Source organism: Rhodococcus globerulus NBRC 14531, from assembly GCF_001894805.1.
Taxonomy (GTDB): domain Bacteria; phylum Actinomycetota; class Actinomycetes; order Mycobacteriales; family Mycobacteriaceae; genus Rhodococcus_F; species Rhodococcus_F globerula.
The window spans coordinates 513,084-626,671 of the sequence record NZ_BCWX01000004.1; the positions used below are offsets into that span (position 1 = coordinate 513,084).

Here is a 113,588-nt window from a genome sequence, read left to right on the forward strand (position 1 = left end):
CACCTCCTACGGCGGCGGCGAGAAGAGCACCTTCGACGATCCGACTTTGCTCGATATTGCTGCGCAGCATGGTAAGTCGGCAGCCCAGGTGATGCTGCGGTGGCATCTGCAGCAAGGTCGCTCCGCTATCCCGAAGTCGACAAAGCCAACCCGCATCGCCGAGAACTTCGACGTCTTCGACTTCGACCTCACCAGCGACCAGCTTGCTGCGATCGATGCCCTCGACACCGGCGTACGCGGTGGACCCGATCCCGACAGCATCACACTCGAGAACTACGGCCGGGAGATCCCCGAGGCCTGATCTGGCGCTAGCCTAGTGGCGTGTGCCGATTCAGGCACCTACGCGGTCTGCTGCCTTGTTGTGACCTTCTTGACGAGCACAATGAGCGCAGCAGTACATCGTGTCTTCCGCTTCGATTCCATGTCCGAGAATGCGGCATCCACAGTGCGCGCACTGTGGTGCCATTGCCTGGGTGGCGCATTCGAAGCTGTCGAAGGTGGCAGTGCGTTCGCCACGCGTGACTGTAAACGTCTTGTCGTACTCGTTACCGCACGTTTCGCAGGTAGCCATGAGCGTCTCCCTCGTCAGAAGCCGTCGGTGCTCTCGACGGCATGTCTGATCGTGGTACCCAGACTTGGTCAGACGTATCCTCTATGGAAGCTTCACCCCCAGTAACACTGGGACCAAATCGCTTTCACACCAACGGTCGAGGAACCGAGCGATTTCGACCCACTGTCCGCGCGGTGAGAACTCCGAGAACGCATTCGATCCGGTCGGTCGATTTCGTCGGCGAACTCGAGCCCACACGGTTCGCCGGAAGGAGATCGGGTACCTCCTGAAAATGACGACACGACCATCCCGGCATCCGCCTCCCCCCGTCTCCACCCACGACAGGTCCAGCATGGACGATCTGTTGCAGACTATGACCCGAGCGGTGAACACACTGGCAAGAGCTGAAATTCGATTTGCTGTTGCGGGCGGTTGTGCCGTGTATGCACGCGGCGGACCACCATCGGGGCACGATGTCGATATCTTCCTGCGCAAGCAGGACGTGACTCCGGCATTGCACGCACTACGGGAGACCGGAATGAAACCGGTTAACCCGCCCGAAGATTGGCTGGCAAAGGTGTACGACAGCGACGTACTCGTCGACCTTATTTTCTCTGCCTCAGGGCGCGACATCACCGACGAGTTCCTGGACCGGGCAACGTCTATGCGGGTCGGTTCCGCTGTCGCACCCGTCGTCGGCGCGACGGACTTGATGATCGACAAACTGAACGTCCTCGATGCTCATCGTTGCGACTTCGTTCCCATGCTCCAGATCGCGCGCGATTTACGAGAGCAAGTCGACTGGCCGGAAGTTGTCGACCAGACACGAGCCTCGCCGTATGCGCGGGCCTTTCTTGGGCTCCTCGACGATCTCGAGATTGCTGCGACAAAATAGGCAAGCGAATGGAGGCAGGGAGGATGAAGGCAGAAGAGCAACTTCCGCAATACCTGGTGGCACACATCAGACGAGCTTTCGCCGAAGATCCACGAACATCGGAACTCGGTGTGCGGGTGACGATTCGAGGATCGAAGATCTACCTCAGCGGTGAAGTGAACAGTCTCGCCCGAAAGCGGGAACTAGAATCGGTAGTCACGGAGTTGGCCCCCGACATTACCGTCTGCAACGACATCCATGTCGTGAGTTCCGCTGAACCACAATCTGATTACGAGGACTTACAGTGATCCGGGTCGCCGCGGTCGGCGATGTGCATCTCGGCGCAGATTCACACGGCGAGTTGCGGCCTGCACTCGACATGGTATCCACCCACGCGGACGTCTTGTTGCTGGCCGGCGATCTCACCCGACATGGAGGCCGGGATGAGGCGAAGGTTGTTGCCGACGAGTTCGCAGACCTGGGAATCCCGGTAATCGCAGTGCTCGGAAATCACGACTACCACAGCAATGCCGTCTCAGACGTTACGGATACGCTTACTGCGCAAGGGATTTCTGTTCTGGAAGGCGAATCTGTCACCATCGACATTGCCGGACAAACATTGGGGATTGCAGGCACCAAAGGATTTGGTGGTGGATTCGCAGGTAAATGCGCCAGCGTGTTCGGAGAACCACAAATGAAGGAGTTCGCCGGCCATACCGTCGACGTCGCCGAACGCTTCCGATCAGCGGTGTCTTCGCTCCAGGCAGATATACGCGTCGCACTACTGCACTACTCGCCGATCAGCGACACCCTGCACGGTGAACCGCCCGAGATCTACCCCTTCCTCGGGTCGTATCTCCTCGGCGAACCTATCGACGAGTTTCAACTCGATCTGGCACTCCACGGGCACGCTCACGCCGGAACCGAGCGTGGCACAACCCCTGGCGGGGTGAGGGTGCGCAATGTTGCACAACCAGTTATCCGAGCAGCCTATGCCGTATACGGTCTCGGGCCGGCGGACTCCTGACCTCGGACTGAGGGGAGTCAGGTCATCCCGGGCAGGCGGGGGTGACCATGTCGTAGATCCGTTCTGCTTGATCCTGAGTGGGTTCATTGCCGTTGTGTGCAGCGAGCGTTCGGATTTCATCCGTGACCTGCTGCTCGTCCACTCCGTTCCCAATGTCGTCGCAGGACTGGAGAACGATGAGCTCGATGCTGCTGTCGTCGCGATCTTGCGTCAGTTCCGAGTAGCCGGCTCGAAAGGCGACAACAAACGACGCAAGTTTTGCTTGATCGATCATTCCCAGATCAGTCGGTGACGCCGTCGGCTTACTCTCATCTGTTCTCTGCGCCGGCGATCTGGCGGTTTGCTGCGTAGCGTAATCATTACCGTCACTGGTGGATTGGTCGGTATCGTCACTACCGCACGCGACGGCAGAGACAACAGCGCCGACGATCGCGACGGATGCAATGGTCTTGTTCATGTCTTCTTCTCCTCGATTCGCGATTCGTGATCGCCTGGTCAACGAGTGCGGTCGTGTGACGATTCGGTGATCGGCAATGACGTGACTACCGCCTTGTCCACGTGCACCTTCGGAGACAACACTTGGAGCGGAAGATCATTCTGTGGATCGGGGACGGCGGAGAGATGCTGAAGGATGACGCCTTCGCGTAGGGCCCACGGACTCACATCGATCGAATCGACGTCTAGGGCGTACAACGTTTCGTCAGCCACGATAGCGCCTGCAAGAATCTGGTGAGCGCGCGATCGCGCCACACCCTGCAGTTTGGCGCGACGATCGGTCGTCATTGTCGCCATCCGTGCGACCAAACCGTGAAGATCCTTGCGCGACAATGTTCGTCGCACAAACGGTCCTTTTCGCTGCGGCGGCGCTCCGGCCAGTCGCGCCAATTGCTTGAAGGTCTTCGACGTACCGACAACCCGCTGCGGTTTCCCTTCCCACAGAAGACGATCCGCTGTCTCACGCAGGGAGGAACGTACGTACCGACGCAGTTCTTTGACTTGCTTACTCGGCGGCGGATCCGTGTCGAAGAAGGTGCGAGTCAGCCGTCCGGCGCCGAGCGGGAGCGAGACCGCCAACTCCGGAGCGGCATCGCGCCCCAGCGTGATCTCCATTGTCGTGCCACCGATATCGATATCGAGCAATCTGCCGGCGCACCAGCCATACCAGCGGTGCACGGCAAAATACGTCAAACGTGCTTCCTGCAGGCCGGTAAGAAATTGTGGACGTAATCCACACTCCGCGGCCACACGATCCAGAACTTCCTCCCGGTTCGCCGCATCGCGGATCGCAGCGGTGACAAAGAGATAGATCTGATCAACCTCGTAATGCCGCGCAGCCTCCAGTGACTGCGTCACCGCGTCGCACACCCGCTCTATTCCGTTGCCGTCCAGACACTGGCTGGCATCGATCGACTCAGCCAAACCTGTTGCGGCTTTCAGTGCGTGCAGCGGTAGTGGCGGCGCCCCTGCAGTAGCTTCCACGATCTGAAGCTGCGCCGAATTCGAACCGACATCGAGAACACCGAGCCGCATGCGTTAGCGAGTACCCCGAACACGAGAGCCAAACATCCGAGCCCGTTTCGCGTCAGCAATCCAGGCGGTGGCGCCTGGTCCACTCCACGATGGCGGAGGCAATCGCGTCGGGCCGATCCTCGGGTGCGAGGTGGCCGGCGGGTCCACATTCCACGACGTCGAGGTGGGCAATATTCGATCTGCTCCACTCGATCTCGTCGCGGCCGACCATGAGTAGTTCGGACGGGCCGTTGAACGTCATCAGGAGTTTCGGTACATCGCTACTTCCCGCGAGCCACTTTCCGTACGACGCCACCCGCGTGTGTACGTCCGCCGGGGTGCCTTCGATGGGGAATGCCCGCGGCCAGGCAAGCAGTGGCCGGCGACTCTCGGATGTGGGGTACGGAGCACGATACGAAGCCGCATCGCCGTCCGAGAGTCCGCTGAGCACGGTCTTGTCGAGGGCAACCTCGAGAAAGAAGTTCTGTTCGAGCACCTTCGCCTCACCTGTTCCGGGAGTGCGCAATGCCTCGACCCGCGCCCTGGCGTCACCCGGAAAATGTTCGGCCCACGTCATCGGACGGAGGATCGCCTCGAGGAAGGCGACCCCTCGGACGCGATCGGGATGCCGCGCAGCCCAGTCGAATGCCAGTGCCCCGCCCCAGTCGTGTCCGACGAGCACAACATCGTCGAGTTCCAAGGCGTCGAACCAGGCGTCGAGGTAGCGGGCGGTGTCTACGAAGCCATAGTCGATCGCGGGTTTACCGGACTCTCCCATCCCGATGAGGTCGGGGGCGAGAGCGCGGCCGAGGGCACTAACCGACGGCAGAATATTCCGCCACAGGTACGACGACGTGGGATTACCGTGCAGCAGCACGAACGGCGGACCGTCACCCGATTCCCGATGAGCCATTTTCGAGTCGAGCACAGGCGTGATGGGCATGACGTCTCCTCAAAATAGTTTCCATGTACTCTATTTTCAAATAGTAGCCATGTACTCTATTTTCATGCAAGACCGCGAATCATGGACAACCGGAGCACTCGTCTGGCACCTGAGCCTGCGCTGGCGCGCGGGAGTCGACCGTGCGCTCGCCCATCTCGGCCTCACGCACGCTCAATACTCGGTACTCGCACCCCTTCACAGCCTTGTCCGTGCGGGCGAAAGACCGAGCCAACGCGAACTCGCCGAACAGACTGGACTGCAACCGATTTACATCTCCAAACTGGTACGCGCGCTGGAGCGCAGCGGCTTCGTCTCGAGCGAACGCGATACCCGCGATGCGCGCGCTGTTCGTCTCGATCTCACCAAAGAGGGTCACCGAACTGCCTTGCAAGCCAAAGAGATCGTTCGCCAGCTGGACCACGAGAACACACATGCTCTCGGAGGTGAGGGCGGCCGCGAAATCGCAGAACTCCATCGAGCCCTCGTCGCACTACTGGACGCGACCGATGCAGCTGACGAATAGGCCGTTCATCGATCATCGTGCGAAGTTCGAAGTTGGCTCCACCGAAGAGCAAAAACGGACATACTAAACTTCATGAACATTCGATCTGCAGTTCTCTACGCCGCAATCGGCAAGGCCAGCGGGTTTCGCAGCGCAGTCGGGATCACCACGTTCCTGTTGCTCAGGTTCCGGGGCACACGCTACGAACGACTGTCGATCGGTGGATCCGTCGTTGCAATCGGTGGCGAGTTCGTCATGGACAAACTCCCGACGACACCATCTCGGCTCGCGCCTCCGTCCTTGACCGCACGAGCTGCAGCCGGGGGCGCCGCCGCCTACGCGATTGCTCGGGCCCAGAGTGAACCCGTCGCCCCTGCCATCGCAATCGGCGCCGCCTCGGCGGTGGCAGGCTCGTATGCAGGCCACGCGTACCGGGGGTGGGCATCGAAGCGAGTTCCGGCACTGGGAGCAGCCCTCGTCGAGGATGCAGTCGCCCTCGGAATGGGAGCGGCTGTGCTGGGCCAAGTAGCCGAGTAGCGCTCCCCGTTTTGCCAGACATTGAACGAGGAGACTGCTTCGATGTCTCGAGCGTGGGTCACCACTTCACGCCCAACGGACAGCGGCAGCATCAGTTCTTCGGAGACCCCGCCGACGACACGGGCGCAATCACCCATTCAAAATCGTTGTAGGTCTTCATCTTCGACATCTAACCCCCTTCCTGGGATTGGGGTGGACATGATTGTTCAGTCGAATCCGCTGTCTCTGTCTACGACAAACACTTTCCTAAGCGGCAGCCTGCTGCGCCAGTGGGCGGGCAGCAGATCGTAGTGATCGAGAATCCATTCCACGATCTCGCTGCGGCCGATCAACCGCAGGTCGCCACGAGTCCGATCCAGTGCCTGCGCGTCGGCGCTGTACGAACCCAGAGACACGAACAAACCCACCTCCCCTGCGGACAAGGTGCCGATGAGTTGCTGCACTTCGGGACGACCCATGGTTCTATCGGTGTGCTTGCACTGCACCTTGATCAGAGGAGGCTCCAGCCCCAAGGGGTCACGGTGCGCGACAATATCGATTCCCCCGTCTCGTGAATACGGGAGAACACGAGTGCGGTAACCCATCGCCGTCAGCAGATCAGCGACAAAATGCTCGAAACCGCGGTGGCTGACGTCGATTTTCAACATGTTGATGATGAAGTCAGCAGTCGACTCCATAAGCCGTGATGGATTCGGTTCTTCGGTTGCGCTGTCGACGGCAACATCCATATCGTCAGCATTCGCCTCTGCTTCGGCGACCGCAGTAACTGCCTCCGCGCTGCCGGTCTCGAGATATGTCCGAAATTCTGCATCGTGTCGCCTAACCCGAAATAGCGTTACTGCCGAGCCGATCTCGTACAGCGCCGACGTAGTGAACTCCGACCGTGGAATCCCGATACGCTGCCATCGCACAGGCCGACGGTGGCGGTGCGTCGGCGCATCGACAGCAAAGTAGTAGTCACCATCAATGACGCCGATATTGATCGTCGAATCGTCCTTGTGGGGCGCTATGACGATGTCGCCGACTTCCATGTCGAAAGCGAATCGCACCAGTACCCCGGCCTGCACTGGATACGACCCAGCTTTCCCTGCTGGGTATTGCTCCGAAAGCAGAGTCTTGATGGTGCCACGATCGTCGCCGATCTGCCTCAGATTCCCGACCCTGTCCCAACCGATACTGATAAATTTCCCGGCAATCAGATCAACGCTGGGCTCGTCGTTGTGGATCCCCCACATTGCACTCATGACGGACACGGTATCGGTTGCAAACTGACAGGAATAGGCTGGCTATGACTACACACGCATCAATGTTTCTTCAACGTCTCCTTCGTTCCGAGGTTAATGTCGGTGCATTCATCGGATATTTGGTGGAGCGCGACGCGACACCATTACAGAATGCGCTCGGACTCGATGAAAACGTCGTCAGTGCCCGAGTAGAAGTTCCTCACGGGAAAGGCCGCATGGATGTAGTGCTGTACGGCGCCGCAAGTCCTATCGCGATTCTCGAATTGAAGGTTTCGGCAACTGAGCACGGCGATCAGCTCGACAGATACGCGGAATTCGCACAGACACACAATGCCCGTAAGTTTCTGGTGGACTTGGAGACCGACGGTTCAACAGTGCCGCAAGGGTGGACCCGCATCGGACTCGCCGACCTGTTCGGTTACTGGTCTTCGTCTACGAACTCAACAGTTCGCGGCCTCGCCGCCGAGGCATCAACTGTCTTCGCGACATGGAAGTCGCAACTGAACGGCCGTTTCGGCCAAATGGATTCAGCGATCGTAACCGTCGCGCTGCGAGCAGTTTCCCAGGAGTTGGCTGCGCGCACCCCGTACGACATGTACACACGTGCAACCTCCGGCGGGCAGCCATCCATCACTGCGTATCTACCGCACCCCTCGGGGGCCGACGACGCATACTTCTGCATCGACATCCGTTGCAAGGACAAGAACAATCCTCACCTCCCGTGGATCGCCCGTCTCGGCGTGCACGTCGACCGTGGCGAAGACCTAGCCGCTGCCAGACGAACCGCTCATCGTCTAGCTATGCCACTGGTGCCAGCCCTGTCCGTCGCGGAAGTCCAGTCGGCATGCGCAAACTCTGGAATAGGCACGTTGGCAACAGTATTGACTTCCGAGAGACCACTGAGGGAGCCCAGATCGCAAAGCACCAGTATCGAAGAATGGTTGGCAGCCGTCGACAGCGCAGGAGACGGCAAAATCTCGGCCCACCCAGTCTTCTTCCACGACTGGGGTCGCCGCCTCGCGGCCCAATACTCACTCGACCTCACTGATGTGACGCGCAACGATCTTGGACAGCTGATCGTGATTCTCATGGATCACCTCACCGAATCCGCATTCAGCGCAACGCCTCTAACTGCGCCGTAGAGCGGGGCATCGCGGCACGATAGACCCTCATAGCTAGACCTTCGGGGTGCGTAGCAGACCCCCGAGGATTACCTTGACCACTTCGTGGGCGAGCCAATCCACAGATTTGTCCTCGGTCGGCGTGTGCCACTCACTCGACGACCAGATGGCATATCGAAGCATGTGATCGACGACGTCGAGATCAACGTCGTCGCGAAAAATACCCTGATCAACGCCGGCTGCAAGAGTGTTCGACCACTCCCTCTCGAATTGGCCGTACAACTCCCCAATGTTGCCTTGCTCGAGAATTGTTGCGTGGATGTAGTCGCCCTCACGACGCCACATGGTCGTTGCGTGCAGGTATTCATGCGAACAGCGCAGAGCAATCTCGGAGAGCGCCTCGATGCGTTTCGTCGGCTCCACGGCAGTGACTGCGTGCACCTTGTCCACCAGGTCCTCGAGATAGAGCCTGATGATCTCTGCGACTATCGCATCCTTGGAAGGGAAGTAATGGTAGAGCGCACCCGAGCGCACTCCCACGGCGTCGCCGATCTCCCGAATCGTGGTAGCGGCTATCCCTTTTATTGCGAATATCTCGCCGGCGCGATCGAGGATTTGCTGTCGTCGCTCCTGCGGTTCCATTTCGTCTGTTCTCCTGATGCTGTTTCGCGTATTCGACTGTCGAATTCGACCGCTCACCGAAACGAGCGAATAACCCCTACAGTATCGACCTGTGTTCGGCGAGTGGTCCGCTACTCGATTCTGGCGCTTACATCCTCGCACTACATCACAGGCCATGCATTGCCCGTGGACGGTGGCCAGGCCCTTGTCCGGTAACTTTTCAGTTCAACGGAATTGGCCTGTCGCCTGACGATCATTCCTTCTACGTTCAAGGAAGAACGATAGGAAGGAAGTGTCATGGCGCCTGTCGACTGCGCATCGTGCGGCCAGCGAGTCCTCGTCGAGAAGTACAGCTCGATCCATACCGGTATCCAATGGCCGGCTGCAGAGAACGTGCGATGCCCTTACCGCGACGTCCAGGTCAACGCCCTGCAACCCGGATCACTCGTGCAATCGTGCAGCGGGCTGAGCGACGCTGTCCAGGCTGCAATTGAGAACGGCAAGCTTCGCGAATCTCCTCGCCCTGAGGGCCTTTCGCACGTATCGAATCATCGCTGAATACACACTGGAGGATTCATGACCGACATCATCGCCGAACCCGAGGTCAGGGTCATCGAGGCAGGCAAGAACCCGACTCGATTTGCGCGAGGCTGGCACTGCCTCGGCCTGGCCGAGACGTTTCGTGACGGAAAGCCGCACCAAATCAAGGCTTTCGGCACCGACTTGGTGGTGTTCGCAGACTCCGAGAACGAGTTGCACATCCTTGACGCATACTGCCGACACATGGGCGGCAACCTCGCGATGGGGCAGATCAAAGGCGACTCCATCGCCTGCCCGTTCCACGATTGGCGGTGGGGCGGGAACGGGCGCTGCACTGGCATTCCTTACGCGCGGCGCGTCCCTCCGCTAGCACGCACACGATCGTGGAATGTACTCGAACGCAACGGAATGCTCTTTACCTGGCATGACCCGGAGGGCAACACGCCGCCGGAGGACGTGACGATTCCGGAGATCGAGGGATGGGGCACCGATCGGTGGAGCGAGTGGTCGTGGCGCACCTTCCACGTGGAGGGCTCGCACTGCCGTGAGATCGTCGACAACGTTGTCGACATGGCTCACTTCTTCTACGTTCATTTCCAGATGCCGGGCTACTTCAAGAATGTGTTCGAAGGCCAGGTCGCTGCACAGCACATGCGCTCGGTAGGCCGGGACGACATCAAAACCGGTGTACAGATGGACCTTCCAGATGCCGAGACCGTGTCGGAAGCTGCCTACTACGGTCCGTCTTTCATGCTCGATACGGTGTGGACGATTTCCGGGGACACCACGGTGGAGGCAAAGGTCATCAACTGCCACTACCCTGTCACCGACAATTCGTTTGTCCTGCAGTACGGCACATGTGTCGAACGCACGCCGGGCAACTCGGACGAGCAGGCCGAAGCCACCGCTCAGATGTTCACCGAGGGTCTCGAGACGCAGTTCCTCCAGGATATCGAGATCTGGAAACACAAGAGCCGCATCGAAAATCCGCTCCTCACCGAAGAGGACGGGCCCGTCTACCAACTTCGCCGCTGGTACCAGCAGTTCTATGTAGACGTCGAGAACGTCACAGACGAAATGACCGCACGCTACGAGTACGAGGTGGACACCACTCGCGCTCTGGAGAACTGGTCCACCGAGGTGCAGGAAAATCTCGCACGCGTCGACGCGGATACGTAAAATTCGCGTGAGCTCACAGTTGCCGCGCCCTGCCCAAGCAGAGCGCGGCAACATCAGTTTCCGGACAGTCGATTTCGGATCGTTGCTACCGCGAGGCGGACAGGGACCGAGACAGCCATCGGATCGAACGTACCGGTAGGGCCGGTTACCGAGATCGCGCCAATCGGACTGCGGCCCTTGATAATAGCGGCACCGACACACGATACTCCGAGCACCGTCTCGTTCCGATCGTGGGCAATTCCGCGGTTACGAATGTCGGCATACTCCCTTCGCAGTCGAACTGGGTCCACTATCGTGTTCGGCGTGGAACGCGGCGGCGTCAGCGCCGCGGTCGGATCAAGCTCTGCCATCAAGGTTTTGCCTATTGCCGTCGACGCCGCGGGAAGGCGCCCGCCGGCGCGGGTGGGCAGCCGAACGGCGAAGGAGCCACCGACTTTGTCGAGATAGAGAACGTCAGCGCCGACGGGGACTGCGAGGTGAACCACGAGACCCGTAGTCGCGTGCAGTTGATAGAGGACGGGCTGCGCCACGCTGTGAAGCCGATCATGATGCAACGCAAGCGAACCGAGTTCGAATATCTTACGACCCAACCGGTACGTGTGACCCTCACGTTGAAGCCATGTCAGACGTACGAGTTGTCCGAGCATGCGGTGGGTCGACGACGCGGGAAGCCCCGTCCGTCTCGACAAGTCCGACAAAGTCAGTCGCTCGTCCTCATCGAAAGCCTCGAGCAATATCGAGGCGCGATCGAGTACCGCTACCGGGGAATTTTCATCACAGGGCATGGGGCATCTCCGTGGGTCGGCAGCGTACGACGGGCACGCTGCATGAATGACCCCTTCGGCTTTAAGGGCCATATGCAGGTTGTTTGATCGCTTGATCAATGTACAATCGGACTATACAGTGCAAGTGACAGGGGTCACCACCTGACGGACACGCCAAATGCCAACGGCAACTGAAGCGACACTCGGGAAACCCCGGAAAGGAAGGCGTCCATGGCCGTTGTCGACATGAACGACAAGAAGTCCTCTGCCCCACCGGCCGGCGGTCGGTCCACCACAGACTTACCGCCGTCGATGGTCGAGCGGATGACACTCATTCTCGATGCCTTCGATGGACGGGCAACCCACCTCAGTCTCGAAGAAACCGCGCGACGCGCCCGGTTGCCGCGATCGACCGTCCACCGCATTCTCGAGCAGCTCGTCAAGCTCGACTGGGTCGCTCACGCGCCGATTGGTTACCGCCTCGGCCGACGCGCACTCGGACTTGACGGCGGCATCGGCGACCACGGCCAGCTGCGTGCAGCCGCAGCACCGCTGCTACACGAACTACACCTGAAAACCGGAATGGTCGTGCATCTGTCAGTTCTCGACGACTGCGAAAATGTCTACCTCGACAAGGTAGGTGGACGCTTCGCTACGACGCTACCGTCGCGCGTCGGCGGTCGCGCCCTTGCACATTCGACGGCAGGCGGCAAAGCGATGTTGGCGTGCATCGCTCCCGAACAGGTGGACACCCTGTTCGGTGTGACGCTCCCGCGCTGCACCGACAGCACCATCGCGGACATCGCAGTTCTGCATCAAGAGCTGAGCCGTATTCGGCAGCGTCGAGGCTTGGCCTTCGAGTGCGGCGAATCAACACCGGGTGTCGCGTGCGTCGCGTCGGCTATTCGCGGGCACGAAGGGCCGATCGGCAGCATCTCGTTGTGCAGCGATACGCAGACCGCTCAGCTCGAGCGGGTAGCGCCATTGGTGCTCGACGCAGCTCGTGAGGTGTCGCGCACCCTGTACCCCGAACTGGTCGCTCCACGTCGTGGCCGCAAGCCTCCACCGGTTCCCACGAGCACTTTCTCCGCAGCAACGATGGATCGCCTCATGGCGTCGTCCGAGCACTGGATCTGAAGCAATCGGATTTGTGCTTGGAAGATTTCACACAGCAGCCAACCGCCTGAGAATCCCAGCCAAAGTCTCGACGCCCGCAGCAGCCTCACTCGTCCGCCGGAACAGTCCGACGGGCTCGGCTGTACCAGGGGCCGACTGCGGCAAGCGCACAAGCGTTCCGTCGTCGAGGTCGGTCTGCGGCACGCGCTCGGGTGTGAACCACACCGAGTCACTGCGGCGGGCGAGAGTACGTGCAACCGATACATCAAGTGTTTCAACACAACCGCTCGGCAAGTTGAGCCCATGCCGGCGCAGAAACACTTCGGTGTGTCGGCGCGGAACCGTCCCTGTTGTCGCCACCACCAATGGAAATTCGAGTACCCGCGGCATCGGCACCGGTTCCACAAACGCCGTCAAAGGATGTTCGGGGCGAACGACAAGTGCCAGCGATTCGGTGTAGAGCAGTTCGAAGTCGATTCCCTGCAAGACATCGGGATCCGTCATTCTGCCCACCACCAAATCAAGGTCGCCCGCGCGAATCCCTTCCAGAAGTGTGTCGTTGACTCCAGTGACAACATGTACCCCCAACTCCGGATACGTTTCGTGCAGCTGTGAAATCGCCTTCGGTAGTAAAACACTCGCGACTGTGGGAAGCGCACCTACGCGGACCGGCACACTGGGTACGCCGGGGGCGACCAACGCCCGTGCCGCCGACGTCATGGCGTCGACGGCCGCAGATGCGTGGCCGAGAAAGTACTCGCCGGCCGGAGTGAGACGGGCACCATGACGGCCCCTCTCCACGAGACGCATCCCGGCTATCTGCTCGAGTTCGTTGAGCGTCTTGGTGACCGCCGGTTGCGTCAGGTGGAGTCGCTGTGCCGCCCGACCGAGATTGCGCTGCTGCGCAACGGCGACAAAGCAGGTCAGGTGCCGAAGCTGAATTCGGCTACTCGCTACGCCGGCCATGCGCCCAGACCACCAAACATTTCCATCAGCAGAGGTTATGAAAAGGGCGAGAAATCGTCAATTTACATGACTGAGTATCGAAAATATGGTGGGCGAACATCCCTTCGACAGGAGACCACCGTGACAATCGGCGAATTTGTTGAGCGCGACGTCAGACTGCACCCTCCCGCACTGACGCCGGGTTACAAGACGAGCATCCTGCGCTCGCCTCGTCAGGCTTTGCTATCTCCCCGCAACACGCTGTCCGAAATCACCGGGCCCGTGTTCAACGGAAAAGACCTGGGGGCGAAAGACAACGACCTGATCCTCAACTTCGCCAAAGCCGGCTTGCCGATCGGCGAAAGGCTGATCGTGCACGGCTATGTACGTGACGAATTCGGAAACCCGGTCTCCGGCGCACTCGTGGAAGTGTGGCAAGCCAACGCGGGCGGACGCTATCGACACAAGAACGACCAGTATCTCGCGCCGATCGATCCGAACTTCGGCGGTTGCGGTCGGATGCTCACCGATCACAACGGCTACTACGTCTTCCGCACTATCAAGCCTGGACCGTACCCGTGGGCCAACAGCGCCAACGCCTGGCGTCCTGCACATATTCATATGTCACTCAGCGCAGACGGTTGGGCGCAGCGGCTGATCACGCAACTCTATTTCGAGGGCGACCCCTTGATCGAGCGCTGCCCGATTGCCGCAACCATTCCGTCAATCGATCAGGTACGCAGCCTCATTGCGCATGAAGATCCGTCAAACGACGTGCCTTTCGACGCTCGAACCTACCGCTTCGATGTCACCCTCCGCGGACGACGAGCCACCTTCTTCGAGAACACGATTCCAGGAGCATCACGATGAACGTCGCCCATCAGTTTGCCGCACAATCTCTTGCGACACGATTTCCCGAAACCCCGTCGCAGACGGGCGGCCCCTACGTACACATCGGACTTGCGCCACAGCAGGCGGGATTCGAGATTTTCGAGAAGAACTTCGACAACAATCTTGTCTCCAATGACACAGTCGGAGAACGGATCACGATCGAGGGCCGTGTCATCGACGGCAGCGGATCCCCAGTCCGCGACGCCTTGCTCGAAATCTGGCAGGCTAACGCGGCCGGCAAGTACTCGCATCACCTCGACCCACAAGACAAAAGTGTCGATCCGAGCTTTGCCGGATGGGGCCGCACCGGCGCAGATTTCGAATCCGGAGTCTTCGAGTTCCAGACGATCAAACCCGGACCGGTCGAGCACAATGGCGACCGTGTCCAAGCCCCACACATCTGCTTCGTCATCTTCGCCAGAGGCATCAACATCGGACTGCATACCCGCCTGTACTTCGACGACGAAACCGAACTCAACGCAGCAGACCCGATCCTCTCGGGGATCGAGCTCCACAACCGCCGAAGCACTCTGATAGCTAAACGACGCAGCGAAGACGGAAAGACCGTCTACACCTTCGACATACGACTACAAGACACCCCGGACGGTGGAGCAGAGACAGTATTCTTCGATATTTGACTAGTACAGTAGGCGCCGGTCCTGATTTCCCCGTGCGGCGGGCGGCAATGCCGATGCGGGCGCTGTGGGCCACTGCTCCGGATCCGGATCAAGCTGTCGAAGCTGTTGCACCTGTTCACGACACCACGGCGAGACGTCGCGACCGCCACCGAGAACAGCGTCCGAAAACTTGTGCCAGTCAACCCATTCCACGCTTTCCACTTCCGTCGGATCGGGAACCGGTTGTGGGCCGTCGTAGATCACCCGAAAGACGGGGCAGATCTCGTTTTCGACGATGCCGGTGTCCATCACTGCGCGGTATCGGAAGAAAGGGAGCGCAAGGCTGACATCATCGACACCTATCCCAAGTTCTTGGTTCAGCCGACGTCGGACGGCTTCTTCGAGCGATTCGCCCGGAGCGGGATGTCCGCAGCAACTGTTGGTCCAGACACCTGGCCACGTTGCCTTGTCCAGTGCACGCCTCGTAATCAGGAGGTTGCCGCTCCGATCGAAGACATACGCCGAGAAAGCAAGGTGCAGTGGCGTTGTAGTGGTGTGGACGCTCGCTTTCGGTTCGATCCCGATGGATCGACCTGCGTCGTCGAGCAACACGACGTATTCCATGTGAAATCCCGTTCTCTTCGTTCGATCAGGGCGCCGGCGTCAGCAGCGTGCGGAGGCTGATCCATCCGGTTTCAGCCAGTCGCGGTGCCGCGATCGACATTCGGCGCCGCTGGGAAACGTGTGCCCGCTTGTGCAGTACGCGGTATCCGCTGTCTTCCACCGCACGCAAGATGTCGCCGTACAGGACAAACGCCGTGCGCATCGCGGGGCGTACCACCGGGTCGAGCATATCGATCCCCGGTTCGGCAGTGCGGTACACCGCACGGGTGTGTGCGATCAGATGCGCGAGAGCGCGCTCGAGTCGGACGTCGCTGCGGCCGGTGACAAGACAGTTTCGCAACAGGCCTTCGTCGACACCGAAAGCATTCAGTTCCTCGGTCGGCAGATAGATCCGATCACGATCGAGATCCTCTCCCATATCCCGGATGAAGTTGGTCAGCTGAAAAGCTTCACCCAGTGCGACCGCTGGTCCGGCGGCACTGTCGCGATCTGTTGCCGTGCCCAGGATCGGAAGCATTTGCAGGCCGATGACAGCGGCGGATCCGTACATGTACTCGGACAGTTCGTCCATCGTTCGATACCGCGAGCGGAACATCTTGGTTCCTGGTATGTCCATTCGCATCGAGTGCAGGAAGGCGTAGTAGTAGTCGTGCGAAATGCTGTATCTCGCAGTGGTATCCACGAGCGCTCTGAGCACCAGGTCGGATCTACTCTCCCCCAGCGGCTGTCCGTCGAGCGCATCTCGGATGCGAGCCTCGAACAGGTCAAGCTTTGCGCTTGCCCTACGATCGGCTTCGGTGGGCGAAGTACCCGTCGAATCGACTGTGACAGAGGAAAGCGCTGGCACATAACCTGATTCGCTGTCGCCGGAATCCACGTCGACGATGTCGTCGACCATCCGCGCAAACCCGTAGAGCGCGTGCACGCCGGCGCGCTTGTCAGCCGGCAGTAACCGGGTCGCGAGGAAGTAAGTTTTGCCATGCTGCTCGTTCAGGTCGCGGCACAGTCGATACGCGTCGTGGAGGCTCGGGTCGATCTTGTCGAGTTCACGCATGACCGACACCGACTTCGACACCGAGAGCAGCCGACGATTGCGCGTTGTTCGATCCTGTTATCCGCTCTGCGGCAAGCCTTCCCGAAACGAGAACCGTCGGCACGCCGACACCCGGAGTGGTCCCTGAACCGGCGAGGACGACGTTGCCGAGACCAGGAACCAGATTCTTGCGGCGAAATGGCCCGGTCTGACGGAATACATGGGCCGACGAGAAGGGACTACCGTCGAGCATTCCTTTGTCCAGCCAAGTTCGTGGGGTGTCTAGGTGGTCGACGGACATCGACGAGGTCAGGTTGCGATATCCGCGTTGTTCCAACACTCCTTGAATTTCACGCATGTACGGAACCCCCAGACGATCCCAATCGAGGGGCGCGCTGGCAAGATTCGGGCAAGGAGCCAAGATCGAGATGGGTTCACTTCTGACGCCGTCACGAACGAGATTCAGCGATGGGTCTGTCACAGCCGGTCGGGTGATCAAGAGAGATGGATCATCCATCAACTGCCCGCGGCCACGACGCGCGGTAATCCGAGCAAAGGTCTCAGACCACTGTTCGCCGAAGTCGATGGTGTGGTGAGACCTTGACGGCCACGACCGCGTCACATCCACCGGAACCGTGCCGTGAAAAACGACGGCTGACGGCGATACGACGGAATATCCGCGTCGCCGACCCGTAGACGGCGCACCTGCCTGGTCGAGCAACCGATCGACTACAGGTAAGTCCGGAGTCAACACGAGGGCATCACACGAATAACTCCGACCATCCGACGTCAAAACCTCTGTGACGCGCTTGTTCTCGATGTTTACCTCGGACACTTCGGCGTCGGTGTGAAGCACTCCCCCGTGTCGTGTGAACGCGTCGGCCATCACCTCCGCAATTTTGGCCATGCCGCCCACCGGAAAGTAGACCCCGAGTGAGGTGTCCATGTGCGCGATGGCGCCGTATACGCCCAACGCCTTGGCGGGGGCCATTCCCGCGTACAGTGCCTGGAAGGTAAAGATTCGTCGCAGCCGTTCGTCTTTCACGAAGGATCCGACCCGCGGCCCGAGTCGACCGAAACCACCCAGCCGAGCCAGAGTGGCGGTGTCGCGCACTGCCGATGGCGTCGACACCAGATCGAGTGGTGAATCGAAATTCGAGTCGATGTACCGACCGAACTCGGTGTCGAAGATCGACGCCAGCCACCGTCGAAGCTTGCGGTATCCGTCGGACTCGCCTGGACCGCATGTCCTTTCGACCTCTGCCGACATCGTAAGCGGATCCGAGTACACGTCGATGGAACTGCCGTCTGCGTAACGCGTGTGATAGCTGGGTGAAAGCTTCGTCAAAGTGAGTGCAGGAGTGACGGAATCAAAAGACTCACCCACTGCGGCCAATGCGTCGGCGATCAAATTCGGCATGGTGAGAACACTGGCACCGTTGTCGATGTCGTACAGGAAACGACCCGCGTCATCGACCACCGGATAGGTACCGACACGCCCACCGATCGCGGCCTCACGCTCGAGGACTGTGACACGCTTGCCCGCCCCGGTGAGGTGGAGCGCAGCGGAGAGGCCGGCGAGGCCGGCACCGACCACAACAACCGAATCGACTTGCCCGCTCACTGATCTCATGATCGATCACCTGTCACAAGCGCTGGGTTCGAGGCCGACATCAGGATTCTCATTTCTTCATCGTGCTAGCGAGGGTGGCCACGTCGGTGGTCGGGGCGTTCAACGGCCGACTCTTCCATGACAGTTCGTTTCGGGCGAAGCGTCGACGCGAATCGAGCACAAGAGTCGCAAAAAGTGCTGCCGAAATGGGGTGGGCGCAGGCCCGCGCCAGATCTGCGAGGTTGGCTCTGCCGGCAGATTCCGACTGCGCAGAGCACAGCCGAGCCGTGACTGCGGCAAGGTAGCCGGCAGTCCCCAAGCGTCGTGTGCTTCCCGTTCCCAGAACAGCGGCAGCGGGCGGAAGGAGATATACGATGCTCACGCCCGCAAGAGCAGCGGCGGTGCCCACTCGTCCACCGAATGAGGACCACAACCACCGGGTGTAGCCCTCCCGAAGTTGAGGCCAGTCGCGATACATCCGACAACTGACAAAACCCGCACCCGAGACCAGAACCGTACGTTTGCCGTGGCTGCGAAGAGCTCTAGCTATGTCCAGATCTTCGGTGGCACTGGAGGCCACCGACTCGTGTCCACCGATTTCACGGTAGGCGCCGGCATCGAACATCAGGAATTGACCACACGCCACCGAAAGTGATTGTCTCAGCGACCTGTTCGCCAAAGGTACCAAGAGGGTCGACATCCACGAAAAGGCCAGCAACGGCTGAACAAGATGCTCAGCAACGCTGCCCGACTTCTGTTCGGGCCACGGGCACACCAATGCTGCATCGCGCTCGCGGAGCGCAGCAACCGACGCCGCGACCGCATCTGGCGTCAGCCTGACGTCGGCATCGACAAAAGCGATAACGTCCGGCTGGTCTTCGAGACCGATATCGGCAAGGGTCCGACACGCTGCGGCCTTTCCCGTCCAACCAGGGCTTGGCGGATCACACGTGGATATAACCGTGATGCGCGGATCGCCGTCGGCGGCGCGGCGGGCGGCAACCAGTGTGCCGTCGCCGGAGCCGTCATCGAGGACTATCACCCGAAGGTCGCCCGCATATTTTTGCGCCCGCAGATCCGCGATGAGCAGGGGCACGGTGGATTCCTCGTCGCGGGCGGGAATGCACACAACGACGCGATCGTGTGGCTTACTGATGTCCGTTCGCCGCAAGCGTGGCATGAACAGCGCATTCCCGATCGACATCACCGCAGACAATCCGGCCAGTGCCGCACCCGCCGCTGTCAGGTGATGCAGGATTCGTGGACTCGCGGCGGTCATGCCGTCACCGAGTTCTCGCGGGGCTTCCAGGTCCACATCCAGGCCAGAGGTATCCCCACAACACCCATCGCACAGAAGCCGTAGATCGCCGAAGACTTCAATTCGTCCCCGTCGAGCAGCGCAGCGTGGGCAAGTGCCGAGCCGAGCCACGTCCACATGAACAACACCACGGGCGCGGCATCCGAAACCCGCGGCCCGTACTTCCTGCGGGTATCGAAGCGCTTTCCGACATACTCGATCACAACTGCCATTATCAGGGCGGTGGCAAACCAGCCCAGATAGTTCGTGAACGGAATCGACGGTATGCCGGGAAGACCCGGATTTCCGGACGTCCACGTCCACTGGCCGTCCGTCACCATCTGGGTGTCCAGATAGAGATCCCACCCGACCATCCCGGCAGCCGTAATCACGATTCGCTGGCGAGACTGCCACTTCGGTGACGCGCGGGTTCGCTCGAGTACATAACCCACAGCGCACCAAATGGGATAGAACCCGGCAGTCCACGCAAGTGGAACCACCGCCGGGACACCCAGAATGTCAGGCCCCAACCGATCAGTGGCGTAGAAGTAACTGCCGAAGGGAAAACCTGTTGCCGTGCCGATCATTTCGGCGACAAGACCCAACCCCGCGGTGGCCGCGAACAGTACCAAGGTCCACGCCGGCCCACGCGCAATCACCGCATGAACAATCGATGCAGCAGCTAATAGGGCGACTACCGCAACAGTGACACCGTCACGTGAGTCCCCGCTCACCAAGGGATAGATGATCTGGGCGATCAATGCGCACGCGACGAGCCCCCATACGAGAGGGATCCATCGACCTGCGCTTCCGGCGAATCCGTTTCCGGTGGAAGTTCGCCTGGCCGTCTCGGCAGCAGGCGAAGGCGTGGGCGCATCCATCACAGTCTTTCGTCGTCGGAAGCGCGCGGTTCCTGCGGTGATTCTTCCGCCATTTCGTGTGGCGACCTGGGCTGACGGCTCGCATCCAGGAACATTTGGAGAAAGCCGACACCCGGATTGCTTGGGCGCGGATTCTCGCCTCCGTGAGTACCAGAAGAAGAAATAGACATGTCGGTCACATTCCTGTGATTGTCGGCCAGAACTTCACGAGAGCTCAACGAACGGACTGTGAGTTGACGGAAAATCGGCTTCTACCAGTGCATGCATGACACTCTGCCCTTCCTGTCAACACCGTCTCGACACAGTTGAGCACGGAGACGGTACACACCGTCTGCGTGGCATTCGTAGCCGTTTCGCACCCGGATGGGAGTTCTCGAGAAAAAGTTTTCGGGCACGCGGGTGACACGCCATCGTCTTGCCGCGAATCACCCGTCGGTTGGTTTCAGCGCAGCGCGTGCTGCGGTGAGAATCTCCTCCGAGACGGTCGATCCCTTGGTGGCTCGCGAGAGGAGAATCGCGCCGACCATGGTGCACAATCGGGCAATGCCATCCTGATCGCCATCGGCGAGTCCTTCGGCAAAAGCACCGACACCCTGGGTGTAAACCCGACGAGCCTCGGCATCTTCGGGTTCGCGCGCCATGTCGACGGCAAGAGCCGCGGCGGGGCATCCGTCAGCGGGGTTATCGCGATGCTCGACGGAGAGATAGGTGTCGATCAGGGACTGCTGAGCAGCAACGCGCTGGTCCCCATGCTGGCCGAATTCGGACTTGTAGGTCTTCGACAGTTCAGCAAATGCATAGGCGGTGGCCTCGTCGATGAGCGCTTCCTTCGAGGCAAACTGCTTGTAGAAGCCACCGTGGGTCAACCCGGCCGCTTTCATCAAGTCGGCGACGCTGAGCTGGGTGCCCTGCTCTCGGAACAGGCGGGCGGCGGTTTTCACGACACGTCGACGGTTCTCTTCCGCTTGCTGTTGCGATACACGGCCCATCAACCACACTCCCGTTTGGATTTCATTTGACATCTATCTTAGCGTGAATTTAGATTGCATTCGTAATCTAAATTTCCGTCAGTACCTCACCCCTGGGAGACATCATGGATCTGAACAATGCAGTTGCCGTCGTCACCGGCGCCAATCGAGGACTCGGACGCCATCTAGCCGCGGGGCTCGTCGAGCGGGGAGCAAAGGTGTACGCAGCCGCCCGAAATCCGGAAACAGTCGATCTGCCCGGCGTCATTCCCTTGCAGCTGGACGTGACCGACGAGGAGTCGATCAAGGCTGCGGCCCGCACCGCGTCGGATGCGACTCTGCTCGTGAACAACGCAGGAATCTCCACCTCCGCGCCGCTGATTAGCGGCAATATCGATGACGTGCGCCGCGAGATAGACGTGAACTTCTACGGCCCGCTCGCCGTGACCCGAGCCTTCGCTCCCGTCATCGAAAGTAACAGCGGGGGAACAGTACTCAACGTACTTTCCGTACTGTCCTGGCTTCACCCCGCCGCGCTCGGATCCTATGCCGCAGCCAAGGCGGCGGCGTGGGCAATGACGGACGCTGCTCGAGAGGAACTGGCACCGCGCGGAATCACCGTCTCGGCACTGCACGTCGCATACATGGACACTGACATGGCGGCGGATGTACCCGCCGAGCAGAAGATCGATCCAGCCGATGTCGCCGCGCAGGCCTTGGACGGTATCGAAAAAGATTTGCTCGAGATCCTCGCAGACGACACCACTCGGTACATCAAGCAAAATCTTGCGATTGCGCCGAATTCAAACTGACCACGACGCGCTATTTTGCAGCAACGGCACTTCCGGCCGCCGTCGCTTCGTCACATGTTCTACCTACGGTTGCGTACTGAATTCTTTGTGGGGCAGGCTTTCTTGTGTACTGATGACGAGCCGAGGTCGGAGAATCATGAGTCACTACAAGAGCAATGTGCGCGACATCGAGTTCAATCTGTTCGAAATACTCGGGATCGGTGAGCTACTGGACGGCGACGCCTACGGCGACCTCGATACCGACACTGTGCGCAACATCCTCACCGAGGTCGCGCGGCTCGCCGAGGGTCCCGTCGCCGCCTCTTTCGCCGACGCGGATCGGCACCCCGTCGAGTTCGACGCACCGAACCACGCCGTCGTGGTCCCGGAACCGCTACGCAAGACCGTCGAGGCTGTGAACGAGGCCGGCTGGTCGCGGCTCGGTCTACCAGAAGGCATTGGTGGTGTACCCGCTCCCGCACCGTTGGTTTGGGCGATCGGCGAGATGTTGGTCGCGGCAAACGGATCGGCGAGCTTTTTCAACATGGGTCCGCTGATGGCGAGCGTGCTCTACGGCGTCGGCACCGACCAGCAAAAGCATTGGGCAAAAGAAGGTTTCGAGCGCGGTTGGGCAGCCACCATGGTACTCACCGAACCCGACGCAGGATCCGACGTGGGTGCAGGCCGTACGAAGGCAATCGCGCAGGACGACGGCACGTGGCACATCGAGGGCGTCAAACGGTTCATCTCCGGCGGCGACGTCGGCGACACTGCCGAAAATCTCTTCCACCTGGTACTCGCCCGTCCCGAGGGAGCCGGCCCCGGAACGAAGGGGCTGAGCCTGTTCTACGTCCCGAAGCTCCACTTCGACTCGGAGACACTCGAACTGGGAGAGCGCAATGGCGTGTACGTCACCGGTGTCGAGCACAAGATGGGCCTCAAGTCGTCCCCGACCTGCGAGCTCACGTTCGGGGCCACCGACATACCCGCCGTCGGCTGGCTCGTCGGCGGCGTACACAACGGCATCGCCCAAATGTTCCAGGTGATCGAGAATGCTCGAATGATGGTGGGCACCAAGGCCGCCGGGACACTGTCTACCGGATATCTCAACGCCCTCGCCTACGCCAAGGAGCGCGTTCAAGGGGCGGACCTCACTGAACTGACAAACAAAACCGCACCTCGCGTGACCATCACCCATCACCCCGACGTGCGACGCAGCCTGGCAATGCAGAAGGCCTACGCCGAGGGGCTCAGAGCGGTTTATCTGTACACCGCGGCGCATCAGAATGCAGATGTTGCCGAATTGGTTTCGGGTGCAGACGCCGAATTGGCGGCGCGGGTCAACGATCTACTGCTACCGATCGTCAAGGGTGTCGGCTCCGAAAAAGCCTACGAACTGCTCACCGAAAGCCTGCAAACCCTGGGCGGCTCCGGGTATCTGCAGGACTACCCGATCGAGCAGTACATCCGCGACGCCAAGATCGACACCCTCTACGAGGGCACCACGGCAATCCAGGCGCAGGACTTCTTCTTTCGTAAGATCGCCCGCGACCGTGGCGTTGCGCTCGCGCATGTGACCGGCGAGATACGAAAGTTCATCGACCGCGACGCCGGAAACGGTCGCCTCAAGGCAGAGCGGGCACTGCTCGAGACTGCGCTGACCGACGTACAAGAGATGGCCGGGACGCTCACTGGCTATCTGATGGCTTCTCAAGACCAGCCGTCCGAGTTGTACAAGATAGGCCTCGGCTCGGTGCGCTTTCTGTACGCGGTAGGTGACCTGCTCATCGGATGGCGCCTGCTGGTGCAGGCCGAAGTTGCGTTGGCAGCCTTGGACCGGGACGCGCCTGCAAAGGACCGGTCGTTCTATCGGGGCAAGGTTGTCATCGCGTCGTACTTCGCGAAGAACATCCTGCCCATCCTGTCCTCGACGAAGGAAATCCTGGGTTCCCTCGACAACGAGATCATGGAACTCGAGGAAGACGCGTTCTGACAACGTGCCACAGTGAAGGCATGTATGTGCCCGACATCGACTACGTGGGGGTCTGGACCTTTCCGATCACGGGGCCGGATGCACCAGACGACGCTCCCGCCAACGTCGTCGAGGCGTGCCAGGCCGTGGGCAGAGATCTGCAATGCCGGTACACCCCCGATACGTACATGGAGAACTGCCAGTGGACGGTCTCGTTGCTCGACGACGGTTACTGCCACCTCGCACTCAAGCCTGGCCCGCGGCCGAAGCACAAGAGTGCGGGAACTAGCCCGCTGAGGGGCCTCGGGTTCGGCGGGCCACACATCGAACAGTCGACGCTCGAGCTGACAGTGCTGATCGCCGGAGAAGTCCAGGATGAGCTGGCCGGCGGATTTGTGCAGTGGCCTATTGAGAAGGACCGATTCTTGATGCCGTCATTACGAGACGGACGCGCGGTATGGGTGGTTCGCAGCACCGATCGCGTTATCGCGGCGATCGGCAAACTTTGCGCGAGGTCGGCTTTGTAGCGTTTCGCCGCCGAGTACGGCGTCGCGGTGATTGGTAGCGGCGCTCTGGTCGACAGGCCCACCCTCACCGAGTGATGGTCACCATCATTTTCGTGTCAACTAGCGCGTCGCGTGCACGTTTTTCGACAGGTCAACGCGACTTGCCTTCGCATGCTCCGACGCCATCTGCATGCCGATCCCGAACTCCACACACACGCGCTGAGCGGAGCCCGGCACTACTCGCACGCAAACTAACGCCTCATCGACGATCGTTGTCAGGCCATCTCGGGCACGTGCAGATGAGCGATCGCCAGCTCGAACTCACCTACCTCGAGAAGCCGCGCACCGGACTCACGGAGTCCCGAAGTTCTGATGGTCTCGGACTCCTCCCTGTTGCCATTCATCGCCGCAGCGCTGTCGAAGGTCACCGACGACACGGCGCGACCGGCGGCAGGATCGACCAGCAAGCTGGCACTGCAGAACCCCTCGAGGTCTTGCATCATGGGCAGGGAGGCCATCTTGTACACGTCGACTGCGCGCTCGAGGTGGCCCGGCTCGACCTCGAGCCATGTGACCCGCACGCAAGCGCCACGGTGTGAGCGGTGGTCACGATGCAGGACGGCAATGTCCCACCGCGCGACGGTAGTGGCGCCATGGAAGACCTCAGCCATGCCGGCGCGGAGCTGCAGGACCGGTCCTTCGCTCGCACGAAGGGAATCCTCGTCCGTCCAGGAGCTGGTGGCGATGCACCGACCGGAGCTGTGGTCGACCAGCAGGGACAGTCCGGCGCAGCCGTCGATGCCGGCGAGCGCGGGCATCACGGTATCGCGCATGTGCTTGATCCCGACGTCGATGAACGACGGCTGCGCATCAATGGTTGTAGAGCGTGCATACACGATCGACACCCTTCTTCTCGGTCGGCGCCTCGACGGCACCGACGGGTCAATCCCCCTCTCTCACACTCCTCCACGGGGCCAAGGCAAAGCAATGATGAAATTCGGACCTGTGGGCGAAAGAATGTACGAGTGCTTTTCTCTTCGCGCCGGTCGGACAGCAATTAGAAGCGGCTCCGCTTCTCCTCGAACAGCTCTACTCGGTTCCTTCGGATGCCCAGTCACACACCGCCCCAACAGCCCCCACCCCCGCGTGCTTCGACTTCGCGCACTTCGGGGCCGGCTCAACGAAGAACCAGATACGCCCGCAATCGGTCACTGTGTACTGGAAACGGGCATAACTGCGGCCTTCTATTCATGCCATACGCGAAATCGGCCTCGAGCTGGCACAGCCGCGCAGATTCGACCGTCGGATCGTGAGGGGTGTCCCAGGCATCGGTGGCCGTCGAAATGAGCGTGCACCGATGCCACCACTTGTGCGACAACGTCGGCGGACACCGACGGATACTTCGCGGACAACCGCGTCACCGCATGAGCGATCAAACGTTCTTCCACTTCGCTCTTCATCTGTAAAAACTGCGCCCTACCTGCCCATTGTTCAACAGAAGAAAAGTCGGCGACTGTCTTCGACACCGTGTATTGGTCATCGAATTCGGCTGCTGGGTACCGAGGAACCAAAGCGATCTCAGATTTCCCCGTCCCAGGCATCGTTGCGATCGTGCGTGGTGGGGGTCGGCATGCCGTGTCCAAGCCCGCGGGCCTTCATTTCTTCGTTCACAAAATAGAACCGTGCTTTTTGGTTCGGGGTGAGGCGATCAAACCTGTTGTACAGGGATTGGTACTCGTCTACCAGATCGTCGCTCGTAATTCGGTAGACCGACAGCGGCACGTCATCATGCATCATTGTCTGTCTCCTCAGTTTCGTCGGCGCTCACGACAAGAGAGATTCGAGGGTCGCACCCGCCGAACTTCAAAATGTGGACTTGCGTTGACTCATGGATCTATTACACGCCTGTCTCCGACGAGGTCAAAGGATGACTGCTGCGTGGCCCAAACCCGGTGCTAGTCGCGACTTTGCAATCGGGCGTACCGTTTTCGGTCCGCTTCGGTCATGCCACCCTGGAGATTGGCACTCATCTCAGCACTCATCTCGACGATAGGGGTCGCGGAGTCCATGGGCGATCATGGCCACCAGGTGCATGTGTCCTCTAATGGCCACTTGAAACTCTTACATACAAGCAAAATGTTCTATATCTTCCGATGTGGTGGTTACCTTCCTGTGGCCGCTGCGCATACCGGTACGGAGCGCTGACGACTGGAAGGGTTTGCTTCTTTATGGATACTCTCAATCGAAAAGCATTATCTCAGAGTCGATCTCGGACCACCGCGGCATTCGGCGCTGCGGTTCTGGCACTAGCCATGACGCTCGGCAATGCCGGCGGTATCGCCGCCGCGGACACTGTCCTCGACACCACCATCCCGGTCGCCGCACAGGCTCGCGGGGTGGCGATCTCCCCCGACGGCAGCCGCGCCTACGTAGCGCACGAAACCTATCCCGGCGCTTTGTTGGTGATCGACACCGCCACCAATGCAGTCATCGGCAACCCCATCGAGGTCGGCTCGCGGTCGGTAGGCATGGCGTTCACCCCCGACGGAACCCGCGCTTACGTCACTCACGACACCATTCCCGGCAACGTATCGGTGATCGACACCGCCACCAATGCAAAGGTCGGCGAAGTCGCTATCCCCACCTATTCCAACGGGGTGGCGTTCACCCCCGACGGAACCCGCGCCTACATAACCGCCGTCGAACCTGCCGGGGTCTGGGTGGTCGATACCGCCACCAGCACTGTCATCGGCGGTCCCATACGTATCGACGGGTGGCCCAGCGGGGTGGCAATCACCCCCGACGGCAGCCGCGCCTACGTCAGTCACGAAACCAATTCAGGCTATATATCGGTGATCGACACCGCCAGCAACACCGTCGTCGAAGAGTTCACAGTCGGCGTGCGGCTTCGCAGCGTGGCAATCACCCCCGACGGCAGCCGCGCCTACGTCACCCACGACACCAGCCCCGGCAAGGTGTCGGTGATCGACCTCGCCACCAAGGCAGTCATCGAAGAGATCCCGGTCGGCGCGTATCTTCGTGGGATTGCGATCACCCCCGACGGCGGGCATGCCTACGTCGTCGACAGCAGCCGGCAATTGGTCTCCGTAATCGCGATCGACAAAGCACCCACCCTCGACGGGACACCTCCCACGGGCGCCGTCAACACGCCATACACCCACACCTTCACCGTGACCGGACAACCCGCCCCCACGGTGACCGTCACCGACGGCACATTGCCCGACGGACTCGAACTCAGCGCGGCCGGCGTCCTGTCCGGAACCCCCACCACGGCAGGATCGTTCACTTTCTCGGTGACCGCGTCCAACGGCTTCGGTACACCGGCCGTCCTCGCCGATGTGACGATCGAGGTCACCCAGACTCCCCCACCTGCGACCGGACTTCTCGGATCACTCGAGAATTTCGGGTCCTGACCTCGGCGTCCTAACCCGTTAGATACCAACGCAATACGAATCGCGGCCGCTCATCCCACTCCGGGATGGGCGGCCATCGACATTCGAAACTCCGGCGGTGAACGACGACAAGCCCTGGCCGGCAGGGTCTCCTACTGCACGGACCCGAGGTATCCGGCGGTTCGGCCTTCACCGACTTGAAGTGCGAGAGTTACGAATTATGCAGGTGGATGGGCGAAGGAATCTTGTTGGAACGGTACGAGTCTCCGCTACGGGTGGGTCGCCACAGTCGCCAGTGTTTCGCGGACAGCCGGAACGGGAGATGGCCTTGTAGGTGACGAGCACCGGACGACAACCGTTCGTCTGCAGGCAGGTTGAGCCACAGAGACAGTGAGGATGCGGCGTTGCCAAGGGTTGCGCGTATGCCCGACTCCCCCAGACGCCGGCCGTATCCGTCGACGGCAAAGCGGCCGAACGCGTCGGGGGTGATGCCGGGGTACGGCGCGCGGGTGTCCGGGTCGATCAGGCGTACGGGCGCGCTGTAGGTCAGTGCCGCCAAAGAACGTCCGTAGGTTGTGACCGCATCTGAACCAACGAGGGCATCGAGCGCTTCGTTGACGGATCCGGCCGCCACGTTCCATTCGGTATGGGTTTGCGCTTTGTGGCGGGGCCCACCGAAGAGCTCGGTAGCGAACGATGACAACTGTGCGGTCGGCTCGGATGGCCCACCCTTGTAGATCTCGAACGTCCACGACGGCAACGACACTGGTTCAGTGCAGGCTTCCAGGAATGTCTGCAGCCGCTGAAATGCATCATTAGGACGCTTGACTCGAAGCGAGTGTGCACCACTGGGCAGCCCGTCGTATGTCACCACCTCGGGCAATGTGATGTCCGGTGTCCGCGCCGTCACAGGTTAGCCAATCGCGAAAGCACTACCCCGGCTGGTTCCTCCGTCGCGTGGCGATAGCCAGTGCCCGCCCACAGGTGCATGCGCTCGGGATCGCTCTGCGCAACAGCGGCTTTGCGCATGGGGTTGGTCAGGTGATGGATGGCCGGATACCCGATGGGCGCCCGTGCGTCGTAGCGATCGATGAACTCGTTCCGAAGTGCCCGGGCGGGACGTCCCGTGAAAGCTCTTGTGACGACGGTCTTCCCGCGCGACGTGTCGGCCAGAGCTGCCTTGTGCGGAGCCGAGGCACCGCTCTCCTCGGTACGCAGCAGCACAGTACCGACTACTGCGGCCTCTGCTCCCGCGCGCAATGCCGCTGCGACGTCCGCTGAGGTCGCCAGTCCACCTGCCGCCAACAACGGAACAGAGGTGCGATGACGGATCTGAGCGATAAGTTCGGCGATCGGTGTTTCCGCCGGAACCTGCAGAGGAGTGAGCGTTCCGGAGTGACCACCGGCAGCCGACGATTGCACGACAAGCAGATCGGCACCGGCGTCGACGGCAAGGAGCGCTTCTGCCGCTGAGGTAACCGTCAATATGACCAGCGAACCGGCAGCGCGCAGCGCCTTGACGACGCCGGGTGCGGGAAAGCCGAAGGTGAAGCTCACTACCGGAACCGGGTTTGCCAGAAGCAGATCGATCTTGTCCGAGAAGTAGTCGTCGTCTTCGACCGGATCACCGTCGGCAAGTGTGACGCCATAGCGATCCGCCTCGACCTGGATCGCCCTGGCATAGGCACGGTAGGCATCGACGTCGACAGGCACCGGGTTGGGCGCAAAGACGTTGACACCGAACGACACTCCCTCGGCGCGCACGGCGTCGATCTGGTCGGACAGAACCTGAGGCGTCTTGTACCCGGCGGCGAGGAAGCCGAGCCCGCCTGCCCGAGAAGCAGCAGCTACGAGCGCCGGTGTGGAAGCACCGCCGGCCATAGGTGCTGCGATGACGGGGATCTCGAGATCGAGATCGGTTGTGAGTGCACTCATTCGAACATCTCCACTCCTACGACGGATAGCGCTCCGACCGTTTTCATCATCTGACATCAAAAACTGCCTCCTCATTCGGGGTTACTTTCCGGGGAGCCGCGTCGACATCATGGGGGAATCGGAACCGCAATGCTGCGGCGGCACAGGCAGCGGCCAGGACGATGGCAGCACCGAGTAGCAGTGCGTCGCGGTACCCGTCTCGCAGCAACGGAGTGACGACGAGTGGACCGAGAATCTGACCGACGCTGTATCCAGCGGTCAGCAACGCCACGGCGCGTGGGAACTGCAGGTGCGCGCCAATGGCCAACACGATCGACCCGATACCGAGGAAGGTCACGCCGAACAGAAAAGCGGAGATCAGCGCGGGGCCGACGCCGCCGATCAGAGCAGGCAGCGCTATGCCGACCGCCTGAATCAACAGGGCAGCGAGTAGGAGGGTCGGCCGCGACCAACGCAGGCTGAGCCAGGCCCACAGGGCACACGAGGGAAATGCGGCCAGACCGACCACTATCCAAGCACCGCTGCCCACCCATTCTGGAGCGGCGAGATCGATTGCGGCAACAAGGAACGTGCCCGCGATGATGTACCCGATGCCTTCCAGGAAATAACTGATGAACAGGGCGGTGAACCAGCGTTGGGGACTGGGAGTTCCCGGCGCGTCCGGTGTGATGATCGGACGCGGTTCCGTTGTCAGCCCCCAGGCTACGGCCGCACACACCACTGCCAGGGCAGCAGATGCCAGCCAGGCAGTGCTCCAGGTGCCGACGAAGCGGACGACGAACACGAGGACCCCGGACAGGGCGATACCCAACCCAACTCCGCCGAATCCCCATCCGGCCAGGAATTGGGACTGCCCCCGAAGGTGCGCGTGCAAAGCGCTGACGGCGATCATGAATACGAGGGCACTGGCAATGCCTGCGACGAGCCGCAGGGCGAACCAGATGGATCCGTCGTGGGTAGTGGGCATGAGCGCCAAAGTCGCGATGAGAACCACCAACGACATACGCATCACCGCTGCCGAGCGCACCACGCCGGGAATGAGGATTCCCGCGAGCGCGCCGATGAGGTACCCGACGTAGTTGGCTGTGGCCAGGGTGGCGCCGAGCGAGGCGGACAGACCGGCCTGCGTGTGCATCAACGGCAGAATCGGTGTGTAGACGAATCGACCGATTCCCATGCTCGCGGCCAGCGCAGCGGCAGCTTGGACAGCGTGCGCTCGCGGGAAGACATCGTTGTGGACTGTGGTCATGGTCTTATCGTGTGCCGCGGCCGCGCCGAACCGCCACGACCGCTTTGCTCCCGACTGATAGTCACAACCTCCCACCGCACGTAACATGAAGGATCGTGGAGCTGCGTCAGCTGAGATACTTCGAGGTCGTCGCCGAAGAACTGCACTTCGGCCGAGCCGCGGCGCGGCTACTGATAGCCGGGCCGTCATTGTCGCAGCAGATCATGGCACTCGAACGCGACCTCGGCGTCAAGCTGTTCGTCCGCGACCGCCGTTCCGTCGCTCTGACGCCGGCCGGCGCGGCGCTGCTCCCCGACGTCCGCGCACTACTCGAGAGAGCCGAGAATCTGCGTCGACGCGCGGAGCGTCTGTCCGGAGCGGAGCCCGTCCGCATCGGCTACGTCAATTGGCTCCCCACGGATCTGAGCGCGCGCACTTCGGGGGTCGCGCAACTGCACGTCGACCCCTGGGTGGTGCCCTCGCACGCGCAGGCCGCGCGGGTGGCGGACGGCAGCCTCGACCTGGCGATCGCCTGGGTGCGGAAAACCGATGTCGCCCAACATGCTCTGAGCGCAAGACTGCTCGGTGCGGATCGGCTGTACGCCGTCTCCGCCGGTGCGGAAACCACACCGGTGCGGGCACGCGACGTGGTCGTACTCATCGACGACGACACCACCTCCTGGTATTCGTGGAACGTCTACGCCGAAGAATTCGCTCGCGATACCGGCGCACAGATCCTGCGCATCAACGACGGTGGTATCACCGGCCCGGCATTCTTCGATCACGTCCGTGCCATCGGCCACCCCGTGGTCAACTCACCCAAGGGCCAGACCGTCACGCTGCCAAGCGATCTCACTGCGCGTCCGATGGTTGCCCCCACGGCAGTCTGGACGTGGTCGCTCCTTTATCGCGAGAACGAAACGCGTCCTGCAGTTCTCGCGGCCGTCGACGCTCTCACCCGGGACGTCGCTGATCTCGGAATCCACGAAGACGGAATATGGCTGCCCATGGACGATCCTTACCGGAGGCATCGATGACACGACGGGCTATTCGCGTTTTCTGGGGACGACGTCCGGAATCGGTGCAAGCCGTGGCCTCCCGGTGGCGTCAGACGTTGGAGCAAGTCGAGTTCCTGTTGCCCGAGTCGGTCGACGGGTCGTGGCAACAGATCCACTCGTCCGGACCTACCACCGCCGTAACCGTCGACCAGTTGGCACAGGTCCTCGAGAACGCGCAGGCCGCCGAAGACTGGTCGGATCGTCTGGGAATCGGATTGAGGCTCGTATCCGGTAGCGGTCCCGATTGGGGACTCGAGTTATCTGGATTAGCCGGTGGCGAACCGGAGATAATTCTTCAGTCGATGGTTCTTGCGGTCAGTACACCGGACACCTCCGAAGTTCCTGAGGCGGAACTACTTCGGATGCTCGCCGCGGTGTGGGAACCGGGCTTCGGCGACGTCACCGACGACAACATCCTCGACGCCCTCGAAGACGAGTCCGACTATCGCGTCGGCGATCCCGTGATCGGCCGAGTCGGCTACCTCTGCGCCGGACGCGCTGAAGCAGTCCCCGACAACCTGAAAGCAGGAGGCGCACTACCGGGTGGTGGCGTGCTGTTACGGATCGGGGCAGCCGGTGAGGTCGACGCAGTCGTCAGAGCATACGAGCGCCTCCGCGGCGCGGGGGCGCTCGATCCTCTTCCGCGTCCACTGGATCGGGCAGTCTTCTGATGCCGTTCGCGGCATCATGGACCCTCGCTTCACACTTCGCGCGTCTACGTGTTCTCGCCGCTCCGCCGCCTGGCAGAAATTGCGCCGTGGGGTCGGTAACCGCTTCCCGTTCGGGTATGGGCCTCGACCACTTCGAAGCCCGCTGTAGCCAGAACCCGGCTGAGTTCGGCCACCGGCCATCGATAGCCAGTCGTCGCCGCGTGATCGAAAGGCTCTACGGCTGCGCCTTCGAAGAAACCAACCAGCAACCCACCACCCGGCCGAATCACACGCGCGAACTCGGCGAGCGGTGCCGCGATATCTTGCGGATTGTGGTGGACGAGTGAGTACCAGGACAGCACTCCCCCCAGAGAATCTGCCTCGGCGTCCAATGCCTCGAAGCCCCCGATATCGAAGGAAAGATCTGGGTACTGCGCGCGGGCTCGTTCAACGAACTGAGGAACCAGATCAATCCCGCTCACAGCCAGTCCGCACTGGGCCAAGAAGTCTGTCCACTGCCCAGGCCCGCACCCAGCGTCGAGCACGGGACCTGTCAGGCTGGCGGCCCAGCTGGTCACCAGGGCCCGATCGGATGGGTGCGTCGACTCCATCGAGCCGAAGAGATCGGTGTACTCCTGGGATCTGGCCGAATACGACTCTCGGACGATTTCGCGTCGGCCGGCGCTCGAGTTCTCCATACCGTCAATGATCGCCGATCCGTGTAGTGGCCCGAAACAGATTTAAGTTTTACGCCGCGAACACTACCTTCGCAGTAATCGTCGAACTTGCAAATCTTCATACGGCCCTTAGGATCACACTTCTAGCGCCTCTACTTACCGTCTCCGTTCGCGCCGCCGCCCCGAGCTTCGATAGCCTCGACAGACTTCTTGAACGACTTACCCAACACTTGAGAGCCGAAGAGCCCGAGTACTGATGCCAGGAGCTTTCCCTTGAGGTTCTTCCCGTCGCGGACCACAACTGCATCTACATCGGTGATACCCGTGGGTTGCTGCGTCAGAGTGTAGGTATGGCCGGACGCGCCACCCCACAAGTTCGAGTCGGTGGTCGTCATCACGACGCGATGCGGGTCAGTCCAGTCGTAGTGCAGTCGTTCCCAGATACCGCCCGAGCCCTCCGTGACATCGGCATCGTGGGGGCCTTCGTGGTGCACTTTGAGGTAGTTGTCTGCGCTGCGGCCGAAGATTTCCTCGCGCCCCGGGCCGAAGTCGGTCAGCCCGGCAAGGACCTGCTCGGGCGTCGCGGTGGTCGTCTGGTGAAGATGGATCGTGGTCATGGCGCCTTCCTTGAACACTGGGATGATCCGCTCCGGTCCAAAAAACCGGGAGGTGACTCATCCAGCACACCATTCTCACGAGCGTTGCGAAAGAGGGAGGTACGGCAACTCGATCGCCGACCTCGCTGGGAGCGTCGCAACGGGTTCACATCTACTCCAAATGCAGTAGTCGAAGTTGATCCATCTGGACGATTCGCGCCTCGGAAAACCGCGGCATCATCGGTACAGCGTGCAGACAACCCCACCCGAGGAGTGCCCCATGACCGCCGAGATACCCGAAGCGCCGATCCCCGACGCACCCAATGCCCGGCGCTACGAAGGCAAAGTCGTCTTCATCACCGGAGCCGCCCGCGGCCAAGGACGCGCCGAAGCAGTCCGCTTCGCCGCTGAAGGCGCAGACATCATCGCCCTCGATATCTGTGCAGACTTACCTACTACCGAATATGCCGGTGCCACACCAGAAGACCTCGCGGAAACAGTGCGGCTGGTCGAACAACACGGCCGGCGCATCGTCACAAGCATTACCGACATCACCGACTTCGATGCCCTCACAGCCGCAGTCGAACACGGAGTCGGCGAACTGGGCAGGCTCGACGTAGTCGTTGCCAACGCAGGCATGACCACCGCATCCCTGTCCTGGGAAATCGATCTAGATCACTGGCACGCCACCATCGACAACAACTTGCACGGCGCCTTCTACACCGCCAAAGCGACGGTACCGATCTTGATCGAACAGGCGACCGGCGGCGCGATCGTCTTCACCAGCTCGGTCGCCGGACTGAAGGGCCTACCGTTTCTTGCGGACTACGCAGCTGCCAAGCACGGGGTGACAGGTCTCGCGAAGACGATGGCGAACGAACTGGCAAAGTATCGAATTCGCGTCAACACCGTCCATCCCCACGGTGTCGCCACAGGTCTCACCGTCCCCGAACTGCATCAAAAGATGGAGACGCGCCAGGACCTCGGATTGCTGTTCATGGGAAGTCTCCCTGACCAGGTGAGCCAGTCCGAAGACATCGCGGCAGCTGTTGCCTGGATCGCATCCAACGAAGCCCGCCACGTCACCGGTATCCAACTGCCCGTGGACCTAGGACGTACCAACCGCTGACACACGGCGGCGGATCGTTGCGAATCCCCAGCACAGACGAGCGACGATGCCACGTTCCGCGACGCCTCCCTCTGGGCGGGGAGGAGAATAGCGACTATGTCCTTGCTCGAATTCGAAAACCTCATCCGGCGCCCATGGTTCCGGCAGGTCGAGGCGCTGGACCGGATAGCTCTGGTGGTCTCGATACTCGCCGTATGCACCGAGGCATTTCGGATGGTGGCCGAATCTGCACCACTCGGTGGGTACGTTGCCATCGCAGTCACTGCACTCGGCGTCGCCATATCGCGGCGCTATACGTGGGCTGGTCTGACTGTTGTACTGGCAGGGTCCGTGATCGATGCAATCTTCTGGGATCCTTTGGTGCCATGGACTGTTGCGGTCTTCACTGTCTTTTCGCTGACTCTGCGTGGGACCTCCGGGCTGGGCACCGGCCTGGCCGCAGGCTTCGTGGCCTACGCAGCTTCCGTGTACGCCGATTCCGCCGGACTTCTCGACTCGGCCGCTGTTGCGGGATTCGCTTCCGCGATAGCAGCAGCCGCCGCAGGAAACGCTCTCCGCAACCGAGAGCGCTACTGGAAGGCACTCGAGGAACGGGCACTGGATGCGATTGCCACGCGTGAGAGTGAAACGAATCGGCGTGTCGCAGAAGAACGTTTGCGGATCGCGCGCGATCTCCACGACATGGTCGGACATGAAGTTGCCGTAGTGAGTATGAATCTTGGTGTGGCGGAGGTGAATCTGCCTCCGGATTCGGAACGATCTCGGCAGGCGCTCGACGCGGCAGGCGCTCGACGCGGCCCGCGTCGGCGTTGCAGCGGTACTCAACGAGACTCAAAGTATTCTGAATATATTGCGCGGTGATTCGAGCCCCATCGAGGATCAGACCCAACCCGTTCCGGGTGTCGATCAGATTTCCGGACTGATCGATTCCTACCGCCGGATCGGGTTGAAGGTCAATGCCGAAATCGACACAGTTGCAGATAAGTTGGATCCAACTGTCGACGCGGCAACCTATCGGATCGTGCAGGAAGCCTTGACCAACGCGCATCGGCACGGAGACAGTGAGGTCGACCTGACGCTCAGATCCGCAGGCGGTTTCATCGTCGTCGAGGTAGCCAATCGACGCGGCAGTATCGGATCGAGAAATCGACCGGGAGAAGGATACGGTTTGGTGGGGATGCGTGAGCGTGCGACATCTGCCGGTGGTGTGCTCGATATCGGAGGCGACGAAACGATGTTCACAGTGAAAGCGACCATACCCACCCAAGGGAGGTCGATCCGGTGATACGGGTAATGATTGTCGACGACCAGGAAATGATTCGCCAAGGGCTGCGTGCCATCCTCGCCGGAAACGACCGTATCGAGGTCGTGACGGATGTCGCCGACGGGTACCAGGCAGTCGAAGTGGCGAGGACCGACCAGATCGACGTCATATTGATGGATATTCGTATGCCGGGGATCGATGGCGTGGAAACGATTCGACGCATCCGCGAGTTCGCACCGGCAGAGACGGTCAAAATTATCGTTCTGACAACCTTCGATCACGATGCGACAGTGCTGACAGCACTGCAAGCCGGCGCCAACGGGTTCCTGAGCAAAGCTGTCAGTCCCACCGAACTGGCCGCGGGTATCGAGGCAGTAGCCAGTGGTGTTGGCGCACTGTCTGGTTCGGCTGCAGCGTCGGTAATCAGCCGAGTCTCCGAACAACCCGTGCGCACCGTGGACGCGGCGCTGGCTGCTCGGTTCTCTGCGCTGACTCCTCGTGAGCGCGAGGTGGTAATCGCCGCAGCTGCAGGCAAGAGCAATACCGAGATTGCGTCCGACATGTTCCTGTCTCCGTTCACCGTGAAGACTCATGCGGGCCGCGCGATGATCAAGGTGGGCGCCCGGGATCGTGCCCAGTTGATTGTATTTGCCTATCAGGCTGGGTTGGTCGCCTGATCGCGTGTTTGGGCTGCCTGCCCCGGCCGGTGTACTTCATTTGCAGTAGTTTTTTCGGTCTCGATGGACGACGACGTTGGGCCGTTTCCCAGGGAAACTGAAACAGTCCTCTTCGCATGAGTTGTTGCGTGCGAACTGTTTTCACTTTCTTGTCAGGAGAATCATGCCCCTCGTACTAGCGTGGATAGGGCGATTCAGCGCCCGCCACCGACTCGTTGTCGTCCTCGCGTGGCTAGTCGCGTTGTTTGCGTTGACTGGAGTGCTGGTCTCGGGTGGGTCCGCGGAGGAGAGCGCGTCGGCATCGATTCCGGACACCCGGGCTTCGCAGGCCATGGAGGTGATGAATCAGAAGTTCCCCTCGACGGGCCAGTCCGACAGAGCGCCGGGCACTGTGCAGTTGGTGATGCAGACAACCGGCGGCGCGAGCGTGACGGATACCGATGTGCGCAATCAGATCGACGGTTTACTCGACTCTGCGTCGACTGTCGCAGATGTCGTCACAGTCAGCGACCCGTTCGACTCGTCGAACCCATTCGTTTCAGCGGACACGACGACCGCCGTCTCGACTGTCATTTTCGCTGCGATGGACGAAGATCAGCAGCATGCCGCATATGACGCTATTTTGGCACTCGCGGACACCGCTCCGAACACCCTGGTGGCAGAGGTCGGTGGGCAACTCTTCGAACCCGCGACCTCGGTAGGCGGCATCGGCGAAATTGCCGGCGTCCTTGTGGCATTCGTCGTTCTGTTTCTCACTTTCGGTTCACTTCTCGCCGCAGGTGCGAACATGCTCGTTGCACTCAGCGGCGTCGCCGTCGGCACCCTCGGGGTCCTGGCCTACGGCACCATCAGCCCGATCGAACCGACCACCATCACCTTGGGCACCATGCTCGGCTTGGCAGTAGGTATCGACTACAGCCTGTTCATCCTCACAAGATTCCGCGCCGAACTACGCGATGGTCACAGCGTCGAGAAGTCCGTCGGCAAGGCAGTCGGCACGGCCGGAACAGCAGTCGTGTTCGCCGGCCTGACCGTCATCATCGCATTGGCCGGTTTGCGCGTGGTCGGGATCAGCTTCATCACCGACATGGGTATGGGCGGAGCGTTCGGAGTTCTTGTCGCAGTATTGATGTCGTTGACCATGTTGCCGGTACTGATGCGCACCCTCGGCCTGCGGGCGCTGCCGCGCAAGGAACGCCACATTGTCGCAGCTGTGCCTGCCGTCGCGTCACATGCTGCTGACGAAAAGCGTAGTAGTAAAACATTTTTCGCAGCATGGGTCGGATTCCTGGTGCGGCGTCCGGTGATCTCGATCGTCGCCGGCATCGGTGTCCTACTGATCGTGGCCATTCCGCTGCTCGGGATGAAAACCGCGCAGAACGTTCCCGGTGGCCTTGATCCTTCGTCTACGCAGCGTCACGCCTACGATCTGATCGTCGAAGAATTCGGCGGCATCCAAAGTCCGCTGATGGTGATCGCCGAAGGCGACAACGCAACGAATACCGCTGCGGTGCAAGAGCAACTCACCAACCTCGACGGTGTACAGAGTGTTGATCCGGGCGTGCTCAGTGAAGACGGAACCGCGGCATTGTTCCGCCTCGTACCGACGGGTGGCCCTATCGACGAGAGCACCGAGAACCTGGTCGACAACATTCGGGACCGGGCAGACATGGCGCCTGGTGTTCACCTCGAAGTGACCGGTGAGACCGCAATCGGCATCGACATGGACGCCGCACTGCACCAAGCGTTGATCAAATACGTCGTGGTGATCGTCCTTCTGTCCTTCGTACTCCTGACCATCATGTTCCGATCCCTACTCGTACCGTTGATCGCCACACTCGGATACTTGCTTTCGGTCGGCGCCGCCTTCGGCGGCAGCGTCGCAGTGTTCCAGTGGGGCTGGTTGGATGCGATCATCCCTGCACCGCAAGGTGATCCGATGCTCAGCGTCCTGCCGATCATCCTCGTGGGGGTGCTGTTCGGGCTGGCCATGGACTACCAGGTGTTCCTGGTCTCCCGCATCCAGGAAATGCACAGCCGCGGGATGTCACCCAAGGACGCGGTGATATCCGGCTTCAAGACATCCGGACCGGTTCTCGTTGCGGCAGCTGCGATCATGGTGTTCGTGTTCGCCGGTTTTGCCACCAGCACCATGGCAGTCGCGGCGTCGATCGCATTCGGGCTTGTCGTCGGAGTCCTCGCGGACGCATTCATCGTGCGTATGATCTTGATGCCCGCGATGCTTGCGCTGCTGGGCAAGAGCGCATGGTGGCTCCCGCGCTGGCTCGACAAGATCATCCCCGACCTCGATATCGAGGGCCGCGCACTCGACGAGCACCCCGACGCGAAGTCCGAAGGAAATTCACAGCCCACAGCTGTGCTGGTTCCGTGACAATTCTTGATTGACACGATGTTTTGTGGGGGCGGCACGTAGCCGCCCCCTGGGAACTCGTTCACTCTCCCCCACTAGGTCGACGGGCGAGAGCCACTGCGCATCCAGGAGGAAGCAATGGAAGGCGATGTCGTGCGAATAACAAACTTACTCAGCGCAATTCAGCAAGTCGAGCTATCGCTGGAGGAACTGAAAGACGCGGCTGATCTCTACGTCGCCGGTCCGACTCCGAGCAGTTCGGTGTTTCTCGAACTGACCCGCGCGCAATTGGTCCTCGTCGCACTGGAATTACCACTTATCGAGTGAATGTCGAGAAGGCGCAGTCTGATCCTGCGCCAATACAACACTTGGCCGATCCCTGACAAGTCCCACCGCCCTTGGGCCACAAGGTCGACCAGACCAACGGACACCTCCGACGGCGTCGTCACCGACAGCAAAGGCAATGCCGGCCGACAGACTCCGCGGGGTCGGCTTTGCGATCAATGCGGCAGGAGAGCGGCCACCTGGCCCCTGATGTCCGCCTCGATCTCATCGACACCACGAGCCATATTGATCGTTGCCGCCATCGCAAGAAACATGATCGCCGAGACGACGTGCGCCAGCGTCGCGGCATCGGCTTCACCGACCCGTCCGCCTCGGCGCAGCACGCCTGCGATGGCTTCCTCGGTCTGGCCGACGATGTTGAGCGCTTCCGCGTGGTGCGGTTCGTCGGGGTTACCGAAGACCATCTCTCGCAGGTAGGTGCGCCCGTTGTCGATCTGGGTGCGGTTGCATCGCACGATCGGTCGGACGATCGCCATCACCGCCTCGAGTACGTCGGGGATGTTTTCGGCATCTGTACGACCCCGCTCGAGTGCGCCGCTGTAGTTCGCGTTCTGCACAAGTAGGAGCAATTCGCCCTTCGTCTTGGCATACAGGAACACCGTCCCTGTCCCGACGTCGGCTTTCTCGGCGATCTGTTGGGTGGTGACCTCGTCGACGCCGTACTCGGCGAAGAGTTCACTGGCAGCGGCTGTGATGCGGTCGAGTTTCTGCTGCTTGTTTCGCTCGCGCCGTCCGGCTGGCTGGGGAACGGATGACATGACGGATATCCTTCGGAATAAATTATGAGTACATTCAGTTCTGAGTAGAGTCACTATTGATGCGGTTCAGGTGTTCATCTCGATCGTCCCACGAGAGTCACATCTGCTTCGCGCCGGTGACCTACGTGACCGGCCGATCAACCTAAGGAACACCCAACTCATGACCTCACCTTCACTCTGGCAGCCGTTCACTCTCGGGCGCGTCGAACTTCCGCACAGACTCGCCTTGGCGCCGATGACCCGCAACCGGGCAAATCCGGACGGCACCCCGGGCCCGCTCGTAGCGACCTACTACGGCCAGCGCGCCTCGCTCGGACTGGTCATCACCGAGGGCACACAGCCCTCCGACGACGGCCAGGGTTACCCGAACACGCCGGGGATTTACACCCCGGCACATATCGAGGGCTGGTCGAATGTCGCTGACGCGGTCCATGCCGAAGGCGGGGCGTTGTTCATCCAGCTGATGCACGTCGGCCGGATGTCGCACCCCGACAACACCACACACCACCGCCAGCCGGTAGCGCCGTCGGCCATCTCTGCCGATCAGGACATGTTCACCGCAACAGGTCCGCAGAAAACTCCGGTGCCGCGAGAGCTGAGTATCTCGGACATCGAGACCACGATCGCCGATTTCCGCCACGCCGCCGCCTCCGCCATCGCGGCCGGCGCCGACGGCGTGGAAATTCACGGCGCTAACGGCTACTTGCTGCACCAATTCCTCTCGCCGAACTCGAACCACCGCGCTGATCAGTACGGCGGATCGGTGGAAAACCGGTCGCGCTTCGTGATCGAGGTCGCCGCCGCGGTGGCCGAGGAGATCGGAGCCGACCGGGTGGGAATCCGACTGTCGCCGTCGATGCCGTTGGGCGGGATCAACGAGGGTGATATCGAAAGCGTTCGAACCCAGTACACGCACCTGGTCGGGGAACTCGCGGCGCTGAACCTTGCCTATCTTCACGTCCACCATGTCGGTGACGACGAATTGCTCCGCTCTTTCCGCGATGTGTGGCCGACTGCGGTACTCGTGGTGCGCTACGGACGCACGCGGGAGCAGATCGCCGACGACATCGACGCCGACCTGGCCGATATCGCGCCACTGGGACAGTTCGCGCTGGCAAACCCCGACGTCGTCGAACGCCTGCGCAACGATGCCCCGCTCAACGATGTGGACCCGACCACGCTCTACGGCGGTGGCGAAACGGGGTACACCGACTACCCGACACTCGCGCGCGTCTGACCACCATCCTCGCAACAGAAAGAGCCTGACATGCCTTCACTCAACGGATCCGTCGTCCTCGTCACCGGAGCGAACGGCGGCATCGGCACTCACTTCGTCCGCGAAGCTCTTGCCCGCGGCGCGTCGAAGGTTTACGCCACCGCGCGCACACCTCGTACATGGGATGACGAGCGGATCGTCCCCCTCACCCTCGACGTCACCGATCCCTCGTCCATCCAGGCCGCCGTCGCCGCCGCACCGGACGTGACCGTTCTGATCAACAACGCCGGCGCCTCGCCGTCCAGCCCAGGCATCCTCACCCACACCGATGAGGAGATCCGCACCAACGTCGAGACCAACTTCCTCGGTCCCCTCTTCCTGGCCCGCGCTTTTGCCCCGGTCCTTGCTGCCAAGGATGAGTCGGTCATCATCGATATCCACTCGCTACTGAGCTGGTACGCCGTCGCCGGCATTTACAGCGCCACCAAGGCAGCTTTGTGGTCGGCGACCAATTCCCTGCGACTCGAACTCGCACCTGCGGGTGTGCACGTCGTCGGGGTACACGTCGGCTACGTCGACACCCCCATGGCTGCGAACTCCACTGATCCCAAGACACAGCCCGCGGATCTTGTGCGCACTGTGTTCGACGCAGTCGAGGCCGGCGAGTACGAAGTCCTTGCCGACGAAGCCTCCGCTCAGGTCAAGTCGGGACTCAGCGCACCCATCGAAGCGCTCTACCCCCAGCTCAAGGCCACCGACGCCTGAACAGCCAGCGGAGGCGTCGCGGAACAGAGATGACCGCGACGCCTCGCTGGCTACCTGTCCCCACAGCAGAAGGATCAACGCCATGAAAGCGTTCGTCGTCACCAAATACAAAGGGCCACTGCAAGAATCCGACGTCCCAGAGCCGGTAGTCGGTCAGCATGACGTACTCGTGCGAGTGGACGCGGCCGGGCTGAACCAACTCGACGAGAAGATTCGTGCCGGCGAATTCAAACAGATACTCCCATATACGCTTCCGTTGATCCTCGGCAACGATCTCGCCGGTGTTGTCATTGAGGTCGGCGCGAAAGTGCGGTCCTTCAAACCCGGCGACGAGGTCTACGCCCGCCCCGACAAGGATCGCATCGGGACGTTCGCGGAGCGCATCGCAGTCGCAGAGGCCGATCTTGCCCTCAAACCGGCATCAATCAGCATCGAGGAAGCAGCTTCATTGCCTCTGGTCGCGTTAACCGCATGGCAGGCGCTGGTCGAGCGCGGCAACGTCCAGCCAGGACAGAAAGTTCTCATCCACGCCGGCGCCGGTGGTGTCGGATCCATCGCAATCCAAGTCGCCAAACATCTCGGCGCAACTGTGGCGACCACAGCAAGCGCCGCCAACGCGGACTTCGTCCGCGGCCTCGGCGCTGACGTCGTCATCGACTATCGCAGTCAGGACTTCGAGCAGGTCTTGCACGACTACGACCTCGTGCTCGAGAGCCTCGGCGGGGAGAACCTCGAAAAGTCGCTGCGCGTGCTGCGTCGCGGCGGCAAGGCGATCGGGATCTCCGGCCCCCCGGACCCGGCTTTCGCCCGCGAGAGCGGCCTCAATCCGCTACTGCGCCTGGCGATCACCGGCCTCAGCTTTGGCGTCCGCCGTCGGGCACGCAAGCTCGGTGTGAGCTACGAGTTTCTCTTCATGCACGCCAGCGGTGACCAACTCCGCCACATCACAGGGCTCGTCGACGACGGCGTGCTCCGCCCTGTCGTCGGACAGGTCTTCCCGTTCCACCAGACCCCGCAGGCGCTCCAGGCACTGAGCAAAGGCGGGATCCGAGGCAAAGCTGTCATCAGCAACACCCGACGCAACGAAACCACAGCCGAAACCGGAACCTCGCGATGAGTACCGACAACGGCCCCGTCATCACGTCCTACGCGAAGGCGCGCACCCGAACCGTCACCGCCGGCGACGTCACCTACGCGTACCGCGAACTCGGACCGAAGGGCGGAATCCCCGTCGTCTTCTTCGTACACCTCGCCGCGAACCTCGACAACTGGGATCCGCGCATCGCTGATGCCATCGCGAAGGACCACCACGTCATCGCCTTCGACAATCGTGGCGTCGGTGCCTCCACCGGGAAAGTTCCCGACAGTATCGAGGCCATGGCCGATGACGCCGTCACCTTCATCAACGCTCTGGGCTTCGAAAAGGTAGACATCTTCTCCTTTTCTCTCGGCGGAATGGTTGCCCAGGAACTTACGATCCAACACCCCGAACTTGTCCGCCGTCTGATCCTCACCGGCACCGGCCCCGCAGGCGGTAAAGACATCGACAAGGTCGCCGGCACAACCTATTACGACCTGATGCGAGCTACTCTGACGCGGTCCGACCCGAAGGAATTCCTGTTCTTCAACCGCAACACCACCGGCAAACGCGCCGCTGCTGCATTCGTCAAACGACTCGAAGAGCGGACCGAAGACCGCGATACATCCGTCTCGGTCAAGGCATTCCGAACCCAACTCAAAGCCATCAAACGATGGGGACGCTCCACACCGGTAGATCTGTCAGCGATCAGCGCGCCCACCTTGATCGCCAACGGGGATCACGACCGCATGGTGCCCTCAATCCTCTCCGAAGACCTGCACCGCCGAATCCCCGGAAGCGAACTGATCATCTACCCCGATTCCGGGCACGGCGGCATATTCCAACACCACGACAAGTTCACCCCCTCCGCCGTCGAGTTCCTCTCACACTGAACGCAGGAACGGCGCCAAGACAGGTACCGGCCCACCACGGGCAGGTCGTCCTGATCTCGTCGGTGCTCGGCGTCCTGGCTCGCCTTGACCAGCGCGGACCCCACCAGCAGAGCTCCACCACAACCACATCACGGAAGAAGATCTCATGACCACCTGGAAAGACGTGCCGACCAGCAGCATCAACGTGGACGGAGTACGTTACGTCTACCGCGAACTCGGAGCCAACTCCGAAGTACCAGTGGTCTTCCTGCACCATTTCGCCGCAGTCCTCGACGACTGGGATCCCCGCGTCATCGACGGCATCGCCGCTCAGCACCGCGTCATCGCCTTCGACAACAGAGGCGTCGGCGGCACCAACTCCAAGGTGCCAGCCGACCTTGAGCAGATGGGCGCCGACGCTATCGCCTTCATCCGGGCGCTCGGCCACGAGAAAGTCGACCTCTTCGGCTTCTCCGTGGGCGGAGCCGTGGCTCAGATGATCGCCCTGCAGGCACCAGACCTCGTACGCCGCATGGTCGTTGCCGGAACGGGACCACGCGGCGGCGGCGGAATCTGGAAGATGCCGTTCATTGTCGGCGGCGCCTACGCCAAGGCGGCGCTGGCCCGCAAGGACGCCCGCCACTTCCTCTTCTTTCCCCGCAACGCTGAGGGCAAGAAAGCCGCAAACGCCTACTTCGACCGCCTCGCCGAACGAACCACCGACCGCGACAAGCCGATCTCGAACCAGGCCCGCATCGCACAGCTCCGAGCCATCACCACCGGCGGACTCCACGCACCGGACGACCTCTCGAAGATCACCGCGCCGGTCTTCGTCGCCAACGGCGACAACGACCTCATGGTCGCCAGCGAGCACTCCGAGGACCTGGCCAGGCGCCTGCCCAACTCCAAAATCACGATCTACCCCAACTCAGGGCACGGCGGCATCTTCCAGTACCACGAGACCTTCGTCCCCGAAGTCCTGAAGTTCCTAGCCGACTGACGAAATCCAACCCTGGGAACAGCTCGCCCCGTCACCGTATGACCGCCACCGACCACCGCACCGAGATAGCCGCTCGATTCCAAATATGGAATCAGGCTACCGAACTGAACGTCGCTGCTTGACCGATCGCTCCGGGTGATTGCCTGCTATTCCCGAAAACTGCTGCATCCCAAACAACTTGACAGCGCCTGTTTGACAGCGCATTTCGCGGGGGTCGGCGTCGGGCAGCCCCGCTGCGATAGAACGTCCAGCTCTGAGGGAAACGGAAGGCGATTGTGTGCGAATGACGAACTTGCTCAGTGTAATTCTTCAAGCCTAGGTGTCGCTGGAGAAGCTGAAAGCAGCTGCTGCTCTCTGGATCGCCAATTTCTCGTACTACCCCACTGAAGCCGAGGGTGAAACGTAGGGTGAAGCGGAGGGTGAAATATTCCAGTCCGGAAACACGCATTTCTTTGTGAAAGGCCATGCAACGACGTTGATTACCTGGTCACGTGTGTGCGAGCGAGCTTGGGTGGCCTCGACTACATGTGCGGCTCTCCAGCCGTGCAATTTCGAGATTCGAAATTCATTGATGAAACTGGCAATTCGTGCATATGCTCGAACAATACGTCGACCCGGCATATCTGATTCAGCTCTCGGGTTCATGACGACGAATGGATCTGAAACTGACTGATTTACGGCGGCGAGGAATTGCCTATTCATAAAAGGACACCATCCATGCGTAGAGCTTCACTAGTCCTCGTTGCATGTGCCGCGCTACTCGCGGCCTGCTCGTCAGCTGCCGATTCCACCGAATCGGCGGCGACATCGACCGTCGATTCCCGAGGTGGCATCCCACCCGGCTACCCGCTTGATGCCGATGTGATGGCGCCACTTGTCATTACGGCACTAGGGCCGGATCCGATTCCGGTTACCGGTACAGACGGCAAAGTTCATGTGGCCTATGAAATTTCGGTACTCAACTTGTCGCCGCGGCCCGCGACCATCACTGAGATCGACACACTGGCCGGTGGGCCGGACGGCGAGGTAGTAGCGAGCCTGACGAAAGACGAGGTGCTGGCCCGTACCTTCCCGTTGGCTAATTTCGAAGCGGCACCAGTTACCGACATCCCCGTCGGTCGCACTGTTGTGTTGGTGCTCGACGGGGTCTACGACACCCGCGCGGAGGTCCCGGCTGAGGTGACCCATCGGCTGGTCACCTCGTATGGCCCCTTCATCACGCAGGATTCCGGCCTCAATGCGAGATATCCGGACACCGTGACTCAGATCGGTGGAGCGGTCAAGACAAGTGCAAGATCGCCAGTGACCATCGGGCCACCCCTCGCCGGTGACGGTTGGGTGGCGGCCAACGGCTGTTGCGTGATCACATCGCACCGTGGAGCGATGATGGCTGTGGGCGGACGGATCAACGGGACCGAACGTTATGCCGTCGACTGGATGCGTATCGATATGAACGACCCGGTTCTCAGTTCCAGCGATGGTGACGGCTCGAAGAATGAGGACTACTTCGCTTACTACGCATCGCTGTTGGCGGTGGCCGACGGCACCGTTGTGTCAGTTGTGTCTGACAAGAAGGACGAGCCGCCGCATCAAGTCAACCAAAGTCTGACGTTCAATCAACTCGGTGGCAACTACGTGATCATCGACATTGGCGGCGGCAATTACGCCTTCTATGCGCACATGATCCCTGGATCGGCGTCGGTGAAGGTCGGAGACAAGGTTTCCCGCGGCCAGGTAATCGGAGACTTGGGCAACTCGGGCAACACCACGGAGGTTCACTTGCACTTCCATGTCTCTCGGGCTCCGGCGCCTTTGTCCAGCGACAACGTGCCCTACGAGATCGACCGCTTCACATTCGTGGGCTCGACGGCCACAGATTCCCTCGTGAAGGGACCGGATGCGGGAGAGCGAACCGATCAGCTCCCGCTCAATTCGGACGTCATCAACTTCCCCAAGTAAGGACGCGGACAATGCGAAGGGCCCCAATAGTTCTCGTTGCATGTGCAGCCCTGCTCGCGGCGTGTTCATCTGTCGGCTCCACCGACTCGACGGCAGCTTCGACACCGACCGTCGATCCTCGCGGCGGGGTTCCGCCGGGGTATCCCCTAGACAACGATGTGGCGACGCCGTTGGTGATCAACACTCTCGGACCGGATCCGATTCCGGTCACCGGCACCGACGGGAAAGTTCATGTGGCCTACGAGATCCAGCTGCTCAACGTCACACCTCGCCCGGTGACGATCACGCAGGTCGAGACCCTCGCCGACGGGCCTGACGGCAAGGTCGTCACCACCGCAGGACAAGCAGAGGTGGCAGCACGGACTCTCCAGTTTCCGCCGGCGTCCGGCGACATAGCCGCGGGTCGCACGGTGGTGCTCCTTCTCGATGACGTCTACGACAGCCGCGACGATGTTCCGGCCGAAGTGACACACCGCATCAGCGCCACGCTCGGCGCGGCGACGCCTGGATCGGAAGCACACGGCGCGTTGTACCCGGACAGCACTACCCAGATCGGCGGGGCGGTGCGGACGAGTGGGGCCTCGCCCGTCGTCATCGGGCCGCCGGTTGCCGGTGATGGTTGGATTGCCGACAACAGCTGTTGCGTAATGAATGCGCACCGAGGTGTAGTGATGGCGTTGGGCGGCAGGATGAACGGCGCCGAGCGCTATGCCATCGACTGGATGCAAACCAATGAGGGCAACGCAATCGCTGTCGGCGACGGAACCCGCAATGAGGACTACTCCGGATACGGCGCCGAACTGTTGGCCGTGGCCGACGGCAAGGTCGTGACCGTGGTGTCGGACATGCCGGATGTTCCGCCCAAGATCCTTCCGGAGGGCGTCGCCGTTGATCAGTTGGCCGGAAACTACGTCATTATCGACATCGGTGACGGGAACTTCGCCTTCTACGCACACATGATCCCGGGTAGCGCGTCGGTAAAGGTCGGTGAGACGGTCACCCGAGGGCAGGTAATCGGCAAACTCGGCAACTCGGGGAACACGACTGCGCCGCACCTCCACTTTCACGTGTCCCGAGCGCCGCTACCCCTGTCGGGTGACAACGTCCCATACGAGATCGACCGGTTCACATTCGTCGGAGCCGTAGGCGTGGAGGCTTCTTCTACCGACGAAGGCATTTTCGTCAATGTCTCGGAGGGTCCCGATGCCGGAGAGCGCGAGAATCAGCTCCCTCTGTATTCCACCATCGTCGACTTTCCGCCCGCTGCCTGATGCTCCGAGTATGCACTGCAACAGACGCTTTCGTGAAGGGGCCGAATGCCGGTGAACGAACCAACCAACTTCCGCTCAACGACGACGTCGTCAACTTCAGGGAGATGCCATGAAACTCGCAGCCACGACACTCGCGATTGCGATGGTGACGCTGACGGCCTGCGCGAGCGGAGAAGCCAGCCAAACCAATTCGACATCAAGGGAATCCGATTCTGCACAAACCTCGCTCGAGTCCGCGGCGCTACCCGTCATCAACGAGCAAATGAAGGAAATGGGGATACCTGGATTGGTTGCCATTGTCGCCAGTCCCGATCGAGGCACCTACAAGATCGCGGCAGGCGTCGCAAATATCGACACGAACGAACCTATGAAGGTGGAGAACCACTTTCGAATCGGGAGTATCAGTAAGACACTGACCGCGACGGTGGTCCTGCAGCTCGCCCAAGAGGGCAAGCTCGGACTCGATGATGCACTGGCACCCTACTTTCCGACGCTTGATACCAACGGTGCCACCATCAGGCAAGCACTCAACATGACGTCGGGCATCCCCACCTATACACCCGACCAATTCTTGAATGATCTTGCGAACAATCCTGCACGAGTGTGGAGTCCGGAGGAACTCCTCGCTACCACGGTCGGTCAACCGGCCGAGTTTGCGCCAGGGGCGGGCTGGGATTATTCGAACACCAACTACGTAATGCTCGGTCTTATTGCCGAACAGCACGGCCGTGCCTCACTTGGCGCCCTCGTGCAGGATCGCATCTTCAGCCCTTTGCAGATGACCGGCTGTTCGATGCCGGCGCAGGAAGATTCGACGCTTTCCGTCCCGTACAGCCGCGGATATCAGTACGGCACCGAGTGGGACAACCCGAGCCCGCCGGCACCGAAACCAGATTTGATCGATGTGACGAACTCCAATCCCTCCTGGGGATTCGGTGCGGGCGAAGCCATTTGCACTGCCGACGATATGGCGATCTGGGGCCGCGCTCTCGTTGCCGGGGATCTCTTGGATCCCGAAATGCAAGAAGAACGACTCGACTTCGTCACCGGCGGAGCGATGCCCTACGGACTGGGCATCGCGAAGCTCAACGGACTCACCGGACACCAGGGCCATATGAGCGGCTACCAAACCCAAACGACGCGTCGGGAATCAGACGGCACGATCATCGTTGTCCTGACAAACATCACGCAGGCACCGGACGGGGAGTTGCCGGCGACAAAGATCTCGGAGCTGATCTCGCGGGCGATTCCGGTGCAGGACAAGTAGTTCCCAGACACCAACAGCTGCCGTCCAGAACGACACAAGGCTGTCCTGGGACCCGTTATCCACGCGCTTGAAAGCCTTGTCGATCGGATTCGCGTAGTACCCCGAAGGCAGTTTCACGACTGGCCAGCCACCCAGTTTGAAAATCAACTCCGCCAGCTCGTCGCTGCCCTCAACTTCGATGGCGATCTCGCCGAGAAAGACGTCGACGTCAGCCACCGAATCCGGTGCGAAGCTCAACGGTCTACCCGTGTTCGTCTGCACGGAGAACGAAGCCGCGTCAGCCAGATCGCTCATGCGCTCGACGATCGGGGGAAAGGGCAGCGCCATCGGTCTTCCCATTTACGGCCCAGTCATGGCACAAGGCTACTGGGGCAATTATGTCGCCAGTCATTACGCGCCGATTGACGCTGGGTACTGTCGACGCTATGACTTCACCGAAAGGCGCATGAGCCGCCACCGCACGCTCGCCGTGCAGATCGAAGGACTCGCCATCGAAGATGGGGAGATACCGCCACCGAAGATCGGCATGGTGCTCGACTTCCCACTTCACTTCACGGAACTCCCGGCCGAGAACATCGACGCAGTAACGATTCGTGCGGTCCTCATAGCCGATGGGCATCCCCCGATCTTCCAGTACACGGAGGAGGATTCACCGCGCCGCTGGGAATGGAGCGGGGTGCTACGCGGTGACGGGTGGGAGGCGTCGTGGCGAGGATTTCACCCGCGCTCCGGCCACGTAGAGCTGACCGGCCGCTTCTACGGAACGCTGAGTCACCAGATCACTTCACGAGTGCGTGGCCGTGTGACGCGGGTCCAGTTGCTCAGCTTGCGATACCGGCGAGAACCCGACAGTCACAGGTGGGCGATCGTGCCAGGACACCGCTCACTGCGCGACGTCACTGAATCGCCCCGGTTCTTCGACAGAGAGGAGTCGATGCGTGACGACGTATACGAGGTGGATCGCGAAAGCGGGGCATGGATCGAACTCGACCTCGACGACGTCCCACCCCACCCCGTTCGGCCGCGTTTCGTTCCGGGTGATGTGAGTGCGGCGGGAGATGTGCTGTGGACGGTCGACAGTGGACTCCCGATCGTGGCCAGTATCGACTCCGAACATGTTGCCACCGAACATGTCCTACCCGGGCCGACCGGAGTCTCCCGGCACGTGTGGGCCACCCCGGGCGGGTGCTGGGTGGCCGGTACAGACGGAACCTATCGATGCACAACAGGATTCGAACCTTGCCGCGTCAGCGACGTCCCGGTACACGCCGGTGCTGTCGTCGGGGAAATCTTCCTGGCTTGCTCACCGGGCGGAGTGTGGTGGTTGCACACACCGGCGGCGGATCCGATTGCAGTGAAGGTTCCGGACGAGTACGTCAACAGTATTGCTGTAGAGGGTGATTCGTTTCTCGTACTACTCGAGGCGAGAGTATCCGATCGAGAATCGAGCAGACGGCTGATGCGGGTTACCACTGCTGGTGACGTCACCACAGGGCCCGTCCTGTCATCGATTCCAGGCCCGCGTCGGCAGCGTCTCTTCCTCGCTGGATCCCCGCTGCGACTGTTCAATCACGGTACGGCGTCGACGATCCTTCCCGACCTGTCACTGGGCGACGAGTACGATCTCGGTTGGGAACCGTTCCACGTCAAGCAGGTTGGCACCTATGTCTGTACGGTGGCTCATCCATCGAGCGACGCCTCTCCGATCGGACAGCGGCCGGGTGACTGTGATCCGACACGACGGTATCGACTGCTAACGCTCCTGGATGCCGCCACCCTCGAACCGGTGAAAAGCGCACCGATCTTCGCAATCCGACCGGCAATCACTGTCGACGCAACGGGCACAGTGTGGATCATCGCCGACGGCTTGCAGTCCCTGCCTGAGCAATCCATGCAGTGGCCGAATCCGCTGGATGTCGCGGCGCTACTCGACTACCCCTAGTGGCAATATTTCCACATCGGTGAAGGTGTCCGATCCGGACCCCAGCCGGCGTGTGTGGGTAATCCTGCACACAAGTCGTTCCCGGATGGCGGGATGTGCCTCCCTGAGAGTGCTTGGGTGCATTCCGGCGCACTGATCTAGCGAACGTTGATCGGATCACGGCTCGCGAAGCCTGGCTGGGCAAGTCTCCACCAGAAGCCATCCGCCCTGCGACAATGACAACCTCACCACGAGCCGAGGAGATTTCCACCGATGACCGCCCGCACCTACACCTCACATGTCATCGTCCGGTGGTCCGACATGGACATCTTCAAACACGTCAACCACGCCCGCATGGTGACGCTCCTCGAGGAAGCCCGCATCGACTCTCTGCTCTCCGCCGGCCCCGAGATCGCGCACCTTTTCGAGACGTCCGTCGTCGCCGGGATCGAGGTCCGGTACCGCACCCCGCTCAAGCACTCCGACAGCCCACTCGCGGTCACCATGTGGATCGAGAAGCTCCGCGCCGTCGATGTCACCCTCCGCTACGAGGTTCGTTCCGCACACGCCGCGCCGGACTCGAAGCCCGCGGTCACCGCCACAACCCAACTCGCGTTCGCCGACCCTGACGCCGGTACGCTGCGTCGCCTGTCCGCGGACGAGCGGGCCGCGCTCTCGGCGTGGACCACCGAAGACTGACCCACGCATCATCGTTGAGCCCGGTTGTGAATCGCACGAGGCACGCCCAGACAATGACTTTCAGCGACATCGACGACGCCACCGCATCGTCGCCGCTCAGGTGATCTCAACAACTTGACGGTGCCGCGTCGATACTTCCGGGCTGACGTAGTGTCTTCGCCCAGAAGTACGGCGGCGCGAGAACTCACTCTAGTAAGTGCTGACGTTCTCGAAGTAGCGGCGGGGAACGTCGAACAACATCGCCGTGATCTGCTCCTCGGTGACGCCTTGCTCACGCACGTACGGGAGGACCTCCTTTTCGATATGCAGGTAGTCGAACCCCGGCATCATGTCCTTGAGCGCAGGGTCCATCCAGTCGAAGAAGCAGTTCGCGTCGTGCGAGAGCACCATCTGCTCGGCGTACCCCCGTCGACACATCTCGACCAGCGTGTCCGCCCGCTCTTCGAAAGAGACATTGACGTTGAGACCGAATCGATCCATTCCTAGTATGAATCCGCTCTCCGCCAGTTCAGTCAAATGATCTAGATCCGTGCTATCGCCACTGTGGCCCAACACAATCCGATCGGGCTTGACGCCTTCCTCGTCACACATCACTCGCTTGACGTCGAGGGCCGTCTTACTCTCCGGATGAGTGTGCACCGTAATCGGGGCGCCGGTCAGGTGGTGCGCCTTCGCCACTGCGCGCATTACCCGTTCCACACCCGGCCTGAGCCCTTCAGCATCGATCGCACACTTGAGCAATGCGGCACGGACTCCGGTGTCGGCAATGCCCACGGTGATGTCCTTGACGAAAAGATCGACCATCGGGTCAGGAACCTCCGCGCCCATCACTGCATTGAGTGCCGGCCCCCGATGTTGGAAGTAGAACGGGACGTCGGTGAAGGTGTAGCAGCCAGTGGCTACCACAATGTTCAACTCGGGTACCTGTTCGGCGATACGCTGGACCCGCGGTATGTAACGGCCCAGTCCCACCACTGTTGGATCTACAATTGTCTGCACACCTTGCGCCGCCAGGGCCCGCAACTTCGCGACCGCGTCCGCGACGCGATCGTCTTCGTCTCCCCATTCCTCTGGAAAGTTCTGTTGCATCTCGGTATTGAGAATGAAGATGTGCTCGTGCATATAGGTTCGTCCGAGCGCGGACGTATCAATCGAACCTCGAACGGTCTCAACCTGTGCCATTTCTGACTCCTCATCGGGGAATTACGCCGCACCTATTCATTTCAAGTGCAGGATTGAATACTTGTGCATGTGTTTGTTTCACCGGAGACAAGGCGAAGGAACGCAAACTTCGTCCAGACCTGGGAGCAAAATGCGGGTTCCGCTGTGCCGGAGTAGTTTTCACATTTTTGTGCTATCGAGACGGCGGATCCAACAGGAAGGGCCTGGCAGCAACGAGTCGGCCACATCCGATCCGTAACTACAACCACCGCGCACACATGGACAGCAGCATCAGTCTCCATGAACTAGTACATAACGAGCCGAAACACCGCCATTCGCACAGACACTGGCGATCCGTCTGCGTCATGATTACGATCCAACGCACACCAGGGTGTTCCAGGTCTCACTCAGTGAGAACATGCCGCTAGGCCAGCCGGTCCGAGCATCAACCAACTGCCTTGAACGCTTTTGCCGGGGGCGCGCCCGAACGCCACCGTCGAGGTTGGTGACCACCAGGTCGCACGACGCCTCAGCCGGCACCCCGCGACGACGGCCGGTCTCAGCACGGCCATCGCACACCCTTAGGCAGTCACTGGATTCGGTTCGGTCTTTCGCCTCGTTCAGGGACAGCTGTCCTGTCGAAAGTTGCTGCGCCCCGCGCGGAATGGGAAACGACCCGCAAGCGGTCGGGTCGTGCGTGGGCAATCGCGTAGTTGAAGACTCGCCCCGACATGTCTCGGATGGTTTGTTCCAACAACAGCAAGGGCGCCCCCTCGGTGGTTCTCAATACCGACGCCAGAGTTTCATCTGAGAGCACCGCACTGACCGTGAAATCGGACCCGCCGATTTTCACTCCCGCACTCGAGAGGTAGGCATACCAGTCGACAACGAAGGGAGTGTCGATCAATCGCTGCGCTTCCGGGAACAACACGTAGTTGGTGGCCGCAGCGTCTACGTCGCCACTGATCGTGCCCGCCGCGTAGTCCACGCGCAAACACGGTGTGCCGGTTTCCACCTCGAGCGCCCTCGATGCAGCAGCGGGCGCTGAGATCACTGTGCTCTCGAAGGATGTCAGAAGCAATCTTCCATTGAAGAGACTGTCGCTCTTCGATTCTGCAGTGTCTTGAATGTCCTCGAGTCGCCTGTGCGCGGTAGGGGCGACGACGTGTGTCCCCACGCCCTGAGTCCGTGCGATCAACCCTTCGTCCCGAAGGAGCGTCAGAACTTCGCGGACGATCCCCCGGCTCACCGAATAGGAACCTACGAGTTCGCGCTCGCCCGGAAGGATGCCGTCAACGAAATCTCCACGCAGCACCGCTGCCCGGAGAAGATCCCTAGTTCGTCGAACCGAATCAGGTCTTGCCTTCATCCAACCTACCTCGCGCTCCAACTCTGACGAGTCTCGACGAAGTTTAGTACAGATTTTCAATTATATTGTTGCCCCGCATATTACGCCGTTAATGTATTTTTCATAACGCTGCGAGCTGGTCTTTTGATTCTCGGTTTCGCCGATACGCCGATACTGTTCGACACAGCGCGCGAGATGTTCATATTCCGCTTCGGAGTTCGCTTGTCGCAATAGGTGTGATCACCTATTGTCGGCGTGAGGCGCTGCAGGAAGTGAACCCATCGGCCGAGAATTTTGACTGCGACACAACGGTTTCCGAGAGATATTCTCTATAGAGTTTTGGCGGGGTTGCCATGGCATGCAATTCATCTTCTTGTATGAACTCTTCTGCGACGGTTTCCCAACCGATGCGCTGAGACGCTCCTCGCCTGTCGACACAACACCCGGGGCGTTGGCCCTCTTCCATCAAAATCAGTATCAATCGAAAGGACAGTGACGATGGTCAACTGGAACGAAGAATGCGACGTGTTGATAGCGGGTTCGGGTGGCGGAGGCCTCACCGGCGCCTATACCGCGGCGAGAGAAGGACTCGAGGTGATCTTGGTCGAGGCCACCGACAAGTTCGGGGGCACCACCGCCTACTCCGGCGGGGGCGGTGTGTGGTTCCCATGCAACCCGGTCCTGCAGCGTGCCGGCACCGACGACACGATCGAAGACGCGCTCGAGTACTACCACGCTGTAGTTGGCGACCGCACCCCGCGCGAATTGCAGGACACGTACGTCCGGGGTGGAGCACCGCTGATCGAATACCTCGAACAGGATGAGAACCTCGAGTTCGAAATGCGGCCGTGGCCTGATTATTTCGGTAAAGCGCCGAAGGCCCGACTCGACGGCCAGCGACACATCGTCCCGACGCCGATTCCGGCAGTAGAGGTGGGGAACCTCCGCGCGTCCATGCGAGGACCTCTCGACACGGAACGTCTTGGGGCTCCGCTACCCGACATGCTGGTCGGGGCCCAGTCGCTCATAGGTCGACTCCTCAAAGCAATTGCGAAGTATCCGAACGCCGACCTGCGGTTGAACACACCACTTGTCGAGCTCGTAGTCGAGGAGGGTGTTGTCGTCGGCGCAATTGTCGATCACCACGGCGAGCGCCGCGCGATCCGGGCCCGCAAAGGCGTGTTGCTCGCGGCCGGCGGCTTCGAGGGCAACGATGAGCTTCGCCTGAAGTACGGTGTGCCCGGCACCGCCCGCGACACCGTGAGCCCCCGGGGCAACCTCGGCGCGGCGCACCAGGCTGGAATGGCAGTCGGTGCCGACATCGACCTGATGAGTGAAGCCTGGTGGGCTCCGGGGATGACTCATCCGGACGGCCGCTCAGTGTTTGCGCTGTGGTTCACCGGCGGCATCTTTGTCAATCAGGACGGTAAGCGGTTCGTCAACGAGTCGTCGGCCTACGACCGCATCGGCCGTGATGTCATCGACCAGATGAAGGATGGCTCGATCACCCTGCCGTACTGGATGATCTACGACAACAAGGAGGGCGAGCGTCCACCGGTTCGGGCAACCAACGTCTCCATGGTCGAGACCGAGAAGTACGAGGCGGCCGGCCTCTGGCACACAGCTGACACCCTCGAGGAACTGGCCGAAAAGATCGGTGTGCCAGGCGATCACCTGGTCGCGACCGTTGCCCGGTTCAATGCGATGGTCGCCAAGGGTGTCGATGAAGACTTCGGCCGCGGCGACGAGGCCTACGACCGTGCGTTCACGAATGGTGAATCACCCTTGGTGGCAATCGACAGCGGCCCATATCACGCAGCCACCTTCGGCATCTCCGATCTCGGCACGAAGGGAGGGCTGCGGACCGACACCGCCGCGCGGGTACTCGACACCGGCGGCAATCCGATTAAGGGCCTCTACGCGGCAGGCAACACGATGGCCGCACCCAGCGGCACCGTCTATCCCGGCGGCGGAAACCCGATCGGAACCAGCATGCTCTTCAGTCACCTCGCCGCTCTCGACATGGTCGGCCGTCAAGCTTGAGAACGGATCCCTCCGCCAACTGAACCATTTCGAATGAGAACGCGCTGGGGCCGCAAACGTCGCGACCCCAGCGATCTGCGAACGAAACCTGCGCCACATGATCACAGGAGCGTCGATAGGACGGCCAGTACACAGGCGAGGCCGGCGAGCTCGTGGTGGGTGTTCACGCTGAAAGCGTTGTCTCATAACACTGTTCAGCCTTCCTGGAATCGGTATAGCAAACCGATATTCACCCAGAAGAAACGAGAACATGCTTCATTTCGAAATATTCGAGCAGAAGAGATGAACTGAAAAGGGAAGTCGGCAACGATGGTCAGTTTCTTCACCAAACGCGGGGAGCTACTCATAGCGGAGCAGTTGGCGGTCAGCGCCTGGGCACCGACCCAGGTCGGCGGTCATGCCGTATGTGGTTTACTCGCTCGCCAACTCGAGACTCACTGCCCGACCGGCTTCGTTCCGGCCCGGCTGACAGTGGACTTGTTCAAGCCGGTCTCGACTGCCCCGATCGAGGTACGCAGCGAGGTTGTCCGCCAAGGCACGCGAATCACCGCCGCGGATGCTTTCATCGTGCAGGACGAGCAAGTGCGGGGACGAGCCTCGGTGGTGTTCCTGACTACTGGATCGGAGCCGGCCGGTCGTGTCTGGAGTCCGGTACTGGACCTTCCGATGCCTCCGGAAGGATGCGTTTCGCCGCTGGGGTCGCCGCCGCTGTTCAAGAGTAGCGACCGTGAGTGGACACACGATTTTGCAGCGAACCAGAATGGCGACCGCAAAAATGCGTGGCACAGCCTGCCTGCGCTCGTGGACGGGGAACCAATCTCGCCGTTCCAACGCGCCGCGGTGCTCGGTGACACCGCAAACCTCATATGCCATTGGGGATCCGAGGGTGCCGGGTACATCAATGCGGACATGACCCTCACGTTGTCGCGACTGCCTCTCGGTTACGAACTGGGTCTTCGCGCAGACAATGCTGTTGCCTCCGAGGGAATTTCGATCGGTACTGCCACCCTCTACGACAGGAAAGGCCCGCTCGGCACCTGCGTGGTCACTGCACTGTCCAACGCTCGTCGGCAGATCGACTTCGCTGCTTTTTCTCCACTTTAAGAGGTCATCGTCCACCAACGTGGTGGAGGTCCGACGCACTCGGCAGCAACGCACACCGCCAATTTTCCAGCGGGGCAGCAGCAGTTGTGTCGAGATGCAGCGAAGATTAGCGAAACGTTAGAGGTCCCGGCGCCGGTGATCTAGGGTGATCATCGTTCTATCCGCTCGTGACGGGGGAAATACGTGTTCGGCTTCTATGTGACGGCGCTGTTCGTCAGCGGAATCGGCGTGATCGTTTTGGCGCTGGTGACCTCCGAGCTGCACCCCGGCCGCCGCGTTGTCAACGGTCTCATCGGCACCGCGTTCCTGAGCTACGGCATCTACCTGGCCGTGTTCTTCCACAGCGGCGAGTACACAATCTTCCTCTGGGTCTTCATCCTCCCGTTCATCTTGCTGGGCCAGGCGATGCACACCGTCGAGGTCGGGGCGCCTCCCGGGGCGCGTCGCCCCGACCTCGACGCCGACCTCGACGCCGACCTCGTCGACCCCGCCCCGGCACCGGCTCCGGCTCGTACCGCCGCCACCCGCGAACGCATGGCCGCGGCCAAGTCTGCCCAACTCGAGGCCCTTCGCGCCAAGCATGCCGCCAAGAGCGATGAGTTCGACGATCACGCGCCGTCTACGCCTGCCTGACGAGAGGCATAGCGGCGGCAACGAAACCATCAATGGTTTGCTCCGCCAATATCTTCCCCGCCACCTCGACCTACCGCGCGGTCCGACGCACATACTTTGACGAACTTCGGCGACTCGCCCAAGACCCGTCAAAGTAGCGGGGCGTGTCTCGCTAATCTTCGCTGCATCTCGACAGGCAGTTGCTAGCCTCGCGCCATGTCCACGAACTTGGACAGGTGAAGTTGGTGCGCCACAGTGATTGTGGCGGTCGGACCGTTACGGTGCTTACCGAGAATCAGGTCGGCTTCACCACCGCGAGGATCGTCGCGCTCAGTCGCATCAGGGCGGTACAACAGGATGACCATATCGGCATCCTGCTCCAGCGAGCCCGATTCACGAAGGTCGGCAACCTGGGGGCGCTTGTCGGTTCGCTGCTCAGGACCACGGTTGAGCTGACAGATTGCGACAACCGGAACTTCGAGCTCCTTCGCCAAAAGCTTTAGGCTACGGGAGAATTCGGAAACTTCCTGCTGACGCGATTCGACCTTTTTACCCGAGCTCATCAGCTGCAGGTAGTCGATGACGATCAGGCGAATATCGTGTTTCTGCTTGAGCCGCCGAGCTTTTGCGCGAATCTCCATCATCGTGAGGTTGGGGGAGTCGTCGATGAACAGCGGCGCCTCACTGATCTCACTCATACGACGCGCGAGCTTGGTCCAGTCGTCGTCGGTCATCTTGCCGGAACGCATGTCGCCGAGCTTGATCTTTGCCTCTGCCGAGAGCAGACGCATCACGATCTCGGTTTTGCTCATTTCCAGTGAGAACATGACGCTGGCCATGCCGTGGGTGATGGAGCAGGAACGCAAAAAATCCATTCCTAGGGTGGATTTCCCGACTCCAGGTCTAGCCGCGACGATGATCATCTGACCGGCATGAAGACCGTTGGTGATTTCGTCGAGATCCTTGAACCCGGTGGGCACGCCGAGGGAGATGCCACCGCGGCTGGCGATGGAGTCGATCTCATCCATCGTGGGCTGGAGGAGTTCGGTGAGGGGCACGAAGTCCTCGGTGGTACGACGCTCGGTGACCTCGAAGATTTCGGCCTGCGCGCGGTCGACAACCTCGGCGACATCCTGGCCGTCGGTGCCGGCGTAGCCGTATTGAACGATCCGGGTGCCGGCGTCGACGAGGCGTCGTAGCACCGATTTCTCGGCCACGATCTCGGCATAGTAGGCGGCATTGGCAGCGGTGGGCACTGTCTGGGTGAGAGTCACCAGATACGAGGCGCCACCGATTTTGCGGAGCTCACCGCGACGGTCCAGTTCAGCCGAGACGGTCACCGGGTCGGCAGGCTCGCCGCGGCTGTAGAGGTCCAGGATCACGTCGTAGACGGACTGATGGGCCGGCCGGTAGAAGTCGCCCGGCCGCAGGACCTCGAGGACGTCAGCGATGGCATCCTTGCTCAGCAGCATGCCGCCGAGGACGGACTGCTCGGCAACCATGTCTTGGGGTGGTTGGCGGCCGAATTCCTGATCGGGCTCGGACTCGGGCGGCCCCGGGTAATCCTGTCCGGAGTAGTCGGAAGGCCCTCGATCATCCACAACAGCCATCAGAGAGACCTTCCCGTAAAACATTCGATGACACTGCGAGAAAAACGCAGGGCCCTCACTATTTGTACCTGCCCCCACCGACATCGTGCTGGTGGAAAATCACCGGTCGGTAGATAGACGCCGAGACGACGTTAGGGACTTACCAGCCCACAAACAAACGGACCTGTGGATGAATCTGTGGAGTAATTGTGGAAACTCCTGAAAAACTGTGTGCACCATCTGGGGATAACCTGGGGACAACTTTTGGTGTTTCCCATAAAACCCCAGCTAGAGATACATGGGCAATTTCACACACCTGTTGATGAAAAAACTATCTCCGCAGTCGGCGCGTCGGCGTGTCGGGCGTGTTGCGGAGCCCAAATGATCATGGATCAACAAGTTGAACGTCACACTGTGACAGTTATCCCCAACCCCGGATCGAGTCGCTATGTGCACAAAAAGGTCGAGCCCCACACACCGAAGTGTGCGGGGCTCGCCCGGAGAACGAATCGACTATGCGCCGACGACGTTCAGGTTGAACTTGGCAACCACATCGGGATGCAGGTTCACGGACACGGCATGCTTGCCCGTGTTCTTGATGTGAGCCTTCGGCAACGCGATGGTGCGCTTGTCGATAACCGGTCCACCGGCAGCCTTGATCGCAGCAGCGACGTCAGCAGCGGTAACGGAACCGAAGAGCTTGCCCGAACCACCGGCGGTCTTGACCGACAGCGTTACGGACTCGAGTCCCTCGATAGCGGCCTTGAGCTCCTTGGCGTGGTCCAGGCCGCGCACTGCGCGCAGTTCCTGTGCACGACGGATTCCTTCGACCTGCTTCTCGGCGCCACGAGTAGCGACGATTGCCAGCCGGCGGGGGAGCAGGTAGTTACGGCCGTAGCCGTCCTTGACCTCGACGGTGTCGCCAGGCGCACCGAGGTTGTCCACGTCAGCGGTGAGGATGAGCTTCATGTTCTTTCCTCCCTTTCCTTAGCGAGCCACGGTGGCGTAAGGCAGCAGTGCTACCTCACGTGAGTTCTTGACGGCAATGGCAACGTCGCGCTGGTGCTGGACGCAATTGCCGGTGACACGACGAGCACGGATCTTTCCGCGGTCGCTGACGTACTTACGCAGCAACGTCGTGTCCTTGTAGTTGATCTGCGTGTTCTTCTCTTTGCAGAAGGTGCAGACCTTCTTCTTCATAACCTTGTCGCGCAAGGGCGGCTTCGGCATGTCTTTGCTCTTTTCTGGATGTCCCTGATCAGGTACGGATCAGAAAGGCGGTTCGTCGTTGCCGCCGCCACCGAAGGAGCCCGAAGCCGGAGGGGCACTGCCCCACGGATCGTCTCCACCGGAAGGTGCAGCGCTCGGACGTCCGCCGCCCGATCCGCCGGAGGAACCTCCGAAGTTGCCGCCGCCACCGCCGCCGCCACGGTTGGCCTTGTTGACCTTTGCCGTGGCGTACTTCAGTGAAGGACCGATTTCATCAACTTCGAGCTCGACGACAGTTCGCTTTTCGCCCTCACGAGTTTCGTACGAACGCTGCTTGAGCCGGCCGCTCACGATTACTCGTGAGCCACGGGTCAAGCTCTCCGCGACGTTCTCGGCTGCTTCGCGCCAGATGTTGCAACGCATGAACAGCGCATCGCCGTCTTTCCATTCATTGGAATTACGGTCGAAGGTGCGGGGTGTGGAAGCAACCGTGAAGTTTGCCACCGCAGCACCCGCCGGGGTGAAACGAAGCTCAGGATCAGCCGTCAGGTTTCCGATGACGGTGATGATGGTGTCGCCAGCCATGTGGTTCCTCCTGCTTTTGATGTAAGTCTGTTGGGTGCGAGGTTAGAGTTCGCTACCGACAGAAATCACTTGTTGTGGCGCAGAACCTTCGTGCGCAGAACCGACTCGTTCAGACCGAGCTGACGATCGAGCTCAGCAACGGTGGCGGGAGTGGCGTTGATGTCGATCACCGCGTAGATACCTTCAGCATGCTTCAGGATCTCGTAGGCGAGACGACGCTTACCCCAGACATCGACCTTGTCGATCGTGCCGCCGTGCTGGCGCACAACATTGAGGAACGTATCCAGCGAAGGAGCGACAGTGCGCTCGTCCAGGCTGGGGTCAAGGATGACCATCAATTCGTAATGACGCATAAGACCTCATCACCTCCTGTGGACTAAGTGAAAACGGCCACGGACTATCCGTGGCAGGAGGGTCGTTGCGTCAGCAACCCTCGTAGGTTACACGAGGTGCCCCTGACCAGCGAAATCGCGTCCCCGATCACAGGAAACGCCCAGAACGCTTACGGGCGCTCGTCGAACCGTCTTGCAGCGCGAGCCCCTAGGGTGGGCTTCATGCGAACGGACCGGAAAACCTCGGCGTCGATCCTGACGCTTGTCGTCGGTCTCTGCGGGCTGGCCATGACCCTGGGCTACTTCAACAAGGCACGGTGCGCCGGCGCGCCCTTCGCGCCGGACGGCCGGAGCCTTGCCTTCGATGTCGATAAGAACGTCCGTGTCTGTTACTCCGACATCCAGCTTCTGTGGCTCGGACGCGGCATCGACCAACACCTCTTTCCGTTTGTCACCGGCGGCATCACGCCAGAAGGATTCCTCTACGGCGGAACCGTCGAGTATCCGGTGCTCAGCGGAATCCTGATGTGGCTGGGCGGAATCGGATCCCACAACGATGCCGAGTTCCTGCTGCATTCCGCGTTGATCCTGGCCCCGTTCGGCTTGCTGACGGCGTGGATGCTTGGCCGGATGAGCGGCGCGTACGCGTTGATCTGGTCGGCCACCCCGCCACTGGTGTTGTACGCGTTCCACAACTGGGAGCTGCCCGTCGTTGCAACCAGCGTCGGCGCGATCTTCGTGATGACGTTCGAGCGCATACCTTTTCGGACGCGGGCGATACTGGCGTCGATCATCCTGGCCATCGGTTTCTGCCTGAAGTTGTATCCGGGAATCTTTGTTCTTCCGCTTCTCGCGTATGTCCTGACACGCGGCCGAGACGGCAAGAAGTACGACGTACGCGGCGCGCTGATGACGGCTGGTGCCGCGGTGGCGACGGTGGTTCTCGTCAACCTTCCGTTTGCCCTCATCTCGTACGACGGTTGGCGTGCGTCCTTCAGTTTCCAGGAGAAGCGCAGCGCCGACATCACCACCAATTCGCTGTGGTTCTGGGGTCTTCGACCGTTCTACGGCTTCGGTGTACGCGAACTCAACGCGGACTACGACGCATTGGTGAGCATCCTGTCCCCTCTGATGATCCTGTTGTCGTTCGCGTTGGCGATGTATCTGGGCTGGCGACGCTTTGTGCGCGACGGTTATTTCCCGTGGATCGCGGTGAGCGCGGCAATGTTGTGCGGATTCATCTTGCTGCACAAGGTGAATTCGCCGCAGTACACCTTGTGGCTGCTGCCGTTCCTGGTGCTGTTTCAGATCCGATGGTTCTGGATCGCCGCGTATCTCGTGGCCGATGCCGCATTGGGAATCGGCATCTTCCGCTACTTCTACCAACTCGACATGAACCTCGATCCGAGCAAGTACGAAGCCGTCGTGCAGGCCAGCGTGTGGGGTCATGTGGTGTTGCTGGCCGTGTTCTTCTTCCTGTTCTTGCGGGTACCGCTGCGCTATCCGCTCGCCGGGACGGCTGTCGAGAAAACCCCACCGATACCGGAGCTCAGCAGATGACCGAAAGCTGGTTTCAATCACCTACATTGACCGGCACGCATGTCCGGCTCGAACCGTTGGTCCGTGAGCACGCCGACGCACTGATTGCCGCGTCGGACGATCCGAGCATCTTCCGCTGGACAGCCGCCCCGATCAACACTCACGCAGAGGCGGTCGCCTACATCGAGGCGGCCGAGTCGAATCCGGATCGGGTAGCGTTCGCCCAGATCGACACGCGCACCGACGCCGTAGTGGGCAGCACCTCGCTGTATCAAATCGCCCCGGCGTATCGCAGTCTTGCGATCGGGTACACGTGGCTGTCGAAGTCCGCTCAGGGAACTCGGATCAATCCGGAGGCAAAACTTCTCCTGCTGCGTCGGGCATTCGACGATCTCGGCGCCGTCCGCGTCGAATGGCACACGGACGAGTTCAACGAACAATCCCGGGCCGCCATCGCCAAGCTGGGCGCGCAGTACGAGGGCTTGCTCCGCAAGCACCGCCAGCGAACGGATGGCAGTTGGCGCACCACCGCCCTCTTTTCCATGACCGACGAGGATTGGCCGACGATCGCACCGCAGTTGGAGCGACGCGTCCGCAGCTAACCAACCGCCTGCGCGGTTTGCCTGACTTCGTACCGCAAAATCAGTGCATGAGCGAACCGGGCCCGTACGGATACCAGCAGCAGTACCCACAACAGAACTGGCAGCAACCGCAGCCAACGAACGTCTTGGCGGTCCTGGCGCTGGTATTCGCGTTCCTCTTTGCCCCACTGGGAATCGTGTTCGGCCACATCGCGCGCAGTCAGATCAAACGGACCGGTGAGCAGGGCGACGGCTTGGCACTGGCCGGCCTGATCCTCGGTTACATCTTCACCGCGATCGGCATACTCTTCTTCATCGCGTGGATCGCCTTCTGGGGACTGTTCGCGACCGCTGTCACGGAGGCTGCTGACGACGCCCGGTCGAATACCTACAGCTACACCACCGCGCAGTCGTACGCAGCGACCACGGCACCCCGGACCACAACGGTTCCACAAACAACCACCGCGCCCCGGGTAACCACGACGGTGTCCGGCCCCCTTCCCACCGTCACCGGGACGGACCGGCAAGGTTTCATCTCGAACGGTCCCCGCTGCAATGCGTCCAACCCCGCCGTTGCTGTTGCGATCACTACCGGTTCACGAATCGTCGTCTGTGAAACCGGTGTCGGCCGCTACTACTACAAGGGTGAAAGACTCAGTGACGGAGCAACAATCGAGATCGACGATCCGATCCGTACCAGGGAAGGCTTTGCCGCCCGCAACGACGACGTCACCTACCAACTCAGCCCCAGTGGATTACTTGTCCTGGACGGCGGAAGTGAACTGGGCAGCGAACCGGCCGTCGAGGTCTGGTTGAACTGAGAGGCTTCTAGGCCTCGCACAGATCTCGGTACGGCACACCGGGGAGGTATCGCTCCCATTCGGCCTCGGTGATGAGAGTTCCGGAGGTACTGCATATCCGCGCGGAGACAGTATTGGGATCGGTGCCCCACACGCGAATTGTCTTCTCGGTGCCACTACCCGCGATCAGGTCGGACGCACCCGCGAATTGTGCATCGTTGACTCGCACGGGTTGCGCCGTCAACACTGCAAACCGCTCGGGGTCCTGCGGCGCCGTGATGTCCCACAACCACACCGTGCCATCACCCACGCCGGCCGAGAGCAACTCACCTGCCCGATTGAAGGACACTGAGTAGATCGCCGATTCGGGACCGACCATTCGTGCGAGTTGCCTTGGTTCCGAAGGGTTCTCGACATTCCACAACTGCACACTGTGGTCCGCACTACCGGTCGCCATGAGCGTACCGTCCGGACTGAACATCACCGCCTGGGCATAACTTTCGAAACCGCCGACACTGGCAACAATCCGCGGAGCAGCTCGATCGGATATGTCCCACAGATCGACCTCGTTCGTGGCGTTGGCAACGGCCAGCGTGGTGTCACCCGGCCGGAACGCCATCATCTGCGGGTACGACCCGGCATCGGTCCTCGACAGAAGCTCGGGCGCCGCAGGATCGGAGACGTCGACCAAGGCAAAGACGTTGTCATCCTGTGACGACACCGCCAACAGCGTTCCCGACGGGTCGAGTGCAACAACGGCCACGATGCCATCGACGTACTCCTGCCGGTCACTGGCGAGTCTCGGCGTCGTCGGATCGCTGATGTCCCACAAATACGCTCCACCCGTACCTGTTCCGGCCACAGCCAGCCGGCCATCTGCCGATATCGCCGACGCCCCGGTGAACCTGTCCTCACCGCGGGGTGTCATCTCGGGCATCAACACCGGATTGTCGAAATCCTCGGTGTTCCACGCCAGCAACGCACTACCCTTGGCGCCGACGCCAGCCAGAAGTCGCGAACCGTCACCGGCAAAAGGACTGGTGTAGATGGTGTCTCGCGCTCCCGCCCACACTGGCCCCGGCATCGACCACACGCGTGTCACCCCGTTGAGTCCGCCGGTGACCAGAATCTGCCCGTTCTCGCTGTAGTCGACCGTGGTGATGGCGCCGGAATCCGGCAGCACCTCGATCAGCGCTGCGGTACGCGGATCCCACACTCGCACGGTGTTGTCGGAACTACCTGCAGCAAAACGGGTTCCGTCGTTGCTGTAGTTGATTTCGTTGACGTAGCTGGAAAACCCGGTGAGCGCAGCCAATGGGCGCGGGCGAGCCGGATCTGCCATGTCCCAGCGCACCACTTCTCGCGCCGTAGATCCCGCAGCAAATTCCCGCCCGTCGGCGCTGAACGCAACACCCAGATAGTGATTGGTGGTGCCGTCGGGTTCGGTTGCAAAAATCGGTGGCGCAGCGGGATTGTCCCACTGCGTCACATCCCACACCCGCAGAGTGCTCTGGCGCCCACCGGCCACGAGCAAACGGCCGTCGGGACTGAACGTGGCAGTGACGGTTCCCGAAGCCGGATGCGGAAGCGCCGGCAGTGCAACCGCGTCGGCGGTGTCGTCGATGTTCCATCGCAACACGTCCGGCGTCGACGTGCCGGCAATCAACTTGGTTCCGTCCGGACTGAACTCCATGTCCTGCACCACGTGATCCGCGTCGACGAACAGTGTTCCGCGCACCGGGTTGGCCGGGTCCGACACATCCCACAGCGCGCCGCCGCCTGCTCCACCGGTCGACAGCAAACGCCCGTCCGGACTGAACGACGCCGCAAACAGAGCCGTCCCTTCCGCCACCCCGAAGAATTCCGACACCGGCGTTACCGACGCGGCACCCTCGACTATCGGATAAAGGCGGACCATTCCGTCGGAACTTGCCACGGCCACAATGGTTCCCGCGGGATTGATTCGAGCTTTCATGGCACCGGGCGGGCCGACGATGCGCGTCGCCGCATGCACACCCGACGCGTCGAGCAGCGCCGAGCGGGCTTCCGTGGTCTCGCTGACGTCATACGCGGCCAAGGCAAGCTGCGCCGCCAACGACGGATCCTTGGCGCGCATCCGCGTCGCCTCGGTGGCAACCTGGCGGGACATCGCTTCGTCACGGGCCGTATCTGCCTCGGCGCGTTGATGATTGGCACTGAACCCGGCGACCATCGCGACCACGGCCAGCACCAAAGCGATCACCGACGCGGCAGCCAGCGCCGAGACAAGCCGTCGTAGCACGCGGGTCCGTCGCCGATCTGCACTTTCCTGCTGATCCCGATACGCGATACTCGCGGCGAGAAATTCTCGCTCGGTCGCGTTGAGATCGGCGATGCGGGTCTCGCTTGGTTCCAGTTCGAGGCCCAATTCACCGGTACGTAGCCATTCTTCGGTCAGATGTAGGCGGGCAGCCCCGAGCAAAGCACCGGGGTCGCGGCCACTGTCTTCCCACACCTGCGCCGCATAGGTGAATCGACGGTGGACCGCCAGACCGGCGCGATCCGAATCGATCCAATCGCGCAGCCGACTCCACGCCGACAGCAATACCTCATGCGAAACCTCGACGGTCTCCTCGTCCACAGTCAACAGACGCCTCAGCGCAAAAAGGTCGATGACGGTATTGACGTCGCCGAAGTTGTCGCCGAGAAAAAGCTCGGTACGGGGAGCTCGTCGACGCGTCTGCGTGACCTCGTCGACGTTGACCAACCGGAGGAAGATCCTGCGCGCCAACTTCTGCTGCCGCTCGGTCAGCTCGCCGTACACCTCCTCGGCGCTCTGCTGAACTGCACCCGCGATGCCGTCGGTTGCGTAGTAGTCGGACACCGTCAGGGTCTTACGCGTGGAGCGCTGCCAGGTTCTCAGCAGTGCGTGGGACAGGAGGGGGAGTGCCCCCGGGTCACTTGCCGTGTGCGAACCGCGCGGCGTCAGCTCACCGACCAGAACCTGAACCAGCTCACTCTGAACCGTCATCCCGGCCTTCACTGCCGGCTCGACGATCACGTCACGCAACTGCTCCTCGGTGAGCGGACCGACCACCATCGGCGAATCGTCGAGCAACGGAAGCAGCAACGGCTCCTCGGCCGCAAGCCCGTAGAAATCGGCCCGCATCCCGATCACGACGATCGTGGTCTCACCCAGATCAGCGAGCGCCCGAAGGAATTCCTCGCGACGATCACGATCGCGCTGCGTCCACAGTTCCTCGAACTGATCGACGATCAGGACCGCGGGAGTGTCGCCGATCGACGACGGAATGTCCTGCGAACCCGGGTGCAGAACCTCCACGTGCCAACCGCCGAACCGCGGATCGCCGTCGGCAATCTTCGGAGCCAAACCAGCCCGCAGCAACGACGACTTACCGGAGCCAGACGCTCCGATGACCATGAACTGACGGCTGCCCTCACCCCGCGTCGCCGCCGCGACTCGTTCCACCAGAGCAGTGGTGAGTTCACCTCGCCCGAAGAACCACTCGGCGTCCTCCTGACGGAAGGATTCGAGTCCGCGATACGGAACGACGGTGTCGCCGCGGCGGCGGGCAGTCAGTTGCCGCACGCGCTGGACCGCGCTGATCCAGCTCTCCTGTTGCTCGCCCGAATCGACTCCGCATGCTTTCAACAGCGCAACGAACTTCGGCATGCTGTTCGGTGTCGGAAGGTGCTGCCCGGAAAACCACCCGGCCACGGTTCCGTGGAGACCGCCTGACCGTTCGACGGCGTCGCGGACTGTCAGCCCCGCGGCCTTCCGCAACGCAGTTAGCGATTCAGCAAACTGCCCCCGCGACTCGATATTTGCGGGATCGACGTGATTTTCGCTGCCGGATTCCGCCTTCGAGTTCATAGCGAGGCACTTTATCCGACCAGGTCAGAGAATCGCGCGTTGTATGGACTGTGTATCGATCGCGCCTTCGACCGGAATTTCGAGCGAACGCCTGGACATACTGATCACGTCGCATTCCGGCCCGCCCGCAGCCCTTCTGCAAAGTTGCGCCGATGCAGGCACTTCCTCCCTTGGACCTCAGCCGAAAGGTGTCTTTGTCATGGAGCTTGTCCAGTCGACGCGAATGGCCCCAACGTGCATGGTTCACGTCAGGGGACGCCGCGTGAACTCCCGTACACCGCGCTTGAGCGCCCGCGAAATCGAAGTCCTGCTTACCTGGCTTCGGGCAGATTCCAAACAGGAAGTTGCGCTCGAGCTGAGAGTGGGCGTCGGCACTGTCAACACGCATATCTCCCGGATCAGAACCAAGTACATCAACGTCGGGCGCCCCGCACCGACAAAGGCGGCACTGTTCGCGCGCGCCATCCAGGACGGTCACACCACTCTCGACGAATGGTGATTCAGACGGACGAAAGCTCCGGCTCTCGCACCGGTTTCGGACGCAGCCACCCCGGGAACCACGACGGCTGCTTGTCCGGTGCCTGATCGAGAACACCACCGGCCGGGTCGTCGATGAACCCGTACCGCACGAGGTCTTCGTCGGGGCGGTAGATCTGGCGAAGAATGACCGCGCACAGCACCAGAACCGCGATATCGCGCAGCACAACAGTTCCCGTGAACCACTGCTCGGGCAGACCCTTGTTCGAGACCCCGAGGTAGTACATCATCCGCGGAACCCACACCAACGCGTCGATGGTCATCCAGGCAAGAAGCAGTCTGCGATGCGGCAGCGCAAGAACCGCGAGCGGCACCAGCCACAGCGAATACTGCGGACTCCACACCTTGTTGGTCAGTAGGAATCCCGCGACAAGCAGGAAACACAGTTGCGCGACGCGGGGGCGGCGCTGCGCCGTCAAAGCGACGTAACCGATTCCCACGCAGACCACAGCAAAGAGAATGAACGACACGGCATTGAGATTCGACGGCGATTCACCCTGCGCCAGGGGACCGTCGAGGCCCGTCCACGACGTGAACGACGCGATTACGTTGTAGATCGAGTCCGGATCGGCGCCGCGCTCGGAGTTGAGCCGGAAGAACTCGTACCAACCGTGCGGGTAGAGCGCTGCGATCGGAAGATTCACCGCCAGCCACGCCGCGGCCGCGCTGAGCGCCGTCACCAGCCACTCACGCGTCTTGCCCGCCCGCAGGCACAGAACCAGCAGCGGGCCGAGCAACAACAGCGGATACAACTTCGCGGCGCCGCCCAACCCCAACAAAATGCCCGCGAGGACCGGTCGCTTACGCGCCCATGCCAACAAACCGCCCATGGCAAATGCCGTCGCCAACGGATCGAAGTTGGTGAACACATGCACGATCACGAGCGGCGAACACGCGACCAACGCGCCGTCCCACACCCGCCTGCCGGCTAAGAGCGTCGTCGCCCACACTGTCACCAACCACGCCAACGCCAAGCCGAACGCAACGACGTTGAAGTACAGGGCAACTTGAATTGCGCCCGGCAGCCACGTGATCGAATCCCACGCCTTTGCGACCTTCATGGAGCCGTACTGATAGAGCCCCGAGAGAACCGGATACTCCATGTACCGCGTCTGCACGGAACCGTCGGATCGGGTTTCCTCCCACGACTTCTTGTACGGGAACGCACCCTGATCGAGGCGCTCCGCACCGTACAGAGGAACCGTGTCCGAGTAACACAGGGCGACATACTGGCGGGAGCCTCCCCAGTCCAGACCCAGCTGCCCCTGCTCACCGAACGGCGCCTGTTGAATACACGCAGCCTTGGTCGACCACCCCAACGCCAGGAACACGACGGCCAACAGCAAGATGACCCGCATCGGGGTGAAAAAACGGGTCCGGCCGATCAGCGCATGCCGACCGACCGGACCACCTACCGTGCCTGACAACGCAGACACCATTACATCGTTACGACTGGGAACGTCACGCCAATCTGCCGACCGCGTGTCCTCCGCCAACGGCGCAGGAGACTCGATCGCCTGCGACTCCGCATCGTCTGTCACAGAAGTCGCATCGGCATCATCTACATTGGCGGCCACTCCGCGAGGCTACCGCCTTAGCGGCCGGGACTGACACCCGCCGGAGCCTCTTCCGTCGTGGTGACGGCGCCCGGTTCCTCGGTTTCCGTGGTCGGCCTCGAGATTCCCGGAATCGGAATCGTGATGCCCGGCAGGATCTCCACGTCCGTCGTGGTCACGACAACCGGCGGCGCCGTAGTCGTACTGGGCTCTGCCGTGGTTGTCGGCGGCGCCGACGTCTTCGGAGCAGCGGGAGCCGTGTACTCGGGAACACCACCGGCCTGGCCGTTGATCTTGCCCGGCTTGGGGAACGTCTCGTTGTCCGTACCGTCCAACGCACCGTCCATCGTGTCCTTCCAGATATCGGAAGGTAGCCCGGAACCGTAGATCAATCCGCCGTTCGAGTTGGTGATCGCCTGGCCGTCCGCGGTACCGACCCACACAGCAGTCGACAGCGACGGCGTGTAGCCGACCATCCAGGCGTCCTTGTTCTGACCGGTGTCACCGAGCTGAGCGGTACCCGTCTTCGATGCGGACAGACGTCCACCGGCCAGGTTGTGCCCACGTGAGTACGCCGCGATGGGCTGCATCGCGGCAGTCACGTTGTCCGCGACAGCCGGATCGATCCGCTGCTCACCGGTCGGCGTACCACGGTCCAGGAGAACCGTTCCGTCTGCGGCAACAACCTTCTCCACGAAGTGCGGAGCGTGGAACGTGCCTGACGCCGCGAGAGTTGCATACGCCGACGCCATATCCAGTACCCGAGACTGGTACTGACCCAACACGATTCCGTTGTTCGGGCCGGAACCGTCTGGTTCGGTCAGCGACTCGCCGATACCCGGAATGTTCTCCGGGATACCTGCCTTGTGCGCGATGTCCGCAATTTCCTGCGGTCCGTTGCCGTCGAGGCTGAGCATCTGACGGTAGAAGCTGGTGTTCAGCGAACGCTTGAGAGCCTCTGCGATGGTGCAGGTTCCACAGCTTTCACCTTCGACGTTGCCGATCGAGATGCCGTTGATCGTCAGCGGCGAGCTGTCGTACATCTGTGAGAGCGGAATTCCCTGGTCGAGCGCTGCCGCCAGACCGAAAACCTTGAACGACGAACCGGTCTGCAAGCCGGCATTTGCGTAGTCGAAGCCGATTCCGTCGTCGCCGCCGTAGTACGCGCGGACGCCTCCGGTACGTGGATCGACGGAAACAACGGCGGTCCGAAGCTCCTCGTTCTCACCCTCCATATTGGTGCGCACGGCGTCCATCGCCGCGGCCTGAGCCTGCGGATCGATAGTCGTAGTGATCTGCAGGCCTTCGGTATTGAGCGACTGCTCAGTGATCCCGGCATCCGCGATCTCGCGGAGTACCTGGTTCTTGATCAGGCCCTCGGGCCCCGTTGTACCCTGACTTCCGTTCTCCACCTGGGAAAGTGGAATGAAACCTGGGTACTTCATGGGCGCACGGGCGGCTTGATCCAGCGTCCCCGCAGACACCATGCCGTCGAGCACATAGTTCCAACGCGATTCCGCGCCAGTCGGATTGGTCTCCGGATCGAGAAGCGACGGCAGCTGGATCGACGACGCCAGGACGGCGCCTTCCTCGACGGTCAGCTGGTCGACAGGCTTACCGAAATACGCGTTCGACGCGGCTTCGATGCCGTACGCACCACGACCGAAGTAAATGGTGTTCAGGTACGCGGCAAGAATGTCGTCCTTGGACCACTCGTTTGCCATCTTCGACGAGATGACAAGTTCCTTCATCTTTCGCGTCAGCGAACGCTCCGAACCGACAACCGCCGTCTTCACGTACTGCTGCGTGATCGTCGATCCACCACCCGCACTGTCTCGGCCGAGGACATTGTCACGGGCCGCGCGTGCAAAACCGGAAATCGAGAATCCGGGGTTCGTGTAGAAATCCCGGTCCTCGGCAGCAAGCACTGCGTTACGCACGTGCACCGGAATCTGATCGAGCGCCACCTCGCGACGGTTGCCTTCTTCCGGCGGAACAACGGTACTGAGCACCGAACTTCCGTCCGACGCGTAAATCGTCGCAACCTGATTGGTCGGGAGGTCGCCGGGTTTCGGTACGTCCTGCACGATGTACGCCGCCATGAAGGCCAGCACCGGCAGCACCAGGCCGAGCGCCACCAACACGTACGCCGAGCGGCGAACTGTGCGCCACTTCGACTTCTTCTTCACTGCTTTCTGTCCCTTCGGGGGCTCTCCACCATTGCCGTCGCCACCACCGGGACCGCCTGTCGGCGGCTTCGTCGGCGGGGGTCCAGCGGGCGGACGGGAACCGGCATCAGTGCGAGGCAGTGCCGCAGCGGCTGCGACGCGCTGTGTGGGTTCGGCGCCCGGTGCCGGTCGATTCTGGGGTGCGCCTTGCTGCGGACGGCCCTGCTGCGGGCCTTGCGGCGGCGGGCCCATCGGGCGGCCCTGCGGCGGGCGTCCTTGCTGGGGCCCTTGCGGGGGTGGGCCCATCGGTCGGCCCTGCGGGGGCGGGCCCATCGGGCGACCCTGCTGCGGCGGGCCCATCGGGCGTCCCTGCTGAGGCGGGCGTCCTTGCGGCGGCGGGCCCATCGGGCGGCCCTGCGGCGGACCTTGAGGCGGACGGCCTTGCGGGGGGCGCCCCTGCGGCGGACCGCTCGGACCACCTGGTCCCGAGGGACGGTCGCCGGGGGTGTTGTCGGGGGAACTCACGAAATCAAATCTCCAGTGGTCATGGACCGATCACATGGGACTTCGATCGGGCCCTTTTTCGGGTGTGGCGTTACTCGCTGGCGGTGCGCCGGCTCGCAGACTGCGTTCGTCTGCTCGGTGGACGTGCTCTCCGCGGTCGCGGCGGCGCAGGCACTGCGCCGAGCACATAGGACTGCACCAAGTGGTTCCAGCTGCAGGAACGGCACACTTCTACGTCGTGCACCGTGAACTCCTCTGCTGTCTCCGCAAGCCGAGCGAGCTCGTCCGTCGTTCGGGCTGATCCCGAAACCTGGCCGAGCTTCTCGCCGAACACCCAGGACACGAGCGTCAACTGTTCCTTACGGCAGATGGGGCAGAGAACGTCACTGCCCCGGCCGTGGAACTTCGCGGCTCTGAGTAGGTAGGGATCGGCGTCGCATACCTGCTTGACGCCAGTCCTACCCGCAGACACTTCGGCCAGCACAGACCGACGCGCGAGCGCGTAGTCCACAACTTGCCGCTGTATCCGCACTTGACCAGAGTACGTGCGTCCAACCGGTCACGGACGGTTCGGGAGGGTCACGATGAACACATTTTGTGGTCCGGAGGCATGGCGACCAGCCATTACGATCACTTCCTGTGAAGTCATCCCGTTCCCCGATGACGCGTGCTCGTGATCTCGATCGCGTCGAAACGTGCAATGTGTTGGACGCCGCGTACGCCGAAGGGCAGTTGAGCGCGGAGGACTACTTCGACCGGACCGAGAAGGCGAGGTCCGCGAAGACCCTGCTCGAGCTCGCGCGCCTGGTCAACGATCTGCAGGTGCCGAAGATCGATACCACAACGGCACCTCGGACGTCGGTGACACGCAAGGCTGTGTACATCGGTGGCGCTGCTCTGATCGTCGTCGGCGCCGTCGCCGCTGTGGCCTGGAGTCGCTCACCGTTGACGCCTTCGGAACACATCACCGCCAGTTATGCCAGCAGCACTTCGCTCGCGCCACCGTTTCCGACCACCACTCTGGTGCCGGAGCCGACCGTCGAACCGATCCTGATCGCACACATCGACACGTTGACTCCAGAGGGTATCGGCGCATTTATCGAGAGGTATCGCGACGAGTTCGGCAACATGTTCATCGATGACGCCAGCTTCCACGGCGACCACTCTCTGGTGAGCCGGGCGGTCCCCGACGCTCCAGCTCTCACCGAGTCCATCAGTTTTCGCGACGGCTTCGAGCGAGATGTGACATCCATTCCGCGGCGAACGGGCCAGCCGACCTTCGACCTCGGTTCCATCCAGATCGACAAGCTCGCGCCGTACATGGTGAACATCGGCGGCTACATCAATGTGCCGGACGCCGCGATCACGCACTTGATCGTGGACGTGAACTACGGCGTACCGAAGATCAGGATCTACGGCGAGAACGGACTTGGCCACAAAGGTCGCATCGAGGTCACGCCGTGGGGCGAGATCTCTCGTTCGTACCCGTACGAGAACTAGGGTGGGTGGGTGAGCGGGGCATGACTACTAACTCTTCGCGTACGCGAGCGCGTGACGTCGATCGTTCCGATACCTGCGCTGTGCTCGATGCCGCCCTGTCCGACGGCCAGATCACGGTCGACGAGCACGCGACCCGAACGGCGTCGGCCATGACCGCGACCACGCTCGGACAGCTCGACCTATTGGTCCACGATCTGCAGAAAGCGACGCTGCGGAACGCCGTCGCGAAAGTTCGTCGTATCGACAAGATCTGGTACGTCGCGGCCGCGTCGGTTGTCCTCGCGGCCATGGTCGGCTTCCTCACCTTGTCCGCCGACGATTCGTCCCCGGCGCCGTTGCCGGTTGCAGCCCAGGGGGCCGAACCACTTGCCCCCATCGTGAGTTCGACGCTGAACACGGTCACCGCAAGCGGAATACGGGAGTTCATAACCCGGTACAACAACAAGTTCGGCACGACGGTGATCGATTCTGCGAACTTCTTCGACGACCATGCAAGCGTCACTCGCGCAGCCGCCATCTCGCCGAATTTGGAGGAGGACATCGACTTTCGAGGCGGTTTCACGACCAGCGAGGGGTCCACCTCCCGATTGGCCAGCACCACAACATTCGACCTCGCTACCGTCGACATCGACAAACTCGCCGGGTATCTGGCGGGAGCGTCGACAAATCTCAACGTCCCCGACGCCGAGATCACACACATCAGCATGAGTTCGTCGAGCCAGGATCCACGCATTTCCATCTACGCCAGCAACGACCTCGGCGCGAGCGGCTCGATGGAGTTGACCCCGGATGGCCGCCCGATCCGCTTGGCTCCCTTCACTCCTCGATAGGCCCCGGACATGCCGAACGATCTGACCAGGACCACCCGTGCTCGCAATGCCGATCGCGAGGCCACTTGCGCAGTGCTGGACTCCGCCTTCGCCGACGGGCAACTCACCGCGACCGAACACGATGAACTGACCGAACTCGCCGCGGTTGCAGTGACTCTCGGCGATCTCGAAGATTTGACGTCCGATCTGCAGACCGAAGCGTCTCTGCCTGTTCTCCGGAAGGAACCTTCGCTCGACACGCGTTGGATCGCCCTTGCGATCATCGCTCTGTCACTGGTCTCGGCTATCGGTTTCGGAATCAAATACGCCGCGTCCGACGCCACGATCTTCTCGAGCCCCGAGCCACAGTTGCACACCGTGGACGGCCTGGGTGCGATGTTCCGTGCCATCGAAACGGAGTACGGCAGCGGACTGGTCGACGAGATGACCATCTATCCCACTTACGCACGCGTAACGCGCGCCGATCCTGCCGCACCTCGCAAGGCCCTCGACAGCTACTACCGAGGCGACCTCGAGGACACGACTTCGGGAGGATCGCGCGAACCCGACGTGGCACAGATCGACGTCACACAGCTCGATCCTCGCATCGTGATCGCCCTGCTCGACGGCGCCGGAACCACGACGTCGGTGCAAAATCCGACCACGCGATACATCTCTGTCGAGAGCACCGAAACTGAGCCGACCATCGAGATTCACGTCCGCAACGACCTCGACGAAAGCGGGTCCCTGACCGCTGCCCTCGATGGGGAAATCATGTCGATCAACCCGTTCACCCCCTGATCTAGCCGTGACACCTTGGTACACGTATCGGGCCGCAGTATGGTTTTATATATCGGCGCGATATAGTTGGTTATCGCATCAAGCGGTTAGATCCACAGACTCGGGAGGTGTCACTTGCTCGAACTCGCAATTCTCGGGCTACTCCTCGAGTCACCGATGCACGGATACGAGCTGCGTAAGCGGCTCACCGGTCTGCTCGGCGCATTCCGTGCGTTCTCGTACGGATCGCTGTACCCGGCACTACGGCGCATGCAGGCCGACGGCTTGATCTCGGAAGACATCGACAACACCACCGGCCCACTCAAGCGTCGGGCCCGTCGCGTCTACCAGCTCACCCCGGAAGGCCGGCAAAGGTTCACTGAATTGGTTGCCGACACGGGACCGCAGAACTACACCGACGACGGCTTCGGCGTTCACCTCGCCTTCTTCAGCCGCACCCCCGCAGAAGCGCGGATGCGGATCCTGGAAGGCAGACGACGCCAAGTCGAAGAGCGCCGCGAAGGCCTTCGCGACGCCGTCGGCCGGGCCAGCGGATCGCTGGACCGATATACCCGCCAGCTCCACCAGCTCGGACTCGAGTCGAGTGAACGCGAAGTGCGTTGGCTCAACGAATTGATCGCAGCCGAGCAATCGATACCAGGAACATCCAAGAAAGAAGGAGAGCCCGACCATGGGTGAGAACAGCACCGCGGTGCGCGTAGCAATTGTGGGCGTGGGTAACTGTGCCTCGTCCCTGGTTCAGGGCGTCCACTACTACAAGGATGCAGACGAGACCGGCACCGTTCCCGGCCTCATGCACGTCAAGTTCGGTAAGTACCACGTCCGCGACGTGCAGTTCGTCGCTGCTTTCGACGTGGACGCCAAGAAGGTCGGCTTCGACCTCTCCGAGGCAATCCTCGCCAGCGAGAACAACACCATGAAGATCGCTGACGTCCCGCCGCTCGACATCCCCGTCCAGCGCGGCCCGACTCTCGACGGCATCGGCAAGTACTACGCCGAGACCATCGAACTGTCCGACGCCGAGCCCGTCGACGTAGTCCAGGCACTCAAGGACGCCAAGGTAGACGTCCTCGTGTCCTACCTGCCCGTCGGCTCCGAAGCTGCTGACAAGTTCTACGCACAGTGCTGCATCGACGCAGGCGTCGCGTTCGTCAACGCGCTTCCCGTGTTCATCGCCTCCGACCCGGAGTGGGCTGCCAAGTTCAAGGACGCCGGCGTCCCGATCGTCGGTGACGACATCAAGAGCCAGGTCGGCGCCACCATCACCCACCGCGTGATGGCGAAGCTGTTCGAAGACCGTGGCGTCGTGCTCGACCGCACGTACCAGCTCAACGTCGGCGGCAACATGGACTTCAAGAACATGCTCGAGCGCGATCGCCTGGAGTCCAAGAAGGTCTCCAAGACTCAGGCCGTCACGTCGAACCTCACCGGCTCCCTCGCCGGCAAGGTCCACGACCGCAACGTCCACATCGGTCCCTCGGACTACGTGGAGTGGCTCGACGACCGCAAGTGGGCATACGTGCGCCTCGAAGGCCGTGCCTTCGGTGACGCTCCCCTCAACCTGGAGTACAAGCTCGAGGTCTGGGATTCGCCCAACTCCGCAGGCATCATCATCGACGCCGTCCGCGCAGCCAAGATCGCCAAGGACCGCGGCATCGGTGGACCGGTTTACCCGGCATCCGCTTACCTGATGAAGTCCCCGCCGGTTCAGATGGCCGACGACAAGGCTCGCACCGAGCTCGAAGCGTTCATCATCGGAGCCGATGAGGCGTAGCTAGACGCCGGGCTGACGAGGCGTAGGTCTTTTCAGCTCACACGGATTCGGGGTCTTGCGCCACTGGCGCAGGGCCCCGATTTCTGTATCCCGCAGGGCGTTTCCGCAGCCGCGCGGCTGATCACGCCTGCGGATGCGGAATCGCCGCGCGGGGCGGTGCCGGGCTGCGTGGAATGATGGACGGTAAGGACCATCACACGAATCGAGGACCTCATGTCGATTGCGTCCCTGCCTGTTCTCGACCTCGCACTGGCGGAGAATCCCGAGACTGCCGAGCAGTTCCGGACTCAGCTCCGCGACGCGACCCACGACATGGGCTTTTTCTACCTCGTCGGCCATGGAATTCCCGACGCTTTGCAACGACGCCTCCTCACGGTCGCTCGCGAGTTCTTCGCTCTCCCTTTGGCGGAGAAGCTGGCGATCGAGAATCTGCGCAGCCCGCACTTTCGTGGATACACACGCCTGGGCGGTGAACTCACCGAAGGTAAGCAGGACTGGCGCGAGCAGATCGATATCGGTGCCGAGCAACCCGCTGCAGCGCGCACAGCCACGTCGCCGGACTGGGAGATCCTGCAGGGGCCCAACCAATGGCCAGACGCCCTTCCCGAATTACGGGAAGTCGTCACCGAATGGAATGACGAACTTACCGGCGTCGCATTGCGACTGCTCCGGGAGTGGGCTGTCGCCCTGGGACAGAATCCGCACATTTTCGATGCCGCGTTTGCGAAGGATCCGTCGATCCTGATCAAAGTGGTGCGCTATCCGGGCCGACCGAAGAACGCGGGAACTCAGGGAGTCGGCGGCCACAAGGACGCCGGCGTACTGACCCTGCTGTACGTCGAACCCGGCAAAGCCGGCCTGCAGGTGGAGCACGACGGTGACTGGATCGACGCACCGCCACTCGAAGGCGCGCTGGTGGTCAACATCGGCGAACTACTCGAGGTCGCAACGGGTGGATATCTGAAAGCCACTGTGCACCGGGTTATTTCACCGGAAGGCGCGGGCGAGCGAATCTCCGTGCCGTTCTTCTTCAATCCGAACTACGCCACCCAGGTCCCGGAGTTCGATCTCCCACCGGAATTGGCGAAGCACGCTACCGGCGTCACCGTCGATGCGAACAACCCGATCCACGATTCCTATGGCGCCAACGCGCTCAAGAGTCGCTTGCGGGCGCATCCCGATGTTGCGGCGCGGTGGTGGCCGGACATTGTTGCTGTGCGCCTTTAGTAACCGTCCGCGGTTAATAAAGGCGCACAGCAGAGTGCTCAGATATCCATCGCAGCTTTCCACGCGGTGTGCATTGCGCCCTCGATGTAGTCGACCTCAGAGGCGTCACCGACAACACGTACGTCGAGCACCACACCTGCCAATGCATCGGCCAGCGGCGCCTGAGCCGACACGCCCGATGCGACGACAACCATGTCGGCCGCAGCTGTCAGTGTCTTGTCACCGGAACGGAATTCGACGTGTTCCTTGGTGATTCGCTGCACCGTCGAATTGCGGTGAATGTTCACACCGACATGCTTGGCGTGGCGCACAGCGGTCCAGCGGCGCGGCATCGCCATCGGAACGCCCAACTGCTGGCCTTCTTCGATCAGCGTCACGTTGCGACCGCGCTCGGCCAGGAACTCCGCAAGTTCGAGCCCGACAAGCGAACCACCGATAACCACGACGTTCTTGCCCATGGGCAGGAACTTGCGGGTTACCGCACGAATCGCGGCAGGGCTCTTGGTGATTCCGGAGAGCTTGCCCAGCTTGGCCATCGTCCGCAGGAACGGCGGAACCTGCGACGTGTCGCCGGCACCGGTCATCAAGGCGCGCAACGTGTCACCGGTGTGCACGTGCGGCAGGTCGCCGCCGGGAACGGACGGGCGGTCACGAACCGCGCCGGTGGCCACCACAACCACGTCGGCGCCGAGAGCCTTGATCGAAGCGACCGTGGCCTCGGTGTTCAGCCGGATATCGACGCCCAGGCGCGAGGTTTCCACCTTGAGCCAATCCAGCAGACGACCGTTGTCCGGCGTCGTGAGGCTCGAGAACCAGAGCGTGCCGCCGAGCCGATCTGCCTTGTCCACCAAGGTGACTCGATGTCCACGTTCACTGGCGACTCGTGCCGTCTCGAGGCCACCCGGTCCGGCACCGACAATCACGACGTGCTTGGGTGTCGTCGACTTGACGAAAGGTACGAGCGCCTCGTTGCCGAGCGCGGGGTTGACAGCGCACAGCGGAGTCTCGTCCCAGAAGTTCTCCTGCACGCAGACGTAGCAATTGATGCAAGGCCGAACCCGCTCGGGTGTCCCGTCTTTGAGTTTGTTCACCAACTGTGGGTCTGCCAGGAGCTGACGGCCCATTGCGGCGAAGTCCGTGCGTCCTTCCGCGATCATCTTCTCGCCGACCTCGGGGAGCATACGTCCGACGGTGATCACGGGGATCGATATCGCCTGCTTGATTCGCGTTGCATTGTCGGTGTAATAGCCGACCTTGTCTGGCAGGGGGCCGTCTGTGAAGTTGGCAAAAGCATTCAGTGCGGTACCGGTGACGTGGATGGCGTCAGCGCCGGCCTCTTCGAACATCTTGGCGGCAGCAACAGCCTCGTCGACGGTTAGCCCGTCGGATTCGCCGTACTCTTGACCGGCCAGACGCACGATGACGGCAAGCGAACCGCCGACCTCCGCCTTGACTGCGCGAATAACTTCACAGGCCAGGCGAGCCCGATTCTCCATCGAACCGCCGTACTCGTCGCTGCGCTGATTCGTGTACCGACTCAGGAACGCTCCGAGGACGTAGTTGTGGGCGCAGTGAATCTCGACTGCGTCGCCGCCCGCCGCCTTCACCCGTCCGGCAGCCTCGGCGAACATGCGGACCAGCCAATCAAGATCTTCCTGGTCGGCCTCGTGGTAGGTCGCCCTCTTGCCCTCGTTGATGGCAGCCATCTTGCCCAGTTCTTCGGGTGTGCAATCGGCCATCGCACTCATGTCACCCGGCGGCTTCGGCATGGACGGCACCAGCTGCGGTCGGCCGTCGAGGGTGTCGATTCGCGCGACCTTGCCGTGGTGCGTCATCTGCACACACAGCTTGCTGCCGGCGTCGTGCACCGCGTCGGCCAATGCCTTGAGTCCGGGGATGAACCGGTCTTCCGAGAGCCCCGGTTCCTTGCGGCTGGTGCAGCCCAACGGATACGCAACAGCGCAGCAGCCGGTGATGATCAGCCCGGTTCCACCGGCCGCACGCGCCACGAAATGGTCGATGTCGCCCGTCTCGATTTCACCGTCTTCGCAGAGGTTCATGTCCATGGCGGGCAGAACAACGCGGTTGGGCACGGTGATGGGACCGATGGTCCCGGGTGCGAGCAAGTGCGGGAAGGTCTGGTTGCGGATCACGAGCAAACGCTAGAACCGAGAGCCGCACCTCGGGGCGCCGTTCCCGATCAACGGGATTCAACGCCGTGATCTGCGAGACAGTTAGCGATCACCTCGAGTGCATATTCCAGGTCGCGTGCGTCCACTCTGCCGTATCCGATCACGAGTCCGCCCGGGTTTTTGTGACTGCGCGCAGACTCCGTCAGAGTCGGTACCTCCACTCCGTATTCGAGCGCACAACGTGCGACGGTCTCGGCCAGATCCGCATCCAACACCAGCGTCGTGTGCATGCCGGCTCCCAGCCCGCGCAGTTCCCCGAAGCGGGACAGCGCAGCGTGTACCAACCGATCGCGCTCCCGATATCGCCGACGCGCAGCCCGTACCGTTCTGTCCCATTCACCGTCCCGCAGGAGTGAAAGCAGAGCCCGTTGCAGCGGAAGAGACGGGAAATCCCCGATGCGAACCCGATGCGCCGCAATTCGACGGGCAAGCTCTTCCGGCGCAACCAACCAACCCAGCCGAATTCCGGCGCCGAGCGTCTTGGCGACCGTACCCAGATACACCACCCGATCCGGCGCGAGTTGCGCCAGCGCTGGCAAAGGCGCTACGTCGTAACGGAATTCGGAGTCGTAGTCGTCCTCGAAGAGGAGGACGTCCCGAGCCCGTGCAAAGTCGATCAACTGATTTCGCCGACTCACCGGCAAAAGTCCACCGGTCGGATACTGATGTGACGGGGTCACGTACACACCACGAACATTCCGGGGCGCCGATTCCAGCTCGTCGACGCAAAGTCCGTGTGCATCTACCGGCACGTCGAGCAGTGACCATCCGGTGGCAAGCGCCGCCGTCGACGCGCTTCGATAGCCCGGATCTTCCATTGCCAGTACAGCGTTGGGGGAGCGCAGCGCTGACAACGCCAGTCCGAGGCCGTGTGTAGCCCCGGAGGTAATGACGATGCGCTCGGGTTCGACGGCCATGCCGCGAGCCCGGCCCAACAGTTGCGACAGCGCAGAGCGCAATTCGACGTCGCCCGCCGGGTCAGGATCTCCGAAAGGTGGTGGCGTGGAACCGACATCTCGCCAGGCCCGACGCCAGGCCGCACTCGCGCGCGGCGGAGTCCACGGCACTCCGGGGCGCAATTGAACCTGCGGCGGTGCGGGAGCGACTACCTTCGCCGGCTTGGGAGTAGACAGCACAACGGATGAAGGAGCTTCTGCCACAAAGGTTCCCGAGCCGCGCACCGCTACGAGCCAGCCCTCGGCAATCAGTTGCTCGTAGGCTCGTTCCACCACGGCGCGGGCAACACCGAGTTCGGCAGCCAGTTTCCGCGAACTCGGCAGCCGCAATCCCACAACAGCCGATCCACCGCGAATGTCTGCTCGCAGGTGATCGGCAACCTGGATCGGCAAAGGTCGCCGATCGGTCCGGTCGAGCACCACCGCTACCGCCGAGGGCAGAAGCATCGTTTCCCTTTCCATAAGTGGCCTACCAAAGTGCCCACAAATTGGACCATGACGCAAAGCCACTTGGCTAGGAGTATTGCTCACATGACACACACCGTCGCACTCGCCCCACTGTCCCCAACAGCACGTACAACCCATAAGCGCGCGCGTCATCACGGTGTCACCGATCGAGCAGCGCTCTTCGACGTCCTGCGCTCCGCCAAGCTGTGCCACTTGGGCGTGTCCACCGACGGTGTGCCTCTCGTGCTGCCGACGGCGTACGGATTTGATCCCGAGGGCCCGGATCAAGACGGCACCCTCTACCTGCACGGTTCGGTAGCGTCACGTAGCCTCGCGCCCGACAGCGAGATCTGCGTAACCGTCACAGTGCTCGACGGACTTGTTCTGGCGCGCTCCGGTTTTCACCATTCGATGAACTACCGCAGCGCCGCGATTCTCGGTCGACCCCGGATCGTCACGGATCCGGACGAACGGCTCAGTGCACTGAATTTGATTGTCGATCAAGTAGTTCCCGACCGTTCCGGACACCTGCGGGCGTCAACACGCAAAGAACTGGCGGCAACAGTGGTGCTTGCACTGCCCCTGTTCGAGGCGTCGGTGAAGGCACGAACCGGCGGCCCCGGCGACGACGAATCAGATATCGGTGTCGAAAAGGTCTGGGCAGGTGTCATTCCGGCATCCGTACAGTTCGGTGAACCCATCCGAGCCGAAGACCTCGATGCGGATATCACGCTGCCGGAACATGTCTCGGCAATGATGTAGCCGAAGCAACGCTACCGCGGGATCGGCGGGGACAACGGCGGGCGAATATCCAGACCATTAGGTCGCGGCTCGGAAGTCACCGGCGTGGCCGATCCGGACTCGTCCTGCTTGTCCTCGCCCCGGTTCCCCAGGAACGGACGAACCAGGTCGAGGGGCAGCGGGAATACGACGGTCGAATTGTTCTCGGCCCCAATCGCGTGCAACGTCTGCAGGTAACGCAATTGCAGGGTGGTCGGGTTGCGGCTGATCACGTCGGCTGCGTCGGCGAGCGTAGCCGACGCCTGGAATTCGGCTTGCGCGTTGATGATCTTGGCTCGCCGTTCTCGTTCGGCCTCCGCCTGACGGGCGATGGCGCGCTGCATGTTGGCAGGAATCTCGACGTCCTTGATCTCCACCGTGGTGACCTTGACTCCCCACGGTTCCGTCTGTTGATCGATCACTTTCTGCAGGTCTTCGTTGAGACGTTCACGTTCGGAGAGCAAGGCGTCGAGGTCGGCCTTGCCGAGGATCGACCGCAGAGTTGTCTGCGCAATCTGCGACGTAGCTGCCAGGAAATCTTCGACCTCGACGATTGCGCGATCGGCATCGACCACTCGGAAATAGGTTACGGCTGTGACTTTTGCCGGCACGTTGTCGCGCGTAATGACTTCCTGCACCGGAATTTTCAGTGTCACGGTCCGTAGGCCGACCCGCTCCATCCGATCAATTGCCGGAATGAGGATTACCAGACCCGGCCCCTTCAACGCGATCAACCGTCCGAGCCGGAACACCACTGCACGCTCGTACTCTCGCAAGACCCGAATCGACATGCCGACCAGCGTCACGAGAAGCAGAACAACGATGCACAGGGAAATGAGAATGGTGGTCATAGCAACTCCCACGGTTCACGACGGCGCACTGTCAGGGTCAGACCCCGGACCTGCTCCACTACGACAGGATCGCCGGCCTTCGGAACAGAATCGTCACTGAACCCGAAATCCATTCGGGCGTTCCACAATCCACCCGCAGCCTCGACCTGTCCGCGCGAGCCGTCCCAACTGCGAACCGTCGCATCGGATCCGATCAGCGATTCCACTCCGGTGCGCACGGGCGCATGCCGGGCGGTCAGAACTTTCCGGCTCGCCACCGCGGTAACACCCAGGCCGACCACTGCAACCCCTGCCGTCACCGGAATTGCAATCACCTGGCCCGCATCGCCGGAGGTGAAGAGCAACCAGACACCCGCCCCGATCAGGAGCGCACCAAGACCGCCGAGCACCCCCGCAGTCGGGGCATGTGCCTCGACCACCATCAACAAGACACCCAACAGCAGGGCCGCGATACCCAATGTCGTCATCACTCGTCTCCACGCTCACGAGGACTCGGTCGCGTCGCGTAGCCATCGTGCGATCGGGCCCTCGACATCAACGGTAATCACGTTTGTCCGGATCTGCCACAACCTGCTTCACGTCGCGTCAGAAAAGTACTTCGCCGATCTGTCGCGCGGTCACCTTGGCAAGATCGGCGAGGAACGGAATCCGCTCGTCGATCATCAGCTCGACCGGACCACGAAGCCCGAGAGCGTAACGCACAGTGCCTGATCCATCGATGATCGGAATTCCTATCGTCCGGAAATCTGGCGTCAACTCTTCGTCGTTGAATCCGTAACCACGCTCGCGGGTCAATTCCAGTTCCCGGCGGATACCGGCAACATCGGTGATCGCACGCTGGGTGGTCGCTTCACGTGGCAGGGCAGCAAGTTCGGAGTCGTCCACATCGGACCACGCCAGAAACGCCTTCCCGAGCGCGCTCGCATGCAATGGAAGGCGGACGCCCTGGAGTACGTGCCCATCAGCCTCACGCCACCGACTGAATCCGAGCAGCACCACCTCACTTCCGCTTCGCACTGCCAGAGACGCGGATGCTCCTGTCGTTGCGGCCAATTGCTCCAGGTAAGGCTCGGACAGGTAAATTCGATGCTGGCGGTAAGACACCTGGCCATAGGCAGCCAGGGCGGCCCCGATCCGGTACCGACTGGTCGCGTCGTCCTTTTCGAGGAAACCCGCGTCGACGAGCGACTGTAGCAACCGATGCGTGGTGCTCACCGCAAGTTCTTGTCGCCGCGCAACTTCCGATACTCCCAGTTCTTCGCCACTGCGAAAACATGTGAGCATGGTCAGGGCGCGAGTCACGGTTTGAACTCCCGCGCCGCGTGCATCCGTCACGAACGGTCCTTTCGCTGTGGCCTGATCGACCTGAGAATCGGACGCTAACACGGACCCACCCGTCCGGCCATTCTTTCCATCAGGTGGAAAGTAACTAGAACGAAGCCCTACAAAACCCCAGATGACCAGACTTCGGACGTTGTCAAGATTTCCAATCTTCAGAAAACTAACGGGGGCCAAACGGGCGGGCATCCCATAGCGTCATCGTCGTCAGTCTTGACGAATCAACGCCTGAAGGAGCCACATACATGCCCCGCTTCCGCCGACTGCCACGAGCTGCCGCCGCGCTCGCCATGATCCCGCTGGCCGGGTTGGCGGTGGCGTGTGGGTCTTCCGATTCCGACAGCGCCGCAGGCAATTCCAGCGCAGAGTTCACGCTCAAGGTCTTCGATCCCGGAAACTCCGGTGCCATCGCCGTCGGCAAGCGTGACGGAACCTACGACGAGGCGCTGTCGCCGTTGGGCGCAAAGATCGAATGGGTCAAGACCACACCGGGATTCAGCTCCAACCTCAAACTTTTCAACAGCGGAGAACTCGACATCCAGACTGGCGCATACAGCCCCGTCGTCGGCGCACTGTCCAAGGATGTCGGAGTCCGCATCTTCGCCACGTCCGACCCGTACAACAAGGACCAGGCCGGCATCATCGCCACTCCGGAATCCGGCATCACGACCGTCGCAGATCTGGCCGGCAAGCGCATTGCCGTCAACCCTGCGGGTAAGGGCGAGTACATCACGCTCAAGGCCCTGACACAGGCCGGAGTGCCGATCGATTCCGTCGAACGCGTTCCGCTGCAACAGGCTGACGCGGCGTCGGCGTTCTCCACCGGGCAGGTCGACGCGTGGGCGTCGTTCCTGATTCCGTACCAGGAAGCAAAGGCCAAGGGCGCGGTCGAGATCGCAACCGAGGCGAGCATCGACTCCGTGGACAGCACCATCATCGCCGGCCGCACCGCAGTTCTCGAAGAACATCCCGAGGTAGTCCAGAAGTTCCTCGAGGTCACCCAGGAACTCACCGCGAAGCAGCAGGCCGACCCGGCAGCATTCGAGAACGTCTTCGAACAGACAGGTCCGCGCGCACTCTCCGGACAGCGACTCGACGACGCGATCACCCTCGGCGGCCAGATCACCAACTTCCGCTATCCGACCGCAGCGGATGCCACCGACCTCGAATCGATCTCCACACTGTTCGCCGAGAACAAGGTGATCCAACAGCCCCTCGAGGGCAGCGACGTGATCTTCGACCTCCAGGGTGCTGTGGCAGGTTCGGCAGCGGCAGCGCCCACCACCGAGGGGAAGTGACCCGATGGTGACGCTGACCCGCCCCGCTCGAACGGCGTCGCAGTCAGTGGAACATCCGCAACTCGAAACGCCGCGCTACCGGCGCAATCGCAGCAGGCCCAAGTGGGTCTCGATCCCACTCCGCTTTCTCGTGCCCGCCTTGTTGGTGGCCGGATGGTGGATCGGATCGGCCACCGGACTGATCCGCGAAGAGATCCTGGCCGGACCTCCGGCGGTGTGGACGGCATTCGCCGAGCTGTACCAGTCGGGTCAGTTGGTCGACTTCGGTCTCGCGTCGCTTCAACGTGCTGCACTGGGTGTTTCGGTCGGTGTGATCGTCGGATTGGTGCTCGGGGTTCTCTCCGGCCTCTCCTCGCTCGGCGAAGAACTGATCGACTCGACCATGCAGATCAACCGCGCGGTTCCGTTCCTCGCGCTCGTTCCGTTGTTCATCGCCTGGTTCGGTATCGACGAAACTTTCAAGGTAGTCCTGATCGCGGTCGCGACCGTCGCCCCCATGTACGCGTACACCTACCTCGGTGTGCGCGGGGTCGATCGCAAGATGGTCGAAGCGGCACAGGGTTTCGGCCTGACAGGTTGGCGACTGGTGTTCGGAGCGATTCTTCCGACCGCCCTCCCCGGTGTTCTGATGGGTCTCCGAATCTGCCTGTCGCTCAGCATCACCGGATTGATCGCAGCCGAGCAGGTCGGCACACGTGAGGGGATCGGATACCTGGTCACCCTGGCGCAGGAATACAACCGCACCGACTACATGGTTCTGTGCATCGTCATGTACGCGGCGCTGGGTCTCATCTTCGACGCCGTGGTCAGGCTGATCGAGCGATACTCCATGCCGTGGCGGAGATTGTCGGTGGCGCGATGACGAACACGACCGTCGGCTCGCTGCCGACCACCGAAGCACCTCTCCCGCCGTTGGCAACGCGTGAGCGGACCGGCACCACTGCGGCCGAACGACGAGCCGGATCACCAGTGGCAGTCTCACTCACCGGAGTGCGGAAGTCGTTCGGTGACAATACTGTTCTGGGTGGTATCGACCTCGAGATCACACGCGGAGAGTTCGTCGTTCTCCTCGGTCCAAGCGGCACCGGCAAGACGACCCTGTTGCGAGTGCTCTCCGGATTGGAAGCACCGGACAGCGGCGAGGTGCTGGTTCCGCGCGACCGCACGGTCGTCTACCAGGAACCGCGATTGATACCGTCGAAGCGAGTTCTGGCCAATGTCACAGTCGGACAGAAGCGGTCACGTCAGGTGACCGACAATGCACGCAACGCACTCTCCGAGGTCAACCTCGCGGACAAGCACCGTGCCTGGCCGGCCACCCTCTCCGGCGGTGAGGCCCAACGCGTCGCATTGGCGCGCGCTCTCGTTCGCGAACCTGAACTATTACTGCTCGACGAACCGTTCGCAGCCCTCGACGCTTTGACCAGGCTCCAAATGCAAGACTTGGTAGGCGATCTGGTCGCCCGGCACCGTCCGGCGGTACTACTTGTCACTCACGACGTCGACGAAGCCGTACGACTTGCCGACCGCGTGCTCATCCTCGACAACGGCGGGTTTGCCGTGGACGTCGATATCGATCTGCCACGCCCCCGCGACCGGAACGATCCCGAATCTTTGCGCTACCGAGCGAGCTTCCTGAAGGAGCTCGGCGTCGGCCGCACCTTCCCTGACGGACAGGACAGTCATGACATTGATCGCTGATTCCGCAATCGACACACTCTGGTACACCCGCTGCCCCGTTCCCACCGCCAGCGGACTAGCCAACAGCCTCGGATGGCTCGACCGAACGGCAAACGAATCCGGAGTGCGTTTCGGCGTACTGCAAGATGCCGGACCGGAATTGGCAGTGCGCCATTTCGATCACCACCTCTCCGGACTCATTCGCGAAGGCGGCAACGTCCCCGCACTGGCCGCGCGTGCCAGTGGTTCTCCGACGCGGCTCATCGGGCTCACCTGGATCGACGAGGCCCAGGCGATCCTGGTGCGCGGAGACTCCGACATCCGAGAAGCAGGTCTTTTGGCCGGTGCTCGGATCGGTATCCCGGCCTGGGCTGCGGATCAGGCCAGGAGCTTTCCTCGCGCCATGGCCCTGCACGGCTTCGCCTCGGCACTTCGACTGGGCGAGTTGAGTTTTGCCGACGTCACCCTCGTCGATGTTGCGACGACGGCAGCCCCCGAGGTCCGCACCGCCTCGTCCACCCGCAACACGACGTGGGGTGTCGAATCCCTGCTACGCGGCGACGTCGACGCCATCTACGTCAAGGGCGCCCGCGCCCAGGAAGTTGCCCGCGAACACGGACTCGCCGTGGCCGTCGACCTCGATTCCACTGCATCCCTGCGTGATCGCGTCAACAACGGCACTCCGCGACCGATCACGGTTCACACCGATTTACTCGAACAGCGCCCGGACATCGTCGTCGGTTTCCTCGCCGAGAGCCTGAGAGCGGCGGACTGGGCGGCGGCCAACATCGACGAGGTTCGGGCCGTCTTGCAGACCGAAACACAGTCGGGGCCCGAAGGTGTGGTGGCGGCGTACGGCGAGAACTTCCACACCGGACTGCATCTGAGCCTGTCGGACGAGCGTGTGGACCTGCTCGGTGTGCAGAAGCAATTCCTGTACGCGCACGGCTTCCTCGCCGCCGATTTCGACCTGCAGTCCTGGGTGGCGCACGAACCCCTGGAACAGGCACGCGCACTTGTCGCCGCGCAGAAGGGCACAGCACAATGACGGACGTCTACTGGGAGCTACCGTCGCGTGGCGACGGACGCCGAGCCGTAGCCGCACTGAACAGTCGAGGCGGCTTCGGGCCGCAGCGGCCGGCAACCGTCGCGACCGATGTTCGCCCCGGAAACTTCGGGCCCTTCGACGAATTGGCACAGATCGTTCTCGCGGCCGAACTGTCGGGCGTCGACGGCGTCATCGCACCGTACGATCCGAGCGGCGAAGAATCCTGGATCGTTGCTGCCGCAGCCCTACGTCAGACGCGTCATTCGCGAGTGGTCGTGGAGTTTCACCCAACTTTCGGCACCCCCGTCTACGCCGCCAAAATGTCGGCGACACTTCAGCGCCTGTCGGCAGGTCGTCTCGAATGGCGAGTGAAGGTAGAGACGGACGCCGAAGACGCCACTGCCCGCGGAGACGTGGTTCGAGGAGCCGACCGCTACGCGCGCGCCGCGGAGTTCCTGACCGTCGCACGCGGTGTGTGGAACGAGGAGCAGATTCTCCCCGGCGGATTCGGCGGCACGGGTTACGACTTCGACGGCGAGTACTACGACGTACTCGGCGGCGGATTCCGAGGCATCTTGTCGGGACTCCGTTTTCCCCGAGTACATCTGACCGGAGATTCTCCGGAAGCTCTGGAACTGTCCGCCCACCACGGCGACGTCCATCAGTTCACCCTTGCCGGTGACGAGTTGTCGACGCGGATCACCGCCCTCGACGACCGAGCATCCGACCTCGGCAGGACCGTCGAGAAGGTCCTGCGCATCCCGATCATCGCGAGGGAGACAGCCGGCGAAGCCTGGGCTCGCGTCGAACGGCAACTGAGAGAGGCCGATTCCGCTGCACTCGAGATCGACCGGGGCGGCATCCTGTGGTCCGGATTCGACCGCATCGGCTACGAGCACAGTATCGGCCTCGTCGGAAGCTACGAGGAAGTGGCACAGCGATTGTCGTCGTATCGCGATCTCGGCGTGGACGGGTTCGTCTTGTCAGGTCGGCCTCACATCGAAGAGCTGCACCGGGCGGGCGAGCATCTCCTGCACCTGGTCGATCCCGAGGGTCGGATCCGCAAGGAAGAGAAGGCCAACGCATGAGCATCGATTTCTATTGGCGGATCGGGATGGAGGGCGATCACGCTTCGCTGCGCACACCGCGCCGCTACAACCGTGGCGATGCCGGCGGATACGGGCCGGGCAACATCGCACCCGCGATCCGCGGCGGTGAGCTGGACGGATACAGCTACATCGACCACATGGCCGCGGTGGCAAAGGCTTCCGAGTCCGCCGGCTTCCTCGGTGGACTGCTGCCTTCCTTCCCGATGACCGAGGATCCGTGGGCAACCGCAGCCGCATTGGCTGCCGAAACCACCACGTACCGTTTCATGGTCGCGTTCCAACCGGGATTCCTTCACCCGGTGCAGGCCGCGCGGATGTCAGCCAGTCTGCAGCGCGCAACCGGCGGGCGCCTCGTCTACAACATCATCAGCGGCGGAGGCGGAGCGCCTCAGCTGTGGTGGGGTGACAAGGTCGACCACGACGATCGCTACACCAGGACGTCCGAGTTCCTCGATGTCCTCAAAGGTGTCTGGGACGGTGAACCTTTCGACTTCGACGGCCGATTCTTCCAAACCCACGGCGCCGCACTACCACCCGGACTTGCCGGCCAACCATTTCCCGAGGTGTACTTCTCCGGATCTTCGGCCGCAGCCGTCGCAGCCGCCGGACTGCACTCCGACTGCTACCTTTCCTGGCTGGAGCCGTACGCAGACCTGAGAGCCAAGATCGACGGCGTGCGGGAGAACTCGGCCAAGCTGGGACGCACCCCGAAATTCGCCGTACGCATCGACGTCGTTGCCCGGCACACGGAGGAAGCCGCATGGGCCGAGATCGAGAAGGGCTGGGCTTTCGTCGACAAGGGGGCCGCCGACCGTGCAGCGCAGGGCGATTCGGTGGGCGCCGCCCGCATCAAGGGGTGGGTGCCCGAACACATCACCGGTTACCGAGATCTGGAAGTGCAGCCCAACGTGTGGTGCGGCTTCAGCCTCATCCGCGGCGGACCGGCGTTCGGTCTGGTCGGTAGCTACGAGCAGGTCGCCGAGCGCCTCGACGAGCTGCGCGAGCTGGGCGTCGACGCCTTCATCCTCGCCGGTAACCCGCATCTCGAAGAGGCATACCGCGTCGGCGAAGAAGTTCTTCCCCTCCTGCAGCGCACCCCGATCACACCTTCTGGACTGGAGACTCGATGACCACCACCGAAACTCGACTCGACGCCGATACCGCAGTATTCGTCGAAGAAGCGCGTAAAGCAGCAGACAAGGCATTCGACGTCTTCCGCAAGACCGGAACGGTTGCAGCCAACGGGACGGTGAACTTCGTCGAACGCGTTCCCGGCACCGAAATCGCAGTCGCCCTGAACGATCCGGGACCGTGGGCGGACAATCCGTCGGTGTCACCGGTTGTCGCTACCTTCGATGGAGAGGTGCTGTCCGGCAACGGATCGGCCGGTTTTGTCACCGGCTACGCGTCCGTCTTCCGTCAGCATCCGGAAATCACCAGCGTTGTCCACATCCACACTCCGTGGCTCGGCGGTTGGGCACAGACACATCGGACGCTACCCATCCGCTATGCGGCTTCGCAGAGGCTGACGCTCTCCCGAGAGATTCCGCCGCACATCGATCGATCCCGGTCTGCGGGCGATTTCATTCTCGAGCGTCTCGAACACGATCCCGATCTGGTGGCGATCTTCGAAGCCAACGGCGGGGTCAACGTCATCGGCCGCAGCGGGTTACTCGACCTCGCGAAGTTCGTCGTCCTCCTCGAGGAAGGCGCGCAGTTCCAGGCGATCGCCGAAACCCTCGGCGGTTCGGTCGAATTCGATCCGTCCAACCTCGCCGTGCAGTGGGGCCGTAGCGGACTCGCCGACGAGGCGCGTCGACGCGGCCTCATCTAGCCATCCCCATCACTTATTCAGAACAGGAAACCGTAGATCTCATGACCGTTCGCGTCGGATACTTCCCACACAACAATTCGCTGTTCGTACTGCGCCACACCGGAATCCTCGAACGCCGTCTCCCGGATGTCGAGTGGGTGGACCTGCGCGAGCTTCCCGCCAAGCCTGCAGTCAACCCGGAGAACGCCTTGCCGACCCTGCACTCGGACTGGCTGTTCGAGGAAGGCGGATACGACGTGATCGGAACCGGATTCACGCCGCCCGTCACCGGATTGGCCCAGGGCCGCGATCTCGTCTACATCGGAATCTCCGGCCCTCGCGTGGAGAACGGGCGTCTGGTGGTCAAGGCTGATTCCGAGATCAATACGGTTGAGGATCTGCGCGGCAAGCGTGTCGGCATCGCGCACGGATCGTGGCAGACCACACTTCTGTTGTTCGCCTTGGATCAGGCGGGGCTGACCTGGTCCGACATCGTCCCCGTCGATACCGACGTGCGCGGTGGTGGAGCGGACCTCGTCGACGGCACCATCGATGCCTGGGTAGGGGCGTACCCGGGGCTGGCCGACATCGAAGCGAACCACGAACTGCGCACGCTGATCGCCACCGACGGGCTCTTCAGCCACCCCTCACTGTGGTTCACCCGGCGCGATTTCGCGGATACCAACCCGGAGGCCCTCCAGGCGATCATCGAGGCCCTGCAGGAATCCGACGCCTGGATCGAAGCCAACCCCCGCGAAGCCGCGCAGATCTTCGTGGACGACGTCGAGAAGCGTGGCGGGTCCGCGAGCCTCGATGCCTGGGAAGCTGCACTGCGCGGACGTCCTTTCGGGGTCAACCCGGTCACCGACGAGTTCCTCGACGAGCAGCAGCGCGCGGCCGATCTCCTGCTGAGCAACGGACTACTGCCGAAGGCGGTCACCGTCCGCGAAGCAGTCGTGCCGTGGATCAGCCAGTTCGTCGGTTCGGATCGTTCGTCGATCTGAGGACTGATGCTTCACACGTGACAGATACCGGACGGTCTGCCATTGTGAAGGGATGCGGCGGCGCGTGGGTGAGAGTTGGTCCACGCGACCAGTCTCAGGGGTAACCCCTGGGTCGGCCAGAAGAATTGGATACTGCGTCCGACGGCATTCGGCACGCTCCGCGTGCTCCCCGCCGCCCCGGACAAAGGATTTGGTCACCCCGCGCCGCCGCATCCCGGAGTCGAATCATGAGTGACTTCGAACTCGACGCCGAATTGGCGCGTCGGCTGGCAGACGCAGCCGACGACGCACCGTGGACCGTCGGCGGCCTCGAAGAGGCATTCGCAACCGTCTTCGGTGTTTCCCCGACACTCCTGGCGGTCCGAGTCCTCGATCTCATGCCCGCCCCACCGTTCGAACCGCAGACTCTGTACCGATTGCTTCGCGAACTACCTCGCCTGCGGCCTGTTCCTCTCTCACTGGACACCAATGAATCTTCGGTGTGGCGGTTCGACGTTCCCCGCTACAACACCAGTGCCGACCTGGCCCGCTCCCTCGATCTCACAATCTCGGAACTCGAGTGGTTCGCCGATCGCGGTGAATGGCTACGCACGAAACCCTTGCCGCTGCGCCACTACCGGCCCATGCAGATCAGCAAGAAGGCCGGCGCGCGACTACTCGAGATACCCAAACCAAGGCTGCGCGAAATTCAGCGGAAGATCCTGCGCCGCATACTCGATCAAGTACCAGCACACGACGCGGCACACGGATTTGTCCGTGGTCGAAGTCCCTTGACATTTGCAGCGCCGCACGCACAGTCGGAAATCGTGATCGGTGTGGACCTCGCTCAGTTCTTCCCGTCCATCACCGGCGACCGTGTTCACGCGATCTTCACCGCCCTCGGCTACCCACCCGCCGTCGCCGGAGTTCTCACCGGATTGTGCACTGTTGCAACACCTGCCGATACCCTGCGCGGAGTGCCATACGCACAGGCGTCACAGTTGCGAACGGCGCACCTGCCTCAGGGTGCGCCGACGTCGCCTGCGCTCGCGAATCTTGTAGCGCGGGGGCTCGATATCCGGTTGAGTGGGCTGGCGAAGACGAACTGGCTCACCTACACCCGCTACGCCGACGACCTGGCATTCTCCGGGATCGAAGTGACTGACGTCGGCACCCTCCTGTGGACGGTCGAACAGATCGCCGGAGACGAAGGGTTCGCCGTCCATCCACGGAAGACAAAAGTGATGCGTCCGCACCGACGCCAGCACCTCACCGGCCTGGTCATCAACAACCAACCGTCGTTTCCGCGTGACGAATACGACCGATTACGCGCCCTGCTCCACAACGCTGCCAATACCTCTGCCCAGGAACAGAATCGAGAGGGAGTCGCGAACTTTCGCGCTCACATCTACGGCCGGATCGCGCACATCGGCGAAACCAGCCCTACGCGCCGACGCACGCTATTGCGGTTGGCCGACCGTGTCGATTGGGGCGCCGAGATTCTCGAGTCGGACTGACCCATGAATTTCAGCGGTTCACGACCAACTCGGCGGCTGAGGCCAGAGGGACGATCGGATACAGCGGCGGCTCGTCCTCGGGCACCAGGGCGGTCGGCCCGTAAATCCAGTCGGTGTAGGTGTAGTCCTGTGTGCCGCGGGCTCGCAGCAACAGATTTCGCTGCTGCCGTTCCTCTCCGTCGAGGTGCCACAACTCGCCCCAGACGCGTGCCGTCGTCAGTACCCGGCGGCAGTGCTCAGGGCGAACGGCCTCATAGGCCGCGAGAGCTGCGTCCCAGTCGATTACGCCGTCGGCACCTAGGTGCCTTTGGTCGAGTGAGCACCCTTTTCATCAAGCTCGCACCCCTTCCAGGGCTCTGGAAGGGGTGCGAGCTTTGCAGAAGGGGTGCTCACTTCAGCAGGCTGTGACGGCTGCATGATCCGACCACGCACTAGTAACAGAGCAGACGCTCTGTTACTGTGCGTTCATGCCTCGGCCACGCGTCCACGATCTCGACACACTGCTCGATGCTGCCGAAAATCTCGCCGCCACTGCCGGGCCGGCTGCAGTCACGGTCAGAGCCGTATCCGATACAACCGGCGTTTCCAACGGCGCGATCTATCACGCATTCGGTTCTCGCAGTGGCCTGGTCGGTAGCGCGTGGCTACGCGCCGCACAGCGATTTCTTGCACTCCAGCAGTCGAGAGTGGATGACACCCTGCGTTATCCCTCACCGTCCGCCGCAGTCGACGCAGTGGTCGCCGCCGCGGAAGTGCCGGCGATCTTCGCCCTGGATTACCCACATTCCGCACTACTTCTGTTGACGATCAGGCGCGAGGAACTACTCGGCACCGACGTCCCTGCCGATATCGCAGAGCAACTCACACAACTCGACCGGGCGCTCGTCGAGTTGTTCATCCGGTTGTCGACGGCACTCTGGGGCCGTAAAGACGGACGAGCAGTCGAAGCAATCGAAGCCTGTGTTGTCGGCCTACCTACCGGACTGCTCATCCACCCGGCCAAACGCGCCGACGGTTGGCGAGTACCCGATACAGCAGCACGCGCGCGGTTGGACGCTGCCGTTCGAGCCGTTCTGCGTCTCGACCCACCACTCCCCAAGTCCCGCAACACGAAAGGCCAATCATGACCCCTACTCTCGGCTTCGAAAACAAGATCGCCGTCCTCGATCTCGGCGACGACGAGAATCGCTTCTCCCCGGATTGGCTCGACTCCGTCGACAAGCTGCTCGACCAGGCTCTGGGCGAAGGCGCACACGCCCTGATCACCACGGCAACGGGCAAGTTCTATTCCAACGGACTCGACCTCGACTGGCTTGGCGCACACACTGACAAGGCAAATTGGTATGTGCAGCAAGTGCAATCATTGTTCGCTCGGATGCTGACATACCCGATGCCGACCGTCGCTGCGGTCAACGGTCACGCCTTCGGAGCGGGCGCGATGCTCGGGGTCGCCCACGACTACCGCGTCATGCGCGACGATCGAGGCTATTACTGCTTCCCGGAAGTTGACATCAACATCCCTTTCACCGAAGGAATGGCAGCGCTCATTCAGGCCAAACTCAGTCCTGCCTCGGCCGTCGTCGCCATGACCACCGGGCGACGGTACGGCGGAAGCGACGCGCTTGCTGCAGGTCTGGTGGACGCCACGGCTTCCGCCGAAGCGCTGACCACCAAGGCAATCGACATCGTCGCACCGATCGGCCCGAAGAATCCGGGCACACTTGGCTCCATCAAATCGACGATGTTCGCTTCAGTGGTCACCGCTCTGCACACTGAGCGCCCGTAACGACGGATAATGCTCTCGCAGAGACGCTTCCACGTCATCGGCAACACTTTCGGGGTCTCGACCTTCGGTGCTGAGAACCAGGTCAACTCCGATCAACGACGGCATCGAACCGGCCAGGAGTCGTGACGCTTCCACCAGCTGCTCCAACCCTGCCCAGTTGGCCGGTTCACGCTCGATGATCCTGTTGCGCAACGTATCCGGATCGGCCTCTAGCCGTACCAGCAGGTGCCCGTCAGCCGCGGTCGCGGCCAGCAGAGCACGCCCGTAGTCGTCGTCTTCGACGGTAGCAGTGAGGAACAGGAGTTCATAACCCACCTCACGGTACGACGTGCACAGCATCTCGACGTGCGCGATGGCTCGTTCGGTTCCCAGTGGCGGGTAACACCGCTCCAGTTCGTCAACCTCGATCATCGCGTTTCTCACGCCGGCCTCGCCGAGTCGATCGTGAAGCGCGGTCGAGACGGAACTCTTCCCCGCGCCCGGCGGGCCTGTCAGCAGCAGTACATACACGTCCTCCACTATTCCAGAGCCTTGTGCCCGGACTGAGCGACGAGAAAGCTGGAGATCACGGAATTACAGCCCTGATCGGAGCACAGCGATGAGCACAACGATCACCGAGATCGCCCCGGATATCTACCGACTCTCGACGTTCGTTCCGGAAGCGAACCTCGCGATGAACCAATTTCTTGTCGACGGTGAAGAACCACTGCTCTTCCACACCGGGCAGAGAGCGCTGTTCACATCGTCGTCCGACGCACTGTCGCGTCTCCTCGACCCAGCCCGGCTGAAATGGATCACGTTCGGTCATGTCGAAGCCGACGAGTGTGGGGCGATGAATTCGTGGCTCGCCGCAGCCCCCGGCGCGCAGGTCGCGCATTGCGCAATGGGGTGCTTCGTCCAGGTCAACGATCTAGCCGACCGAATGCCAGTTCCGTTGCAGGACGGCGATGTTCTCGAAACAGGCCGCCGACGCGTACGCCATATCGACACCCCACACGTCCCGCACGGCTGGGACGCAGGTCTGATGTTCGAGGAGACAACGTCGACGTTGTTCTGTGGCGACCTGTTCACCGCGTTCGGACCCCCGCCCGCAACAACCGAACAGGAAATCGTCGGCCCCGCCCTTGCGGCCGAAGATCTAGGGCATGCAACAGCCCTGACGCCGGCGCTCGCACCCACCATCCGCGCCCTCGCCGACCTCGAACCACGAATTCTTGCCACCATGCACGCACCGACCTTCTACGGCGACTGCGTCGGCGCCCTCCACGATCTGGCGACGGCCTACAAAGAACGATTCGACAACGAAACCGAAAAATTTTCTCGGATGGACTAAGCGCCTCGCTGAAGTTGTCGGCCCCAACCGCTACTCTCACGCCAAGGGCTTGACGGCAGGGGTTCACAAAACGTCGGCAAGCCCCTTGACCGGTAAGAACCCCACCCGTGAAGGAGCGTCGATGTCGGAGCACACTTTCGATCTCGAGATCACTGCCGCATGGACTGCATTCGGGGCTCGTGTGTCTCGATACATCGCGGCAATGCAGGACAACGACACCCTGGTCGTGGAGTCGCAGCACGACTCGCAAGACAACCTCGACTACGCCCCCGCCTGCATCCAGTTCTTCGCGTGGGACCAGACCCGCGTCAGGTGCGAGGTACCGTCCAATCAGTTCCTGCACCCCTTGCGGATGCTTGAACCCGAGGATCACGAGTCGCTGATCGGCTGGGGATTCAATCGCCCCGACCAATGCGAGCACGACGCCACCGGCAACGGCTCCATGTCCTTCTACATCGACGTCGATCGTTCCCGGCCCGACGGCGTGGTCGCCCAAGCACTGCGGGTGCTCGGCGACATGTGGAGCATCGCGCACCCAAGTTTTCTCCGTGTACAGGTGAGCGGCCGCGAAGACATTCCAGCCTTCGACAGCGGTCAGAATCAGGCCAGCGAATACGATTCGTTGAACGAGTTGGTCGACAACGCCCTTGGCCGGCTTCTCGACTACACCCCCGAGCGTGACGACGACGGCGACATCCCGCTCGTTCGCGGCGAGCAGATCACGTATGTCCGCGTGCTCGAAGACGACCAGTACGTAGAAGTGTTTTCGCGGGTTGTTCACTCGATACCCGACACAAACCATGCCGCTCTTGTTCTGTCCCAGCTCAATCGACAGTGGCCCACCATCAAGCTCATCCTGGTGGAACAAAGCGTCCTCGGCGTCGCCAGGGTCGATGCTGCTCCGTTTGCACCCGATCATCTACTGCGAACGATCCGATCCTTTGCCGAACTGGCCGACGCATCGGAAGAGCTCGCCGAAGAGCTTGGCGGGCAACCTATTCGAGCAGGCGGGGAGTTCGCCGCCACCGATGGATCGGACAGCGACGGACTCAGCGCGGTTTTTGACGGATCGGCCGTCGAATGGCACGAGTGCTTCGAGTTTCCGCCCGCACTCATGTCCATCCTCGAACTCGACGCCGACCAAAGCGGGGGACTCACCGCCGACGACGTCGCAGAAATCTGCGGACGCGACCGCGACACCATCCTCGAGTATCTGCGCATCAGTCAGGAACAGGAAGCCGAGTGGCATAACGCCCTGACAAACGCTGTCGCAGTCGGCGGCGAAGATATCGAACTGTGCACCGGCGAGAAACTCGCGTGGACTCAGACGATTGCCCACCTACGCCAAGCACTGCGCGTTGTCGTTCTTCCGCGAAAAGGTAGCGGCACGCAGTAACTCAGACGGAATCACTTGATGACCGAACCAGCGTCAACCGGCAATTGAACCCCGGTGACGTAGCGTGCGGCATCACTGACCAACCACAGAATGGCGTTGCTGACGTCGCTTGATTCGACCCACCGGACAGGGAGCGCATTCGAACTTCGGAACGCGTCACTGACATCATCGAGAGTGATCTCGGATGGCTTCTTGTCCGGGCGGAAAAGCGCGTACGTGTATTCGTTGTGAATCATGTCGGTGTTGACGCCCGTCGGGTGTACCGAATTGACCCTGATCATGTGCGGCGCAAGCTCGTTCGCCAGCGACTTCATCAGGCCAACCACGCCGTGCTTGGCAGCGGCATAGTGTGCCAGGTTTCCCAGGCCCTTGATCCCGGCAGTGGAACTGGTGAGGACGATCGCGCCACCGTCGCCGTGTGCCTCGAGATGCGGCAGCGCGGCCCTCACTGTCTTGAACACACCGGTGAGGTTGATCGCGATCATGTCGTCCCACATGTCGTCGGTGAGGTTCTCGGCCGGAGCGAAACTCGCGATGCCCGCGTTTGCGAGCACGATGTCGAGGCGTCCGAGTTGCGAAACGCCCTCGTCGACTGCGGCTCTCAAGCCGGCTGAATCACGAACATCGGTGTGGGTGGCAATAATTCGACGACCCAGTGCTTCGACCTGCCGAACCGTCTCGTTCAAATCTTCGGCAGTGGCCAGGGGATATCCCACTGATCCCACCTGATCGCACAGGTCGATCGCGATGATATCCGCGCCCTCCTGCGCCAATGTTGTTGCATGAGAGCGTCCCTGACCCCGCGCGGCACCGGTGATGAAGGCAACTTTGCCGTCCAGCTGACCCATTCGACTGCTCCTTCGACCGTGCGACGACGCCCGAGTGCATTCTGCAACTCGCGCATCACGTTACGTCACCGCCTGTCGCCAGGTAGGCGATCTGCGAAGATCGCCGCTCTGCAAAAGGTCAGCCGGGCAACGGAATGACGATGCCGGGAAGGATCTCGATCGAACGGGGCCGCTGCGGGATCTGCGGAATCTCCACCGGCGGCAACCCCGGAATGTTCAGCGTGGTGGAAGGCGGGGTAGCTGCCCCAGTGCTGCGGTCGTTCGGCGACGTCGCACCGGAGTTGGCGGGAACACCGGCCTGTCCACCGATCGGATCCGGCCACGGGAAGGTCTCGACGTCGGACCCCTTGAGAGCGCCGTCCATGGTGCTCTTCCAAATATCGGCCGGAAGCCCCGAACCGTAGATCAAGCCGCCGTTGTAGTTGGTGATGGCTTGGGCATCGGAAGTGCCGATCCACACCGCCGTGGACAAGGACGGTGTGTAACCGACCATCCAGGCGTCCTTGTTCTGACCGGTGTCACCGAGCTGAGCGGTTCCGGTCTTCGAAGCAACGGCGCGACCACCGGCCAGCGCGTGTCCATTGGAGTACGACGCGATCGGCAGCATCGCCTGCGTGACGTTTTCGGCGACGGCAGCGTCGAGTCGACGCTCACCGGGGGAGACCGGACGATCGAGTAGAACTTCACCTTCGGCCGTCACCACCTTCTGGATGAAGTGCGGCTGCTGGTAGACCCCGGAGTTGGCAAGAGTTGCATAAGCGGACGCCATGTCGATGACGCGGGACTGATACTGCCCGAGCACAATTCCGTTCTCCGGCGGGTCACCCTCCTGGGTCAGGGTGGGGTAGTCGAGCCCAGGAATTCGCTCGGGGATACCGGCCAGGTGAGCCGCGTCGGCGATCTTCTGCGGACCGTTCTCCATCGACAGCATCAGGCGGTAGAAGCTGGTGTTGAGCGAACGCTTCAGCGCCTCCGCGATGGTGCAGGTTCCGCAGGATTCACCGCCGACGTTTCCGATGGTCACACCATTGATCGTGAGCGGCGAACTGTCGAAGCGGGCCGAGAGCGGGATGTCTTCCATCAACGCGGCCACCAGTCCGAAGACCTTGAACGCCGAACCCGTCTGCAACGGCGCCTGGGCGTAGTCGAAACCAGCGCCGTCCGTGCCGCCGTAGTAGGCGGAAACTCCACCGGTCCGTGGGTTGATGGATACCGCCGCGGTGCGCAGTTCCTCCGGTTCTCCGTCGAGGTTCTTGCTCACCGCGTTGAGCGCGGCTTCCTGCGCCTGAGGATCGATAGTGGTCGTGATCTGTAGGCCTGCCGTGTTCAGCGTCTCGTCACTGATACCGGCTTCGGCAAGTTCCTTGAGGACCTGCGTCTTGATGTGGCCTTCCGGGCCGGGAGCCTGATTCAGATCAGTGGGGCGGTTGGCCGCGGCGACAACGGGAAACGTCATCGCGTCACGATCCGCCTTGGCGAGTGTCCCCAAGTCGGCCATTCCGTTGAGCACGTAGTTCCATCGCGCTTCGAGCGCGGGGAGATTGGTCTCCGGATCGAGGAAGGAGGGACTCTGGATCACGGAAGCGAGAACAGCGCCTTCGCCGACGGTCAGGTCGCTGACCGGCTTGTCGAAGTACGCATTCGACGCCGCTGCGATGCCGTACGCACCGCGTCCGAAGTAGATGGTGTTCAGGTACGCCGCAAGGATGTCGTCCTTGGACCACTCGCGCGCCATCTTGGCGGAGATGACAAGCTCACGCATCTTTCTGTCGATACTGCGCTTGTCGCCGACCAACACGTTCTTCACGTATTGCTGGGTGATGGTGGATCCACCGCCGGCGCTTTCCTTGCCCATGATGTTGTCGCGGGCCGCGCGCGCGAATCCCGAAATCGAGAAGCCAGGGTTGGTGTAGAAATTGCGGTCCTCGGCGGAGAGGACGGCGTCGCGAACATGAATCGGAATGGCCGACAACGCAACTTCGGTGCGGTTGCCCTCCGGGGGGACCACCTTCCCGAGCACGGTGGTGCCGTCGGCCATGTAGATGGTGGAGACCTGCTTGGTCTGCATGTCAGCGGGACGAGGAACCTCCGTGCGACTGTAGGCAACAGCAAACACCGACGCGGGCACGATGATCATGAGCAGTACGAGCACGTAGATCGTCCGCCGGACGAACCGCCACTTGGAGCGCTTCTTCTTGGCCGGTTTCCCCGGGTTGCCGGAGCGACGCGAAGTCGATGCAGCACCACCTGCCGCATTCGATCTGTTCGATGGACTCACTTACACACTCCCGGTCGGGGACATGACCTCACAGCATCATTGCACCAGGGTGTTGTCTCGATCAGATAACTCCCGGCAACTGCGATACCGAAACGTCACACTACCGGGAGCTCTACTGCCGACGCTCCGCGCGAACCGCTTTCCGGTATCCGCGGTACGCAAAGCCCAGCGCAATGACGCAACCGAGCAGCACCAGCGACGGCGTCACCCCTGGGTCACCTTTGACGATTGAGACCACAGCGCTGATCAACGCCATGAGAGCAAACACCGAGATGAAGCCGGCGATGAGCTCCATTCGCTGGGCGCGCGAAGCCCGTCTCATATGCACCACGCGCGCGAAGCCCGCCTCATATGCACCACGCGCGCGAAGCTCGCATCACGACTTGACGCCGCCTGCGGTCAGGCCTGCGATGATCCGTCGCTGGAAGATCAGCACCATGATCACGAGGGGGATCATCACGAGGGTGCCACCAGCCATGATGGAGGTGTACGGCGTGACAAAGGGATCGGTGCCGGAGAATTTGGCCATCGCCACGGTGACGGGCGCTGTTTTGTCGCTCGAGAGCTGCAGTGCCAGCAGGTACTCGTTGACCGTCGCGATGAACGCGAGGATCGCGGTGGTGAACAGTGCCGGCGCGGCGAGCGGCAGCATGATCAGCCGGAAAGCCTGGCCGCGGGTGGCACCGTCGATGCGTGCGGCTTCTTCGAGTTCCCAGGGGAGTTCGGAGAAGAAGGAGGTCAGCGTGTACACCGTGAGCGGTAGGACAAACGAGATGTTGGGAATGATCAGCGCTTTGTAGCTGCCGATCCACCCGAGGTCAGTGAACATCTGGAACAACGGCGTCACGAGTGCGACGACGGGAAACATGGACGCGCCGAGGATGATGCCGGTGACGAAGTATTTGCCACGGAAGTCGAACCGTGAGAGTGCGTACGCCGTGAAGACACCGACGACCAGAGCGACAAGAGTGGTAGCGCCGGCGATGATGAGGCTGTTCATCAGAGCCCGGGTGAAGTTCACCTTGGCGTCTGGATCGAGCGCTGCCGTGAAGTTGGAGAATGTGAGGTTCTCGGGCCACAGTGAGGTCGAGAAGGTCTCAGACGGGTCACGCAGAGCCGTCACGATCATCCAGTAGCAAGGAGCCAGTCCCCACACGATGATCAGGACGACGCCGATGTAGGTGCCGATCTTGCCGCGTAGTGCCTTGTTCATACCGGCTCCCCTTTCCGCTGCTTTTCCTGCGTGCTGACCGCGTTGGCTCCGAGGAATCGGACCAGGATGAAGGCCACAGCGAAGATGATGAGGAACGTGATGGTGGACAGTGCCGATGCCGAATTGGCGCCGACGCGCATCTGATCGACCACCAGGACCGAGATGGTGGACGTGGCGGGATTGGATCCCATCATGATTGCGGGCAGGTCGTACATGCGCAGGGCGTCCATCGTGCGGAAGAGCACGGCCACCATGAGCGCGGGCTTGACCAACGGCAACGTGATCATGCGGAAGCGCTGCCACGCCGTTGCGCCGTCGACCTTGGCTGCTTCGTAGACGTCTGCGGGAATCATCTGCAGACCCGCGAGGATGAGCAGAGCCATGAACGGCGCTGTTTTCCAGACGTCGGCGACGACGATCGCGAATCGAGCCGGCCACGGATCGGCCGTCCACAGGATGTTGGTGCCGAGAATCTTGTTGGCGATGCCGTCGTTGGCAAAGATGAAGAACCACAACTTCGCGGTGACAGCGGTGGGGATGGCCCACGGAATCAGGACCGAGGCGCGCAGCAGACCGCGTCCACGGAAAGTCTTGGCCATGATCAACGCCATCGAGAGGCCGATCAGCGTCTCGAGCAGAACCGTCACGATCGTGAAACCGAAGGTATTGCCGATCGACTGCCAGAACTGCGAGCCGAGCGTGCCGGGAGGACACGGAATCGCGCCGTTCGCAGTGTTGCAGGACTGGGTGATCCAGTTCTTGTAGTTGTCGAACCACGTGAACTGACCGGTGACGAACATGCCGGTCTCTGGATCGAGTTTCTTGCCGTCGCTGTGCATCGACATCCAGATCGCGCGCCCGAGCGGGTACACGATGATGACTGCGAGCACGATCAACGACGGAGCGACAAACGCCCACGGCGGGACGCGTCGACGCTTTTTCGGCTTGTCGGCCGACGGTGGCGCCGGCATATCCGGAGGGGGCGGAGGTGTATCTGCAGAGTCAGGCAGAACCTTGGTCAGGGACATCCCTGTGCCCTCGGATACCGACGGCTCTTCGAGAGGTTCCGGCGCTCGGTGTCTCCCACCAACGCCCGAACGGTCGGGACCGGTTGACCCGGCCCCGACCGTGGGGTTGGCAGGCACAGCCGCGGAAGGATCCTGCGGTTCTGCCATTGCTTATTGCTCCTGGTAGATCAGTTACCGGCGGTTTCGATGCCGGCCTTGGTGTCCGCCAAAGCCTGCTCGACGGTCTTCTCGCCGCGAATAGCAGCGTAGGTGTTGTCGGAAATCGACTTCGACACCTGCGTGTAGTACGGCGTGACGGGACGCGGCTGCGCGGTGGCAAGCGCTTCCTTCAGTGTCGCGAAGTACGGGAACTCTGCAAGTACTGCCGGGTCGTCGTAGACAGCTGAGAGGACGGGCGCGCCGCCGACCGCGGTGAAGTACGTCTGCGACTTCTTGGTCTGCATGAACTCGAGGAAGTCGCGTGCCGTGGCCGGAGCGTCCGAGAAGGCACTGATGCCGACGTTGTAGCCGCCGACCGTCGACGCGCCCGGTCCGTCGACACCCGGAAGGACGGTGTAGCCGTACTTGCCGGCGACCGACGTCTCTTCACCGTCGACCGAGAAGCCGGACCAGCTACGCATGAACAGGGCCTTGCCTTCACCGAAGGCGCTCTGCGACTCACCCTCGGAGTACGTCAGTGCTTCCTGCGGGATCGTGTTGTCGGCGAAGGAATCGACGATGAACTGCACGCCTTCCTTCGTCTTGTCGTCGATCGCCGGGGTGATGCCGTCAGCTGCGACCCACGGTCCGTCGTAGGCATTGGTGATCTCGGTGGTGTTGACCGTCAGGCCTTCGTAGTTCTTGAACTGACCGACGTAGCAGGAGATGCCGGCTTCGACAGCCTTCGGGCAGTTTTCCTTGAGCTCGGCCCACGTGGTGGGAGCCTTCTCGACGAGGTCCTTGCGGTAGTACAGGAACGCGGCGTTGGTGTTCTTGGGCGCTGCGTAGAGCTTGCCGTTGTACGTGCCCGACGCGACCGTGGACTCGAGGAGGCCCGACGTGTCGATCTTCAGGTCACCCTCGAGCGGAGCCAGCCAGCCGTTGGCAGCAAACTGCGCGGTGTTGACGACGTCGACGCCGATGAGGTCGTACTCGTCGCTCTTGGCCTGCATGCGCTGGGTGATGTCGTCGACCTGCGCGTTGGCTTCCTTCGCCAGTGGCTTCAGGGTGACCTTCTCGTCCGGATGCTCGGCATTCCAGTCGGAGATGATGTTTTCGAGCGCCTCATTCAGGGCATCCTGGCCCTCGACGATCGTGATGGGGCCGCGGCCTTCGCTGGAGGACGATCCCCCGGATGCGGCTGTGGTGGTGGTGTCGCCGCCGTTGTCCGAATCGGACGAACAACCGGCCAGTACCAGCATCGACACTGCCGACGCTGCAATTGCAGCCCGACGCATCGCCTTCGAGTTCAGAACCATGGATTCGCTCCCCGCTTGTATACGACAAAAGACATCCCGGTAGCCGACGTCACGGCATGCGCCATGAGTGCCGGCTCCCGGCATCGGCCCCTACTGTGGCACGAGACACCCCTACTTGTTGGTATTACGGCGAACCTGAATCGTTCATGTGTCGGATTAGAGCGCCAAGTCAGCCGAGGCGACGGCCGTCGCTGGATGCAAAAATGTGCACCTTGCCCGGGTCGACGCGAAGATTCACGCGATCACCCTTCTGGGGCGGATTACGCCAATCACCTCGTGCCACGATCTGTTGTGGGCTGCCGCCGATAGTCGTGCGGCCGTAGACGTAGGCGTCGGACCCGAGTTCTTCGACGACGTCGACGTCCATCGGAATTCCCGCAGCGGCAATTTCGAGGTGTTCCGGACGAATTCCGAGCACAACTTCGGTCTCGGGTGTTCCGTTCAATGTTTCACGGGAAACAGGAACAACCACGTCACCGAACGCCACACCGCGATCGGTGAGGGGAAGGGTGAAGAGATTCATCGCGGGCGAACCCATGAAGCCGGCAACAAACACGTTCTTCGGCCGGTTGTAGAGCTCCCGCGGCGACGCACACTGCTGCAGGATTCCCTTGTCGAGGACGGCGACGCGGTCACCCATGGTCATGGCCTCCACCTGATCGTGCGTCACATAGACCATCGTGGTCGCGAGGCGTCGCTGCAATTGCGCGATCTGCGTACGCGTCTGCACCCGCAGTTTTGCGTCGAGGTTCGAGAGCGGCTCGTCCATCAGAAACACCTGCGGTTGGCGGACGATGGCGCGGCCCATCGCAACTCGCTGACGCTGGCCACCGGACAGCGCTTTCGGCTTGCGATCCAGGTACGGCTCCAGGTCGAGCATCTTGGCAACTTCCTCGACGCGAGCCCGGGTTTCCGTCTTGTTCGTACCCGCCAACTTGAGCGCAAATCCCATGTTCTCGGCGACCGTCATGTGCGGGTACAGGGCGTAGTTCTGGAACACCATCGCGATGTCGCGTTCCTTGGGTTCCTGACCCGTGACGTCGCGGTCACCGATGAGAATGCGGCCACTGTGGACCTCCTCGAGACCCGCCAGCATGCGGAGCGTCGTCGACTTTCCACAACCGGACGGTCCGACGAGAACAAGGAACTCGCCGTCCTCGATCTGGAGGTCGAGCTTGTCGACTGCGGGGGAATTCGATCCGGGAAACAGGCAGGTAGTTCCCTCGAATGTCACTGAAGCCATGACGGGTTGATCCCTTCTACCGGCAGGAACGTGCCGGACGATCCAAGTTGAGGGTGAGTGTGTGCCCCAGCAGCATAAGCGCCGCTGTCGGTATCCGGGAGTACCCTTCTGCGGTGAGTTCGGAGAAGATGTTGACCCGCATCGGCGCTCTGCTTCGTCAGGCAGAATCCACCGATAATCCCCACGAAGGTGAAGCCTTCATGGCGGCCGCACAGCGGTTGGCCACCAACTCGGCCATCGACCTGGCGGTGGCCCGTGCACACACGGCGTCGTCGGAAAAACGGGCGACGCCCACCCAACGGCTCATCACGATCGGTGAGCCCGGCAAGCGTGGCTTGCGCACCTACGCTCAGCTGTTCATCGCCATCGCTGCCGCCAACGACGTGCAGTGCGACATCGCGCAGACGTCTGCCGTCATCTTCGCGTACGGATTTGCCGGCGACATCGACGTGTGTGAGGCCCTGTACTCGAGCCTTCTGTTCCAGATGGTGCGAGATTCCGACGCGTATGTGCGCTCCGGTGCGTACCGCGGTGAAACGTCCGTGCGGACGGTCGTCGAAACTCGCGGACGACGACGCGTCAGCACTCAGGTCCGCAAGCCTGTTGCCGGAGTGACCGCACGGCTCAACTTCCAGATGGCCTATGCGGCGCGCATCGGTGCCCGGTTGGCGGAAACGAAGAAGGAGACGGAAACAGTGTCGACTGCGTCATCCTCGGAAACCGCACTGGTGTTGCGTAACAAGGAAATCGAACTCAAGGACTACTATTCGTCAAATTCCAAGGCACGCGGTACATGGCAGGGCGGCGGCCGGGCAAGTGCCGGGCATTCGTCGCATGCACGTCAGGCAGGGGACAAAGCGGCCAGATCAGCACGGCTGGGAAACCTCCCGGAGATCGGTGGCGTCAAGGGGCAGATCGGACGGGGCGAGCGAAGCGACGGGGGTAGGTGAGCGGTGAGAGACAAGCAGCAGTCCGCCGTCTACGAAGCAGAAACCTTGGTGCGCACCATGTTCGACCGCGCGGACCAGCGGGGGACACGTAGCGTCGAAGTTCTGGGATCCACCATCACACTGCCGGTCGAGCGCAAATTCGGATCCGTGGAATCGGTGCGGACATATTGCGAGCAGGTTCTTGCACTGAACTGGGTGGGGGAAACCTGGCCCCGCGCAACTGTTTCGGTAATGGTGCGCGCCCGCGCCGGAAACACTGCCGCCCACTACTCGAATGACACCATCGCCGTCCCCGAGGATCGAGACGGGCGCTGGGCGTTGCGTGAACTTGTCGTCCTGCACGAACTCGCACACCACCTCGGCAACCCCGACTCCGACGAGGCTTCCCACGGGCCCGAATTCGTCGACCGATACCTCACGCTGGTCGACGAAATCATCGGGCCCGAGGCTGCCTTCGTCCTGCGTGCGATGTTCCTTGCCGGTGGTGTTCGAACCGACTGAGCCCTCTCTGCCCTCGGCGAACCCGGTAGTGGCCGCACTGGTCGGCTGGAATACTCGGCGTATGGATGCGCAGCGCAGATTAGTCCTGGTCAAGGGTGGGTCGGAACTGCCCAACCCGGATGCACCTGCGCGTAAGCCCCCACTGATCCGCGAAGCGTACGGACGAGTGTTGCGTGAGGTCCGACGCGATCAGGACCGGACACTCGGCGACGTAGCCGCCCAAGTCGGAATGTCGAAGCAATACCTGTCCGAGATCGAGCGAGGCAAGAAGGAACCGTCGTCGGAAATCCTGCGCGCGATCTGTGAAGCCTTGGGGATGCCGCTGGAGCACTTGCTGTTCCGATCGGGCAACAAGATAATTGCACTCAATTCCCTCACCTTCGGGCACTCTCCGGCACCGATCTCCGGCCCCGTCCTGATGGCGGCCTGAGTCAGTTCCCTTCGATCAAGCTGTCAGCCAGGCCGTAGGAAATCGCGTCGTGGGCGGTGAATATCCGGTCCCGATCGGTGTCCTTTCGAAGTCGCTCGACGCTCTGACCGGTGTGCTTACTCAAGATCGTCTCCGTCTGCTCGCGGATTCTCAGGATCTCAGCCGCTTGAAGCGCCAGGTCCGAGATGGTGCCGCTACCTTGTGTCGACGGTTGGTGCAGCAGCACCCGGGAATGGGCGAGAACATGCCGATGGCCCGGAGTACCGGCAGCGAGCAGCACCGCAGCAGCCGACGCCGCCTGCCCCATGCAGTACGTCGAAATCGTGGGTTTCAAGAACTGCATCGTGTCGTAGATCGCGAGCATCGCAGTGGTGGAACCGCCGGGAGAGTTGATGTACAAACCGATTTCGCGATCCGGGTTGTCGGCCTGCAGGTGCAGCATCTGAGCCATCACGACGTTGGCGACGCCGTCGTCGATCTCGGTGCCGAGAAAGACGATGCGCTCGTTGAGCAGCCTACTGAAGATATCGAAAGATCGCTCACCCGTTGGTGTTCGCTCGATGACGCTGGGAATCGTGTACTGGGACATGATGTTCACAATCCGATCTTGGGGAAGGTAGCCTGCGGTGCGATCTCGGCGAACGTCGTCACGACGCGGTCGACGATTCCGTATTCGCGTGCCTGCTCGGCGGTAAACCAACGATCTCGGTCGCTGTCTATCTCGATTTCTTCGACGGTCCGGCCCGTTTCGGCGGCCAGAATTTCCTGCGACTGACGCTTCATCAACTCGAGGCTCTCGGCCTGGATCGCGATATCCACCGCTGTGCCACCGATACCCGCTGACGGCTGGTGCATCATGATGCGACTGTGCGCCAGGCTGATTCGCTTGCCATGTGTACCGGAGCAGAGAAGCACCTGACCCATACTGGCGGCAAATCCCATCGCTACCGTCACGACGTCATTGGGGATCAGCTTCATGGTGTCGTAGATGGCGAGACCGGCAAACACCGATCCGCCGGGTGAATTGATGTAGAGCACGATGTCGCGCTTGGGGTCGGTAGTGGCGAGGAGCACCAATTCCGAGCACACGCGCTCGGCCATGTCGTCGTTAACCTCGCCGGTCAGCAAGATTGTTCGTTGACGAAAGAGCCTGTCTGTCAGCAGGTCACGATATCCGGTGTCGGTGAGGGTTGGAGTAGTCATGAATCCATTCGTACCGGCGCCGCGGCGCTGGAATCCAGATTGTCTGCTGTAGGCAGACCCGGACCTGAACCCGACGATTCGGACCAGCCTGAACTAAACCCGTGAGCAGCACTTTTCCGCCTTGTCGACGGCAACCGCCATTGTCGTCGCCACGCAGTGGGGGTTATATGGGGTTATGCACATCAGTGCAGGTCAGGGTGTCGAGTTGCGAGAGAGGCCGGGGCAGATGCCAAAGATCAACGTCTATGTTCCGGATGACCTCGCGGCAGCGGTGCGTGCCCGGCAACTCCCGATCTCGGCGATCTGCCAAATGGCGCTTCGCGGCGCACTCGATCGCGAAGCACCCGATTCTTCGGTGCGCATCACCGAGCACATCGAGACCGATCTGCCGTTCAGCCCTCACCTGGCATCGGTGATATCCCTGGCGCCGGCCGCTGCGGCCAGAAAAGGTTCGTTGACAGTTGATTCCGAACACTTGCTGCAAGCTCTCCTCGACGAGGAAGAGAACCTCATACTGCGCGGTCTCGACCACCTCGGGCTGACCCGCGCATCCATACAGAAAACTCTCGATCTGGTGGTACCCGACAAGGCACCCGTCGACGACAGCGACGTCACGTACGGCCCCGCGGCCCGCGTGATTCTCGAAGCAGCAGTGGCCGATGCGCACTTGGCCGGAAACTCCGTCGTAAACGGCGCAAATTTGGTGTGGGCCTTGGCAAACGCTTCCACAGGATATGCCGCCGACGTCCTGGACCACCTCGGATTCTTCCAGGTGACCACTCACCAAGCCCTCGGCTTGATCGAAGTTGGTGTCGGCCACACAAACCGATATGCACCGGCCGGCCAAGCTGCGATCCTCACGGAACTCGCCAAGATCACCGACCGCCTCGCGCGCCTCGAGGCTTCTCTCTCGTCTTCGTGTAGCTAGAGCGAAAAACTCGTAGCCCCCTCTCTTCTCACGCATTCCAGAATGGAGGTGCGCTGTCATGGCGCGCTCACTCCCTCGCTTTCACGGACAGATAGTCACGGACGATTCCGAGAGTCTGCATGTGTCGACCGACGTGCTGATTGTCGGCGGCGGACCGGCGGCAACCTGGGCGGCAGTTGCCGCAGCGGAATCCGGCGCCAGTGTCACGTTGGTAGACAAAGGCTATGTCGGCGCAAGCGGTGTAGCCGCGACGGCGGGAGTCGGCCATTGGCTCGTGCCCCCGGTTCCGGAGCGTCGCGACGAAGAAATCTCGCGGCGCGAACGCTCCGGTGGTTTCATCACCGATCGAGTCTGGACCGAAGCGGTTCTCGACGAGGCTTGGGAGCGAACAGCTCTCATCCCTGAATGGGGATACAAGCCCAGTGCCAAGCCGCGCAGTCCCGGCTCATTGTTCGGCGCGCGTCCCGGCGAGCGATCATTTTCCGGCGCGGCCCCGGACTACCTCCGCTTCCTGCG

The 113,588-nt window shown here is 61.7% G+C and carries 116 protein-coding genes and 1 pseudogene (2 of these 117 cut by a window edge); 66 read left to right on the plus strand and 51 right to left on the minus strand.

The window, feature by feature from the left end:
- Nucleotides 1–301 carry the 3' portion of an aldo/keto reductase gene (locus RG2_RS23000; RefSeq protein WP_033233759.1) on the plus strand. 581 nt of this gene lie to the left of the window's left edge, so the window shows 301 of its 882 coding nt (coding positions 582–882); its start codon lies off the left edge, out of view; the stop codon is at nt 299–301.
- Nucleotides 302–331: 30 nt separating this feature from the next.
- On the opposite strand, the gene RG2_RS32430 is transcribed toward RG2_RS23000, so the two are convergent.
- The gene (locus tag RG2_RS32430; RefSeq protein WP_033233760.1) at nt 332–571 is read right to left on the minus strand and encodes a metallothionein; all 240 of its coding nucleotides are present in this window, start codon (nt 569–571) and stop codon (nt 332–334) included.
- A gap of 331 nt (nt 572–902) precedes the next feature.
- On the opposite strand from RG2_RS32430, the gene RG2_RS23010 reads away from it, so the two are divergent.
- From RG2_RS23010 to RG2_RS23020, 3 genes are read left to right on the plus strand one after another with little or no spacing between them, the layout of a single operon-like run.
- Complete coding sequence (locus RG2_RS23010) at nt 903–1,445, plus strand: nucleotidyltransferase (protein WP_033233761.1); 543 nt, start codon at nt 903–905, stop codon at nt 1,443–1,445.
- 23 nt (nt 1,446–1,468) lie between these two features.
- Nucleotides 1,469–1,732 carry a BON domain-containing protein gene (locus RG2_RS32435; protein WP_033233762.1) on the plus strand — a complete coding sequence of 88 codons (264 nt, stop codon included), beginning with the start codon at nt 1,469–1,471 and terminating at the stop codon, nt 1,730–1,732.
- Nucleotides 1,729–2,451 (plus strand): metallophosphoesterase family protein, encoded by a 723-nt coding sequence (locus RG2_RS23020; RefSeq protein ID WP_207787493.1) that lies wholly within the window; start codon nt 1,729–1,731, stop codon nt 2,449–2,451. The genes RG2_RS32435 and RG2_RS23020 overlap by 4 nt, the downstream gene beginning before the upstream one ends.
- 22 nt (nt 2,452–2,473) lie before the next feature.
- On the opposite strand, the gene RG2_RS23025 is transcribed toward RG2_RS23020, so the two are convergent.
- From RG2_RS23025 to RG2_RS23035, 3 genes are read right to left on the minus strand one after another with little or no spacing between them, the layout of a single operon-like run.
- Nucleotides 2,474–2,908 carry a hypothetical protein gene (locus tag RG2_RS23025; protein WP_033233763.1) on the minus strand — a complete coding sequence of 145 codons (435 nt, stop codon included), beginning with the start codon at nt 2,906–2,908 and terminating at the stop codon, nt 2,474–2,476.
- 38 nt (nt 2,909–2,946) lie between these two features.
- Nucleotides 2,947–3,981, minus strand: coding sequence for a Ppx/GppA phosphatase family protein (locus tag RG2_RS23030; RefSeq protein WP_033233764.1), 1,035 nt, complete (start codon nt 3,979–3,981; stop codon nt 2,947–2,949).
- A 52-nt stretch (nt 3,982–4,033) separates the two neighbouring features.
- A complete protein-coding gene (locus RG2_RS23035; protein WP_033233765.1) occupies nt 4,034–4,903 on the minus strand; it encodes a haloalkane dehalogenase in 870 nt (289 codons plus the stop codon).
- A gap of 64 nt (nt 4,904–4,967) precedes the next feature.
- Between RG2_RS23035 and RG2_RS23040 the strand changes: the two genes are divergently transcribed.
- On the plus strand, nt 4,968–5,426 hold the full coding sequence (locus RG2_RS23040; RefSeq protein WP_051730433.1) for a MarR family winged helix-turn-helix transcriptional regulator: 459 nt from the start codon (nt 4,968–4,970) through the stop codon (nt 5,424–5,426).
- Nucleotides 5,427–5,498: 72 nt separating this feature from the next.
- On the plus strand, nt 5,499–5,942 hold the full coding sequence (locus RG2_RS23045) for a hypothetical protein (RefSeq protein WP_033233766.1): 444 nt from the start codon (nt 5,499–5,501) through the stop codon (nt 5,940–5,942).
- Between the two features lie 47 nt (nt 5,943–5,989).
- Here the strand turns inward: RG2_RS23045 and RG2_RS32740 are convergent.
- Together RG2_RS32740 and RG2_RS23050 are read right to left on the minus strand one after the other, a co-directional pair.
- Nucleotides 5,990–6,079 (minus strand): annotated as a pseudogene (locus RG2_RS32740) (hypothetical protein); the annotation flags it as partial.
- A 69-nt stretch (nt 6,080–6,148) separates the two neighbouring features.
- On the minus strand, nt 6,149–7,186 hold the full coding sequence (locus RG2_RS23050; protein ID WP_033233767.1) for a restriction endonuclease: 1,038 nt from the start codon (nt 7,184–7,186) through the stop codon (nt 6,149–6,151).
- Between the two features lie 62 nt (nt 7,187–7,248).
- Here RG2_RS23050 and RG2_RS23055 point away from each other — a divergent pair, with 62 nt between their 5' ends.
- On the plus strand, nt 7,249–8,328 hold the full coding sequence (locus RG2_RS23055; RefSeq protein WP_033233768.1) for a PD-(D/E)XK nuclease family protein: 1,080 nt from the start codon (nt 7,249–7,251) through the stop codon (nt 8,326–8,328).
- Nucleotides 8,329–8,361: 33 nt separating this feature from the next.
- Here RG2_RS23055 and RG2_RS23060 read toward each other — a convergent pair whose 3' ends face one another.
- Nucleotides 8,362–8,949, minus strand: coding sequence for a TetR/AcrR family transcriptional regulator (locus tag RG2_RS23060; RefSeq protein WP_033233769.1), 588 nt, complete (start codon nt 8,947–8,949; stop codon nt 8,362–8,364).
- 276 nt (nt 8,950–9,225) lie between these two features.
- On the opposite strand from RG2_RS23060, the gene RG2_RS23065 reads away from it, so the two are divergent.
- Complete coding sequence (locus RG2_RS23065; RefSeq protein WP_033233770.1) at nt 9,226–9,486, plus strand: hypothetical protein; 261 nt, start codon at nt 9,226–9,228, stop codon at nt 9,484–9,486.
- A gap of 18 nt (nt 9,487–9,504) precedes the next feature.
- Nucleotides 9,505–10,647 (plus strand): 3-ketosteroid-9-alpha-monooxygenase, oxygenase component, encoded by a 1,143-nt coding sequence (locus RG2_RS23070; protein WP_033233771.1) that lies wholly within the window; start codon nt 9,505–9,507, stop codon nt 10,645–10,647.
- 53 nt (nt 10,648–10,700) lie between these two features.
- On the opposite strand, the gene RG2_RS23075 is transcribed toward RG2_RS23070, so the two are convergent.
- Complete coding sequence (locus tag RG2_RS23075; RefSeq protein ID WP_033233772.1) at nt 10,701–11,432, minus strand: IclR family transcriptional regulator; 732 nt, start codon at nt 11,430–11,432, stop codon at nt 10,701–10,703.
- Nucleotides 11,433–11,642: 210 nt separating this feature from the next.
- Here RG2_RS23075 and RG2_RS23080 point away from each other — a divergent pair, with 210 nt between their 5' ends.
- Nucleotides 11,643–12,548: an IclR family transcriptional regulator gene (locus RG2_RS23080; RefSeq protein WP_033233773.1), complete on the plus strand. Its 906-nt coding sequence runs from the start codon at nt 11,643–11,645 to the stop codon at nt 12,546–12,548.
- Nucleotides 12,549–12,575: 27 nt separating this feature from the next.
- Here the strand turns inward: RG2_RS23080 and RG2_RS23085 are convergent, their stop codons facing one another.
- Nucleotides 12,576–13,493: a LysR substrate-binding domain-containing protein gene (locus RG2_RS23085; RefSeq protein WP_033233774.1), complete on the minus strand. Its 918-nt coding sequence runs from the start codon at nt 13,491–13,493 to the stop codon at nt 12,576–12,578.
- Between the two features lie 120 nt (nt 13,494–13,613).
- On the opposite strand from RG2_RS23085, the gene pcaH reads away from it, so the two are divergent.
- Both pcaH and pcaG read left to right on the plus strand, forming a co-directional pair.
- Entirely contained in the window at nt 13,614–14,342 is a 729-nt protein-coding gene (pcaH, locus tag RG2_RS23090; RefSeq protein ID WP_033233775.1) for a protocatechuate 3,4-dioxygenase subunit beta, read from the plus strand.
- Nucleotides 14,339–15,001: a protocatechuate 3,4-dioxygenase subunit alpha gene (pcaG, locus tag RG2_RS23095; protein WP_033233776.1), complete on the plus strand. Its 663-nt coding sequence runs from the start codon at nt 14,339–14,341 to the stop codon at nt 14,999–15,001. Before pcaH ends, pcaG begins: the two co-directional genes overlap by 4 nt.
- On the opposite strand, the gene idi is transcribed toward pcaG, so the two are convergent.
- From idi to RG2_RS23125, 6 genes are all read right to left on the minus strand, one after another.
- A complete protein-coding gene (gene idi / locus RG2_RS23100; RefSeq protein ID WP_033233777.1) occupies nt 15,002–15,604 on the minus strand; it encodes an isopentenyl-diphosphate Delta-isomerase in 603 nt (200 codons plus the stop codon). It abuts the gene before it with no gap.
- A 25-nt stretch (nt 15,605–15,629) separates the two neighbouring features.
- Nucleotides 15,630–16,658 (minus strand): phytoene/squalene synthase family protein, encoded by a 1,029-nt coding sequence (locus tag RG2_RS23105; protein WP_033233901.1) that lies wholly within the window; start codon nt 16,656–16,658, stop codon nt 15,630–15,632.
- Complete coding sequence (crtI, locus tag RG2_RS23110) at nt 16,651–18,270, minus strand: phytoene desaturase family protein (protein WP_033233778.1); 1,620 nt, start codon at nt 18,268–18,270, stop codon at nt 16,651–16,653. The genes RG2_RS23105 and crtI overlap by 8 nt, the downstream gene beginning before the upstream one ends.
- A 49-nt stretch (nt 18,271–18,319) precedes the next feature.
- A complete protein-coding gene (locus RG2_RS23115) occupies nt 18,320–19,528 on the minus strand; it encodes a glycosyltransferase family 2 protein (RefSeq protein ID WP_051730434.1) in 1,209 nt (402 codons plus the stop codon).
- On the minus strand, nt 19,525–20,427 hold the full coding sequence (locus RG2_RS23120) for a carotenoid biosynthesis protein (RefSeq protein WP_080711686.1): 903 nt from the start codon (nt 20,425–20,427) through the stop codon (nt 19,525–19,527). Before RG2_RS23120 ends, RG2_RS23115 begins: the two co-directional genes overlap by 4 nt.
- A gap of 425 nt (nt 20,428–20,852) precedes the next feature.
- Nucleotides 20,853–21,449, minus strand: coding sequence for a TetR/AcrR family transcriptional regulator (locus RG2_RS23125; protein WP_218020270.1), 597 nt, complete (start codon nt 21,447–21,449; stop codon nt 20,853–20,855).
- 71 nt (nt 21,450–21,520) lie between these two features.
- On the opposite strand from RG2_RS23125, the gene RG2_RS23130 reads away from it, so the two are divergent.
- The 3 genes from RG2_RS23130 to RG2_RS23140 all read left to right on the plus strand — a co-directional run bounded on the left by RG2_RS23130 (nt 21,521) and on the right by RG2_RS23140 (nt 24,685).
- Nucleotides 21,521–22,207, plus strand: a complete 687-nt coding sequence (locus RG2_RS23130; RefSeq protein ID WP_033233779.1) for an SDR family oxidoreductase — start codon at nt 21,521–21,523, stop codon at nt 22,205–22,207.
- A 136-nt stretch (nt 22,208–22,343) separates the two neighbouring features.
- Nucleotides 22,344–24,179 carry an acyl-CoA dehydrogenase gene (locus RG2_RS23135; protein WP_033233780.1) on the plus strand — a complete coding sequence of 612 codons (1,836 nt, stop codon included), beginning with the start codon at nt 22,344–22,346 and terminating at the stop codon, nt 24,177–24,179.
- Between the two features lie 20 nt (nt 24,180–24,199).
- Nucleotides 24,200–24,685, plus strand: coding sequence for a hypothetical protein (locus tag RG2_RS23140; protein WP_033233781.1), 486 nt, complete (start codon nt 24,200–24,202; stop codon nt 24,683–24,685).
- A gap of 254 nt (nt 24,686–24,939) precedes the next feature.
- On the opposite strand, the gene RG2_RS23145 is transcribed toward RG2_RS23140, so the two are convergent.
- From RG2_RS23145 to RG2_RS23155, 3 genes are all read right to left on the minus strand, one after another.
- A complete protein-coding gene (locus tag RG2_RS23145) occupies nt 24,940–25,569 on the minus strand; it encodes a hypothetical protein (protein WP_033233782.1) in 630 nt (209 codons plus the stop codon).
- 339 nt (nt 25,570–25,908) lie between these two features.
- Nucleotides 25,909–26,265 (minus strand): three-helix bundle dimerization domain-containing protein, encoded by a 357-nt coding sequence (locus RG2_RS32745; RefSeq protein ID WP_371851331.1) that lies wholly within the window; start codon nt 26,263–26,265, stop codon nt 25,909–25,911.
- A complete protein-coding gene (locus RG2_RS23155; RefSeq protein ID WP_033233784.1) occupies nt 26,243–26,461 on the minus strand; it encodes a hypothetical protein in 219 nt (72 codons plus the stop codon). The genes RG2_RS32745 and RG2_RS23155 overlap by 23 nt, the downstream gene beginning before the upstream one ends.
- 431 nt (nt 26,462–26,892) lie before the next feature.
- On the opposite strand from RG2_RS23155, the gene RG2_RS23160 reads away from it, so the two are divergent.
- Complete coding sequence (locus tag RG2_RS23160) at nt 26,893–28,098, plus strand: beta-propeller fold lactonase family protein (RefSeq protein WP_051730435.1); 1,206 nt, start codon at nt 26,893–26,895, stop codon at nt 28,096–28,098.
- 190 nt (nt 28,099–28,288) lie between these two features.
- Here RG2_RS23160 and RG2_RS23165 read toward each other — a convergent pair whose 3' ends face one another.
- Genes RG2_RS23165 through RG2_RS23175 form a run of 3 tightly spaced genes read right to left on the minus strand, consistent with a single transcriptional unit; the run spans nt 28,289 to nt 31,261 of the window.
- The gene (locus tag RG2_RS23165; RefSeq protein WP_033233785.1) at nt 28,289–28,987 is read right to left on the minus strand and encodes a hypothetical protein; all 699 of its coding nucleotides are present in this window, start codon (nt 28,985–28,987) and stop codon (nt 28,289–28,291) included.
- A complete protein-coding gene (locus RG2_RS23170; RefSeq protein ID WP_033233786.1) occupies nt 28,984–30,012 on the minus strand; it encodes an NAD(P)H-dependent flavin oxidoreductase in 1,029 nt (342 codons plus the stop codon). The genes RG2_RS23165 and RG2_RS23170 overlap by 4 nt, the downstream gene beginning before the upstream one ends.
- 46 nt (nt 30,013–30,058) lie before the next feature.
- Entirely contained in the window at nt 30,059–31,261 is a 1,203-nt protein-coding gene (locus tag RG2_RS23175; protein ID WP_033233787.1) for a YbfB/YjiJ family MFS transporter, read from the minus strand.
- 95 nt (nt 31,262–31,356) lie between these two features.
- Here RG2_RS23175 and RG2_RS23180 point away from each other — a divergent pair, with 95 nt between their 5' ends.
- Together RG2_RS23180 and RG2_RS23185 are read left to right on the plus strand one after the other, a co-directional pair.
- Nucleotides 31,357–32,277, plus strand: coding sequence for a LysR family transcriptional regulator (locus RG2_RS23180; RefSeq protein ID WP_033233788.1), 921 nt, complete (start codon nt 31,357–31,359; stop codon nt 32,275–32,277).
- Nucleotides 32,274–32,969, plus strand: coding sequence for a hypothetical protein (locus RG2_RS23185; protein WP_033233789.1), 696 nt, complete (start codon nt 32,274–32,276; stop codon nt 32,967–32,969). Before RG2_RS23180 ends, RG2_RS23185 begins: the two co-directional genes overlap by 4 nt.
- A gap of 44 nt (nt 32,970–33,013) precedes the next feature.
- On the opposite strand, the gene RG2_RS23190 is transcribed toward RG2_RS23185, so the two are convergent.
- Both RG2_RS23190 and RG2_RS23195 read right to left on the minus strand, forming a co-directional pair.
- The gene (locus tag RG2_RS23190) at nt 33,014–33,646 is read right to left on the minus strand and encodes a class I SAM-dependent methyltransferase (RefSeq protein WP_174557380.1); all 633 of its coding nucleotides are present in this window, start codon (nt 33,644–33,646) and stop codon (nt 33,014–33,016) included.
- 131 nt (nt 33,647–33,777) lie between these two features.
- Nucleotides 33,778–34,242, minus strand: a complete 465-nt coding sequence (locus tag RG2_RS23195) for a hypothetical protein (RefSeq protein WP_033233906.1) — start codon at nt 34,240–34,242, stop codon at nt 33,778–33,780.
- A gap of 259 nt (nt 34,243–34,501) precedes the next feature.
- Between RG2_RS23195 and RG2_RS23200 the strand changes: the two genes are divergently transcribed.
- From RG2_RS23200 to RG2_RS31895, 6 genes are all read left to right on the plus strand, one after another.
- Nucleotides 34,502–35,350: a mycofactocin-coupled SDR family oxidoreductase gene (locus tag RG2_RS23200; RefSeq protein ID WP_051730436.1), complete on the plus strand. Its 849-nt coding sequence runs from the start codon at nt 34,502–34,504 to the stop codon at nt 35,348–35,350.
- Between the two features lie 96 nt (nt 35,351–35,446).
- A complete protein-coding gene (locus tag RG2_RS31345) occupies nt 35,447–36,211 on the plus strand; it encodes a histidine kinase (RefSeq protein ID WP_051730437.1) in 765 nt (254 codons plus the stop codon).
- Entirely contained in the window at nt 36,201–36,635 is a 435-nt protein-coding gene (locus RG2_RS31350) for a sensor histidine kinase (protein ID WP_051730438.1), read from the plus strand. Before RG2_RS31345 ends, RG2_RS31350 begins: the two co-directional genes overlap by 11 nt.
- Nucleotides 36,636–36,643: 8 nt before the next feature.
- Nucleotides 36,644–37,291 (plus strand): response regulator transcription factor, encoded by a 648-nt coding sequence (locus RG2_RS23210; RefSeq protein WP_207787492.1) that lies wholly within the window; start codon nt 36,644–36,646, stop codon nt 37,289–37,291.
- 163 nt (nt 37,292–37,454) lie between these two features.
- Nucleotides 37,455–39,683, plus strand: a complete 2,229-nt coding sequence (locus RG2_RS23215; RefSeq protein WP_033233792.1) for an MMPL family transporter — start codon at nt 37,455–37,457, stop codon at nt 39,681–39,683.
- A 132-nt stretch (nt 39,684–39,815) separates the two neighbouring features.
- Nucleotides 39,816–39,989 (plus strand): hypothetical protein, encoded by a 174-nt coding sequence (locus RG2_RS31895; protein ID WP_155276680.1) that lies wholly within the window; start codon nt 39,816–39,818, stop codon nt 39,987–39,989.
- 173 nt (nt 39,990–40,162) lie between these two features.
- Here the strand turns inward: RG2_RS31895 and RG2_RS23225 are convergent, their stop codons facing one another.
- The gene (locus tag RG2_RS23225) at nt 40,163–40,765 is read right to left on the minus strand and encodes a TetR/AcrR family transcriptional regulator (RefSeq protein ID WP_033233794.1); all 603 of its coding nucleotides are present in this window, start codon (nt 40,763–40,765) and stop codon (nt 40,163–40,165) included.
- A 160-nt stretch (nt 40,766–40,925) separates the two neighbouring features.
- Here RG2_RS23225 and RG2_RS23230 point away from each other — a divergent pair, with 160 nt between their 5' ends.
- The 10 genes from RG2_RS23230 to RG2_RS23275 all read left to right on the plus strand — a co-directional run bounded on the left by RG2_RS23230 (nt 40,926) and on the right by RG2_RS23275 (nt 52,813).
- A complete protein-coding gene (locus tag RG2_RS23230) occupies nt 40,926–42,002 on the plus strand; it encodes an alkene reductase (RefSeq protein WP_033233795.1) in 1,077 nt (358 codons plus the stop codon).
- A gap of 30 nt (nt 42,003–42,032) precedes the next feature.
- Complete coding sequence (locus tag RG2_RS23235; RefSeq protein WP_033233796.1) at nt 42,033–42,746, plus strand: SDR family oxidoreductase; 714 nt, start codon at nt 42,033–42,035, stop codon at nt 42,744–42,746.
- 82 nt (nt 42,747–42,828) lie between these two features.
- Entirely contained in the window at nt 42,829–43,863 is a 1,035-nt protein-coding gene (locus tag RG2_RS23240) for an NADP-dependent oxidoreductase (RefSeq protein WP_033233797.1), read from the plus strand.
- The gene (locus tag RG2_RS23245; protein ID WP_033233798.1) at nt 43,860–44,717 is read left to right on the plus strand and encodes an alpha/beta fold hydrolase; all 858 of its coding nucleotides are present in this window, start codon (nt 43,860–43,862) and stop codon (nt 44,715–44,717) included. The genes RG2_RS23240 and RG2_RS23245 overlap by 4 nt, the downstream gene beginning before the upstream one ends.
- Before the next feature lie 145 nt (nt 44,718–44,862).
- The gene (locus RG2_RS23250) at nt 44,863–45,696 is read left to right on the plus strand and encodes an alpha/beta fold hydrolase (RefSeq protein ID WP_033233799.1); all 834 of its coding nucleotides are present in this window, start codon (nt 44,863–44,865) and stop codon (nt 45,694–45,696) included.
- A 717-nt stretch (nt 45,697–46,413) separates the two neighbouring features.
- On the plus strand, nt 46,414–47,655 hold the full coding sequence (locus RG2_RS23255) for a M23 family metallopeptidase (RefSeq protein ID WP_033233800.1): 1,242 nt from the start codon (nt 46,414–46,416) through the stop codon (nt 47,653–47,655).
- A gap of 11 nt (nt 47,656–47,666) precedes the next feature.
- A complete protein-coding gene (locus RG2_RS23260) occupies nt 47,667–48,926 on the plus strand; it encodes a M23 family metallopeptidase (protein WP_051730439.1) in 1,260 nt (419 codons plus the stop codon).
- 109 nt (nt 48,927–49,035) lie between these two features.
- Complete coding sequence (locus RG2_RS23265) at nt 49,036–50,193, plus strand: serine hydrolase domain-containing protein (RefSeq protein WP_051730440.1); 1,158 nt, start codon at nt 49,036–49,038, stop codon at nt 50,191–50,193.
- Nucleotides 50,194–50,371: 178 nt separating this feature from the next.
- On the plus strand, nt 50,372–52,135 hold the full coding sequence (locus RG2_RS23270) for a DUF6578 domain-containing protein (protein ID WP_230590104.1): 1,764 nt from the start codon (nt 50,372–50,374) through the stop codon (nt 52,133–52,135).
- A gap of 252 nt (nt 52,136–52,387) precedes the next feature.
- Nucleotides 52,388–52,813 carry an acyl-CoA thioesterase gene (locus tag RG2_RS23275; protein WP_033233801.1) on the plus strand — a complete coding sequence of 142 codons (426 nt, stop codon included), beginning with the start codon at nt 52,388–52,390 and terminating at the stop codon, nt 52,811–52,813.
- A 189-nt stretch (nt 52,814–53,002) separates the two neighbouring features.
- Here the strand turns inward: RG2_RS23275 and RG2_RS23280 are convergent, their stop codons facing one another.
- Together RG2_RS23280 and RG2_RS23285 are read right to left on the minus strand one after the other, a co-directional pair.
- Entirely contained in the window at nt 53,003–53,995 is a 993-nt protein-coding gene (locus RG2_RS23280) for a phosphotriesterase family protein (RefSeq protein ID WP_072782677.1), read from the minus strand.
- Between the two features lie 568 nt (nt 53,996–54,563).
- Nucleotides 54,564–55,343, minus strand: coding sequence for a GntR family transcriptional regulator (locus RG2_RS23285; protein ID WP_080711887.1), 780 nt, complete (start codon nt 55,341–55,343; stop codon nt 54,564–54,566).
- A 471-nt stretch (nt 55,344–55,814) separates the two neighbouring features.
- Here RG2_RS23285 and RG2_RS23290 point away from each other — a divergent pair, with 471 nt between their 5' ends.
- The 3 genes from RG2_RS23290 (at nt 55,815) to RG2_RS23300 (ending at nt 59,102) form a co-directional block, all read left to right on the plus strand.
- Complete coding sequence (locus tag RG2_RS23290; RefSeq protein WP_255285237.1) at nt 55,815–57,365, plus strand: FAD-binding protein; 1,551 nt, start codon at nt 55,815–55,817, stop codon at nt 57,363–57,365.
- 309 nt (nt 57,366–57,674) lie between these two features.
- Nucleotides 57,675–58,469, plus strand: a complete 795-nt coding sequence (locus tag RG2_RS23295) for a thioesterase family protein (protein ID WP_033237100.1) — start codon at nt 57,675–57,677, stop codon at nt 58,467–58,469.
- Nucleotides 58,470–58,652: 183 nt separating this feature from the next.
- The gene (locus RG2_RS23300) at nt 58,653–59,102 is read left to right on the plus strand and encodes a hypothetical protein (protein ID WP_033237099.1); all 450 of its coding nucleotides are present in this window, start codon (nt 58,653–58,655) and stop codon (nt 59,100–59,102) included.
- 182 nt (nt 59,103–59,284) lie between these two features.
- On the opposite strand, the gene dnaB is transcribed toward RG2_RS23300, so the two are convergent.
- The 5 genes from dnaB to rpsF form a co-directional block, all read right to left on the minus strand.
- Nucleotides 59,285–60,691 (minus strand): replicative DNA helicase, encoded by a 1,407-nt coding sequence (dnaB, locus tag RG2_RS23305; RefSeq protein WP_080711886.1) that lies wholly within the window; start codon nt 60,689–60,691, stop codon nt 59,285–59,287.
- Nucleotides 60,692–61,183: 492 nt separating this feature from the next.
- Nucleotides 61,184–61,639, minus strand: coding sequence for a 50S ribosomal protein L9 (gene rplI, locus RG2_RS23310; RefSeq protein ID WP_033237098.1), 456 nt, complete (start codon nt 61,637–61,639; stop codon nt 61,184–61,186).
- An 18-nt stretch (nt 61,640–61,657) separates the two neighbouring features.
- Nucleotides 61,658–61,900 carry a 30S ribosomal protein S18 gene (gene rpsR, locus RG2_RS23315; protein ID WP_003941245.1) on the minus strand — a complete coding sequence of 81 codons (243 nt, stop codon included), beginning with the start codon at nt 61,898–61,900 and terminating at the stop codon, nt 61,658–61,660.
- A 39-nt stretch (nt 61,901–61,939) separates the two neighbouring features.
- Nucleotides 61,940–62,464 (minus strand): single-stranded DNA-binding protein, encoded by a 525-nt coding sequence (locus tag RG2_RS23320; protein WP_033237097.1) that lies wholly within the window; start codon nt 62,462–62,464, stop codon nt 61,940–61,942.
- Between the two features lie 65 nt (nt 62,465–62,529).
- Nucleotides 62,530–62,817, minus strand: coding sequence for a 30S ribosomal protein S6 (gene rpsF, locus RG2_RS23325; protein WP_003941237.1), 288 nt, complete (start codon nt 62,815–62,817; stop codon nt 62,530–62,532).
- A 201-nt stretch (nt 62,818–63,018) separates the two neighbouring features.
- Between rpsF and RG2_RS23330 the strand changes: the two genes are divergently transcribed.
- Genes RG2_RS23330 through RG2_RS23340 form a run of 3 tightly spaced genes read left to right on the plus strand, consistent with a single transcriptional unit; the run spans nt 63,019 to nt 65,737 of the window.
- Complete coding sequence (locus tag RG2_RS23330) at nt 63,019–64,356, plus strand: glycosyltransferase family 87 protein (protein WP_033237112.1); 1,338 nt, start codon at nt 63,019–63,021, stop codon at nt 64,354–64,356.
- Nucleotides 64,353–64,937 carry a GNAT family N-acetyltransferase gene (locus RG2_RS23335; protein WP_033237096.1) on the plus strand — a complete coding sequence of 195 codons (585 nt, stop codon included), beginning with the start codon at nt 64,353–64,355 and terminating at the stop codon, nt 64,935–64,937. Before RG2_RS23330 ends, RG2_RS23335 begins: the two co-directional genes overlap by 4 nt.
- A gap of 47 nt (nt 64,938–64,984) precedes the next feature.
- Entirely contained in the window at nt 64,985–65,737 is a 753-nt protein-coding gene (locus RG2_RS23340) for a DUF4190 domain-containing protein (protein WP_033237111.1), read from the plus strand.
- Between the two features lie 7 nt (nt 65,738–65,744).
- On the opposite strand, the gene RG2_RS23345 is transcribed toward RG2_RS23340, so the two are convergent.
- Complete coding sequence (locus RG2_RS23345) at nt 65,745–69,590, minus strand: nSTAND1 domain-containing NTPase (protein WP_033237095.1); 3,846 nt, start codon at nt 69,588–69,590, stop codon at nt 65,745–65,747.
- 262 nt (nt 69,591–69,852) lie between these two features.
- Here RG2_RS23345 and RG2_RS23350 point away from each other — a divergent pair, with 262 nt between their 5' ends.
- A complete protein-coding gene (locus RG2_RS23350) occupies nt 69,853–70,089 on the plus strand; it encodes a LuxR C-terminal-related transcriptional regulator (protein WP_307718111.1) in 237 nt (78 codons plus the stop codon).
- Nucleotide 70,090: 1 nt separating this feature from the next.
- Here RG2_RS23350 and RG2_RS23355 read toward each other — a convergent pair whose 3' ends face one another.
- The 3 genes from RG2_RS23355 to RG2_RS23365 all read right to left on the minus strand — a co-directional run bounded on the left by RG2_RS23355 (nt 70,091) and on the right by RG2_RS23365 (nt 74,887).
- Nucleotides 70,091–71,704 carry a glycosyltransferase family 87 protein gene (locus RG2_RS23355; RefSeq protein WP_371851332.1) on the minus strand — a complete coding sequence of 538 codons (1,614 nt, stop codon included), beginning with the start codon at nt 71,702–71,704 and terminating at the stop codon, nt 70,091–70,093.
- A 17-nt stretch (nt 71,705–71,721) separates the two neighbouring features.
- A complete protein-coding gene (locus RG2_RS23360; protein ID WP_033237093.1) occupies nt 71,722–73,872 on the minus strand; it encodes a transglycosylase domain-containing protein in 2,151 nt (716 codons plus the stop codon).
- Between the two features lie 574 nt (nt 73,873–74,446).
- On the minus strand, nt 74,447–74,887 hold the full coding sequence (locus RG2_RS23365; RefSeq protein ID WP_072782680.1) for a DUF5318 family protein: 441 nt from the start codon (nt 74,885–74,887) through the stop codon (nt 74,447–74,449).
- A gap of 128 nt (nt 74,888–75,015) precedes the next feature.
- On the opposite strand from RG2_RS23365, the gene RG2_RS23370 reads away from it, so the two are divergent.
- From RG2_RS23370 to RG2_RS23395, 6 genes are all read left to right on the plus strand, one after another.
- Entirely contained in the window at nt 75,016–75,855 is an 840-nt protein-coding gene (locus RG2_RS23370; protein ID WP_051730782.1) for a DUF1707 SHOCT-like domain-containing protein, read from the plus strand.
- 20 nt (nt 75,856–75,875) lie between these two features.
- Nucleotides 75,876–76,685, plus strand: a complete 810-nt coding sequence (locus tag RG2_RS23375; RefSeq protein WP_033237090.1) for a DUF1707 SHOCT-like domain-containing protein — start codon at nt 75,876–75,878, stop codon at nt 76,683–76,685.
- Between the two features lie 9 nt (nt 76,686–76,694).
- Nucleotides 76,695–77,465: a DUF1707 SHOCT-like domain-containing protein gene (locus tag RG2_RS23380; protein WP_033237089.1), complete on the plus strand. Its 771-nt coding sequence runs from the start codon at nt 76,695–76,697 to the stop codon at nt 77,463–77,465.
- A gap of 114 nt (nt 77,466–77,579) precedes the next feature.
- A complete protein-coding gene (locus RG2_RS23385) occupies nt 77,580–78,143 on the plus strand; it encodes a PadR family transcriptional regulator (RefSeq protein WP_033237088.1) in 564 nt (187 codons plus the stop codon).
- A complete protein-coding gene (locus tag RG2_RS23390) occupies nt 78,136–79,239 on the plus strand; it encodes an inositol-3-phosphate synthase (RefSeq protein WP_033237087.1) in 1,104 nt (367 codons plus the stop codon). The genes RG2_RS23385 and RG2_RS23390 overlap by 8 nt, the downstream gene beginning before the upstream one ends.
- A gap of 213 nt (nt 79,240–79,452) precedes the next feature.
- Nucleotides 79,453–80,466: an isopenicillin N synthase family dioxygenase gene (locus tag RG2_RS23395; RefSeq protein WP_033237086.1), complete on the plus strand. Its 1,014-nt coding sequence runs from the start codon at nt 79,453–79,455 to the stop codon at nt 80,464–80,466.
- A 38-nt stretch (nt 80,467–80,504) separates the two neighbouring features.
- Here RG2_RS23395 and RG2_RS23400 read toward each other — a convergent pair whose 3' ends face one another.
- Entirely contained in the window at nt 80,505–82,625 is a 2,121-nt protein-coding gene (locus RG2_RS23400) for an NAD(P)/FAD-dependent oxidoreductase (protein WP_072782683.1), read from the minus strand.
- A gap of 41 nt (nt 82,626–82,666) precedes the next feature.
- Nucleotides 82,667–84,061, minus strand: a complete 1,395-nt coding sequence (gene pdxR / locus RG2_RS23405; RefSeq protein WP_033237085.1) for a MocR-like pyridoxine biosynthesis transcription factor PdxR — start codon at nt 84,059–84,061, stop codon at nt 82,667–82,669.
- Nucleotides 84,062–84,145: 84 nt separating this feature from the next.
- Between pdxR and RG2_RS23410 the strand changes: the two genes are divergently transcribed.
- Nucleotides 84,146–84,823 (plus strand): pyridoxamine 5'-phosphate oxidase family protein, encoded by a 678-nt coding sequence (locus RG2_RS23410; RefSeq protein WP_033237084.1) that lies wholly within the window; start codon nt 84,146–84,148, stop codon nt 84,821–84,823.
- An 11-nt stretch (nt 84,824–84,834) separates the two neighbouring features.
- Here the strand turns inward: RG2_RS23410 and RG2_RS23415 are convergent, their stop codons facing one another.
- From RG2_RS23415 to RG2_RS23425, 3 genes are all read right to left on the minus strand, one after another.
- Nucleotides 84,835–85,692, minus strand: coding sequence for a slipin family protein (locus RG2_RS23415; RefSeq protein WP_080711885.1), 858 nt, complete (start codon nt 85,690–85,692; stop codon nt 84,835–84,837).
- Nucleotides 85,689–86,159, minus strand: a complete 471-nt coding sequence (locus RG2_RS23420; RefSeq protein ID WP_033237083.1) for an NfeD family protein — start codon at nt 86,157–86,159, stop codon at nt 85,689–85,691. Before RG2_RS23420 ends, RG2_RS23415 begins: the two co-directional genes overlap by 4 nt.
- A gap of 118 nt (nt 86,160–86,277) precedes the next feature.
- The gene (locus tag RG2_RS23425) at nt 86,278–87,027 is read right to left on the minus strand and encodes an IclR family transcriptional regulator (protein ID WP_051730784.1); all 750 of its coding nucleotides are present in this window, start codon (nt 87,025–87,027) and stop codon (nt 86,278–86,280) included.
- A gap of 248 nt (nt 87,028–87,275) precedes the next feature.
- Here RG2_RS23425 and RG2_RS23430 point away from each other — a divergent pair, with 248 nt between their 5' ends.
- The 9 genes from RG2_RS23430 to RG2_RS23470 all read left to right on the plus strand — a co-directional run bounded on the left by RG2_RS23430 (nt 87,276) and on the right by RG2_RS23470 (nt 96,478).
- Nucleotides 87,276–88,328 carry an NrtA/SsuA/CpmA family ABC transporter substrate-binding protein gene (locus tag RG2_RS23430; RefSeq protein ID WP_033237081.1) on the plus strand — a complete coding sequence of 351 codons (1,053 nt, stop codon included), beginning with the start codon at nt 87,276–87,278 and terminating at the stop codon, nt 88,326–88,328.
- Between the two features lie 4 nt (nt 88,329–88,332).
- Nucleotides 88,333–89,190 carry an ABC transporter permease gene (locus RG2_RS23435; protein WP_020971388.1) on the plus strand — a complete coding sequence of 286 codons (858 nt, stop codon included), beginning with the start codon at nt 88,333–88,335 and terminating at the stop codon, nt 89,188–89,190.
- Nucleotides 89,187–90,029, plus strand: a complete 843-nt coding sequence (locus RG2_RS23440; RefSeq protein ID WP_033237107.1) for an ABC transporter ATP-binding protein — start codon at nt 89,187–89,189, stop codon at nt 90,027–90,029. The genes RG2_RS23435 and RG2_RS23440 overlap by 4 nt, the downstream gene beginning before the upstream one ends.
- Entirely contained in the window at nt 90,013–91,056 is a 1,044-nt protein-coding gene (locus RG2_RS23445) for an ABC transporter substrate-binding protein (RefSeq protein ID WP_033237080.1), read from the plus strand. Before RG2_RS23440 ends, RG2_RS23445 begins: the two co-directional genes overlap by 17 nt.
- Nucleotides 91,053–92,144 carry an LLM class flavin-dependent oxidoreductase gene (locus tag RG2_RS23450; RefSeq protein ID WP_033237079.1) on the plus strand — a complete coding sequence of 364 codons (1,092 nt, stop codon included), beginning with the start codon at nt 91,053–91,055 and terminating at the stop codon, nt 92,142–92,144. Before RG2_RS23445 ends, RG2_RS23450 begins: the two co-directional genes overlap by 4 nt.
- A complete protein-coding gene (locus RG2_RS23455; RefSeq protein ID WP_033237078.1) occupies nt 92,141–93,295 on the plus strand; it encodes an LLM class flavin-dependent oxidoreductase in 1,155 nt (384 codons plus the stop codon). Before RG2_RS23450 ends, RG2_RS23455 begins: the two co-directional genes overlap by 4 nt.
- Nucleotides 93,292–93,999 (plus strand): class II aldolase/adducin family protein, encoded by a 708-nt coding sequence (locus RG2_RS23460; RefSeq protein ID WP_033237077.1) that lies wholly within the window; start codon nt 93,292–93,294, stop codon nt 93,997–93,999. The genes RG2_RS23455 and RG2_RS23460 overlap by 4 nt, the downstream gene beginning before the upstream one ends.
- Before the next feature lie 41 nt (nt 94,000–94,040).
- Entirely contained in the window at nt 94,041–94,982 is a 942-nt protein-coding gene (locus RG2_RS23465) for an ABC transporter substrate-binding protein (RefSeq protein ID WP_033237076.1), read from the plus strand.
- Nucleotides 94,983–95,209: 227 nt separating this feature from the next.
- Nucleotides 95,210–96,478, plus strand: coding sequence for a reverse transcriptase family protein (locus tag RG2_RS23470; protein ID WP_080711884.1), 1,269 nt, complete (start codon nt 95,210–95,212; stop codon nt 96,476–96,478).
- A 10-nt stretch (nt 96,479–96,488) separates the two neighbouring features.
- On the opposite strand, the gene RG2_RS32750 is transcribed toward RG2_RS23470, so the two are convergent.
- Nucleotides 96,489–96,629 (minus strand): hypothetical protein, encoded by a 141-nt coding sequence (locus tag RG2_RS32750; protein ID WP_207787507.1) that lies wholly within the window; start codon nt 96,627–96,629, stop codon nt 96,489–96,491.
- A gap of 316 nt (nt 96,630–96,945) precedes the next feature.
- Here RG2_RS32750 and RG2_RS23480 point away from each other — a divergent pair, with 316 nt between their 5' ends.
- Nucleotides 96,946–97,605: a TetR/AcrR family transcriptional regulator gene (locus tag RG2_RS23480; RefSeq protein WP_033237074.1), complete on the plus strand. Its 660-nt coding sequence runs from the start codon at nt 96,946–96,948 to the stop codon at nt 97,603–97,605.
- Nucleotides 97,602–98,264, plus strand: a complete 663-nt coding sequence (locus RG2_RS23485) for an enoyl-CoA hydratase-related protein (RefSeq protein ID WP_033237073.1) — start codon at nt 97,602–97,604, stop codon at nt 98,262–98,264. Before RG2_RS23480 ends, RG2_RS23485 begins: the two co-directional genes overlap by 4 nt.
- Here the strand turns inward: RG2_RS23485 and RG2_RS23490 are convergent.
- Nucleotides 98,229–98,774 (minus strand): AAA family ATPase, encoded by a 546-nt coding sequence (locus RG2_RS23490; protein ID WP_230590441.1) that lies wholly within the window; start codon nt 98,772–98,774, stop codon nt 98,229–98,231. The two genes, RG2_RS23485 and RG2_RS23490, sit on opposite strands and share 36 nt — an antisense overlap.
- 88 nt (nt 98,775–98,862) lie before the next feature.
- On the opposite strand from RG2_RS23490, the gene RG2_RS23495 reads away from it, so the two are divergent.
- Complete coding sequence (locus tag RG2_RS23495) at nt 98,863–99,597, plus strand: MBL fold metallo-hydrolase (RefSeq protein ID WP_033237071.1); 735 nt, start codon at nt 98,863–98,865, stop codon at nt 99,595–99,597.
- A gap of 121 nt (nt 99,598–99,718) precedes the next feature.
- Nucleotides 99,719–100,993, plus strand: a complete 1,275-nt coding sequence (locus RG2_RS23500; RefSeq protein ID WP_033237070.1) for a T3SS (YopN, CesT) and YbjN peptide-binding chaperone 1 — start codon at nt 99,719–99,721, stop codon at nt 100,991–100,993.
- 11 nt (nt 100,994–101,004) lie between these two features.
- Here RG2_RS23500 and RG2_RS23505 read toward each other — a convergent pair whose 3' ends face one another.
- The 7 genes from RG2_RS23505 to RG2_RS23535 form a co-directional block, all read right to left on the minus strand.
- A complete protein-coding gene (locus RG2_RS23505; protein WP_033237069.1) occupies nt 101,005–101,841 on the minus strand; it encodes a mycofactocin-coupled SDR family oxidoreductase in 837 nt (278 codons plus the stop codon).
- Between the two features lie 118 nt (nt 101,842–101,959).
- The gene (locus tag RG2_RS23510) at nt 101,960–104,119 is read right to left on the minus strand and encodes a transglycosylase domain-containing protein (RefSeq protein WP_033237068.1); all 2,160 of its coding nucleotides are present in this window, start codon (nt 104,117–104,119) and stop codon (nt 101,960–101,962) included.
- A 112-nt stretch (nt 104,120–104,231) separates the two neighbouring features.
- Complete coding sequence (locus tag RG2_RS23515; RefSeq protein WP_033237067.1) at nt 104,232–104,441, minus strand: hypothetical protein; 210 nt, start codon at nt 104,439–104,441, stop codon at nt 104,232–104,234.
- A 54-nt stretch (nt 104,442–104,495) separates the two neighbouring features.
- The gene (locus RG2_RS23520; protein WP_033237066.1) at nt 104,496–105,332 is read right to left on the minus strand and encodes a carbohydrate ABC transporter permease; all 837 of its coding nucleotides are present in this window, start codon (nt 105,330–105,332) and stop codon (nt 104,496–104,498) included.
- Nucleotides 105,329–106,507 (minus strand): carbohydrate ABC transporter permease, encoded by a 1,179-nt coding sequence (locus RG2_RS23525; RefSeq protein WP_033237065.1) that lies wholly within the window; start codon nt 106,505–106,507, stop codon nt 105,329–105,331. The genes RG2_RS23520 and RG2_RS23525 overlap by 4 nt, the downstream gene beginning before the upstream one ends.
- A 20-nt stretch (nt 106,508–106,527) precedes the next feature.
- Entirely contained in the window at nt 106,528–107,817 is a 1,290-nt protein-coding gene (locus tag RG2_RS23530) for an ABC transporter substrate-binding protein (protein WP_033237064.1), read from the minus strand.
- A gap of 169 nt (nt 107,818–107,986) precedes the next feature.
- Complete coding sequence (locus RG2_RS23535) at nt 107,987–109,060, minus strand: ABC transporter ATP-binding protein (RefSeq protein ID WP_033237063.1); 1,074 nt, start codon at nt 109,058–109,060, stop codon at nt 107,987–107,989.
- A gap of 113 nt (nt 109,061–109,173) precedes the next feature.
- On the opposite strand from RG2_RS23535, the gene RG2_RS23540 reads away from it, so the two are divergent.
- The 3 genes from RG2_RS23540 (at nt 109,174) to RG2_RS23550 (ending at nt 110,941) form a co-directional block, all read left to right on the plus strand.
- Complete coding sequence (locus tag RG2_RS23540; RefSeq protein WP_033237062.1) at nt 109,174–110,010, plus strand: DUF2786 domain-containing protein; 837 nt, start codon at nt 109,174–109,176, stop codon at nt 110,008–110,010.
- Between the two features lie 57 nt (nt 110,011–110,067).
- Nucleotides 110,068–110,511, plus strand: a complete 444-nt coding sequence (locus RG2_RS23545; protein WP_230590445.1) for a TIGR04338 family metallohydrolase — start codon at nt 110,068–110,070, stop codon at nt 110,509–110,511.
- 61 nt (nt 110,512–110,572) lie between these two features.
- Nucleotides 110,573–110,941, plus strand: a complete 369-nt coding sequence (locus RG2_RS23550; RefSeq protein ID WP_033237060.1) for a helix-turn-helix domain-containing protein — start codon at nt 110,573–110,575, stop codon at nt 110,939–110,941.
- A gap of 1 nt (nt 110,942) precedes the next feature.
- On the opposite strand, the gene RG2_RS23555 is transcribed toward RG2_RS23550, so the two are convergent.
- Both RG2_RS23555 and RG2_RS23560 read right to left on the minus strand, forming a co-directional pair.
- A complete protein-coding gene (locus RG2_RS23555) occupies nt 110,943–111,530 on the minus strand; it encodes an ATP-dependent Clp protease proteolytic subunit (protein WP_033237105.1) in 588 nt (195 codons plus the stop codon).
- Between the two features lie 5 nt (nt 111,531–111,535).
- Nucleotides 111,536–112,144 (minus strand): ClpP family protease, encoded by a 609-nt coding sequence (locus RG2_RS23560; protein WP_033237059.1) that lies wholly within the window; start codon nt 112,142–112,144, stop codon nt 111,536–111,538.
- 226 nt (nt 112,145–112,370) lie between these two features.
- Here RG2_RS23560 and RG2_RS23565 point away from each other — a divergent pair, with 226 nt between their 5' ends.
- Together RG2_RS23565 and RG2_RS23570 are read left to right on the plus strand one after the other, a co-directional pair.
- Nucleotides 112,371–113,072, plus strand: a complete 702-nt coding sequence (locus RG2_RS23565) for a Clp protease N-terminal domain-containing protein (RefSeq protein WP_033237058.1) — start codon at nt 112,371–112,373, stop codon at nt 113,070–113,072.
- 58 nt (nt 113,073–113,130) lie between these two features.
- Nucleotides 113,131–113,588: the 5' portion of an FAD-dependent oxidoreductase gene (locus tag RG2_RS23570; protein ID WP_033237057.1), read on the plus strand. 1,219 nt of this gene lie beyond the right edge of the window; the window shows 458 of its 1,677 coding nt (coding positions 1–458); it begins with the start codon at nt 113,131–113,133; its stop codon lies beyond the right edge, outside the window.

Excerpts from the sequence above, each read along its gene's own strand:
- RG2_RS23555 (WP_033237105.1), bottom strand. The coding sequence starts at position 111,530 with ATGTCCCAGTACACGATTCCCAGCGTCATCGAGCGAACACCAACGGGT.
- RG2_RS23060 (WP_033233769.1), bottom strand. The coding sequence starts at position 8,949 with ATGGAACCGCAGGAGCGACGACAGCAAATCCTCGATCGCGCCGGCGAG.
- RG2_RS23270 (WP_230590104.1), top strand. The coding sequence starts at position 50,372 with ATGGCGATCTCGCCGAGAAAGACGTCGACGTCAGCCACCGAATCCGGT.
- RG2_RS23190 (WP_174557380.1), bottom strand. The coding sequence starts at position 33,646 with ATGGAGAACTCGAGCGCCGGCCGACGCGAAATCGTCCGAGAGTCGTAT.
- RG2_RS23340 (WP_033237111.1), top strand. The coding sequence starts at position 64,985 with ATGAGCGAACCGGGCCCGTACGGATACCAGCAGCAGTACCCACAACAG.
- rpsR (WP_003941245.1), bottom strand. The coding sequence starts at position 61,900 with ATGCCGAAGCCGCCCTTGCGCGACAAGGTTATGAAGAAGAAGGTCTGC.
- RG2_RS23500 (WP_033237070.1), top strand. The coding sequence starts at position 99,719 with ATGTCGGAGCACACTTTCGATCTCGAGATCACTGCCGCATGGACTGCA.
- RG2_RS23515 (WP_033237067.1), bottom strand. The coding sequence starts at position 104,441 with ATGAGACGGGCTTCGCGCGCCCAGCGAATGGAGCTCATCGCCGGCTTC.
- RG2_RS23140 (WP_033233781.1), top strand. The coding sequence starts at position 24,200 with ATGTATGTGCCCGACATCGACTACGTGGGGGTCTGGACCTTTCCGATC.
- RG2_RS23225 (WP_033233794.1), bottom strand. The coding sequence starts at position 40,765 with ATGTCATCCGTTCCCCAGCCAGCCGGACGGCGCGAGCGAAACAAGCAG.
- RG2_RS23210 (WP_207787492.1), top strand. The coding sequence starts at position 36,644 with ATGATTGTCGACGACCAGGAAATGATTCGCCAAGGGCTGCGTGCCATC.
- RG2_RS23285 (WP_080711887.1), bottom strand. The coding sequence starts at position 55,343 with ATGAAGGCAAGACCTGATTCGGTTCGACGAACTAGGGATCTTCTCCGG.
- rplI (WP_033237098.1), bottom strand. The coding sequence starts at position 61,639 with ATGAAGCTCATCCTCACCGCTGACGTGGACAACCTCGGTGCGCCTGGC.
- RG2_RS23470 (WP_080711884.1), top strand. The coding sequence starts at position 95,210 with ATGAGTGACTTCGAACTCGACGCCGAATTGGCGCGTCGGCTGGCAGAC.
- RG2_RS23135 (WP_033233780.1), top strand. The coding sequence starts at position 22,344 with ATGAGTCACTACAAGAGCAATGTGCGCGACATCGAGTTCAATCTGTTC.
- RG2_RS23450 (WP_033237079.1), top strand. The coding sequence starts at position 91,053 with ATGACGGACGTCTACTGGGAGCTACCGTCGCGTGGCGACGGACGCCGA.
- RG2_RS23345 (WP_033237095.1), bottom strand. The coding sequence starts at position 69,590 with ATGAACTCGAAGGCGGAATCCGGCAGCGAAAATCACGTCGATCCCGCA.
- RG2_RS23120 (WP_080711686.1), bottom strand. The coding sequence starts at position 20,427 with ATGGATGCGCCCACGCCTTCGCCTGCTGCCGAGACGGCCAGGCGAACT.
- RG2_RS23395 (WP_033237086.1), top strand. The coding sequence starts at position 79,453 with ATGTCGATTGCGTCCCTGCCTGTTCTCGACCTCGCACTGGCGGAGAAT.
- RG2_RS23430 (WP_033237081.1), top strand. The coding sequence starts at position 87,276 with ATGCCCCGCTTCCGCCGACTGCCACGAGCTGCCGCCGCGCTCGCCATG.
- RG2_RS23130 (WP_033233779.1), top strand. The coding sequence starts at position 21,521 with ATGGATCTGAACAATGCAGTTGCCGTCGTCACCGGCGCCAATCGAGGA.
- dnaB (WP_080711886.1), bottom strand. The coding sequence starts at position 60,691 with ATGGCTGTTGTGGATGATCGAGGGCCTTCCGACTACTCCGGACAGGAT.
- rpsF (WP_003941237.1), bottom strand. The coding sequence starts at position 62,817 with ATGCGTCATTACGAATTGATGGTCATCCTTGACCCCAGCCTGGACGAG.
- RG2_RS23295 (WP_033237100.1), top strand. The coding sequence starts at position 57,675 with ATGGTCAGTTTCTTCACCAAACGCGGGGAGCTACTCATAGCGGAGCAG.
- RG2_RS23185 (WP_033233789.1), top strand. The coding sequence starts at position 32,274 with ATGACACGACGGGCTATTCGCGTTTTCTGGGGACGACGTCCGGAATCG.
- RG2_RS23025 (WP_033233763.1), bottom strand. The coding sequence starts at position 2,908 with ATGAACAAGACCATTGCATCCGTCGCGATCGTCGGCGCTGTTGTCTCT.
- RG2_RS23275 (WP_033233801.1), top strand. The coding sequence starts at position 52,388 with ATGACCGCCCGCACCTACACCTCACATGTCATCGTCCGGTGGTCCGAC.
- RG2_RS23265 (WP_051730440.1), top strand. The coding sequence starts at position 49,036 with ATGAAACTCGCAGCCACGACACTCGCGATTGCGATGGTGACGCTGACG.
- RG2_RS23435 (WP_020971388.1), top strand. The coding sequence starts at position 88,333 with ATGGTGACGCTGACCCGCCCCGCTCGAACGGCGTCGCAGTCAGTGGAA.
- RG2_RS23175 (WP_033233787.1), bottom strand. The coding sequence starts at position 31,261 with ATGACCACAGTCCACAACGATGTCTTCCCGCGAGCGCACGCTGTCCAA.
- RG2_RS23550 (WP_033237060.1), top strand. The coding sequence starts at position 110,573 with ATGGATGCGCAGCGCAGATTAGTCCTGGTCAAGGGTGGGTCGGAACTG.
- RG2_RS23045 (WP_033233766.1), top strand. The coding sequence starts at position 5,499 with ATGAACATTCGATCTGCAGTTCTCTACGCCGCAATCGGCAAGGCCAGC.
- RG2_RS23260 (WP_051730439.1), top strand. The coding sequence starts at position 47,667 with ATGCGAAGGGCCCCAATAGTTCTCGTTGCATGTGCAGCCCTGCTCGCG.
- RG2_RS23250 (WP_033233799.1), top strand. The coding sequence starts at position 44,863 with ATGACCACCTGGAAAGACGTGCCGACCAGCAGCATCAACGTGGACGGA.
- RG2_RS23420 (WP_033237083.1), bottom strand. The coding sequence starts at position 86,159 with ATGACGACATTGGGTATCGCGGCCCTGCTGTTGGGTGTCTTGTTGATG.
- RG2_RS23465 (WP_033237076.1), top strand. The coding sequence starts at position 94,041 with ATGACCGTTCGCGTCGGATACTTCCCACACAACAATTCGCTGTTCGTA.
- RG2_RS23410 (WP_033237084.1), top strand. The coding sequence starts at position 84,146 with ATGACACACACCGTCGCACTCGCCCCACTGTCCCCAACAGCACGTACA.
- RG2_RS23330 (WP_033237112.1), top strand. The coding sequence starts at position 63,019 with ATGCGAACGGACCGGAAAACCTCGGCGTCGATCCTGACGCTTGTCGTC.
- idi (WP_033233777.1), bottom strand. The coding sequence starts at position 15,604 with ATGGAATACGTCGTGTTGCTCGACGACGCAGGTCGATCCATCGGGATC.
- RG2_RS23335 (WP_033237096.1), top strand. The coding sequence starts at position 64,353 with ATGACCGAAAGCTGGTTTCAATCACCTACATTGACCGGCACGCATGTC.
- RG2_RS23520 (WP_033237066.1), bottom strand. The coding sequence starts at position 105,332 with ATGAACAAGGCACTACGCGGCAAGATCGGCACCTACATCGGCGTCGTC.
- crtI (WP_033233778.1), bottom strand. The coding sequence starts at position 18,270 with ATGAGATCAGTGAGCGGGCAAGTCGATTCGGTTGTTGTGGTCGGTGCC.
- RG2_RS23200 (WP_051730436.1), top strand. The coding sequence starts at position 34,502 with ATGACCGCCGAGATACCCGAAGCGCCGATCCCCGACGCACCCAATGCC.
- RG2_RS23565 (WP_033237058.1), top strand. The coding sequence starts at position 112,371 with ATGCCAAAGATCAACGTCTATGTTCCGGATGACCTCGCGGCAGCGGTG.
- RG2_RS23170 (WP_033233786.1), bottom strand. The coding sequence starts at position 30,012 with ATGAGTGCACTCACAACCGATCTCGATCTCGAGATCCCCGTCATCGCA.
- RG2_RS23125 (WP_218020270.1), bottom strand. The coding sequence starts at position 21,449 with ATGTCAAATGAAATCCAAACGGGAGTGTGGTTGATGGGCCGTGTATCG.
- RG2_RS23445 (WP_033237080.1), top strand. The coding sequence starts at position 90,013 with ATGACATTGATCGCTGATTCCGCAATCGACACACTCTGGTACACCCGC.
- RG2_RS23530 (WP_033237064.1), bottom strand. The coding sequence starts at position 107,817 with ATGGTTCTGAACTCGAAGGCGATGCGTCGGGCTGCAATTGCAGCGTCG.
- RG2_RS23560 (WP_033237059.1), bottom strand. The coding sequence starts at position 112,144 with ATGACTACTCCAACCCTCACCGACACCGGATATCGTGACCTGCTGACA.
- pdxR (WP_033237085.1), bottom strand. The coding sequence starts at position 84,061 with ATGCTTCTGCCCTCGGCGGTAGCGGTGGTGCTCGACCGGACCGATCGG.
- RG2_RS23455 (WP_033237078.1), top strand. The coding sequence starts at position 92,141 with ATGAGCATCGATTTCTATTGGCGGATCGGGATGGAGGGCGATCACGCT.
- RG2_RS23035 (WP_033233765.1), bottom strand. The coding sequence starts at position 4,903 with ATGCCCATCACGCCTGTGCTCGACTCGAAAATGGCTCATCGGGAATCG.
- RG2_RS23280 (WP_072782677.1), bottom strand. The coding sequence starts at position 53,995 with ATGGCACAGGTTGAGACCGTTCGAGGTTCGATTGATACGTCCGCGCTC.
- RG2_RS23525 (WP_033237065.1), bottom strand. The coding sequence starts at position 106,507 with ATGGCAGAACCGCAGGATCCTTCCGCGGCTGTGCCTGCCAACCCCACG.
- RG2_RS23390 (WP_033237087.1), top strand. The coding sequence starts at position 78,136 with ATGGGTGAGAACAGCACCGCGGTGCGCGTAGCAATTGTGGGCGTGGGT.
- RG2_RS23245 (WP_033233798.1), top strand. The coding sequence starts at position 43,860 with ATGAGTACCGACAACGGCCCCGTCATCACGTCCTACGCGAAGGCGCGC.
- RG2_RS32430 (WP_033233760.1), bottom strand. The coding sequence starts at position 571 with ATGGCTACCTGCGAAACGTGCGGTAACGAGTACGACAAGACGTTTACA.
- RG2_RS23195 (WP_033233906.1), bottom strand. The coding sequence starts at position 34,242 with ATGACCACGATCCATCTTCACCAGACGACCACCGCGACGCCCGAGCAG.
- RG2_RS23155 (WP_033233784.1), bottom strand. The coding sequence starts at position 26,461 with ATGATGCATGATGACGTGCCGCTGTCGGTCTACCGAATTACGAGCGAC.
- RG2_RS31345 (WP_051730437.1), top strand. The coding sequence starts at position 35,447 with ATGTCCTTGCTCGAATTCGAAAACCTCATCCGGCGCCCATGGTTCCGG.
- RG2_RS23115 (WP_051730434.1), bottom strand. The coding sequence starts at position 19,528 with ATGACCGCCGCGAGTCCACGAATCCTGCATCACCTGACAGCGGCGGGT.
- RG2_RS32435 (WP_033233762.1), top strand. The coding sequence starts at position 1,469 with ATGAAGGCAGAAGAGCAACTTCCGCAATACCTGGTGGCACACATCAGA.
- RG2_RS23070 (WP_033233771.1), top strand. The coding sequence starts at position 9,505 with ATGACCGACATCATCGCCGAACCCGAGGTCAGGGTCATCGAGGCAGGC.
- RG2_RS23440 (WP_033237107.1), top strand. The coding sequence starts at position 89,187 with ATGACGAACACGACCGTCGGCTCGCTGCCGACCACCGAAGCACCTCTC.
- RG2_RS23235 (WP_033233796.1), top strand. The coding sequence starts at position 42,033 with ATGCCTTCACTCAACGGATCCGTCGTCCTCGTCACCGGAGCGAACGGC.
- RG2_RS23105 (WP_033233901.1), bottom strand. The coding sequence starts at position 16,658 with ATGCGTGAACTCGACAAGATCGACCCGAGCCTCCACGACGCGTATCGA.
- pcaG (WP_033233776.1), top strand. The coding sequence starts at position 14,339 with ATGAACGTCGCCCATCAGTTTGCCGCACAATCTCTTGCGACACGATTT.
- RG2_RS23010 (WP_033233761.1), top strand. The coding sequence starts at position 903 with ATGGACGATCTGTTGCAGACTATGACCCGAGCGGTGAACACACTGGCA.
- RG2_RS23505 (WP_033237069.1), bottom strand. The coding sequence starts at position 101,841 with ATGGGTCAGCTGGACGGCAAAGTTGCCTTCATCACCGGTGCCGCGCGG.
- RG2_RS23460 (WP_033237077.1), top strand. The coding sequence starts at position 93,292 with ATGACCACCACCGAAACTCGACTCGACGCCGATACCGCAGTATTCGTC.
- RG2_RS23535 (WP_033237063.1), bottom strand. The coding sequence starts at position 109,060 with ATGGCTTCAGTGACATTCGAGGGAACTACCTGCCTGTTTCCCGGATCG.
- RG2_RS23160 (WP_051730435.1), top strand. The coding sequence starts at position 26,893 with ATGGATACTCTCAATCGAAAAGCATTATCTCAGAGTCGATCTCGGACC.
- RG2_RS23040 (WP_051730433.1), top strand. The coding sequence starts at position 4,968 with ATGCAAGACCGCGAATCATGGACAACCGGAGCACTCGTCTGGCACCTG.
- RG2_RS23545 (WP_230590445.1), top strand. The coding sequence starts at position 110,068 with ATGTTCGACCGCGCGGACCAGCGGGGGACACGTAGCGTCGAAGTTCTG.
- RG2_RS23480 (WP_033237074.1), top strand. The coding sequence starts at position 96,946 with ATGCCTCGGCCACGCGTCCACGATCTCGACACACTGCTCGATGCTGCC.
- RG2_RS23230 (WP_033233795.1), top strand. The coding sequence starts at position 40,926 with ATGACCTCACCTTCACTCTGGCAGCCGTTCACTCTCGGGCGCGTCGAA.
- RG2_RS23240 (WP_033233797.1), top strand. The coding sequence starts at position 42,829 with ATGAAAGCGTTCGTCGTCACCAAATACAAAGGGCCACTGCAAGAATCC.
- RG2_RS23495 (WP_033237071.1), top strand. The coding sequence starts at position 98,863 with ATGAGCACAACGATCACCGAGATCGCCCCGGATATCTACCGACTCTCG.
- RG2_RS23320 (WP_033237097.1), bottom strand. The coding sequence starts at position 62,464 with ATGGCTGGCGACACCATCATCACCGTCATCGGAAACCTGACGGCTGAT.
- RG2_RS23030 (WP_033233764.1), bottom strand. The coding sequence starts at position 3,981 with ATGCGGCTCGGTGTTCTCGATGTCGGTTCGAATTCGGCGCAGCTTCAG.
- RG2_RS23050 (WP_033233767.1), bottom strand. The coding sequence starts at position 7,186 with ATGAGTGCAATGTGGGGGATCCACAACGACGAGCCCAGCGTTGATCTG.
- RG2_RS23485 (WP_033237073.1), top strand. The coding sequence starts at position 97,602 with ATGACCCCTACTCTCGGCTTCGAAAACAAGATCGCCGTCCTCGATCTC.
- RG2_RS23380 (WP_033237089.1), top strand. The coding sequence starts at position 76,695 with ATGCCGAACGATCTGACCAGGACCACCCGTGCTCGCAATGCCGATCGC.
- RG2_RS23075 (WP_033233772.1), bottom strand. The coding sequence starts at position 11,432 with ATGCCCTGTGATGAAAATTCCCCGGTAGCGGTACTCGATCGCGCCTCG.
- RG2_RS23065 (WP_033233770.1), top strand. The coding sequence starts at position 9,226 with ATGGCGCCTGTCGACTGCGCATCGTGCGGCCAGCGAGTCCTCGTCGAG.
- RG2_RS23215 (WP_033233792.1), top strand. The coding sequence starts at position 37,455 with ATGCCCCTCGTACTAGCGTGGATAGGGCGATTCAGCGCCCGCCACCGA.
- RG2_RS23370 (WP_051730782.1), top strand. The coding sequence starts at position 75,016 with ATGACGCGTGCTCGTGATCTCGATCGCGTCGAAACGTGCAATGTGTTG.
- RG2_RS23255 (WP_033233800.1), top strand. The coding sequence starts at position 46,414 with ATGCGTAGAGCTTCACTAGTCCTCGTTGCATGTGCCGCGCTACTCGCG.
- RG2_RS23085 (WP_033233774.1), bottom strand. The coding sequence starts at position 13,493 with ATGGCCGGCGTAGCGAGTAGCCGAATTCAGCTTCGGCACCTGACCTGC.
- RG2_RS32745 (WP_371851331.1), bottom strand. The coding sequence starts at position 26,265 with ATGCCTGGGACGGGGAAATCTGAGATCGCTTTGGTTCCTCGGTACCCA.
- RG2_RS23415 (WP_080711885.1), bottom strand. The coding sequence starts at position 85,692 with ATGACCACCATTCTCATTTCCCTGTGCATCGTTGTTCTGCTTCTCGTG.
- RG2_RS23080 (WP_033233773.1), top strand. The coding sequence starts at position 11,643 with ATGGCCGTTGTCGACATGAACGACAAGAAGTCCTCTGCCCCACCGGCC.
- RG2_RS23055 (WP_033233768.1), top strand. The coding sequence starts at position 7,249 with ATGTTTCTTCAACGTCTCCTTCGTTCCGAGGTTAATGTCGGTGCATTC.
- RG2_RS23375 (WP_033237090.1), top strand. The coding sequence starts at position 75,876 with ATGACTACTAACTCTTCGCGTACGCGAGCGCGTGACGTCGATCGTTCC.